Genomic DNA, 99,749 nt, shown 5'->3' on the forward strand with positions numbered 1-99,749 from the left:
TGGCATATGGCTGATTCAGTGGTTCGGGGATTTTTCCAAAGATATTAAAGTGCTGCAAATTAGGACTTTGAATTAAAACATTCGATTCCTGGTGGCACCACTTGAAAGTCAAGCAGTTACTAATTAAGGTAGCTGCTTTTTTTATTTCTTTTTGCATCTTTTTCGGTGATTTCTATCTGAAGCAAAAAAAGACAAATGAACAACAATAAAAAGTGAAACAAATGATACGTATAAAACGCTTAATACGAACTCCATAGGCGCAATTACAATACAAAAATGGAAGGTTCTTGTTAAGTTCTCATTGTTAATCACTAACTTTGCAAATATCATCAATCAATTATCGCACATTTGCAATATAAGCCAAATATGGGAACAGAAAAGACAAACAAGTATTGATAAACAAGGTAAAACTAGAAAATGGCTTGCCGGACAGTTAGGAAAGAACGAGGCAACTATTTCACGATGGTGTTCTAATACGAGCCAACCTTCATTGGAAATGTTAATGAAGATAGCTGCCATATTGAATGTGGATGCGAGAAGATTGATTAATAACGGGATAGAAGAATAAGATCATGGCCAAGAAACAACTGAAAGAGAAGAGCATAGAAGAAACCCTTTGGGATTCGGCAAACAAATTACGCGGGTCTGTTGAACCTTCGGAATATAAGCATGTGGTACTGAGTTTGATATTCCTGAAATACGCCTTCGACCGCTTTGTGGAACGTCGCAATGAACTGATAGCCGACCATAAGGAAGCGTTTGTAGACCAACCTGTATTCTACAATGCCAAGAACGTCTTTTATTTGAATGAAATCAGCCGTTGGGATTACCTGATGGAGAATGCCAAGCAGAATGACATCGCCATCAAGATAGATGCAGCTTTGGCGCAAGTAGAGAAAGACAACCCGACACTAAAGGGAGCTTTACCGAGCAATTATTATTCCGGATTAGGGCTTGACCGTACCAAATTAGCTAGCTTACTGGACGTCATCGGCAAGATAGATACGCAGAAAGACAAGGAACACGATTTGATAGGGCGCGTATATGAATACTTCTTGGGCAAATTTGCCATAGCCGAAGGCAAAGGTAAAGGTGAATATTATACGCCCAAGACGATTGTCAACCTCATTGCAGAAATGATACAACCCTATCGGGGCAAGATATATGATCCTTGTTGCGGTTCCGGCGGTATGTTTGTACAAAGCATGAAATTTATCGAAGCGCATCACGGTAACAAAAAAGACATTTCCGTATATGGACAAGAATATACCAATACCACGTATAAGTTGGCGAAAATGAATCTTGCTATCCGTGGCATTGCCTGCAACTTAGGTGAAAGGGCCGCCGATACTTTCCATAACGACCAACACAAAGACTTGAAAGCAGACTTCATCATGGCAAATCCGCCTTTCAACCAAAAGGCGTGGAGGGCAGAAAATGAACTGACCAACGACCAGCGTTGGCACGGATATGAAGTTCCACCTACAAGCAACGCCAACTATGGTTGGATTCTAAATATCGTTTCTAAACTGTCTACCAATGGAATGGCGGGATTTCTGCTTGCCAACGGTGCGTTGAGTGGCGATGGTACAGAGTTGAACATACGTCGCCAACTATTGAAGAACCATTTGGTGGAAGCCATTGTAATCCTCCCTCGTAATATGTTCTACTCTACGGATATCAGCGTTACACTTTGGATATTGGCTGGAAATCGCAAAGCCCGAACGGTAGAACAGAACAGCGAGTTGGTGAACTACCGCAATCGGGAAAATGAAGTTTTGTTTATCGACCTACGGCAATGGGGTGAACCGTTCGAGAAGAAATATATCCAGTTTTCGCAAGAACAGATTGCGCAAATAGCCGAAAACTTTCATAACTGGCAGCGCGAAGGCCATGAACAAACCTATCGCAATGTACCCGAATACTGCTATTCCGCTACGCTTGAAGAAATTGAAGCGAAAGGATGGTCACTCGTTCCTAGCAAATACATTGAGTTCAAAAACCGGGATGAAGGCATAGACTTTGACACGAAGATGAAGCAACTGCAAAGTCAGATGCAAGATCTGCTTCATCAGGAGGAGGAAAGCAAAAAGGAGTTGTTGAACCTGTTTAAAGGGTTGGGGTATGAACTTGAATGACAAGATTGTAATTTACCGTTCCGCCGATGGGCAAACCATCGTAGATGTCAGGATGGATGGGGATACGGTATGGCTTTCACAGGCACAGATGGCAGAACTGTTTCAAAAGGACAGGACTGTCATCGGACGGCACATTAACAACATATATAAGGAACATGAATTGGAGCGTGAGACCACATGTGCAAATTTTGCACATGTGGGTAAAGATGCAGACCAAACCTACCAAACAGCCCTTTACAATTTAGATGTTATCATTTCCGTAGGCTATCGTGTAAAAAGCCAACGCGGCACGCAATTTCGTATTTGGGCAAACAAAGTGTTGAAAGAGTATCTGGTGAAAGGCTATGCCGTCAATAAGGCTTTGTCGGAACAACGCTATACGGAATTGAAACAGTTGGTCGCTGTCTTGGGCAGGACGATCAAGGCACAAGAGGCATTGACTTCCGACGATGCGCTCAATTTGGTGGAGGTCGTTTCCGACTATGCCTATGCCCTTGATACCTTGGATAAGTACGATTACCAACAACTGGCAGTGGAGCAGACCACCAACGAAGCAAAGTTCCATGCTACCTACGGGGGAGCCATGCAAGCCATCGAAGAGTTGAAAGCCAAGTTTGGCGGAAGCCAATGGTTTGCCCATGAGAAAGACGATTCGTTCAAGAGTTCCATCGGGCAGATTTATCAGACCTTCGGAGGGCAAGACCTCTATCCGTCGGTAGAAGAAAAAGCCGCCATGCTGCTTTACCTCGTAACAAAAAATCATTCGTTCAGTGATGGCAACAAGCGCATTGCCGCCACGCTCTTCTTATGGTTTATGGCAGGGAATGAGTAGTGGTGAACCTGATAAACAAGAACAACTATGAATAAGGGAGAAATGAAACGGCTAGGTGACTATATCTGCGAGGTGGATGTGAGGAACAGGGATTTGGAGGTAACGAAACTATTGGGTGTCAGCATCTCCAAAGAATTCATGCCATCCATAGCAAATACCATCGGAACGGATATGTCTTCTTACAAAGTGGTTGAACCACGACAATTTGCATACGGACCTGTAACCTCACGCAACGGAGACAAGGTTTCTATTGCTTTGTATAAAAACGATGAAAAAGCGATAGTCTCACAAGCCTATACGATTTTTGAGGTCAAGAATAAGCAGGAGCTTTTCCCAGAATACCTGATGATGTGGTTTCGCCGCCCGGAATTCGACCGCTATGCCCGTTTCAAATCACACGGCAGTGCACGTGAGATTTTCAGTTGGGAAGAAATGTGTGATGTGGAACTGCCCATTCCTCCAATCGAGCAGCAGCAAAAGATTGTTTCTGAATACGAAGCCGTTACGCGCCGCATCCGCCTCAACGAGCGAATCATCGCCAAGTTGGAAGAAACGGCGCAAGCTCTCTATCGCAAGATGTTTGTGGACGGGATCGATAAGGAGAATCTGCCGGAAGGGTGGAGAATGGGGACGTTAGAAATGCTTTGCGAATTAATCATAACAGGAACTATCCCGGTATATTCTGACGAAAGCAAATATCTTGTATTAGGACAAAAATGCAATTACAATGGAAGTATTGATTTGTCTAAAGCAAGGAAGCACAAACCGAAATCGAGTTGTACTTCATTAAAATTTGGTGATATTCTTATCAATTCGACAGGAAAAGGTACATTGGGACGCGTTGGGCAAATCTATTTCCAACCGAAAGATGTTACATTCGACTCTAATATGACTATGGTTAGAGCCAAAGAAGATTTTTTAATAGAATATGTTGGAAGCTATGTGTCGCAGCAGGAAAATATGTTTGTGCATATGTCGCAGGGAAGCACCGACCAAACTCGATTGTATTGTTCTATGGTGCGTCCTTTAAAAATCATTATTCCAGATAACGATACATTGAGTGCATATTCAAAGAATTGTAGGCCAATAAAATTATTAATAGAACAAAAGCGACAAGAGAATAAGAAATTACAAGAATTACAGTCTTTGCTTTTGGTGAAGATGGGGCAATAAAAGCAAACAATATGAGAAAGAATTATGTAGCACCAGATAAAGAATTACAATCATTTACTTGTCCTCATTGTAATACGGTATCATTAATGAAATACGCACATCATATCTTTCAAGATGATGCTAATTTAATGCTTGGACATCAATCGTCTACAAAAAAGAATTTAACAATCGCAAGATGTGAAAATTGTCATAACAAGATATTATGGATTGATGATGAATATATTTATCCCGATATTATAGCGGAAGACGCTAATGAAGATATGCCTGATTCTGTAAAACAATTATATGATGAAGCAAGTTTGATTTACAACAAATCACCACGGGCGGCTTGTGCTTTATTACGCCTTGCCATAGATAGATTGTGTAATGAATTGGGAGAAACAGACCGTGATATCAATAAAAACATCGGGGAATTGGTAAAAAAGGGTTTGCCTAAAACTGTTCAACAAGCACTTGATGTCGTTCGTGTTGTTGGAAACAAAGCTGTTCATCCGGGGCAAATAGCATTTGACGTTGATGACAAAAATACGGCAACCATGCTTATGCGGCTACTAAACATTATTGTAGAACGGATGATTACAGGACCTAAAGAAATAGATTCACTTTATCAAGGATTGCCTGAATCTGTAAGAAACGCAATAGAAAATAGAGATAAATAAAAATTATGCCACACTTCAACGAACACGCCCTCGAACTCTCCATCATGGATTTGTTCCAACAAGAGGGTTACACATACACCAACGGAGAGGAAACCCATAAGGAAGTGAGCGATGTCTTGCTTCGGGATGATATGCGCCTGTATCTACGCAGCCGATATAAAGCCGAAGGTATTACGCCGTTGGAGATTGAGCGCGTACTTGCCAAGCTGACTGCCAATGTGGGCTTCTCCTTGTATGAGCAGAACCGCCATACCTATCGGCTGATGACGGAGGGCTTTTCGTTGAAGCGTGAGGATGCGGCTATGCCGGATTTGTTTATCGAGCCGATAGATTTTAGCAAAGAGGGCATAAAGAATAATCTGTTCCGTATCGTCAACCAGTTGGAGATACAAGGCACGGAGCTGCGTATCCCCGACGGCATTGTTTATGTGAACGGCCTGCCCGTGGTGGTATTGGAATTCAAAAGTGCTGTGAAGGAAAACGCCACCATCATGGATGCGTACAAGCAACTCACCGTGCGCTATCGCCGCGACATTCCCGACCTGTTCAAATACAATGCTTTTGTGGTCATTAGCGATGGGGTGAACAATAAATATGGATCTCTGTTTTCTCCTTACGACTTCTTTTATGCGTGGCGGAAAGTAGAAGCAAATGACAAAGCCACAGACGGCATCAACTCTCTTTTGACAATGATGCAAGGATTGTTCCGGAAAGAAAGGCTGTTGAGCGTGATAAAAGATTTCGTATTCTTCCCTGATTCATCGAAGAACGAGAAGAAGGTGGTTTGCCGCTATCCGCAATTCTTTGCCACGCACAAACTCTTCGACCATATCCGCTTGCACTCCAAACTTCAAGAAGGTGGCGATGGAAAAGGAGGTACTTATTTCGGGGCGACGGGCTGTGGCAAGAGCATCACGATGCTATTTCTCAGCCGTATGCTGATGCGGAGCAAGGAATTTGCCAGTCCTACGATTGTGCTCATTACCGACCGCACCGACTTGGACGACCAACTTTCCAAGCTGTTCGGCACAGCCAAGAAATTCATCGGCGATGAATGCGTAGTGGAAGTGGAAAGCCGGGACAAGCTTCGCAAACATCTGGCCGGACAAACCAGCGGAGGCGTATTCCTGACCACTATCCACAAGTTTACGGAAGACACGCGGCTTTTGTCGGAACGGGCTAACATCATTTGCATCTCAGACGAGGCGCATCGTTCGCAGACCAATCTCTCCTTGCAGGTCAGGCAGACGGATAAGGGCGTAAAGCGCAACTACGGCTTTGCCAAGTATCTGCACGATTCATTGCCCAATGCCACGTATGTAGGTTTTACGGGTACACCGATTGATGCCACGATAGACGTGTTTGGCGAAGTGGTGGATGCTTACACAATGACTGAATCAGTAACCGATGGGATTACTCGGCGTATCGTCTATGAGGGACGTGCCGCCAAGGTGTTGATCGACAACAAGAAGTTGCAGGAGATAGAACAGTATTACAAGCAATGCGCCGAAGAAGGAGCGAATGAATACCAAATAGAAGAAAGCAAAAAAGCCGTCACCAAGATGGAGCGCATCTTGGGAGACTCCGACCGTCTACAAGCAGTGGCGGAAGATTTCATTGCCCACTATGAGAAACGGGTGGAAGAAGGAAGTACGGTAGAAGGCAAGGCCATGTTCGTCTGTTCCAACCGAACCATCGCTTTCAGCCTTTATAAAAAGATTATCGCCTTGCGTCCCGAATGGGCAAAAATACCCGGCGAAGAAGCGCATGAGGACCATTATATGATGGCAGCGGAGCCACGTGTCCCATATGGGAATCAGGAGCTACCTATCGAGAAGATAAAACTGATAATGACCCGAAACAAGGACGATGAACTGGAACTTTACAATCTGTTGGGAACAGATGAAGACCGTCGTGCCTTTGCCGAGGAATTCAAGAAGCCTAAGTCAAACTTCAAGATTGCCATCGTGGTGGATATGTGGACAACGGGGTTTGATGTGGATTGCTTGGATACGATGTATATAGACAAACCTCTTCAACAGCATACCTTGGTGCAGACCATTTCGCGTGTGAACCGTGTCTATCCGGGGAAGGAGAAAGGCTTGGTGGTGGACTATATAGGCATCAAGAGCAATATGAATGTGGCGTTGAAACGCTATGCGCAAGGGGATGCCAACTTGGATTCGGTGGAAAATGTCGAGCAATCCGTTACGATGGTGAAAGACGAATTGGACATTATCCGCAGGATGTTCGGCAAGTTTGATTATTCTAAATTTACGACAGGGACACCTTTGGAACAACTGGACTGTCTGAATAAGGGTGCCGAATTCATGCAACGCACCAAAGAACTGGAAAACTTGTTCATGGGACACGCCAAGAAACTGAAATCAGCTTTTAACCTATGCAGCAACCATGAAGAAATCAGCGATGCGGAACGTGAGGAAATCCATTATTTCACCGGTGTGCGTTCCATCATCTATAAATTGACCATTGGCGACACGCCGGATGCTTCGCAAATGAACCGCCGCGTCAGTGAGATGATAGAGGAAGCCATACAGTCGGAAGGCGTAGAGGAAATTATCCAAATAGGCAACGACAAGGAAAACTTGGACGTGCTGAGCGAGGAGTACATGGAACGTCTCGGTAAATTGAAATTGCCCAGTACCAAGGTGAAACTGATGGAACGCCTGCTGAAAACCGTTATCACGGAATTCAAGAAAGTAAACAAAGTAAAAGGCGTGGACTTCTCCAAACGCCTGAATGCATTGGTGGACAAATACAATGACCGCCGGGACAGTGCCATCTTTGCGGACGAAGTATTGACAGAGGTAGCCAATCAGATGGCAGACTTGTTGAAAGAGTTAAACAAGGAAAAGAAATCTTTCCTTGATTTAGGCATCAGCTACGAAGAAAAAGCCTTTTACGATATTCTTAAAGCCATAGCCAAGCAATTTGGATTTGAATATCCAGAAAACAAGCTATTGAAACTTGCAGCAGAAATCAAAAAGATAGTGGCGGATAAGTCTAAATATACCGACTGGTCTACTCGCGATGATATAAAGGCAGAACTAAAAATGGATTTGATTTTGGTTTTGGCCGAATACGGCTATCCTCCTGTGACGAATGACGAGGTGTTTAAGGAGATTCTGGAACAGGCGGAGAATTTCAAAAAGTATAATGGATAAAACGACTAATATGAAAGATACAATAAAAGGTATTATAATTGGAGTTGTCAGTAGCTTAATAGCATCCGGTATTATTTATGGGACAACAGAGAAGTTTTTGTGGAATATTCAATTACCCCTATGGGGTTGGCTCATACTAACACTTGTCATTCTTTTTGCATTTTATCTTATCAAGCGTCTTATACTATTACATAAAATACGAGATATTATTTCCGAATATACAGAAGGTGCTTTTGGAGATTCCTATGTTTATACATGGGAATTCAAACGAAATAGGAAAGGGCAATATAGTGTTTATGGATATGAAGCGACAAAAATAGCTTTGAAAAAGTCATTAGCAGAACAGAATAATGAGCATATTTTTACTTGTGGACATGAAGTACCCGAACAAATAATAAAAATGATGATACAGTTGACTTTAATGTCAATGATAAAGAAGCGATTAGGTGTTTTGTTACGACCTACATTAGAATACTTACATTGGATAGAAAATTCTCAGTGTCACAAATTACTTCATTAAAAAGCTATGAATACCGAATCTCAAAACATAGAGTTCAAAGAATCTTGGCGCGACGAATACCAGAAATGGATTTGTGGCTTTGCCAATGCACAAGGCGGTATCCTTTATGTGGGCATAAAGGACAATGGCGAAGTGTGCGGTGTACAGGATGCCAAGAAACTGATGGAAGACATTCCGAACAAGATGCGCGACATGATGGGTATCTTGTTGGATGTCAATCTGAAAGAGAAAGACGGGAAGGCTTATCTGGAGATTGTGACGGAGGCTTATCCTTATCCCGTCAGTTTCCGTGGCAAGTATTACCAACGGAGCGGTGCGACCAATCAGGAACTGAAAGGGGCGGCACTTGACCGCTTTATGCTTCGTAAACAAGGAAAGACATGGGACGGTGTGCCTGTGCCTTATCTGAAAGCGGAGGACTTGGATAACGCTACGTTTGATTTGTTCCGCAAGTATGCCAAACGGAGCGGACGCATGGAGGAAGCGGACTTAATGGACGATAATCATGGACTGTTGGAGAAGCTCCGACTTTATGAAGGCAGTTACTTGAAACGTGCTGCTGCCTTACTATTCCATCCCGACCCGGAAAAGTATGTGACCGGAGCGTTTGTAAAGGTTGGCTTCTTCCGCGAAGGTATGGATTTGGTATATCAGGACGAAGTGCACGGCAATCTGTTCCAGCAAATCATGAAACTGATGGACTTGCTGTGTACCAAGTACATGAAAGCCATCATTACCTACGAAGGCATCCAACGGATAGAAACATTGCCTATGCCCCGTGAGGCACTCCGTGAAGCATTATTGAATGCCTGCATCAACAAAGACTACGCAGAACCTTCTCCTATTCAAATCCGCGTGTATGAAAACAAGTTGGAGATAATCAACGGTGGGGTACTGCCCGAAGGATGGACGGTGGAAACCTTATTGTCCTCACATCGGAGTATGCCTTATAACCCTGATATAGCCAATACGTTTTTTCGTGCTGGTGAGATTGAGGCGTGGGAACGCGGCATCAAGCGCATTATCACTGCTTGTAAGAAAGATGGATTCTCCACACCGGAATTTCGTTATGATGCTTCGGGTATATGGACAACCTTTAAGTTTGAGTACCCGGAAAGGGCTACGATCCAAAGCGACCAGAAAACTACCCAAAAGACCATACAAAAGACCATACAAAAGCTAACGGAGCAACAACAAGCCATATTGGTCTATCTGAATGAACACCCCAATGCCACACGAAAAGAATTATGTGAGAAGATTCCAGGTGTGACAATGGGAGGTGTTATACACAATCTTTCCCGCCTTCAAGAGCTTGGCTTACTGAAACGTATAGGAGGCAGGAAGCAAGGATATTGGCAAATTATAGAATAAAAAAGGATTATGGACGATTGGGAAGAATCTGAAAACTGGCACGAGGACTTGATGGCATGGGAACACTTTCAAGATGAGCTTGAAAGGATTAATGGATCCCCCTATAAATTTCTAAAAAGTCCCTTCATCTTTCAGTTCGACCCGTAACCCATTGTCTGAAAGCCTATTGACGGGCTGAAGGATTAGGTGTGCATCTTTCAGCCTGCTGTCATGCAGAAGAGGCCAAATCATTCTGCGCCAAACGAAAAATCGTTCGGCTGAGAATGATTTTTCATTTGGCGCAGAAAAAAATAGCGTCATGCCCAAGGCAATGTCCGCCTCTCTACGAAGTAGGGCTGAAACATGGCTGAAAGATGTCCGGATGAAAGTTCAGCCTATAACCATCTTACTATAAACCTATTATATCAATCCCTGAAGGATGAAAGGCAATTTCGTAAAACTCTTGGGAGGGAAGCCGCATGAACTATCCTTAATAGTGGAAAGAGCTTCCCCCCACAAACTCACGCAGCAGGGAAGTCGGTGGAATTTCATCGTCTGCCATAGGCACGAAATAGCGCAGGAACTTACGCAAACGATAAGCCTCGGAATACTCCGGTACATTTTCAGGCACCCTTTCCAATATCGGCAGAGCCTGGTTGCGAATGACCGCCAATTCGAACAACAAAGCACTGTTGAACATGGCATCGGCCTCTTCCTGATAAGGGAAAATCCATTTGTCTTCCCCCTCTCGCACACTGGGCCAACGGCGGATGGTATCCAAGGCCGAATATCCCCGGTATTTGTAATCGCGGATGATACGCCGCAACAAACGGTTGTCCGTAGTCGGAATATAATTATGCGCATCCAACAGGATAGTCGTCATGGCCGAGACATAAATACGATATTTGTATTGTTCCTCTATCTGGGCTGTCAACTCAGGATTCAAGCCGTGGATGCCCTCCAGAATCAGTATCATGTGCTCTTCCAACCGAAGTTTCTTCCCGCTCTTCTCACGCAGGCCTGTCTGAAAATTGAAATGGGGCAGTTCCACTTCCTCGCCTGCCAACAACGCTTGCAGTTGGCTGTTGAAAAACGGAAGATCCAAAGCATAGAGCGACTCGAAATCATACTCTCCATGCTCGTCCCGCGGCGTATGCTCCCTATCCAAGAAGTAATCATCCAACGATATGGGATAAGGTTTTATCCCGTTGGCCATCAACTGAATGGACAAGCGTTTGCTGAACGTCGTCTTTCCGCTCGACGACGGACCGGCTATCAATATCAGTTTCAAAATCCGCCTCGACTGTATTTCATCGGCAATACGTACGATCTTCTTTTCCTGTAATGCCTCGGCTACGTTGATCAACTCCGTAGTCCGACCCTCTTGACAAGCTTTGTTAAAGTCACCTACAGTACCCAGTCCGACAATTTCCTGCCAACGATGATGCTCGCGAAAGATTTCGAGCATCTTCTCCTGATGTACCATCTCCTCCAGTTTTTCGGGATTCTTCCTGGACGGAATACGCAACAACAGGCCATCATAATATTTCATTACGTCAAACACCTTCAATCCTCCCGTCGATGTCAGCAGCGAACCGTAAAAATAATCCACCGTCTGATCCAACTGGTAATAATGCGTGTAGATAGCACCATAGCTCTCCAGCAACCGTACTTTGCTCGTCATTCCCTGACGGCGGAACATTTCTATCGCGTCCTCTGTAGGACTTTGTATACGATGGAAAGGTATGTCGGCATCTACAATTTCCCGCATCCGGCGCCAAATGGCCGTCACGTCATCCTCTTCTATCGGCCGCCCTATACGCAAGTCGCAATAGTACCCTCTCGATACCGGCGTCTCGATGCGCAACACACACCCGGGAAATAAATCTTTCACTGCTTTTACCAACACGAAAAAAAGCGAGCGGGTATAAGTACGCATTCCTGAAGACGAGGTAACATCAAGGAACTCCACATCTTTATCATTATAAAAACGATAATGAAGTCCTTCCACCTTATTATTGACCTTCGCACTGACCGGCCCGTAAGGCATTTGCAGATTTAACGCATGATAAGCGTCCCAAAGTGTACTTCCGATAGGGAGTTGAAGAGTTTTTTTATTATTTTTGCAACGTATTTTGATTTCTTGTACCATAAAGCTTTTCGGGGATTTGAATAAACACCTTAAAAATAGGCAATGGGACGGAGAAAACATACTATCGTTCACTTATATTTCGACTGTTTATGGTGGTTTTAGCATTTTTAAAGCTTTTAGGTTGCCTTGGCCTGCTGATGTACGGTACAAGACTCATGGGAGAGAGCCTGCAACAATTAGCCGGGGAACGGCTCAGGCATATCCTCGATTCACTGACCACCAACCGTTTCACGTCCTTGCTCACCGGCGCGTTGGTCACAGCCATGATACAGTCCTCCACCGCAGCTTCGCTGATGACCGTCAGTTTCGTACATGCCGGCATGCTCACGCTCGTCCAGGCCCTGCCCATCCTCATGGGAGCATCAGTAGGCAATACATTCATCGCCTGGATTATGGCCGCCGAATTCAATTTCAGCATCAGCAACTACATTTACCCCTTGATATTAGTGGCGTTTATAATGACCTACTACCGCAAATGGAGCGCGTTGGGCAATTCTATCTTCGGCCTATGCTTCATCCTGCTGAGCCTTGGCCTGCTCTGCCACATGGCCGACGACATGACGCTGACCGGGCCAGACGGCATAGCCCGCTACTTGGCTGTTTCCGATGAGAATTACGCCTCGTATGCCATATTGCTGCTCATTGGTGCTGCCGTCACTTTCGGCGTACAGTCCTCCGCCGTGCTCATGGCCACTTCAATGGCCCTGTGTTCCACCGGCGTATGGTCCATCTATTCCGGCGTGGCTTTTGTGTTGGGTGAAAACATCGGCCGAGCCATCGTCACTTGCCGTGCGGCATCTTCTGCCGGAACGCCTGCCCGCCGTACAGCTCTCGGACAACTCGTTTTCAATTTGAGTGGCGTAACCTGGATGTTTTTGGCCTTTCCTTATTTCGTCAATTTGCTATGCGACTTTATCCATTTCGACCCGACGCAAAAGCTCATGGCGGCCGACAAGAACCTGGCTTACGTTTTGGCAGCCTTCCATACCGGTTTCAATCTTTGCAACGCCGCCCTGTTTATCGGTTTGGTCAACCCTCTCGAACGACTGGCTACCCGCTGGGTGGCCAAGCCACGGCACAACGACGAAGAGGAAAGCCAGTTGCGTTTCATTACCAAAGGGATGCTCGACACTCCGGAACAGTCCGTCATGGAAGCCCGTAAGGAAATCATCAACTATGCCGACACCGTTACAAAAATGTTCACCCAAACCCGTTTCCTGTTCTCCGTATCCAATGAAACGGAATTTAAAAATATTTTCACCTTGGTGGAACACTATGAAGATATTTGCGATGAAATGGAAGTAGACATAGCCAACTACCTGAACAAAGTCTGTACCGAAGAACCATCGGTCGACCTTAAACGTGCCATCTGCGGCATGCTACGCGAAGTGGCCGAAATAGAAAGCATCGGAGACAGTTGCCATCACATCGCCCATACCGCCCGGAGGAACTATCGAAGCACCCAACAACTCACGGAAAAACAGTTGGAACACATCCACCAGATGTTCCAACTGGCAGAACAAGCATTGGAACAAATGCGAACCATCTTATCCATCCGGAAAGCCCCGAGAGAGGCTTCTGCAGCCTACTATATAGAAAAGGAAATCAATAAATTCCGCAACCAACTGCGTAACCTGAATTTTACAGACGTAAACAACGGAGTGTATAATTACCAGACCGGGGCAATGTATATGGATGTCATCAACGAATGCGAACAACTCTCCGACTGCATCCTCAATGTAACGGAGGCACGGTTGGAGACCAACACACCGTCCTGAACAGAAGAACTCTTCCCCCTCCGTTTATCGTTTTATGACAGGCAAATAAAAGCAACAAAATTTGTTTTTCCACATTAAACACATTACTTTTGCGAAGTAAATTTATTAACCTAATCATTTATCATCATGGATAATTATAAAACCCTTCTTAATAGTTTTGCCATCACCGAGGAAATCAGTGAAGACCAATACACCCAATTGGAAGATTTGACAACTGGCGTCAGAGCCAATACATATATTTCACCGGGAAGTTACTACATTATTGATTTCTATAAAATGGAATTTTACCATGTGTTCGAAAACCATTGCTTTTTATGCGGATACACACCACAAGAAGTCCGGCGTATGGGATTTGACTTTTACCTCAAGTGTATCCCCAAAAACGAAGCCCCCATGTTATTTGAAATCACACGCGCGGGATTTGAGCGTTTCAACCAACTGCCGGAACAAGACAAAATGGAGTATTCCCTCTATTACAACTTCCATTTGAAGAAAGAAAGCTTCAAAATCCTGGTCAACCAAAGAATCGCTCCATTAAAGCTCTGCCATGGTAAATTATGGTTGGCCCTTTGTGTAATGACCCCTGCAGCATGTAATGAAACAGGAAGAGTGTTCCTTCGCAAACACCAAGGTATCCCCTCTGCATTTTTCTATTCCCTGAAAGAAAAAGCATGGTCGGAATTTACTTTCATCACCTTGAGCGAAATAGAAAAACAAGTCATCTTCTGCGGCTTAAAAGGCATGTCCCTCCAAGAAACAGCTGAAGAAATATGCCGGGGAGTTGACGCTGTCAAGAAAGTCCGGCGTAACCTGTTAAAAAAAAGCGGAACAAAAAATTTCAGAAGTTTCTGCCAACTCTGCCTCCAACACCATTTGATATAGTGCCGACGACAACGTTCTTCCCCTTCCGGCCTGTGCCTTCCGATGAAAGCACAGGCCTTTTCATTCTTTTCCCGGTCAAAAAATTACCCTTTTGGATAAAAATAAGACTTCAGACAGTCATTTTTTCCGAAACATTCCTTCCATCCTTGTTTTTATTCCTACATTTGGACTAACCAAAACGGAGGTATCATGAAACACGTCATCATAGCCGGAGGAGCCGGATTCATAGGTTCCCATCTTTGCGAATACCTGCTACATAAAGGTGATAGGGTCATCTGTCTGGACAACTTCCGGACGGGACATCCCAAAAACGTGTCAGCCTTAACGAACCACCCATACTTCAAATTAGTGGAACACGACATCACCATGCCCTATATGATAAAAGGTATCGATGAAATCTATAATCTGGCTTGCCCGGCTTCTCCCATACACTATCAGGACTCCCCCATTGAAACCACCAAGACTTCGGTCATCGGCACGCTCAACCTGTTGGAACTGGCACGCGAAAACCATTGCCGGTTCCTCCAAGCCTCTACCAGTGAAGTCTACGGCGACCCGGAAGTCCACCCACAGCCCGAAAGTTATTGGGGGCACGTCAACCCGAACGGCATCCGTTCCTGCTATGACGTGGGCAAGCGCTGTGCCGAAAGCCTTTGCATGGACTATCACCGGAGATATGGCGTAGCGGTGAAAATCATCCGCATTTTCAACACCTACGGGCCGCGCATGGCCTGTGACGACGGACGTGTGGTTTCCAACTTCATCCTGCAAGCCTTGCAAGGCAAAGACCTCACCATCTACGGCAACGGCATGCAAACCCGGAGTTTCCAATACGTGGACGACCTGATTCGGGGCATGGAACGTATGATGTCCACCCCGGACGGCTTCACCGGACCGGTCAATCTCGGCAATCCGGAAGAACATACCATCCTGGAGTTTGCCGAACGGATTCTTGAACTGACAGGAAGCCAGTCACGGATGGTACTCCGTCCTCTCCCCGCCGACGACCCGAAACGGCGCAATCCGGACATCACATTGGCACGGCAGGCATTGGACTGGCACCCCCGGATATCCCTCCGTGAGGGATTGCAACAGACCATCGCCTACTATCGCAACCTTTTGGCTGAAAGCCCATCACAAAATATCTCCCGACCATGAACAAGCACGTCCCTTCCATATCCGTCTGCATGGTGACTTACAATGCGTCACCGTTCTTGCGTGAATGCTTGGACAGCATCCTGTCCCAGACATTCTCCGATTATGAACTGCTGATTGTGGACGATGGCTCCACAGATGATACTGTGGATATTATCCGTTCTTATCCGGACAGAAGAATCCGGCTCATTCGTCACCGGCACGACTATATTGCCTCCCTGAACCTTCTGTACAACAATGCCCTCGGCAAATACATTGCCCGTATGGATGCGGACGACATAATGGTCAGCGACCGTTTACAGGCTCAATACGAATATATGGAAGCGCACCCCGAAACCGACATCTTGGGCGGGCACATGCACTGTTTCAATGCCGGGGAGTACGATTGCATCCTGCCTGCGGGCACGGACATCACCATGCCTCAAATGCTGGAACAATGCTATGTAGCCAATCCCACGTCTTTCATCCGCAGGTCAAGTTGGGTGTCGCACCACCTGTCCTACCGTAGCGAAGGCATTTACGCCGAAGACTACAACCTGTGGTTGGATGCCCTGTTGGGCGGATTGCGTATCCGCAATCTGGACAAGATTGTGGTGCACTACCGTTTCAATCCTGAACAAATCAGTTGTAAGTATAAGGAAATCCAAGCAGCCCACGCCATGGCCTTGAAGGACAAATACGGCCGGTTATGGGCCGAAAAGGAACAAGCCGTAGCACTCGAAGAGGTGGAAATTCCCCTCAGCAATCTCCCGCTTACCGTGGTCATACCTTTTTATAATGAAAGGGAAGAGGTGGGGAACACTTTGGAGAGCATCCGGCAGACCGTCGGGGACGAAGTGGAGGTCATTCTCGTGGACGACTGTTCCGATGATGGATGGGACTATGTCGCCTGCGCCCGGCAATACGGGGCGCATTACATCCGTAACTCCATCCGCATCGGGGCGGCCGCAGCCAAGGAAAAAGGCATCCGCAGCGCACGTAGCCCTTACTTCCTCCTGTTGGATGCCCACATGCGTTTCTACATCTCCGGCTGGCACCGGATTCTGTTACGCCTTTTGCAGGAAAACGACCATCGTTTGCTTTGCTGCCAGACCCGCGTCCTGCAAAAGGAAGAGGGCCGGATAAAAGACACGACGGACATCCGCACTTTTGGGGCATACCTGTCTTTCCACGGAGGCGAGACCATCCCTTCCGTTTCATGGCTTTGCCGCGAGAAAGCCCTTCATCTTACGGACAACCGGATTCCTTGTATTCTCGGTGCAGGATATGCCGGGAGCAAAACCTATTGGGACAAGCTGAAAGGTTTCCAAGGATTGGTACATTACGGCTGCGAGGAACTCTATGTAAGCCTGAAGGCGTGGTTGGAGGGCGGAGGCTGCCGCCTTGTGCCGGAAGTGGAAATCGGCCATATCTATAAAGACCGGTTCTCCTACACCGTCTATCCATCGCAAATCCTGTACAATTATTTGTTTGTGGCCGAGGTGCTCTTCCCCACCTCATTGAAGTGCAAGACATTCGCGTTGGCCTGGTTGCGGAACGGGGATGCCTACGGAAAAGCCCTGAAATGGATGGAATGGTACAAGGCACGCAACGAAGGACTGAAATCCTTTTTCCGTACCTTCCAAGGACATGACTGGCCTTTCGTAATGGGCATCAACCGGCAGGTCAGCCGGGAGATGGAGAAAGAAATCGACCGGAAGTCCACCTCCTTGGCGCATATCGTATCAGCGTGCCTGACCCGTTGCAGGCAAGTATCCACCTATGGGCTAATGGACGGACTGACGGGATACGTCCTGCTGTTTTGGACTTACTTCCGCTATTCCGGCGAAACACGTTATGAAGACGAAGCCACGGAGTGGTTCAACCGGATATGCGAAGAAATCCCCAAGGGAGAACTGCCGTTGACTTTCCGAAACGGGATATTCGGTATCGGTTGGGCTTTCATCTACCTGTGGGAACAAGGGTATGTGACGTATGAGGAAGTAGAAGAGGAATTGGCAGAGGCTGACCGCCGCGCCTTGTCGCTGTCTCCCCTGCGCCTTACGGATTTGTCCCTCGAAACCGGTTTGGGCGGCCTGTTGCTTTATCTCACCGCCCGGATAGGCCATCAAAAGAGGATGCACGTTCCCGTCACATTTCCGGAGACCTATATCCACGAAACGGTGGAAGCCGCGAAAGCGGCCTTGGCAGTCCGTCCGGAAAAGCCGGACGCCCGTTGGGTGTCCGTGCTGATGTTGGCCGCCTTGTTAGAGCAAGACGATTGGGCTACCCTCCCGTTGCTCGTCAGTGATATTACGGATGTGCCCGATTTCCTTCCCAAGGACGAAGCATTTTGGACAGACGGCCTGTCGGGCGTAGCCGGTTATGCGTTGAATTTAATTCACTTTAAAAATATATGCCATGAAGTTGAGTAAGTATTCTTTTGTCATCAAGAGAGGTTCTGATTACGTTTTGTACAATTGTTGGACGGAAAAGATGGCCGTGTTGGAAGACCGGTTGAGAGAATGGTTGGAATCCGGTGATGTAGACCACATCCAGGACATCCATCCTGAATTTTACGACTACCTGCTTCGGGAACAGTTCATTGTGGACAATAAAGTGAACGAGGCAGAAGAAGTCATCAGGAAGTGGAAAGAGGAAGAGGAGAAAGGCGACAGCCTCAACATTATTGTCAATTCCACTTTGGATTGCAACATGCGTTGTTGGTATTGTTATGAGAAGCATAGAGAAAATACCAATTTGACTTCCGAGACGATTTCAGCCCTGCTTAATTTAATCCGGAAAAAAGTAGCAAGACCGGAATTAAAAAGAGTACACATAGCTTTCTTTGGCGGTGAGCCACTGTTAAGCTTTGAACAATCTGTTTGGCCTCTGTTATTTCAGGCAGATGAACTATGTGTACAACATTGTAAATTGTTTAGCACAAGTTTCGTTACCAACTCTTATCTACTTTCAGAGGACATCATATCCCAATTAGAAACCTTACACTTGTGCAATGCTGTCTCTTTTCAAATCACCTTGGACGGTAATGAAGAGACCCATGACAAAGTCCGCCATTTGGCTTCTGGAAAAGGTTCTTACCAAAGGATTTTATCCAATATCCGCATGGTACTCCGACATAAAATGCCAGTCACATTACGTTTAAATTGCACAGGATATAATATACGCACATTTGTAGATGTGGTATCCGATTTGAAAAATTTGCCACAAGAATACAAGAACTTTGTGACCATTGACTTTCAACGGGTATGGCAGGATGCTCCACGTACTGACGTGGATATGCCCACAGAACAAAAGAAACTTCGGGAACTTTTCCTACAAGAAGGATTCCGCGTGAATGAGCTGAAGCATATAGACATCAGCCGATGTTATGCAGACAAAGCCAATGACATTGTGGTAAACTATAATGGAGATTTATATAAATGTACGGCTCGGGATTTCATACCTGAAAACAGTGAGGGAAAACTTTTACCGGACGGTGAAATGCGATGGAACGAAAAACGCAAACTCCGTGAACAATTAAAGTATGGGAATCAAGCCTGCATGGCCTGCCGGATATATCCGCTCTGTCATGGGAGTTGTAGCCAAGTAAAGATTGAGGCACAAGGACAATCCGGATGCATCCGTAACTATTCTGATATCTATAAGACAAAGGTTATAAGAGATAGAGTGGATTTCCTTTTGGAATCCTATGTGTAACATTTTAAAAACAAATTTTATGAAACAGCGAAAGAAATCGTTGAAGTTGCTACTCAGTAGCAATTTCAGACCTCTGGAAGAAAGTAAAGAGGGAAAACTCTTAGGAGGATTCGCAGCGATTGTTGCTTCTACAGGAAATAACTGTATGTGCAACGGTAATAACTGTGACTGTAACACAAGTTGCGATCCCCCGAATAACTGTATGTGCGACGGAAATAACTGTAGTTGTTCTTCCTCTTCTTCACCCTCTTCCTCAAATAGTAATACAGGTGGAGGCACAACGACTCAGTCTCCTTCATCCAGTAGTTCTACTTTTGGACTGTTTGGGTTCTTCTAACAAATTTCAAGAAAAGAGGGAATGGGGAAGTCCCATCCCCTCACATTAAACCAAGCTTGTAATAATTATGAAACATTGGATTACTTTTCTATTTGCCTTATGCAGCTCTACGATTTCCGCACAGCAAACTCCATACCAACTATGGGGAGCTGTACGCGATGCCTTTACAAAAGAATCCATTCGTAATGTCCACTTAACCTTAATGACCCCAGATAGTGTAGAAATCGTAAAAGATGTATCTGTTGGAAGCACTCCGGGAAGTCCCAATTTCACTGTAACCGACATACCCGGAAGCGGAACGTATATTTTACGCTGTGAAAAAGAAGGCTACACCACCATAGACACCCCGGTCAAATTAAAATACAGCCGTTTACGGCAGACCCGCGTATTCTTAGACAAAGACATACTAATGACCAAAGAAATGACCCGCAAACTAAAAGAAGTGGAAGTGAAAGCCACTTTAGTGAAAATGGTCATGAAAGGCGATACCATGGTATACAATGCAGCAGCTTTCCAATTGGCACAAGGCTCCATGTTGGACGAGTTGGTACGTCAACTGCCCGGTGTGCGATTGGAAAACGGGCAAATCACCGTAAACGGACGTTTCGTGAGCAGCCTGATGCTCAACGGGGAGGACTTTTTCAAGGGTAATCCTAAAATAGCTTTGGACAACCTACCGGCTTATATGGTGGACAAAGTAAAGGTGTATGAACGGCAAAACGACCGTGACAGAGCCTTGGATATTAAAAAAATGGGTGAGGAGCCTTTGGTAATGGACGTGAACCTGAAAAAACAATACAGCATCGGTTGGATAGCCAACGCTGACGCGGGATATGGCACGGACGACCGGTATGGGGCACGTTTCTTCGGTTTGCGCTTTTCTCCCCAAACCCGTTTGTCCCTATATGGAAATTTTAATAACATCAACGACATGCGTACTTCTGATACATACGGGAATTGGAATGGAGGAAGCGTCCCTGAAGGCACTACCGACCGCCAGTCCGGTGGCATGGACTTGTTAGTAAAAGACAAAGAAGGACAGTATAAGCTGACCGGCACGCTCACCGCCTACCATCAGAAGGAAAAAAAAGACATGCAACGCCTCTCCACTACATTCTTTTCCAATGGGGATATTTATAACCGTACATCGAATTCCTTTAGGAACAGACAATGGTATATAAATCCCTATATCGACTTACAACTCACTCCTAAGAAAGGTTTGTTCTTCAGGATCAACCCTTACGCAAGATACCAAAACAACCAAGGAGACGCATTGACCCGAAGTGCGGACTTCACGGAAAACGTATACGAACATTACAAGGGAGAAGCCTTGGACAGCCTCTTTGCCCCCAATGCTTCGGAGGTTTATACCCGCATTTTGGTAAACCGCCTGATGAACAGCCAGGAATCAAAGGCATACCAATTCAGCACAGGGAGCAGCATAGAACTTTCCACCAAAGGAGTGACCGGGAATGACAGGTTCACCATAAGAGGAAATTACAATTACAATAAAAACCGGAACAGGAATCTCCAACGATATGATGCCTCTTATTGGAACCACGGTAGCCATACAGGCAACCAACGTACTGCCCAATACGGGGAAAACCATTACAAGAATGCCTATTACGACTTGTTGGGCGAATATTCACTGGAACTGGCCAACAAGAACATGGTGTGGCGGATTACACCGGGATATATGATAGACTACGCTTATCAAAATACATCACGTCCTTTTTATACCTTGGACGCAAACGGAATGTGGGAATACGATGTAGACCAACTTTCGTCCATGAAAGACGGCTTGACCCAATACATTGACCTGCAAAACAGTTTTTACTCCACCCGGAAAAATTGGGCGCACAATGCATTCGTGAACCTGCAATACTCCATTTTAGAAAACAACAATGAAAAACTATGGTTGTATGTGAGATTTCCCATGCGCATGGCTACCGAGAAGTTGGATTACCAACGGGAACGGACGGACACCCTGCTACGGAGGCATCTGAATTTCTTTGAACCGGATTTGAAGTTAAAGTACTATCCGAAAGTAGAAAACCGGGACATATTTTTCATCTTGAACTATCGGCTTACTCATTCCGCACCGGATTTGTCTTATAACATAAACTATCGGGATGATGCCACGCCCTTGGTAGTCCGCCTGACTAATCCGGGACTGAAAAACGCGCATAACCACAACCTCTACACATCTTATAATTGGGGGGACTGGAAAAAGCAAAGGTTCTTCTATACTGCCCTATACTATAATTTGAGTCTCAATGCCCTTGCGCAATCACTCACCTACGACCGGATGACAGGAATCCGGACTTACCGGCCGGAAAACGTCAACGGGAACTGGAATATCGGGGGGACGTTCAGTACCACCACGGCATTAGACAAGGAAAAGCTCTTCACCTTAGTGACTTACACCAACTGGGGCTACAACCATAGCGTGGATTTCCTGAATCTGGATGATGCGGAACACAGCATCCGTAACACGGTCAACAATACCACGTTGGGAGAAAGCCTGAATTGCGAGTTCCGCAAAAACGGATACTTTGCCGGGTTGAGAGGAAACTTCAACTGGTTGAGGGCGAAAGGAGCGAACATACGTACCATCGAAAGCTATAATTACAGCTATGGCATTACGGGAAAAGCCCCTTTGCCTTGGAATCTTGAAGTCAGTGCAGACTTGATGATGTACAGCCGGAGAGGGTATGAAAGCAACTTGTTGAATACAGATGAGTTAGTGTGTAACATGCACCTGAGCAAATCTGTCCTGCGTGGCAATCTGGTATTCATGATAGACGGCTTCGACTTGTTCAAACAACTGTCTAATGTGCGTTATAATGTCAATGCACAGGGGCAGACAGAAACCTACTACAATGTCATGCCACGCTACTTCATGTTCCACGTGATGTATAAACTGAACCGAGAACCGAAAAAGAAAAACTGACGAATATGAAACATGCCATTCTGATTATCGCTTACCATCAGGCAGATTTCATCAAACGCTGTATAGATAATTTTGATGACGATTTCCTGGTCTTTATCCATTGGGACAAGAGGGCGGAACTTACGGAGGCCGACCAAGCCATGCTGGCCGGGCATCCCTGCATGAAATTCTTGGGGAAAGACTATCCGGTGAACTGGGGAAGCTACGGATTGGTACGGGTAACGCTATTGCTCTGCCGGGAGGCGATGAAACACGGGGATGTGGAGTATTTCCACCTTATCAGTGATGCGGACATGCTGACGCGCAATGCAGCCTGCTTCAAACATTTTTTCCAAATACACAAAGGGGAAAACTTCATGGAATACGGCAAGTACAATTCCGAAAGCGGAACTTTCGACGAGGAGTGTTTCCAGAAAATGACGCTGTTCCACCGCACGGAGAAATATAACCTGAGAGACCAAGAGGAACATAAACGTTATGCTGCAGAATTGGAAGAGCAACGGAAAAGCAACAAACGCCGCCCCTTACCCGGCATTCCGCTTTACGGAGGACCGGCGTGGTGGAGCCTGACCCGTGAATGCGTGGCATATCTGTTGGAGAAAGAAGACTATATCGAACAACTTTATACCGACACGCTCCTGCCCGACGAGATGTTTACCCAGACGTTGCTGATGAATTCCCCGTTCGCTTCCACAGTGGTCAACAAACATCTGCGTTACATCTGTTGGGAGCATCGGAACGGCAACCGTCCTGCCGTGTTGGATGAAAGTGACTTTGCACGGGTTCTGCGGGGGGATTTCTTCTTTGCCCGTAAGGTGGATCCAGAAGGGGTATCAAAACCGTTTGTACGTCTGGTAGACGAAATCTGCCTGCATGCCCCGTTCATAGCCGACGGGACAAAAGAGACGTGGGAAAGCCTGTTGGATACAATCCATTCCTTCCTGTATGCCAAACGGGACATATATAAGGTACGAGGATACCGGTACGGCACCATAGGCGTATGGATATTCCTGTACTTATATGGGAAACTGAGGCATTCGCCTTTCGACCTTCCGGCTTGTCTGGAACAGACTGCCGAGGTGTGGGAGGAGGACTTGGACACGGAAACGCCTTCTGAGGAGTGGGGATTCCTGGGCATGGCCGTCTGCATGGAATACTTGTACCAATTCATGGACTGTTCCCTGTTGGACGTGGCATTGGACGAAGTGAACGACTACGCCTATAATTACCTGTGCAACATGGGGACGGAGGAAATAGACGAGGAATGGAGGGCTTCTTTCCAAGCTTATTTCCATTACCGGGAAAAGAACGGGAGGCTCACGGAAACCGACCGCAAGGTATGGAATATCTTAAACAAGGAAAAAACAGCCTGTACTGCTGCCGCATGGACTTTCTCTTGTCCGGAAGAGGTGGCAGAAAGAATGAACCGTACCAGTTCGTTGGGGCTTTCCGGCTATGCCGGATTGGGACTGGCGTTATTGGCCAAAATCACAGGAAAAGAACAGGCTGACTGGTGGCCTTTGCTTGACCTCATCCAAAAACAATGAAACGATGAAATTCACCCGGCAGTTCGACCAAATGGATTGCGGCCCGGCTTGTGTCCGCATGTTGGCTGACGCCCACGGGCGCCAGTACCCCATATCCTATCTGCGTTCCTTGGCGCATTTGAGCCGGGAAGGGGTGAGCGTGGCCGGTATACGTGATGCCTTGGAACATATCGGGATGAGGTCTGCGTCTTTTGAGATGACGTTGGAACAACTGCGGGCCGATTGCCCTTTACCGGCCATCTTGCATTGGGAACAGAACCATTTCGTGGTGTTGTACGATGTGCGGCAAAGCAAATGGAACGGCGCATGGAAGTATGCCGTGGCCAACCCTGCATATGGGAAATATACTTTCTCGGAAAAGGAATTTTCCAAATATTGGTTGAATGGAGACAAGGGAATCGCCGTGGTGGCAGAACCGACTCCGGCATTCTACGAAAAGAAGTCTGTCAAGGAAAAACACAGTTTCCTGCAGTTTATCAGGAAGTATGTATGGCCGTTCAGGAAAGAAATGGTGCAGTTGTCTTTCGGCATGCTGAGTGGCATCCTGCTTTCATTGGTAGCCCCTTTCCTTACGCAGGCCATGGTGGACAGCGGTATCGCCATGCGCGACATGGATGTCATCCGCAACCTCTTGTTTGCCCAGATAGCCCTGTTTATCGGTTCTTTCTCCATGGGGATGATCAGCAGCTGGGTGACCCTGTACATGGGGACGCGCATCAACATCAACGTGCTCCACGACTATCTATGCAAGTTGCTGCAACTTCCCATGACTTTCTTTGAAACCAAGAGCGTGGGAGATTACCAACAGCGGATAGGCGACCACGGAAGAATACAGGGATTTACCACGCAAGCCACCATGCAAACCCTTTTTTCACTGGTGTCATGTGCCGTATTGTTGGTCATTATCGGCTACTACAATATCATCATTCTTGCGGCCTACCTTCTCATTACGGGATTGAGCACGGCTTGGATGAGCTATTTTTTCAGGCTCCGCAAATCGCTTGATTATGAGCAGTTCCGCGTGGGAGTGAGGAACCAGAACAAGCTTTTTGAAATGATGAACGGCATTGTGGACATCAAAGTCAACACTTACGAGCAATACAAGATAGGGGAATGGAACGGGATGCAGGAGGAACTATACCGTATGAGCCGTAAAAGTCTGCGGTTGGGACAAATACAAAACACGGGGTATACGGTCATTGGCCAAATACGGAATATTTTCATCACGTTCTGGATTGCGGCCGAAGTGGTGCAGGGCAACCTTACGCTCGGTATGATGATGAGCATTTCCAGTATCATAGGACAGGTAAACGGCCCGCTGTCGCAGCTTATCGGGTTCCTGCAACAATACCAAGATGCCAAAATCAGTTTGGAACGTTCCGAAGAGGTCTATTTGTGCCAGAATGAAGACCGGGAGGACATGAAGGAACTCACGCCGGACCGGCCTCCGTTGGACATCCGTCTGGAAAACGTCACGTTCCGGTATACCGGCAGCATCGGAAAGGCCGCTTTGGAAAATATCAGTTTTACCATCCCTTCCGGAAAGATGACGGCCATCGTGGGAGAAAGTGGGAGCGGAAAGACCACGCTCATGAAACTGCTTTTGAAATTTTATACACCTACGGAAGGGCATATACGGCTCGGAACAGATGATTTGGCGGATTACAAGGCTGAATCTGTCAGAAAGGCTTCGGGCATCGTCATGCAGGAGAACTTCATCTTTTCAGATACGATACAGAACAATATCACGATGGGGGAAGCATTCGACAGGAAACGGATGGACGAGGCTATTCGTGCGGCTTGCTTGGACGAATACATCGGAGGACTTCCTTTGGGCTTGCAGACTCATATAGGAGCCGAAGGCATAGGAGTAAGCGGGGGAGAGAAACAACGTATCATGATAGCGAGGGCTATTTACAAGAATCCGCTTTACCTGATGATGGATGAAGCTACCAGTTCGCTGGATGCGGAGAATGAACACCGCATTACGGAAAACATAGGCCGTATATGCCGGGGGCGTACATTGTTGGTCATCGCACACCGCCTGTCGACCGTGAAGAATGCCGACCATATCATCGTGCTGCGCCATGGTTGCGTGGTGGAATCCGGCACACACAAGGAACTCGTGAGTAAGAAAGGGTATTATTGGGAATTAGTCAAAAACCAACTGGAACTGGCCGAATCATGAAAGAGAGGAACACCATACATGCTTTTTTACTGCACTACGGCATTTCTACCGTATTGTTGTGTATGTTAGTGGCCATTGTCGTGATGTTGAACACGGTGGACATCAACCAGAAAGTAACAGCCGACCTCCTGAAGGAAAAAGGGGAATATAAGGCTTACGTGGTCAAAAACACTTATCTTTCCTTGGACAAGGGAGGCTCCCTGACCATAGATGCCATGGAGGGGGAGAAGCTGACGTTTACCATACAGTCTGTCATGGAAGAACCGGATTATTATGTGGTCTGCATGACACCTGATGTCCGGACTGCCGTGGAAAAGGCTTTTAGAGGTAATTCCAAACTGTCCGGCTATGTCTATACCCATAAGGTGAAACTGTGGCATCTGGTATTTTCCAAAATCTCTTTAAACAAAAATACGTTATGGTGAATGGTTTTTCGGTTATCATGCCTACTTACAACCAGGCTTATTTTATCCGCAGGGCGGTCATGAGCCTGATAAGGCAATCCTACCCGCAGTGGGAACTGATTATCGTGAATGATGGTTCAACAGACGCTACGGACAGAATCATCAGCGGCCTGCCACAGGATGAAAGAATCAAATACCTGCATTATCCGGATAATCGGGGGATGGGATATGCCCTGAACAAAGGGTTGGACATAGCACGGTACGGACATATTGCTTATCTTCCGTCGGATGATTTCTTTTATGCCGACCACCTGAAAGACTTGAAAGAGGCTTTCGAGTCCGACGAACGGGTTGTCCTGGCTTATTCAGGGGTGAATTTCGATGACACGGATGCCTATGCCCCAAGGGACAATACAGATTCGCTGACCATGATGCCTGGCCATTCTTTGCAGTTAGTGCAGGCCGCCCACCGTAAGACTGCCGACCGGTGGACGGAACGGCAAGAACTGGTGACTGCGGATCTTTTTATCATGTTCTGGCATAAACTGGCCGGACAGGGTATCTTCATGCCAACCCTGAGAATCACCGCGAAATGGACGAAGCATCCTTGGCAAAGGCATAAGATTTGCGAGGAAGATTTCGGAGGCAACCTGTATAAGTACAAGGACTATTACCAAGTGAAAGAACCGGTAAGAATCCGTATGAGCCGTTACCGGCTATTGGACGAAAAGGAAACGTATAAACCGGTGGCACGTTCCATTCCCGGCAAACCGTTGATGAAGATACTCATCATCGGGGCGTTGAATTACAACCCGGAACGTTTTTGTGCTTGGGAAGAAGCCGGATGCCAACTGTATGGCTATTGGTATCCTGTGCCTTCAATGGCTCATGAAAGCATAGGCCCGTTCCCTTTCGGGCATATTGAAACCATACCCCATGGAGCAGATTGGACGGAAAGGGTCAGAGACATTTGCCCGGACTTGATTTACCTGTGTTTCTGCTGTTCTTCCTTGGAGTTTGTGTATGACAGCATGATGGAGTTGCGGAAAGCAGGCGTACACGTGCCTTTCGTATGGCATCTGAAAGAAGGACCGCAGCTTTGCATGCGTTTCGGGACTTGGCCGAAACTGATGGAACTGTATGAACTTTCAGCCGGAAACATTATCACAAACCGGCGGACAAAAGAGTGGTATGATTTGTTTCTGCCGACAGGCAAACCTTATCTGATTTTGGATCAGGAAATGCCCAAAAAAGAATATTTTGAGAGACCGTTTTCGCCTAAAATCTCGGCTTCAGACGGGGAAATCCATACGGTGGTTATCGGACGGATGATCGGGATTTCCGTGGAAGACATGCGGAGATTGGCCGCACACCGCATCCATGTGCATTTGTACTCGGCCAGTTATTACAGGCAGAAGAACACGGGCAATAACTTGTATGGCAGGGTTGCACAAGGATATTTCCATGTGCATGCCTATTGCCCCAATGAAAAATGGGTGGAAGAATTTTCCCGTTATGATGCGGGTTGGCTACATGCCGGCCACAGCCGGAACAGGGGAGATTTGTTCCGTGCCATGTGGGATGATCTGAATATCCCCGCAAGGGTGGGCACATTGGCCGCAGCCGGTCTTCCCATGATTTTGCGGCGGAATACAGAACATATCGTAGCTTCAAAAGAACTGTCGGAACAATATGGAATAGGCATTTTGTATGATTCCATCACCGAACTGGCAACACAACTGCACGACAAGGATTTCATGGATATTCTAAAAAGAAACATGCAGGAGCATCGGATGGAATTTACAATGGATGCACATACGCCCGAACTTATCCGCTTCTTTCAATCCCTCATATAATATGATAATGGAAATACGTGAAAAGATGTTATGGCAGATAGCCAACACCGTAATGGTGAACCACCAGTTTATAGACACACCGGAATTTTGTGCCGAACAGGCAGAGGCTTCCCTTTTACTGTTCAAAGTTTCCCAACGATTAGATATAGACATTTACCGTGATTTTGCATTACGGTGTTTTGAGAGATGTGTATCCCAACTTCCTAAAATATCTCAAAAAGTGACCGCTGCAGGATGGGCCATCTGCCGGATTTTAAATGAAGGATGGACATCAGGGGACATGGATGCGATACTTCATGACGTGGACAAGAGAATAGTTCCTGTACTCAACCGGGATTTTGATTTCGGTGACGAAACGAAAGGAAACTTCATCCTCCCCCACTTTTACCTTCTGGAACGTCATAAGAAAGACAAGAATTATTGGACGACCCAAAGCGACATGATCCAAAACCTCAAGGCTTCCATCAACCGCCACACGGAAAAGGGTGGTGTTTTCTCCATCCTCTGCCAAGAATCCATCGACCGTTTCCTTCTCCATGCAGGTGTAAAAACAGTTTTTGCCGATAGTTATCCTGATACCTTGTATGCCCTTTCACCGGAAGAACTCACGGCGCAAGCATGGAGGTCTTTGCTTTACGGACAACGCATCGCTTGGACATTCAGCGAAAAAGAACTGGCCGACTATATCGACCGGAGGATTGCCGATTTCGATGCCACGGAAGACTTGAACTTGCAAGGTATATTAAGTATAGGACTAATCATATAATTTCCATGGAAAAAGAATATGACCTTATCATAGTGGGCAGCGGCTTATATGGCTGCGTCACGGCTTATCTGGCACATCAGGCCGGATGGCGTTGCTTAGTCATCGAAAAACGGGCTTTCACTGGCGGGAACATCCGCGATGAAGTGCGGGAGGGCATCAATGTACATTCATACGGGCCTCACGTCTTTCATACACGCCATCAGGAAGTGTGGGACTTTGCCAACCGATTTACCCCGTTCAACCATTTCCGTTATTGCCCTCTGGCACGATACGGCGGCAATATGTACAACTTGCCGTTCAACATGCACACTTTCTACCAACTGTACGGAACCCAGACTCCGGAAGAAGCCGCATTGCGGTTACGGCAAGAGCAAGGGCTTTACCCCCATCCCCGGAACTTGGAGGAAAAAGCCGTCTCCATGGTAGGCCGCACGATGTATGAAACCCTGATTAAAGGATATACCGAGAAACAATGGGGACGGAAAGCCACGGAACTCCCTCCATTCATCATCGAACGCCTGCCCCTGCGTTTCACTTTCGACAACAATTATTTCAACGACCCTTATCAAGGAGTTCCCATGGCAGGCTACTCACCTTGGGTGGACAAAATGCTGGAGGGTACGGAAGTACGGTTGAATACCGATTTTCTCGCCGACAAGGACTATTGGATGAAGAAAGCCGGACATGTCTTATATACCGGAGCGATTGATGCGTTTTTCGACTACCGCTTGGGGGCACTGGAATACAGAAGCCTGACTTTCGAGCATGTTTTATTCGAACAACCCAACGTACAAGGCATCGCAGTCATCAACGAAACGGACAGCCGGATACCCTATACCCGAAGCATCGAACACAAGCATTTCGCCTTCGGCACACAACCGGTCTCCATCGTCACCCACGAGTTTCCACAAACATGGGACAAAGACCGGGAACCTTTCTACCCCGTCAATGATGAAAAGAACAACACGCTGTACCGGCAATACCACGCATTGGCGCAACGGGAATGCCCCCACATTACATTCGGAGGACGGTTGGGACTGTACCGTTACTTCAATATGGACGAAACCATCAAAAACGCTTTGGAACAATGGGAGGTCTTAAAAACGAAATTGCTTCCGGCTTGAATCCAAACCGGAAGCAATTTCGTTTTTTGTCCTTTTTTAAATCTTATTCTTCGTAAGGCTCGAAATCATCCTTGCCCACACCGCAAACCGGACAAACCCAGTCTTCGGGAATATTCTCAAAAGCCGTTCCCGGCTCAATACCTGATTCTGGGTCTCCTACCTCGGGATCGTAAACCCACTGGCAAACTGTACAAATATACTTTTTCATCGTTCAAATTGGTTTAAATTCATTTTTATATCAATAACTTGTGCAAGTATACTACTTTTTAGGTAGAAAACAGCAGAAAAGCCCTCTTGATTTTGTTTTTTTAACACATATACTTAAGCTGTAACTTTGCACTTTTCCCTATTCTTTCCTGTGCGTGAACGTTCCGCTTTCACCCATGGCACCGCCCCAAGGAGGAGTGACCTTATTCTTCCAATGACAAAGATGGTAAGCGTCTTGGTCTATTACCCCTTCTTCCGTATAGATCTCAGCCGAACAATGCCACCCGAAAACGGAAGACTGCTTGGCATGCATTTGGACGGACTTCAAAATCCCGTCTTCGCCAAAGGAAGAGCGGCAATACATGCGATATGAATAAAGTTCCATCCCCAACAAGTTCCTCAACGTGCAGGACTTCTCGAATACTTTTTCTCTTTCCGATTCCGCGCTGTCCCTGTCGCATTGCTCCATACTTTCCATGTCTGCAATAAGGCAACCTATATTCTCAAACACAATACGGCCCTCTTTTTCCGCTACAGCCCACGAACGGTAGGTGTTACCCTCCTTGCACCATTCCAACTCAATGACTTCCATTCCCGTATGCATCTCCTTTTCACAATCGTTGCGAATGGCATCAATCATAACGGTCTGCCCCACCACACCTGACAAGCACCTCATCAGCCCCACGCTCACCACATCGTAGGCATAACGGGTGTTGTCATAATAGCACACCGTGTTGGCCACGTCCGAAAACAGGCGCGACTTCACCTCCTCCAATTCTCTTTCCAAATCAATCTTCCCCCGGTAAGTGTACCCTTTCAGATAAAGGCCGACTCCGTTTCCATCACGGCTTTTCACAGCCTCTTCCCCCATGATGTTTCAGGGCATACTCCAACTGTTCTTTCCACGTTCCCGGTCGTCCGCTTGTGGACACTTGTGCTGCCATCGGCATATTCCACATCAAGAATACCACCCAACTTACCCCACATAAAATACTCTTCATTTATTTAGAATTTATATCCAACAATACATCAAACAACTGCCTTCTGCAACCAGTCCTCGCCCACCGCAAGTTGGTTCTAAACATCGGCACACCGACAGAAAAGCAAACGACTGCCCAACAGTTCCTTCCAACCAAAAAATAAAGTCCTAAAGCCAACGCACTTATCCCCCATATCCAAGAAAAGGCTTCTACTATATCGTTCTTATGTTTATGTTTCATATTCGAATAACGTAAAACTATACCCTTAATTTGTTTAAACTATTTTTATGTATATACGTATGAAGGTGTAAAACTACTTATTGAGAAATTACAACATTAGAACTCTTTAACAAAAAGCCATGAAAAGGCATTCCTCCCTCCCCCTGAGTTTTTCCTAAAACATGTTTCATCTTTCAGGATGAAACATAAAGCACTGAAACAAAGAAAATTAATATACTGAAAGATGATTCGGCCATCTTTCAGCCTACTGTCATGCAGAAAGATGAAAATCAATCTGCGCCAAACGAAAAATCATTCGGCTGAGATTGATTTTTCGTTTGGCGCAGAAAAAAAGTGCCTCGTATGCCGAACGATTTCCGGTTCTATACAAGGCACGACTGAAACAGGGCTGAAAGATGGTGGAATCATCCTTCAGTTCATAATTTGCTATATACAAGAAACTTACAGAACAACCTGAAAGATGAAACATGTTTTCCCAAAATTCCTGGAGGAGGGAAAGACGCGCTTCCTCCTTTTGCCCTTTCATAATTTTTCCAAACAAACCATAAGCTCTTCCACCCCTTCGGAAGCTCCTTTCATCAAATGATGCACACGTCCCCCGCCATGGATACCTGCCACAGGCTTGGGATCTATCACATAAATGGGAGCATGGGACGGGACGTAATTCAGCAGCCCTGCCGCCGGGTAAACATTCAGAGAAGTGCCGATAACAACAAAAACATCCGCCGTAGAAGTGATGTCGATGGCAGCCTCTATCATCGGGACAGGCTCGCCGAACCAAACGATGAAAGGCCGCAACTGGCTGCCGTCTGCCGCACGGTCGCCTATTTTCACTTCCCACTCTTCAAGGCGAAGCTCACGGATGTACTTAGGATTGTCCGGTTCCCGGCTCGACGTGACTTTCGTCAGCTCGCCATGCAAATGAACCACTTTCGTGCTGCCGGCACGCTCGTGCAGGTTGTCCACATTCTGCGTGATGACCGTCACATCGTAATCTTGCTCCATGGCTGCCAACAACACATGTCCCCGGCATGGTTCCACCTCTTGCAACTGACGGCGGCGTTCATTGTAAAAATGGGTGACCAACTCCGGATTGCGGGCATATCCTTCGGGAGTGGCCACATCCTCCACCGGATAGCGGTCCCACAGCCCGCCTGAATCCCGGAACGTACTCAAACCGCTTTCGGCCGACATGCCTGCCCCCGTCAAAACAACAACTTTTTTCATCTATTTTAGTTTTTTACCTACAAAAATAGGAAAAAATACAAGCAAATCATCCTAAAGGTCAAATAATTCAATTAACTTTGCGCCCTTAGTAAGGACATTATTATTAAAAACACCACAAAATGAACAAAGTAAGCTACGCATTAGGCTTGGGTATCGGACAGCAACTCAAAAGCATGGGAGCACAAGACCTTTGCATCGACGATTTCGCACAAGCCATCAAGGACGTACTCGAAAACAAAGAACTGGCAGTATCTCACCACGAGGCACAAAGCATCGTGACCCAATATTTTCAGGAAAAAGAAGCAGCCATGAACAAGGAAAAGGAAGCCAAAGGCAAACAGGCGAAAGCGGACGGCGAGAAATTCCTTAAAGAAAACGCGCAGAAAGAGGGCGTGGTCACGACTACCTCCGGACTGCAATACATGGTGTTGCAAGAAGGCGACGGCAAAAGCCCGAAAGCGACAGACAAGGTGCGTTGCCATTATGAAGGGATGCTCATCGACGGGACGCTCTTCGACAGCAGCCTGCAACGCGGCGAACCGGCCGACTTCCCGCTCAACGGGGTAATCGCCGGATGGACCGAAGGACTCCAACTGATGAAAGAAGGTGCAAAATACCGTTTCTTTATCCCTTACTTGTTGGGCTACGGTGCAGGCGGCGCAGGAAATTCCATCCCGCCTTACAGCACATTGATTTTCGATGTGGAACTCATTAAAGTACTTTAAAAATTTATTTAATTCATAGTAACAACAATGAAAAAAACAGGTATTATCGCGGCTGCCGGCTTGGCAGCACTCATTTCTTCTTGTTCTTCTTCGGCTCCGAAGGCAGACATGAAAACGGATGTGGACTCTTTGAGTTATTCCATCGGTATGGCGCAGACCCAAGGACTGAAGCCTTATTTGGTAAACCGTCTCGGAGTGGACACCACTTATTTGGCTGAATTCGTAAAAGGCCTGAACGAAGGTGCCAACGCTGGCGACGACAAGAAAAAAACAGCTTACTATGCCGGTATCCAAATCGGCCAACAAGTGAGCCAGCAAATGATCAAGGGCATCAACTACGAAGTGTTCGGCAACGACTCTACCCAAACCATCAGCTTGCAGAATTTCTTGGCAGGCTTCATTGCCGGCGTGATGGAAAAAGGCGGCCAAATGACCCTCGAACAAGCACAGGAACTGGCTCAGACCAAAATGAAGGAAGTGAAAGCCAAGAGCCTTGAAAAGACTTACGGCGACAATAAAAAGGCCGGAGAAGAGTTCATGGCGAACATCGCCAAGAAAGCCGGTATCAAGAAACTGGCCAACGGTGTATATTACGAAGTCATCAAAGAAGGTAACGGTGAAATTCCGGCAGACACCAGCCGCGTGGAAGTAAACTACGAAGGCAAGCTTATCAATGACACGGTGTTCGACAGCTCATACGAACGCAAGAGCCCGGCCACATTCCGTTGCAACCAAGTGATTCCGGGGTGGACTGAAGCCTTGACCCACATGCCCGTCGGTTCGACATGGATGGTATATATCCCGCAGGATCAGGCATACGCTGAAAGAGAAGCCGGCCAAATCAAGCCGTTCTCTGCCTTGAAATTCAAAATCGAATTGCTGAGCATCAAAAAATAAAACCGGAAAATGAACGGATTGAAATATGCGGTCCTTTCCTTGGCTGTCCTCGCCTGCTTCGACGGCAGCGCAAAGAGAAAAAACAAGAAAGCCAAGAAAGCGGAAACAGTCCGGGTGGACACATGTTCCGTAGACACGTTCAGTTATGCCATGGGCATGGCTAACACGCAGGGGCTGAAAAACTACGTCACCAGCCGTATGAACGTGGACACCGCCTATATGGCAAACTTCATCGAAGGTTTCAACGCTTCGCTCTCGGAAGCCGAACGCAAAAAGTTGCAGGCATACAGTGCCGGATTGCAGATTCGCCAACAGGTAGAGGAACAAGTCATCCCGGGCATAGACAGACAGATAGCAGGGAACGACTCCGTGAAGACCCTCAACCGGGACCTCTTTTTGGACGGGTTCGGCAAGATGCTAGCAGGTCTGCCAACGGACATGAGTTTGCAAAAAGCAGAGGAAGTGGCCCAGAAGCAAATGAAGTATTACCATGACGCGAACATGGAACGCAAGTATGGCGACAACCGCCGTGCCGGTGAAGCTTTCCTGAAAGCCAACGCCAAAAAGGACAGCGTACGGACTTTGCCTTCGGGAGTGCAATATAAGGTATTGACCCAAGGCAACGGTGAGGTTCCTACCGCCACCTCCAAAGTAAAAGTGAACTACGAAGGACGTTTGGTAGACGGTACGGTTTTTGACAGTTCATACGAACGTAAACAACCGGCCACTTTTGGTTGCAACCAAGTCATCAAAGGTTGGACGGAAGCACTTACCCAAATGCCGGTAGGTTCCAAATGGGAAATCTACATTCCACAGGAACTGGGTTACGGCTCACGCGAAGCCGGCAAAATTCCACCCTTCTCCGCATTGATTTTTACGGTTGAGCTGTTGGAAATTGAAAAATAAGTGAACTATTCTCTATAAAAAGACGCCAAAAACATGTTTTGGCGTCTTTTTTTGTTAAAGCTGCATGCAGTTTGCAGAAAAACGGCTATATTTGCTTACAAAATGTCCAATCAATATAAAAAACAACCTATGGAGAAGATAGACAATTTAGATAAGAAAATTCTGGAAATCATTACGGGAAATGCACGTATTCCATTTAAAGATGTGGCTGCGGAATGCGGCGTATCACGTGCGGCCATCCACCAAAGGGTACAGCGCCTCATCGACCTCGGTGTCATAGTTGGTTCGGGCTACCACGTAGACCCCAAGACATTGGGTTACAGCACCTGTACCTACGTGGGTGTCATTCTCGAACGCGGTTCGATGTACAAACGCGTAGTAGAGGAACTGAACCACATTCCGGAAGTCGTGGAATGCCATTTCACCACCGGACCTTACACTATGCTCATCAAGCTGTATGCTTGCGACAATGCCCATCTGATGGAACTGTTGAACAACAAGCTGCAAGAAATTCCGGGAGTAATCTCCACCGAAACCTTAATTTCACTGGAACAGAGCATCAATAAAGAAATTCCTATCGTTTTAAATAAAAAATAACCCTCATGAGTTCCGGTTACTTCGACTGGGAAACCGCTTACGGCCAATACCACAACCGCTTCCCGGGATATAAAAAACAACCTGTAATCGGCATTACGGGCAATTTCGGAGAAAAGGGGTGCGAACTGGCCGAAGGTTATTTTGAATCCGTACTGAAAGCGGGAGCCACTCCGGTCATCATCCCTCCTTTTGAGGACCGGGATGCGTTGGCCAATGTGCTGGAGCATGTAGACGGCCTTTTGCTTTCGGGCGGAGGCGACCTGAACCCGCTGTTTACCGGTGAAGAACCGATTCCGCAACTGCACAGTGTCAACTACAAACGTGATTTGGCCGAACTGCTGCTTATCCGTCTGGCTTACGACCGGCAGATTCCGATGTTGGGTATCTGTCGGGGTATACAAATGCTCACCGTGGCATTGGGCGGTTCTGTCTATCAGGACATCTACAGCCAACAGCCGGACCGGCAACTGCTCGGACACGACCAACAACTGGACCGAAGGTATGCGTCACATACCATACAGCCTACCGCCGACAGCTTGGTTTTACGCCGCTTATTTGGCGAGGCACCGGTCGCAGTCAATTCTTTCCACCATCAGGCCGTCAAGGAGACGGGTCCTCTCCTGCGGGTTTGCGCCACGTCGCCGGACGGTGTTATCGAAGCAGTAGAGTCGGCGGAATATAAATCGGTATTGGGCGTGCAATGGCATCCCGAATGCTTCATCCTGCGGCAAGACGAGAGCATGATGCCCTTGTTCCGGTGGCTATGTGAAGAAGCCGGTTCTTTCCGCGAAGCCAAAACCCTTCACCGGAAGATGCTGACGTTGGACAGCCATTGCGATACCCCCATGTTTTTCCACAAAGCCATCCATTTCGACCAACGGGACCCGAACATCCTCGTCGACCTCCACAAAATGACGGAAGGCCGGTTGGATGCCACGATCATGGTGGCCTATCTGGCACAAGGCGAACGGACGGACGAGGCTTTGCAGGCCGCCACTGCGAAAGCCGACCGCATACTGACACAAATAGAAGAAATGGCGGCAGCCCATTGTACGGCTGTGGACATCGCTTACACCCCATCCGATTTGCTACGTTTGAAAAATGCCGGCAAGAAAGCCATCATGTTGGGCATCGAAAACGGATACGCCATCGGGAAAGCCCTCTCCCGCCTGCGCCACTTCCGTGACCGGGGTATCGTGTACATGACTTTATGCCATAACGGTGACAACGATATTTGCGACTCGGCGCGAGGGAAAGGAGAGCACGGCGGACTCAGTGCATTCGGCCGTGAGGTCGTGCAAGAAATGAACCGCTTGGGATTGATGGTGGACCTCTCCCACGGAGCGGAAAGCAGCTTTTACGATGCGCTGGAACTTAGTACCACTCCCATCGTCTGCTCCCATTCGTCTTGCCGTGCCTTGTGCAACGTACCGCGCAACTTGACCGACGAACAGATGAAGGCACTCTCCCGAAAAGGCGGAGTGGCCCAAGTCACTCTCTATAAAGGTTTCTTGCGCGAAGACGGTGAGGCTTCCATCCTCGATGCCATAGAACACCTGAACCACATGGTAAACATCATGGGCGTAGAGCATGTAGGCATCGGGACGGACTTCGACGGTGACGGAGGAATACCGGGATGCGCATCGGCAGCGGAAGCCATCAACTTCACCCGCCGCCTGTTAGCCGAGCGGTACAATGACACGGACATAGCCGGCATCTGGGGAGGAAATTTCCTAAGGGTCATGCAACTCGTACAAGACAGCAGGACTTGCTGACCGGAAAACAGAATAAGCAAAACAGATTCATGAAAAGAACGATTTTAAACTTGCAATGGAGCACAGTCCTCGGTGTTTTTCTATCCGTCTGTACGGCTTGCGGGCATAAAACCGGAAACGGGACAGGCACAACCGACAGCATTCCTATGGCTGCCGCACCGGAATTCAATGCAGACAGTGCTTTCGCCTATACGGCTGCACAATGCGCGTTCGGGCCTCGCGTACCGAACACGGAAGCCCACCGTCTTTGCGGCACGTACATTGCCGGGAAATTCAAAAGTTTCGGCGCGACCGTCACCGACCAATATGCAGACGTGAAAGCATACGACGGTACGGTCCTGAAAGCCCGTAACATCATCGCATCTTATAACCCCGATGCAAAGGCACGCATACTGGTTTGCGGGCATTGGGACAGCCGTCCGTGGGCCGACAACGACCCGGACTCTGCCAACTGGCACAAACCGGTGTTGGCTGCCAACGATGCAGCCAGTGATGTGGCCGTCATGTTGGAAATGGCACGGCTCATCCAACTCCATCCCGTTGAAATAGGAATCGACTTTATCTGTTTCGATGCGGAAGATTACGGCGTGCCGCAATGGTCCGACCAAGCCGGAGACGCTTCGTCATGGTGCCTCGGCTCGCAATATTGGGCGGCCAACCCGCATGTATACGGTTATCAGGCACGCTTCGGCATCTTGATGGACATGGTCGGCGGGCGAGGCAGTACTTTCTCCAAAGAAGGATATTCCCAAAGATATGCCTCACAAGTCGTCGATTTGGTCTGGAACACGGCCGCCCAATTAGGATACGGGCAATTCTTCCCTATGCGTGACGGGGGGTATATCACCGACGACCACGTACCGGTCAACGAGATAGCCGGTATCCCGTGCATCGATATTATCCCTTACTTTACCGATGCCCCGTCCGGGTTCGGCCCTACGTGGCACACGGTAAACGACAATATGGAGCACATAGACCGACAGGTACTGAAAGCTGTGGGACAGACGGTAATCCAAGTGATTTATAACGAAAACCAATAAAATGGAAACGATTAACGAAGTACAAGACGAAATCATCGAAGAGTTCAGCGGCTTCGACGACTGGATGGACAAATACCAGTTGCTCATCGACATGGGCAGCGGGCAGGAACCGCTCCCCGAAGAGTACAAGACAGAACAGAACCTGATAGACGGTTGCCAAAGCCGGGTATGGCTGCAAGCCGACTACCGGGAGGGACGGGTCGTGTTCCGAGCCGAAAGCGACGCGCTGATTGTAAAAGGTATTGTGGACTTGTTGGTGCGGGTGTTGAGCGGACATACCCCGCAAGAGATTCTCGATGCCGACCTTTACTTCATCGACCGCATCGGACTGAAAGAGCATCTTTCGCCTACCCGGAGCAACGGTCTGGTGGCCATGCTCAAACAAATGAAAATGTACGCTTTGGCTTTCAAGGCCAAAGAAGAAAAGGTATAAACACGCCCTCTTAGACGAGTAACTTAAACTCAGGTGCAGGAAAAATCCCGCACCTGAGTAAGCCGCAATAGGCCACAACACCTTCTTCCATCATCATGCCAAACCCATGGCACAAAGCCTCTACCGGGTCGACTAACAAAGGAATAACAAAAGTATTTTAGGGGGTACGTAAATGGTGAAAAACAGGCATATTGCAAAAATAATATACTTCAGCATACTTCCATTTGAGAAAAATCACTACCTTTACAGCATGTTTGGGAATCAATTCTTTCACATTTACTGATGAAACTTATGAAAAAGACAATTGTAGCTTTCGTATCATTGGTGGGGCTTTTTATCGTTACCTTCGGAAGCCATGCACAAACTACCGTAAAACTGCCCGCCAAGGCGTATCCCGTGAAAGTACCTCACAAGACCGATGCCGGAGTGGACCGCTATTGGCACGTCACGCAAATCCTCTGTCTCGGTCCGTCATCAGGCGGCTACAAATTCCGCATCTACGGCAAGGCGGCCCAGTCATCTTCTTCCCATACCATCAATATGATGTACCTGCTTCCCAACAACCGGGTACAGATAGCCGGGGCTTACATCTTCCCGGCCATCACGGAAGGCAAATCGTTCAAGTTCGACATCGTGTCGGCTTTCAAAGGCTATGCACCATCCTCGTTCAACGGTTTCTTTATCCATGACGAGGCATTGGCACGGATTTTGGAAAACGAAAGGCGCGAAGCCGCCCAAAAAGCCGAAACGGTATCTCCTCCACCCGCATTACCAGAAATCCAGAACATCGTGGAGGACGCCATTGCGGATACGGAAATCCCCAGTACGGAACAGCAGCCCTCGGAGACAGAGAAAGACGAGAACATCTATAACATAGTGGAACAAATGCCGGAGTTTCCGGGAGGGTTGTCTGCTTGCATGTCCTACCTCGCCCGTAATGTGAAGTATCCCACAATAGCTATGGAAAACGGAATACAAGGCCGGGTTCTCGTGCAATTCTGCGTGGAGAAAGACGGGAGCATCAGCAACACCGTAGTGACCAAAAGCGTGGATTCCTCTCTCGACAAAGAAGCCCTCAGGGTAGTATCCTCCATGCCCAAGTGGACACCCGGCAAGCAGAAAGGCAAACCAGTTAGGGTGAAATACACCCTCCCCGTCCATTTCCGATTGAAATAACTTTCCTTTTTATACCTTATTTATTAATACCTTATCCGTATGTACAACAACGAAATTTGGACCAAACATACCCGCCTCATCCTGACGGGAGTTATCATCGTAGCCATAGCCGGTTGGGTGGCCGGCATCCTACAAACGGCTTCCATTGCCATAGACACTGCCAACGATTTGCTGAAAACGGCTAGCGAGGAAGAATTGCCTTTAAAACCGTTCACTCTCAGCGCACAAACCCTGACTATCATAGGCTACATCTTGTACCTCGTCGGACTGAATGGCTTTAAGGCGATACAAAAGAATTACGAGGCATCTGCCATGGTGGGACGCATCTCCACTGCTTGCGGTTTTGAAATCACAGCCACCCTATTGCTCTTCCCGGCCTCTTTCCTACCTGTCATTTTCGGTTGGTTATTTCGGTTCGGCGCTTTCGTATGCACGATAATCTCGCTAATCCTTCTCAAATCGGCTTTTGAAGAACTCCGTGAAGAAGCGACGTGGAGCAAACCGGCTCTCAAAGGTGCCGAGCAGCTACGCAAATCCGCCGTATACAACATCAACTTGATTTGGATGCCGTTCGTAGCTGCCGCCGTCATAGTGGTCAGCATTCTTCTCTTTACGAAAGGTATAGATTTCAACAACCTTATGTACACGGGCTTCGATGAAATCTCCCGTCAAATCAAGGGTACCGTTTTTGCCATAGGGCTTGAGGTACTGGTCTTCGGCCTCATTATGCTTTATTGGTCTGTCATGCAGTTCGTGCTGCGTATCCTCGGATGGGTCAACATCCATGCGGGGCGCCTCGTAGAGGAAACCAATGCACAAGATGAGAACTCAACTGTAACCGCTCCCATTACCCTCGAAGCCCAAACAGACACCTCCCTGTACACACCCCATACGAACACTCCGGATACCGAAAACAGCGTTCCCCAATCCCGCCCTTCGCAAAGGAACAAGATCCTCCTTTACGATGGTATCGCTTTGGCCATCCTCGTTACAGCAATTTGCATGGCTTTCTGTGGTTCTTCCGCTAAGGAAAAATTCTCGGGTACATGGCGATTCGACAACGAATCCGAAGCCGCCGAACTCATCCTCGACCTCAAAGGCGATTCCACAAAAGGCACATTCTATTTCGGTAGCAAAGAAGAGATGGGGTTCTTCTCTATCAGTTTCGACGTGGCTTCTGTCCAGGTGGAGGGCAATACGGCCAGGCTCGAACTGACATGGTGGGACGAATTGGAAAACAAAGATATCATCGTGCCGACCACGCTTTTCCTCCGGACGGACAGCGCAAAAATAGACATCACCGTAGGTAACGAAGATACGCCTGAATTGGAATGTGGAGGATACGGTTATATCTTCCCCGTGACATTCACACTCGACCGTATCTCGAACCGGACAACACCTGAAAACGGAGATGAATCCGGTAATAAACCCGAAACCGCTAACGAGCCCACAGCCGAAATGGTCGAAGCTGACGCTCCTACTGAAAAGACGACGGATGTCACAGAAGAAGACTACTCGCAACCTTTCCGCGGCACTTGGAGTTGGACCGATGAAATGATCCACAACGACTACTATGATGATGACATACCAGCCGCCGTCGTCACTCTCAAGCTTGATTTCTACAACGCCAACTCCGTGAAAGGAGATGGCGGAACAGCCGACGGATGGATGAACCTTTCCACCACTTCACCACAGCGAGTATCCGAAAACAAGATAACTCTCAACGAAGTCATCGGCAACAAGGCATTCATCACTGTGTTAGACGGCTATAGCGAAATGGCTGAGTACCAAGCTACGATCACTTTCAATCCTGAAAACAAGACTTTGGAGTTCGAATTGGGCGACCTCATCGGTGAACTGGACGAAAACCAAGCGTTTATAGCGGGACAAAGCCCCACAAGAAACTACAGCCGCGTGATACTGAAACGGAAATCCGAATAACCGTAACGCCCTGTTCTTCCTTTTAGTGGCATTGGAAATACAACTCAATCGATAAATACACCATGAAAAAAGCTGTTTTATTCCTTTTCTTGTTCTACGCCGCCGTAGGCATACAGGCACAAACCGACCGCGATGCCTGCTGGCTTAACGCCGCGACCGGCGCGTGGGAATGGGGCTTCTTCAAAGATTTTGCCGTACACGACGCACGGCAATGGCAATATGCCTCCGTCAAGGAAGGCAGAAAGAAAACCGCCGTCACCTTACGAAGCGGCAAAGAAACCTTGCAACTGGAAATCCGCTACCGAAACGACTCCGTTTGCACCATCGCCGTCAACGACGGAAAGGCACAGACCTACCGGCTGTGGGACAGCGCGAAAGGCATCCTTTCCTACCTGCCAGCTGACGACACGCCGCCGCAACCATGCAGTTACCGGGAAGACAGCGTCACATTGTGCGGTTATCTGCCCAGTATGGAGCATGCCACTTTTACCTGTTCCATGCCCCAACTCACCGAATATCCCAAATTCCAGACACAAACCGACTCACTCGGACGTTTCCGGTTGCGCTTTCCAACCTTTGGACCGGCACAAGCCCTTTGCCGCATCGCGGGGCACACGTTCACGCTACTGCTCAATCCGGAACAAGACTATTACCTGTACATGGACGGCCGTTCCCCTATACTGATGGGGGAAGATGCACGGACGAGCAACGAACTGTTGGCTGTCGGAATGAATTTAGACGTATTCTCTCCGACCGAAAGGGACATCCACTCGGTAGTCAACCGTACCTGCCTTGACGAGGTACGGCACGAACTGGCACGCCGTGAACGGCAATTAGACAGCCTCATCGGCAAACACCCCAACCTGTCCCGGCGTTACCGCACACTGAAAGAAGAAGAAATCCGTTACAGCGCCCTCCACCGTCTCGCCTACCAACGCTACAACCTTTCGGATTTCGGCGAAAAGCGTCTCTCCCCGGAAATCGTACGAGCCATTGATTCCTTATGCCATGCCATACCACCCGTACCCTACACCATCTTCCCCGACTACCACGGCTTCCTGCAACAATCCGTTTACTATCAGTACCAACAGTTTCTCGTCCGTTTTGCCGTCATGATAGACTTGGAGAAGTTACAGCAAGTGTTGCCCTGGCAAGAAGACTTGCACCTCCCCGACACGCTTTTGCAACTCATAGACCGGACGGTGGACATGGGACGAAAGTTCTCCCGCGACAATCCGGCTGACAGCACGGCCATGCAGGCATATAATGAAAACCATTTCAAGATTGCGAGAGAAATACACCAGTTTCCGGTATTTCGGGAACGGGAGCCCCGAATCATCGGAAACGCGGAATTGTTAAGATACCAGGAACTCCTTGCGTCTTCCACATGGACCCGCTTCCAGAAAGACCTTGCCGGAACCTTGATGGCATGGGAGGCATTGGAACGTGACCATACCCCCTTTCCGGAACCGTTGATGCGCGAAACCATGGCGCATATCCAAACTCCCGTGTTGCGCGAGGCCGTCGCCCGGCGGCAAGACTTCTACACCCGCCAACTGCAAACGCCCTTCGACTACCAAGGTTCGCTGAAAAGCAACGACATTGTGGCCGGACTGACCGACGGGAACGAAATCCTGCAACGCATCCTCGCCCCCTATCGCGGCAAGGTGGTTTATGCCGACATCTGGGGCGGATGGTGCGGCCCGTGCAAGGGGCACATGCGTGACTTCGTCCCGGCCATCAAAGAAGCCATGAAAGGGCGCGACGTCGTATTCCTTTATTTGGCCAACCGTACACCGGACGACGCATGGCGGCAAATCATCAAGGAATACGGCTCAGTAGGGGCGCAAACCGTACACTACAACCTGCCCGGCACACAACAGGAAGCCGTAGAAAACATACTCTTGAACGGCGGTTATCCCTCTTACGCCATCTTCGACAAGGCGGGGCGGCTCGTCACCAAGAATGCTCCTCGTCCCAACGAAAAAGACAAACTGATACAAGCATTAAAAGAGCAACTCTCCCAAAAAGAATAAACCCAATACAATTAACCACTAAAAATAAGAAAAATGAAAAAGAGGAATTTTCAAACAGTTTTCATGTTGCTGCTCATCCTATTATGTGGAACAAACATAGCATGTGGCAATCAAAAGACATCGCAGGACACTCCTGAAGAGAAAACAGACGAATATGGACAACTACTCATCCAAATAATGGAATACAGTGGAAGTATGGATAAGTTTAATGATTACCAATTGGCTTTCATTCCAATGGCTCAAGAGAAAATACAAGAATCGGACAAATCAGAGTTCAAAAAAATGAGCGAGGAAGAAAAAGAGCAAGCAGCCCGGGAAATGACGCAGAAGTACTTTAAAGGCGCATTCAAAAAAGACCTCGCTGATTTACTCTCACCCTATTTCCGAAAAGAAGTGTCATTGGAACAGTTGAAAGATTATGCCGCAAGGCTGAAAGACGAAAAGGTACGCATAGCCATGCAACATGTATTGACAGCTTCATCTTCATCCGTTATAGAAGAAAGTATAAGCCAAGGGATGGAAGTCATCTTAACCGGAGAAAAACCGGAAACCGTATCCCCCAAAGCATGTACTGATACTTACAGGAAATGGTTTGAAGAATATTATACGATTTCGGACGCACAAGCCACCATAGACAATGTCCTCTCCCAACTGAACAACATGATTCCGCAGAACGGGGACAGTCCGGAAATACCGAATGCCGACCTCATAGAAAAGATGATCGACTACGTCAAAGAGAATATGAAGACCTGCATGTTGAACGCTTATACAGACCACGTAAGCGAGGACGACCTGCGTACACTGTGCGAAATGCAGAAACAGCCCTCTGCCCAAGCAGCCTTAAAAGCCAGTCAAAATATGGCCCACAACATCATGTCGGTAGGGATGGAAATCATAGCCAAATACAATACATGGTTAGATTCACAGCTATAGACCGGCATCACATGGACTAACCCGCCTCACCGCCTCGCGGGCACGCTCCAGAATGGCGAAAAGCTCGTCCACCGTTTCGGCACGCAACATGGCGATACGCGTCTCACGGAAATTGGGGATTCCCTTGAACACGGGCGAAGCGGCCAGATGGCGGCGGCTGTGCAGGATGCCCCGGTATTCGTCGATGCGGCGTACGCTAGTGAGCACCTGCTCCTTGAGCACGTCTATTTTCCAATCCGCACTCATCACCGGATAGCCGCTCTTCACGGCTTCGTGCGCGGCCGACGCGCTTCCCGGGTTCAAGACATCCGTGATTTCCTTGAAAATCCACGGGCGGCCGAAAGTGGCACGCCCCACCATGACGGCATCCACCCCGTAACGGTCGAAACACTCACGGGCGCGTTCAGGCGAGGTTATGTCGCCGTTCCCGATGATGGGAATCGTCATGCGCGGGTTGTTTTTCACCTCCCCGATGAGCGTCCAGTCCGCCTCGCCGGTGTACATCTGCGCCCGGGTACGGCCGTGTATGGTCAAAGCCCGGATGCCGCAATCTTGAAGGCGTTCGGCCAAATCCACAATCACCTTACTGCTTTCGTCCCATCCCAGACGGGTTTTCACCGTGACGGGAATGTCCACGGCATCCACCACGGCCTGCGTGATTTCCAACATCTTGGGAATGTTCTGCAACATGCCGGCCCCGGCTCCCTTACCCGCCACGCGCTTCACGGGGCAACCGAAATTCAAGTCGAGCACGTCGGGACGGGCACGTTCCACCACGATACGGGCCGCATCGGCCACCGGGCCCGGTTCCTTGCCGTAAATCTGGATGGCCACGGGACGCTCGTCGTCGCACACCGCCAGTTTCTCCAAACTACGGTTCACCATGCGCACCAAGGCATCTGCCGCCACAAACTCGGAATATACCATCGCCGCGCCAAAACGCTTGCATAAGAGACGGAAACCGATGTCCGTCACATCTTCCATCGGGGCCAGAAACACGGGATAAGGCCCGAACTCCACATTTCCTATTTTCATGGGTGCAAAGGTAGTGAAAGGCGAGAGCAGAGGCAAATGAAAACGGAGTTTTCTTATTTGGCTTTGCCGAACCGAATCCGACCTTCGCGGGAAGCAAAGGTCGGCAACCTTTTTAAGGAAACGGCAAAGAAAGCCCAAAGAGAGCGTAAAAAAGCAAAAAACACTACCGCGTCTCCGGTATATCGGGAAAAGGGCGTATCTTTGCAAACAAAACCCCACACCATGACGAGAAAAGATTTTGAAATCATGGCACCGGTAGGCTCGCGCGAATCATTGGCCGCAGCCATCAAAGCCGGAGCCGACTCCATATACTTCGGCATCGAAAACCTGAACATGCGGGCGCATTCGGCCAGTACGTTCACCATCGACGACCTGAAGGAAATGGCACAAACTTGTGCCGCACACGGCATCAAGAGCTATCTGACGGTAAACACCATCATCTATGGCGAGGACCTTCCGCTGATGCGTACCATCATAGATGCGGCCAAGGAAGCCGGCATCTCCGCTGTCATTGCTTCGGACGTAGCCGCCATGATGTACTGCCGGCAGATAGGGCAGGAGGTACACCTGTCCACCCAGTTGAACATCAGCAACATCGAAGCCTTAAAATTCTATGCCCAATTTGCCGATGTCGTGGTGTTGGCCCGCGAACTGAATATGACGCAGGTGGCCGACATACACCGGCAAATAGAGGAACAACGCATTTGCGGTCCGGGCGGAGAGCTGATACGCATCGAGATGTTCTGTCACGGCGCACTCTGCATGGCCATCAGCGGGAAATGTTACCTCAGTCTGGACAACACGGGCCGGTCAGCCAACCGCGGAGCCTGCATGCAAATCTGCCGCCGGGGCTACATCGTGAAAGACCGCGAAACGGGTACGGAACTGGAAATCGACAACAAATACATCATGAGCCCGAAGGACTTGAAGACCGTACGTTTCATCGACCGGATGATGGAAGCAGGCGTACGCGTGTTCAAAATAGAGGGACGTGCCCGGGGGCCGGAATACGTGGCCACCGTCGTGGGCTGCTACCAGGAAGCCATACAAAGCGTGTTGGACGGGACGTTCACCGAAGAGAAAAAAGACGGATGGGACGAGCGGTTGGCCCGCGTGTTCAACCGTGGTTTCTGGGACGGGTATTACCAAGGGCAGACTTTAGGTGAATGGACGACGAACTACGGCTCGGCCGCCACGGAAAAAAAAGTCTACGTGGGCAAAGCCATCAAATACTTCTCCAAACTTGGCGTGGGAGAGTTCCAAATCGAAGCGGCGGACATGAGCGTGGGCGACCGCCTGCTCGTCACCGGCCCCACGACAGGAGCGTTGTTTATGGATTTGGAAGAAGTGCGTTACGACCTGAAACCGGTGGAAACCGTAGGGAAAGGCATGCGCGTGTCGTTCAAAGTGCCGGAGAAAATAAGGCCGAACGACAAGCTATACAAACTGGTGAAAAGCGTGAAAGAAGCATGACGCGCCGCAATATAGGGGCAAAGCATACGCCCATGACAAATAATCAGGCTTTTTTTTGGGAAGGAAGCCTGATTTTTTTATCTTTGCACGGAGAATATCACACATTTTAAAATTTAATGAGTCTGTTGAATTTCACTCACCTTTTGGCGCAAACCGTCACGGAATTATCCGAAGACTCGTCCCTGAAAGGTTTGTTTCATGAACATCAAGACGGAGACCCCCTCCCTTCGGGAAAAGTCCTGCACGAAATTATCGAATTGTGCCGTGCCATCCTTTTCCCGGGATTTTACGGGAAATCCACGGTCAACCATCATACCATCACTTATCATATCGGAGTCAACATCGAGCGGATGTACAACCTGCTGACCGAACAGATACATGCCGGACTGTGCTTCGATGCCAAGGAAACAGGCGACTGTGCATGCGACACCAAACGCGAAAAGGCCATCGACCTGGCCGGACAGTTCATCAGCCGCCTGCCGGCCTTGCGCGAAGTGTTGGCTACCGATGTGGAAGCGGCCTACAACGGCGACCCGGCAGCCGAATCTTACGGCGAAATTATCAGTTGCTACCCTATCATCAAGGCGTTGAGCAATTACCGCATCGCCCATGAACTGCTTTTGTTGGGCGTGCCCTTGATTCCGCGTATCATCACGGAAATGGCACATTCCGAGACAGGTATCGACATCCATCCCGCCGCCCGAATCGGCCACCATTTCACAATCGACCACGGCACGGGCGTCGTGATAGGGGCGACTTGCATCATCGGCAACCACGTGAAGCTCTATCAGGGAGTCACGCTCGGAGCCAAAAGCTTCCCGCTCGATGACGACGGACACCCCATCAAAGGTATTCCGCGCCACCCGATTTTAGAAGATGACGTGATTGTCTACTCCAACGCCACCATTCTGGGGCGCATCACGGTGGGCCGGGGCGCGACAGTAGGCGGTAATATCTGGGTGACGGAGGACGTGCCCGCCGGCGCCCGACTCGTACAAAAGAAATATAAATAAACCAATAGCAAACAAGCATCCATCGAAAATCGCGAGTAAGCGAGCGCAGACCGAGCTTGCTCGAGTCTGCCGAGCATGAGCGATTTATCCAACAAAACTTACACAATGGAAACTGAATTTGAACTCATCGCCAAAACCTTCCAGGGATTAGAGAATGTTTTGGCCAAAGAGCTGACCGGCTTAGGAGCAAACAACATCCAGACCGGACGCCGGATGGTGTCTTTCACCGGTGACAAGGAACTCATGTACCGCGCCAACTTCGCCCTGCGCACGGCCATCCGCATCCTTAAACCTATCAAACATTTCAAGGCGGAATCCGCCGACCAGGTTTATGATGCCGTCAAGGCCATCGACTGGAACCAGTATCTGAACAATGAAACCAGTTTTGCCGTAGACTCCGTGGTCTTCTCACAAGAGTTCCGCCACAGCAAGTTCGTAGCCTATAAGGTAAAGGATGCTATCGTGGACTACTTCCGTGAAAAAACCGGTTCGCGCCCCAACATCAGCGTGACAAACCCGGACTTGCGCCTGAACATACACATCGCAGAAAACGACTGCACGCTGTCATTGGACAGTTCCGGTGAATCATTGCACCGGCGCGGCTACAGGCAGGAAGCCGTGGAAGCCCCGTTGAACGAGGTATTGGCCGCCGGCATGATCCTGATGACGGGTTGGGACGGCGAATGCGACCTGATAGACCCGATGTGCGGTTCGGGAACAATAACCATCGAAGCGGCACTCATCGCCCGCGGCATCGCACCGGGCGTGTTCCGCAAAGAGTATGCTTTCGAGAAATGGCCGGACTTCGACAAAGAGATGTTCGACCGGATTTACAACGACGAGTCGCAAGAACGTGAATTCACACATAAGATTTACGGTTACGACATCAACCGCAACGCCGTAGACATCGCCACACGGAATGTCAAAGCTGCCGGACTGAGCAAAGAGATCGAAATAGCCCAACAAGATTTCCACAAGTTTACGCAACCGGCCGAGAAAAGTATCATCATCACCAACCCGCCGTATGGCGAACGCATCTCCACACCCGACTTACTGGGATTGTACCGGACCATAGGCGAACGGCTGAAACACCAGTTCCTGGACAACGATGCCTGGGTCCTGAGCTACCGCGAAGAATGCTTTGACGAAATAGGGCTGAAACCGTCCATCAAAATACCTTTGTACAACGGTTCGTTGGAATGCGAGTTCCGCAAATACCAAATATTCAGTGGAAAATACAAGGAATTACGCGCCGAAGGCAAGGAAATCAAGACCGATGAAGAGCGTCGGCAAATGGCAGAAAAACGACGTTTCAAAATGCACCGCGAGTTTAAAAGGGCCATTGATGACGACGAAGAAGACTTCACCCCCAGAAGAAGGGATTATGACGACCGCGACAGTCGGTCACGCGGAAACCGTCCTTTCGACCGCCGTCCGCGAGAAGAACGCGAGGACAGAGGAGCGTCATACGAAAAACGTCCGTTTAAACGCGAAGGAAAAACTTTCGAACGCAAAGAACGCTCGTTCGACCGCAAGAACAAGTCGTTCGACCGCGACCGGAAACCATTCGGGAAAAACCGTAAATTCGACCGCTATGATGAAGAAGATTAATCTTTTCATAGTGATTTCATTACTGTCAATCCTCGCCATGGCACAAGGAAAAAAGAGTTTCACGTTGGATGATTTGCTTCCGGGAGGAAGTACATACCATCAATTACAGCCCCAAAACCTGTACACGGCTTGGTGGGGCGACCGGTTGGTGGATACGGACTTGGACGGCTGCCATGAGATAAACCCCAAGGACGGAAGCAAGAAGGTGCTGTTCACCTTATCGCAACTGAACCAATGGCTAGGAGCCGGGCAAGACTCATCGGTCGTGCATAGCTGCTACAATGTGGAGTTCCCCGATGGCGGACAACCATGGGTAGCCACCGTCGTTTCCGGAAAAGGAAAAAACGGGGGTAAACCGACCTCCATATACACTGTAGTAGACTTCAAATCGGGAAAGAAGGTATGGGAACAGGAATATCCGGCGGATGCCACGGCATTGGACCGCTCCCCGTCTTCCAATAGCCTGGCTTTCGTACGGCAACACAACCTATATGTCACGACGAAAGAGGGACAAACGATGGCCGTGTCTTCCGACGGCAGCAACGACTTGGTGTATGGTGAAGCCGTACATCGTAACGAGTTCGGCATCACCAAAGGAACATTCTGGAGCCCGGACGGGAAACAGCTCGCTTTCTATCGGATGGACCAAAGCATGGTGCCCGACTATCCGCAAGTGGATATCACGACACGCATAGCCACCACTTATCCCTGCAAATATCCGATGGCAGGAGAAAAGATGCACAAAGTGACGGTGGGCATCTTTACGCCGGCCACAGGCCAGACAGTATGGCTGCAAGCCGGAGACCCCACCGACCGTTATTTCACGAACATTTCTTGGAGTCCGGACAACCGGAAAATATACATGATCGAACTGAACCGCGACCAAAACCACGCGGAATTGGTTTGTTACGATGCAGCTACGGGTAAAAAGGAAGGCGTGATATACGAAGAGGAGCATCCCAAATACGTGGAACCGATGCACGGCCTACAGTTCCTGCCGTGGGACAGTTCCAAGTTTATTTATCAAAGTCAACGGGACGGTTACAACCATCTCTATTTGTTCGACCTGTCCAAGCCACAGGCTTCACAACGACATAAGACATTCCAAGGCGGCTCATGCGAAGAACATGTCAAGGTCACCCCGTTGACCTCCGGCGAATGGGTGGTGAAAGAAGTCTTGGGTTTTGACCAGAAAGAAAAGAGCCTGCTTTTTTGCAGCAACGAAATCCATCCGTTGCAGTCCAATATATATAAGGTACGCGTAAAGGATGGCAAACGTACCCTTCTGGACAACGGTGAGGGTGTACACTACGGTAGCGTGAATGCAAACGGCACTTACGTAGAAGACCGTTACTCTTCCCCTACCGTGGCGCGCGGCATCAGCCTGACAGACACCCGGAACGGGAAAGAGCGTAACTTGCTGACTGCCGAAAACCCATGGAAAGACTATAACGTGCCGGAAATTACATGCGGGAGCATCAAGGCCGCCGACGACACCACCGACCTCTACTATCGGATGGTGAAACCCGTGGATTTCGACCCGGATAAGAAATATCCTACCGTAATCTACGTGTACGGCGGGCCGCACGCCCACAACGTGGAGGCGAGCCGGAATTATATGGCACGCGGTTGGGAAATCTACATGGCACAGAAAGGCTACCTGCTCTTCATCCTCGACAACCGAGGCTCGGAACATCGGGGGTTGGCCTTCGAGAACGCTACCTTCCGGCATCTGGGCGTAGAAGAAATGAAAGACCAGATGGAAGGCGTAAAGTTCCTGAAATCACTGCCTTACGTCGACGCCGACCGGATGGGTGTGCACGGTTGGTCGTTCGGTGGTTTCATGACCACCAACCTCATGCTCACTTATCCCGACGTATTCAAAGTAGGTGTGGCCGGAGGACCTGTCATCGATTGGCAATACTACGAAGTGATGTACGGCGAGCGTTATATGGACCGTCCGCAGGACAATCCCGAAGGCTACAAAGGCAGTAACCTGAAACTCAAGGCCGGTAACCTAAAAGGCAAACTCCAAGTCATCATCGGTTACAACGACCCGGTATGCGTCCCGCAACACTCCCTGTCGTTCCTGCGTGCCTGTATCGACGCAGGCACCCAACCGGATTTCTTCACTTATCCGGGCGACGAACATAACATGATGGGAAAGGACCGCATACACCTGCACGAACGCATCACGCAATATTTTGAAGACTATTTGAAATAAAAACAATCGGATATGAAGATATTACTGTTAGGCAGCGGAGGGCGCGAACACGCTCTGGCCTGGAAAATCGCCCAAAGCAAGAAAGTGGACCAACTGTACGTCGCACCCGGAAATGCGGGTACGGGCAGTGTGGGGGAAAACGTACCGCTCAAAGCCGATGATTTTGAAGGCATCAGGCAATTTGTCCTCAGCAAAGGCGTGGACATGGTAGTAGTCGGTCCGGAAGACCCCTTGGTCAAAGGTGTATATGATTTCTTCAAGAACGACGGCCAACTGAAAGACATCCCGGTCATCGGGCCGTCCAAACAAGGTGCCGTACTGGAGGGCAGCAAAGATTTTGCCAAGGCATTCATGCAACGCCACGGCATACCGACAGCCGCCTACCGCACGTTCACGGGGGAGACGTTGGAAGAAGGCCTGAAATTCTTGGAAACCCTGAAAGCCCCTTACGTACTGAAAGCCGACGGACTTTGTGCAGGGAAAGGCGTACTCATCCTGCCCACACTGGAAGAAGCCCGCAAAGAACTGAAAGAAATGTTGGGCGGCATGTTCGGCACAGCCTCTTCATCGGTTGTCATAGAGGAATTCCTTAGCGGAATCGAATGTTCCGTATTCGTACTGACTGACGGGCGGAACTACAAAATCCTGCCGGAAGCCAAGGATTACAAACGAATCGGAGAACATGACACCGGCCTGAACACCGGAGGCATGGGAAGCGTATCTCCCGTCCCGTTCGCTACCCCGGAATGGATGCAGAAAGTCGAAGACCGCATCATCCGCCCCACGGTAGAGGGATTGGCCGAAGAAGGAATCGACTACAAAGGATTTATCTTCTTCGGACTGATTAACGTGGAAGGCGAACCGATGGTCATCGAATACAACGTACGCATGGGCGACCCGGAAACAGAAAGTGTCATGCTCCGTGTGAAGAGCGACTTGGTGGACCTTCTGGAAGGCGTGGCACAAGGCGACCTCGACCGACGGACACTGGAAATCGACGAACGCAGTGCCGTGTGTGTCATGTTGGTATCCGGCGGGTATCCCGAAGCCTACGAAAAAGGATTCCCCATCACGGGTATCGAAGACGTACAGGACAGCATCGTCTTCCATGCCGGTACGGCCCTGAAAGGCGGACAGGTGGTTACAGCCGGTGGGCGGGTCATCGCCGTCAGCTCTTACGGACAGGATAAGGAAGAAGCCTTGAAGCAATCTTTCAGCCAGGCACAGAAAATCCGGTTCGAGAAGAAGTATTTCCGCTCCGACATCGGTCAAGACCTATAACGAAATGAGGAGTAACAGGTTCCAGAACAAGGTGGCTACGAGCAATTTCACACTGCCCGTAGCCGCTTTTCTCACCACACTGCTGTGGTGTGCGGAAGGAATCTATACGCTCGACCGCCTGTTGGGATGGGGCGTTTGCGGCCTGACAGCCTACTTCTGGGTGGAAACCAACAACGCCCATTCACTCATCCGTATCCGCAGCCGGCTGACACCGTCCATTTACCTGTGGATGACGGGGTGTATATTCTGCCTGCATCCCCTGCAAGACGGCTTAATCGTTTCTTGCCTCGTGTTGGCATCCTATTACCTGCTGTTCAAATCCTATCAGCAAACGGAAGCCGTAAGCCCGATTTTCCATTCATTTCTCTGTCTCGGCATAGGCAGCTTGTTTTTCCCGCAACTGCTTTTCTTCGCCCCGTTCTATCTTTGGTACACCGCCGTCTACCTCCGTTCGCTGACGTGGCGTACGTTTTGGGCGGCCATGACGGGTTTGATTCTCCCTTACTGGTTCATGGCCGGATACTTCCTTTATACGGAAGACTTCGGCCGGTTCACCGGACATTTCCGGGAACTTATCCTTTTCCAACCGATATATTATGAGAACTATCGGAATTTCGACTTTTTACAAATCAGCACCATAGGACTGGTCATAGCTTTCACCATCATTGCCGCCCTGCATGGCATACGCACTAGCTTTAACGACAAGATACGCACGAGAATGTTTCTATATCTCATCCTCACACAAGAACTTCTTATCGTACTGCTCATGGCCTTGCAACCGGTACATTTCCAAGTTCTTTTGGGGCTATTAGTCATGAACTCCGCTCCCATCCTGTCCCACTACTTTGCCTTGACAAGCAAAAGGTTTACCGATGCGGTATTCATCTTGTTCCTATTCATGTTTGCAGCTTTATCTTTCCTGAATATATGGACGCAATGGTTGACTTTCTGATACAATACGGCTATTGGGGCATGTTTCTGGCGGCATTTCTGGCAGCCAGCGTATTCCCGTTCAGTTCCGAAGCTGTCATGGTCGGCCTGCAACTGGCCGGACTTGATCCGCTCTTACTGCTTGTATGGGGCACCATAGGAAACGTAGGCGGCAGCATGTTCAATTACAGCATCGGACGTCTCGGCCGTATGGAATGGGTAGAAAAATACCTTCGTGTGAAACGGGAAAGCGTGGAGAAAGCACAGCATTGGATGGAACGGAAAGGCGCATGGGTGGGCGGCATCTTGTGTGTGGTTCCCGTCATCGGCGATGCCATTTCCGTGGCATTGGGTTTCATGCGTGCCAACTGGCTGATATGCCTGATTTCCATTACGATTGGAAAACTGGTACGTTACGCTATTTTAGTTTATACCGTCACTTTATTTTAATGCAAATGAGATTACTTCCCTTCCTGTTTTACCTCGTGGCATGTCTTTGCTTTTTCACCGGATGCAAACCGTCCGGCCGTACAGACAACAAAGGCACACAGCGACCGGTTATTACCGTATCTATCGAACCGTTGCGTTACATTACAGAACGCATTGCAGGCGACGGATTCCACGTGGAAACATTTGTACCGAAAGGCAGCAGCCCCGAGACTTACGAGCCGACTCCCGAACAGATGATGAAACTCAGGCAAAGTCTGGTCTATTTCACAATCGGCGATTTAGGCTTTGAACGTACTTGGACAGACCGGTTCCGGCAAACGTCACCCGAAGTCCCGTTCGTCCGGACTTCGGAAGGCATCAAGCTCATAGAGGGGCATCATCACGGCACGCCCGACAAACCGGAAAACGAAACCGACCCGCACGTATGGACTTCGCCGGCTCGCATGAAGGCCATTGCACAAAACATCTGTGCCGCGCTCTGCAAACTTGATACCGCACACGCCCGGCAATTCCGCCGGAACCTGCAACAGACACTGGTCGACCTGCAAGCCACGGAAGACAGCATACACACGCTCGTAGACAGCCTGCACCCCAAAGCATTCCTTATATACCACCCCACGCTCACCTATTTTGCACAGGACTACGGACTCACGCAAATCGCCATAGAAACCGACGGTAAGGAACCGTCCCCGGCACAACTCGTCCGGCTCATCCGGCTTTGCAAAGAAAAACAAGTCCGCACCATTTTCGTCCAACAGGAATTCGACCGGAGAAACGCGGAACTCATAGCCAAAGAAACCGGCACGCACCTCGTAGACATCAACCCGCTCTCTTACGAGTGGAAAGAAGAAATGCTGAAAATAGCCCGTACACTGCACGCACAATGAAAATAACCCCACTTATACAATTAAACCGGATTCAGGTAGGATATGACGGCAAACAAGTCTTACGGGACATCGACCTGACGGTATACACCCATGACTTTTTGGGTGTCATCGGCCCGAACGGCGGTGGAAAGACCACTTTAATCAAAACGATTCTCGGATTGAAAAAACCGATGTCCGGAACAGTCACCTTCTTCCGTGAAGGCCGCCCCGTCCCCTCCATCCGCATGGGTTATCTGCCCCAATACAACAAAATAGACAAGAACTTCCCCATCTCGGTCTACGAGGTCGTGCTGTCGGGACTGCGGAAAAGCTTCTGGAAGCGTTATTCCAAGGCACAGCACCAAGCCACGCGGGACATGCTCTGCCGCATGGGGTTGGACACATTGGCCGACCGCCCAATAGGCCGTCTCAGCGGCGGCCAGTTGCAACGCGCCCTGCTCGGCCGGGCCATCATATCACAACCGGATGTGGTCATATTGGATGAACCCAATACTTATATTGACAAGCGGTTCGAAACACAACTCTACCAACAACTGGAAGAAATCAACCGCGAAAGTGCCATTATACTTGTCAGTCACGACTTAGGCTCCGTATTGCAAAATGTGAAGAGTATCGCCTGCGTAAACGAAACCCTCGACTACCATCCAGATACGGAATTGCCGGAAGGTTGGCTCGAAGACAAATTCAACTGCCCCATAGATTTGGTAGGACACGGCAACTATCCCCACCGTGTACTAAAATGTCACAAACATAGTTAAAACGGCCGACAAACCTTTTAAAATTCAGGAAAGAGCCGTACAAAAAGGAAAAAGTTACTAATTTTGCAACTTGACCGATAAAAACAAAATCAAATAACAGCAAAACAATGAAACAGTTCAAACTTGTAAACACTCTTTTGGGATGGATTACATTTGCTATTGCCGCGTGGGTTTACTGTTCCACCATTGAACCGACCGCAAGTTTCTGGGACTGTCCGGAGTTTATCACTACCGGCTACAAACTGGAAGTGGGACACCCGCCCGGTGCGCCTTTCTTCATGCTTACGGCCAACTTGTTCTCGCAATTTACCAACGACCCTTCGCAAGTAGCCCTGATGGTCAACACGATGTCGGCGTTGATGAGTGCCGGTTGTATCCTGTTCCTTTTCTGGAGCATCACGCACCTGACACGCAAGTTGGTATGCAGTGACTACAGCCAGATGACAACAGCCAAATTGATTACCATCGAAGGTAGCGGTTTGGTAGGCGCGTTGGTCTATACTTTTAGCGACACATTCTGGTTCAGTGCCGTAGAAGGTGAGGTTTACGCTTATTCATCCTTGTTTACGGCATTGGTGTTCTGGCTCATCCTGAAATGGGAAGAACATGCCGACGAGCCTCACAGCGACCGTTGGCTCGTACTGATTGCCTACCTGACAGGGCTTTCCATCGGTGTGCATTTGCTGAACTTGCTTTGTTTGCCGGCCATCGTGCTCATTTGGTATTACAAGAAAAATCCCGATGCCAACCTGAAAGGTTCACTTTGGGCTTTGGTGGCTTCCTTTATCCTGGTAGCCGCCGTATTGTACGGCATCGTACCGGGCATCGTGAAAGTAGGCGGATGGTTCGAGCTGTTCTTCGTCAACACTTTGGGACTTCCGTTCAACACCGGTCTTATTTTCTATATTTTCTGCCTGATAGCCACCGTACTTTGGGCTATCCGTGAAACGCTTGTCCAGAAAAGCCGTCGCCGCATGAATATCGCCTATCTGGTAGCCGTAGGCATGTTGGGTATTCCTTTCTACGGATACGGATGGAGCAGCTTCGTCATCGGAGTCATCGTTTTGGGCATTCTGGCTTTCATCCTCAGCCGCAAGGTACAGGGAAAACCGCTCATCAGCCCCCGCGTCATGAACACCTCATTGCTTTGCATGCTGATGATCATGATCGGGTATTCCACATACGCCGTCATCGTCATCCGTTCCACGGCAAATCCACCGATGGACCAAAATTCACCTGAGGACATCTTCACGTTGGGACAATACCTGAACCGTGAACAATACGGCAGCCGCCCCTTGTTCTACGGGCAGGCCTACACTTCAAAGGTGCAGTTAGAGACCAAAGACGGCTACTGCATGCCGGAATATAAAGAAGGGGCACCGATTTACCAACGTGTGGAGAAACATTCCGCCGATGAGAAAGATGCTTACCGTATCGTGTACTACGACAGGGAACCAATCTATGCCCAGAACATGGTGTTCCCGCGCATGTATTCCGACCGCCCCGAGCACGTCAGGGCTTACGAAGACTGGATGGGCGGCGTGGAAGGCAAGCAAGTGCCTTACGACCAATGCGGACAAATGGTAATGGTAAAGGTACCGACGCAAGGCGAAAACCTGCGTTTCTTCTTCAGTTACCAGATTAACTTCATGTACTGGCGTTATTTCATGTGGAACTTTGCCGGACGGCAGAACGACATACAGGGTAATGGCGAACTGGAACACGGTAACTGGCTGACCGGAATTCCGTTCATCGACAATGCCCGTCTGGGCGACCAAAGCAAACTGCCCACCGAACTGAAAGAGAACAAGGGACATAATGTATTCTACTGCCTGCCCCTGTTGTTGGGACTCATCGGACTCTTCTGGCAGGCTTACAAGAACCAGGAAGGCGTACGCCAGTTCTGGGTGGTCTTCTTCCTGTTCTTCATGACCGGTCTGGCCATTGTGGTCTACCTCAACCAGACACCGTTGCAGCCGCGTGAACGTGATTATGCTTACGCCGGTTCGTTCTATGCCTTCGCCATTTGGGTAGGTATGGGTGTAGCCGCTATCGTAGACGGGCTGAAACGTCTCAAGGTGCCGGAAACCGCTGCCTCTTTGGTCAGCCTGCTCGCCCTGTTCGTCCCCATACAAATGGCCGGACAGACGTGGGACGACCACGACCGCAGCGGACGCTACACCTGCCGCGACTTCGGACAGAACTACCTGAACTCCATGGACGCCAAGGGCAATCCGGTGATCTTCACCAACGGCGACAACGACACCTTCCCGTTGTGGTACAACCAGGAAACGGAAGGCGTGCGTACCGATGCCCGTGTCTGCAACTTGAGTTACCTGCAGACAGACTGGTATATCGACCAGATGCGCCGCCCAGCCTACGACTCGCCGTCGTTGCCCATCAGTTGGACCCGTCTGCAATACGTCACCGGCACGCGCGAAGGCATCCCCGTGCAACCCGATGCCCTACAGCAAGTCATCGACTATTACAAAGACAGTCCGGAAGACCTGAAACAGATGTTGGGCGACAACCCGTATGAGTTGAAGAACATCATCCGGCACTGGATATTGAACGACAACCCGGACTTGCAGATTTTCCCGACCGACAGTATCGTGGTGACGGTGGACAAGGAAGCCGTGAAACGCTCGGGCATGATGATTGCCGCCGATTCTATTCCCGACGTGATGCACATCTCGCTCAAAGGCAAACGCGCCGTCTACAAGAGTGAGATGATGATGTTGGAAATGATTTCACAGGCCAACTGGGAACGCCCGCTCTACATGTCCACGACGGTAGGTCCCGACAATTACGGACATCTGGGCGACAACTTCGTACAGGAAGGCCTTGCCTGCCGCATCACGCCGTTCGACACCAAACAGAGCGGCCGTACCATCGACAGCGAGAGGATGTACGACAACATGATGAACAAGTTCAAATACGGTGGATTGAAAGAGAATCCGGACATCTACCTCGACGAGACCGTAATACGCATGTGCTACACACACCGCCGCCTCTTCAACCAACTGGCCCAACAGCTGCTGAAAGAAGGAAAGAAAGAGAAGGCATTGAAAGTGCTGCAACGGGCTGAGGAAGAAATTCCGGGCAGCATCGTCCCGCACGAAGCCATCTACGGACATTCCATCGAACTGGGCAGGGCGTGGTTGTCACTGGGCCATAAGGCAGAAGGAGGCAAATTGCTCGAAGCTGCACGACAAAACGCGAAAGAATATTTGGAATGGTACCTGAGCCTGAGCACGCCGCGACTGTTGCAATCGTCACGGGAATGCCTCACACAGCTCTACATCCTGAACAGCATCGCGAAAACTTGGGAGGCCGCAGACAAGAAGAAAGCCGAAGAGTGCATCATGGAAGTGAACAACTATGCTTCACGTTGCCATCAAAGAGGAATAAGCTTGTAATCCCAGTCTGAAACCCAGGAATCCATGTTCATAGAACAACCCGCAGTATTCCTCCGGTGGCTATATCCGACCGCGATATGGCGGATGAGCCGCAAGAAGAAAGTAGTCTATCTGACATTCGATGACGGACCGATACCTGAAGCCACCCCGTTTGTGTTAGACACATTGGACAGGTTTGGTATCAAGGCCACTTTCTTCATGGTGGGAGACAACGTGCGCAAGCATCCCGACATCTACCGCATGGTCGTCGAACGCGGGCACCGCGTCGGCAACCATACGTTCAACCACATCGGCGGCTTCCGGCATTCATGCAAAGAATATCTGGAAAATGCAGACAAAGCCAACCGCCTGCTGCATACCAACCTCTTCCGCCCTCCACACGGGTGGATGCGGTTGCTGCAATTCAAACTGCTACGCAAGCACTACCGCATCATCATGTGGGACTTGGTGACGCGTGACTACAGCAAAAGGGTGACGGCGGAGGACGTGGTGAACAACGTGAAACGCTACGCACGCAACGGTTCCATCATCACGTTCCACGACTCGCTGAAAAGTATCGACAAGCTGCAAACGGCTTTGCCCGAATCCCTGCAATGGCTGAAAGACCAAGGATATGTTTTCAAAGTGATAGAATGACAAAAAACATACTCTCTGCCACTCAAATAAAAGCCGAGGCCGCTAGCCTCGGCTTTTCTGCTTGCGGACTGGCCCCGGCGGAAGCCGTGGCAGAAAGACAAGCGTCCTTCTTCAAACGTTGGCTCGGCGAAGGACGGCAGGCCGGTATGGCTTACATGGAAGGGCATGAAGCCAAACGGCTTGACCCCCGCCTCCTCGTGGAAGGATGCCGGACGGTGGTCAGCGTAGCCCTGAACTACCTCCCGTCCACGTCCATCCCGGACCACAAACTGCAAATCGCCTGGTATGCTTACGGGAAGGACTACCACGACATCATGCGGCAGAAACTGAACGGCCTGCTCGAAGCCCTGCGGCACAGTACGCCGGAAGGCACCTTGCAAGGGCGTGCCTTCTGCGACACGGCACCGGTACTGGAACGCTATTGGGCCTGGCGGTGCGGCTTGGGGTGGATAGGCCGCCACACCCAGCTCGTCATCCCCCGGGCGGGCAGTGCATTCTTCCTCGGCGAACTGATGCTCAACCTACCGGCGGATGCCTACGATACGCCTTTCCCCACCGACCGTTGCGGCACCTGCCGCTGTTGCATCGAAGCCTGCCCCACGCATGCCTTGGAAGAAGGGTGCGGACTGGATGCCCGCCGCTGCCTGAGCTACCTGACCATCGAGAACCGGGGCGGAATTCCCGAAGAGGTTGCTGCCCGGATGTATCCTTATTTCTACGGTTGCGACCGTTGCCTGCGTGCCTGTCCTCATTTGCGTTCCGCCATCTCCACCACGGAACCGGCCTTCACTCCCCGTCCCGAACTGCTGCAAATGGAGGAGGAGGACTGGATGCGGTTGGACGTGGAACACTACCGGACGCTCTTCAAAGGCTCTGCCGTGAAACGGGCGAAATACGAGGGCCTCATCCGCAACCTGAAAGCACTGCGCGGCCACGGGGACAAGTAGTGCATTCCGTTCTCCTGTCCGTCCTTACATTCTGTCTATTTGCCAATCCAACACCCTTAGGATTTCATTTTCTTGCATGATGGCGCACACGGACGAAAAAACACGATTCTCGCGTGCCTTGCAAAATCCTTCGTGTCACTCATTCCCTCCCTTACGCTTACTTCCTGCATACAAAGCCATCATCCCGTGCGCAAGCCATTACACACCACGTAAGCCCATAGCCTTCCCGGCCCATCATCTTGCCACACGGATTTGGACAGGAACGGGCTTCCATTTAAAAGAAAAACAGGCCATCGGGACACACCTACGTACCGCCCGAAGCCGATTTTTCCAACGACATGCGGACAAACACAAAAAGTCCTGCGCAGATAAAAAGTGTTTTCTCAGCCGAACGGAAAATCATTCGGCTGAGACTGATTCCTAAAAATGCTTTAGATACATGAAAAACGAGGCCGAAATGTGAATATATGTATTCAAATGAGCCTGAAAATTACACGGAATGTACTTTTCAGGCTACTTTTATCTCTCCCAAAATCGGCATATAGCTTACATTTTGTCAACATAAAGAGGGAATCCTATATCAAATATCCAAAGACAGAATACACATACAAATGACGAAGAGAAATATGAAGTACCTCAATCCACCACGACTTTGCATAATCTGCTCACGCTCGGCAAACTTCGAGCAAGCTCGGTCTGCGCTCACTTAATCGCAAATTTGCATAATTTGCTCACGCTCGGCAGGCTTCGAGCAAGCTCGGCCTGCGCTCACTTAATCGCAAATTTCTTCGTACCCACGATATAAATCCCGCGCGGAAGTCCGTTCACGGCTTCATGCGGCATGACCGCGCTGCGCACTTTCACGCCGCTCACGGTGTACACATCCACCGGAACCGCAGCCGACCCCGTCACTTCACGTATGGCAGTCGGTTTGCCGACATACAGCAACTTGAAGTTGTCGAAACAGTTCCAGTCGTGGTACCTGTACTCAGTCTTGTCCAGACCGACCCGCAAATCCCCTTTCGCCAATAGCTCGTATTCCACTTCATTGGCACGGTATTCCCCGTCGCGGTTGAAGGCATTGTCAGCCGACCGCACATCGTCGGGATAGGTATAGGGATTGTAAGTGTAGGGAGCGGAACCGTCGAACAAAGACATGAACGTCTGGCGGCTGTTATTGAGATACAGCCCGGCCAAAAACTGTTCCGAACCGTCCTGATGCGCGTTATAGGCTTCCGCCTTGTCGCCATAGCGATAAAAGCCTTGGGCGCGAAGACGGTATGTACCGGCCGGCATACGTTCCAACACCTGATAAGTGTCGTAAACCTTGTCATAAAACTCAGCCACGCCGGAAGAAGCCGCCGTAAAAGGCGTGCCTTCCCATCCCTTGCTGCCTTCCGAAAAATCGGGATTGACTAAAAGCCAGGTAAGGTCTACTTCCTCTCCGGGCGTCCAACCGGCGCACAAATCCTCCGTATAGGTTTCCATCGCCGCTTTCAGGGCTTCATAAGCCGCAGGCAAAGCCACTGCTAGCTCCGGCACGGAAGTCAGGTCCAACGCTTTTTCGGCTTGCCGGATGGCGGCATCGAACACTTGGCTGCCGCTCTCCTCCTTCACGTCCTGCACACGTGGCAGGTACAAACGCACGTCGCTCCATGCCTGCAACAGGCGGTATTCTTCTTCCGTCACCGTCATGACGGAACCGTGCTGAAACGCTCCGGTCCCTTCCACGTTGGAGGAATGCGTCACGTTCAATCCTAAATGGTCGGTCTCGCAATACTTGTAGGCATTGCCTCCGGAGTAACGCATATAATACAGGTTGTACATGTCTTCATTGATGCGGCGCACCGTACTGGAACCTTCCACCTGTTCCGAACCTTCGTTCGTCACGTGCATCACTTCCGTCCAAGTACCACCCACCAACTTCTTGCTTGTAGCTTCATAAATACCCCGTTCCGTACCCGAAGCCCCTTCACGCTTGTAATACATGTGGTAGAGGCTGTCGTAGGGATTATACACGATGTCCGCGTCGATTACCGAGATTCCGGGGTCGAAAAAGACACGGGGTTGGGTCAGCGTCTTGAACTCCCGGTCGGCATAGGAATAGAAAATACGGTCATGGTTGTCGCCTTCGTTCGTGGAAAGTATGGAATAATACACTAAATAGGCACCTTCTCCCCCGTTATAGTCCTTGTCCCAGATGAACTGCGGTGCCCATACACGGTTGATACGGGCATATTCCTCATCGGTGTCATATACGCCCGTCGTGACATCGGGGTCGGAGAAGATGGATTTCCCCCGGTTGAAGTCGAACGTCGTACCCTCCCAATGTATCAAATCCCGGGAACGTACCAAGTTGATGCCGTGGTTGTTCCACACGCCGGAAGCGTGCTGTTTCATGTCGGTGGTCGTGATGAAATAGCCGTCCGACGCTTCAGCGCGCCCTATATAGGCGTCACGCGTGCCATGTTCTATTCCTGCCACCTGTTCCGTGTCGAAAATTTCTTCCCCGTCCAACAATACGTGGAACACACGGCCTTTATCTTCCTTCGCACCGAGTGCGAAATTGGTGATTTCCTTTCCTGCGTTCATGAAGCAGTACAAGTAACCATAGCGGTTGTCATCGGGTGCCAACATCACCGGACACTCCACTACCACCGTGTCGGCCTCGCAACTTAACTTGGCAGACAACACCCCGGCACGGACAGCCTCATCCCCTTGCGGCAGGGCGCGTACCACCAGTTTCCCATCCTCTAAAGCAACGGCATCCTCATAGCCTTGGCCTACGGACAAGAGCCATTCCACGCCTACTTTGTCGGAAATCATGTTGGGTAATTCCGTCGTGGCATGCAAACAGTTGAACTTCTTCATAAACCGTGCCAGTCCTTCGCGCCCAACACTCATGGCCACTTCCCGCGACTCCGCCGCACGGTCTTTCACCCGGGCATAGAGTTCCCTCGCCTGCCCTTCGTCCAAAGCCACGTCATAAATCTGGAAATCATCGAAGAAGACCTCGGCCATCAAGGCATCTGCGGCAAAGGGCGAACGCCCGATATAGGCTTCCGTCAGACGTTCCGCCACGTTGTCCGGACGTTGCGTTACTTGCTGCTCACTGGCCAGACGACCATCCACGTAAAGCCGCCCCATGCCGCCCGACTGCACGTATGCGATATTATGCCACACGCCATAAGCCAACCCTCCGTGCGAAGGGGCATCCGTGCTCGCCCCGTCCTTGATAGTGTAATACCAACCCGTGTTGCCCGGGCTGTTCACCAACCCTATGTATTGCTCCGTCCCATGGGCAAAAGCGTATGCCCAACAATAATCCTCCAACGTTCCTACGCCGGGCAAGGCGATGTCGACCGACATGGTATAATCGGCATCTAACCCGGCCAAGGTACGGCGTGCCATGTCCACGCCTAAATCAAAAAAACCTTGCTCACCAACAGCACCAGTATAAAGGGCATGGTTGCCGTCATCCATCGTCACGATGGAAGCACCTCCACACAACTTCCCAACGAACTTCCCAGCATCGTCAGCTGCTTGCCCACCGTCGAAGGAATACCGCACCAACGGCTCCGGCAATTCCGGTTTTTCTTCTGGAACAAGTTCCACGTCCTTCACGTCCAAACGAAGGATACTCAACGAATAGGCCGGAACAGTATAAGTAAAACTACTGCCCGAAACCTCCAACGCCTGCTCACGGGGCACCACTTTGTCCGGGTGCTCCAGACTGTTCTCGTCCGTACCGTTCCCACTTGTCAGCACCACCACCGAACCGCCGGTCGTGGAAGCATGTGCCAGATTAACCGTAGCCTCTTGCGGTGTGGAAGACGGATTGACCAACTTCACGTACAACACGCCTGCCTCGTCGTCGATATTGGAAGAGACGTATATCTTGCGGCTCACCGGCAAAGTGAAATCATGCAGGAGCGCACCGTCCAGATAGCACTTCACGTGCGTGCCGTTCACTTCGACTTTAATACGATAGGCATGTCCTGTTTCCAAAGACCCACTCACGGAAGCCACCGTAGTCTTCGACCCGTTGGTGCAAACTTCCACCCCGTGTTGGGTGTTGCCCCATCCGCCGAGGTTCCACCAACAATAATTGTCTCCGTCCCCGCAATTAAAGGCGATGAGGAAACCCTCCGCCCCACCGGTCTTCGTGGCTTCCACCTCATACGTATAGTCCTGTCCCGGCTGCACATCGCAGACATAAAGTTTGCCTTGCATGCCCTTATCCGTCTGTTTCAGCACGCCGCCCGAAGTGGTCCACGTGCCTCCGTCGGCCTTCCATTCTGGTTTTACGGACGAGAAATCGTCGTGGAAGACCACCGTCCCGTCGCCTGCCGTGACTTTCACGTTGTCGAAAGTGGCACTCGTGCTCCACGTGCTCAGGCCGATGCCCCCGGAGCGCAACAGTTGGTTGTTTTCCTCCGTCCACTTCACATTCTGTTTTCCTACATTGTTCGGGAAAAGCTGCTGCACGTAGTACGAAGGTGTACCGTAACTGGTATAACTGTTGAAACGGATCATGTCCGGACGCCAGTTGTAATTGTTTTCGTTGACGAATATCGGGGCATAGCTGTTCATGATGCAAACATCGGAGTTGTTTTCCATCCCCTGCATGAAGACCGCCTCTCCCAACGCCGCATTCAAATGACCATTGACGCCATAGTCCTGTGTCACAGCATACTCTCCCACATAGATCTTGTGGCTTGCCCGGCTATAAGAATCATACTTGTTATATTGGTTGACAAACCATGAGGGATTCCTATAATAGTGCTCGTCAACCGCATCCACCGGATATGGGTTACGCCAACTGGGATTGTCCGTGCCCCATGATTCCACGTTACCAATCAGCGTCACTTCGGGATACTTGGCCTTAATGGCCTTGCGGAACTGTTCGTAACGTTCAGCATAGTGGTCGCTCTGGTCGTTATTGTTTTCCGAACTGTAATTATAGTTCTCGTTCCCGATTTCCAATAAACGGAGATTGAAAGGCTCGGGATGGCCGTTCTTGGCCCGTAACGCGCCCCATTTCGTAGTTTTGGCATCGCCGTTGCAATACTCTATCGCATCGAGAGCCTCTTGGATGTATTCGTCTATCCGGGTATAGTCCTCCACCCACGCATGCCCCATGCCCATATTGACCACGAACAGAGGTTCCGCCCCCAAGTCCTCGGTGAGCTGCAACATCTCATGGAATCCGAAACCGTCCGACACCCTATATCCCCAATTCTGGTTCATGTGCCCGGGACGTTCCTCGATAGGGCCGATGGTGTTTTTCCACTCAAAACGGTTGGTTTTTCCGTTGGCATAATGCCCTTCCACGTAACAACCGCCGGGAAAACGTACGAACGACGGCTTCATGGCTTCCAGTTTTTCCGCCAAGTCGATGCGGCAACCGTTGTCACGGCCTTTGTAAGTAGGCGGGAAAAGACTTACCACGTCCAATACGACCGTGCCGGGCACGGAACCCTTCAGGGCGAACCAACCGTCGCGAGCCTCTCCCGTGGCCGTGATTTCCGCCGTCAGCTTCGTCCATCCCGAACCGACATCCACCGTCATCTCTCGGCTACCCAGACTCCGACCGCCCTGAGTCTGCAACTCGGCTGTAATGACACCCTTATAATCAGGACTTCCTTTTATCCAAAAAGACAGCCGATAAGTCTGCCCGCTCACCACATGAATGCCCCAGAAACCCTCGTTACGCACACCGTCGCCCGCGCCTTTGAATTCCAATTCGAGCGCGTGCCCCTGTGCCTCATTCAGCATCCCGTCGGTAACCACGGCCATACGGGCATTCCCCACAGGCCACCATTTGTCAGGGTTCGACGCATTGTCCTCGAAAGAACGGTTGTGAATCAGCTCGGCGTAAAGCCCACCGTCGCCGGCATGGTTGATTTCCTCGAAAAAGATGCCGTAATGGCGACCACCGATGGAAGCTCCCCGCTGTCCGGCATCGATATTCAATGTAACTTGTGCCATGGAAGAGGCCACACACATTGCGTAAAATGCAACGGGAATAAGCCTCTTGAAAAAAGATTTGCCCTTCATTTCATGAAAAATATAGAGGTTAATGTTTTTAATTTACAAGACGTTGCCATCTTTGTCCAAAAGTAATTAAATCCACGTTTCAAACCTAATAAAAATCTAAATAAATGTGGAAGACACACCATTTTCTCCTTTTTTCTCCTTAACTTTGCAGCCGTAAATACAAATGTGGATAGATTTGGGCGGCTTGCAACCACGGTAAAAAATGCTAAATACAGTTTTGAAACTGCACGCATACCTTCCCAATGAAACCCCATTCTTATTATTATTTTTTTAATTTAACTACGTAGAAATGGGTTATTTATTTACTTCCGAATCGGTGTCCGAAGGACATCCGGACAAAGTGGCGGACCAGATTTCCGACGCTGTATTGGACGAATTATTGGCTTTCGACCCTAATTCGAAAGTCGCATGTGAAACATTGGTGACAACGGGTCAGGTTGTCGTGGCCGGAGAGGTAAAATCAGAAGCTTACGTCGACCTGCAAGAAATAGCCCGCCGTACTATCCGCCGTATCGGTTATACCAAAGCGGAATACAAGTTCGAAGCGGAAAGTTGCGGCGTATTCTCTGCCATCCATGAACAAAGCGCCGACATCAACCGCGGCGTGGAACGCCAAGACCCAATGGAACAAGGGGCAGGCGACCAAGGCATGATGTTCGGTTATGCCACCAATGAAACGGAAAACTACATGCCGCTATCCCTCGACCTCAGCCACAAAATCCTGCGTGTATTGGCCGAAATACGACGCGAAGGCAAAGAAATGACGTACTTGCGTCCCGATGCCAAAAGCCAAGTGACGATTGAATATGACGATAACGGGAAACCGGTTCGCGTAGACACGGTTGTGGTTTCCACACAACATGACGAGTTTATCCAACCGACCGACGGCAACCAAGAAGAAGCCGACCGGAAGATGTTGGACAAGATACGACAGGATGTCATTACAATCCTGATGCCGCGTGTCATTGCCGAGATTCACGACCCGGCCATACTCCGACTGTTTGACGAACATATCACTTACCACGTGAACCCCACCGGTAAATTCGTGATAGGCGGTCCTCACGGCGATACCGGACTGACCGGCCGTAAGATCATAGTAGACACCTACGGGGGCAAAGGTGCCCACGGCGGAGGCGCCTTCTCCGGGAAGGATCCCTCCAAAGTAGACCGTTCGGCCGCATACGCCGCACGCCACATCGCCAAGAACATGGTGGCAGCCGGAGTGGCCGACGAAATGCTAGTGCAAATCAGCTATGCCATCGGTGTGGCACGCCCTGTGAACATCTACGTCAATACTTACGGACGCAGCCATGTCAGCCTGAGCGACGGAGAGATTGCGCAAAAGATAGACGCGTTGTTCGACCTGCGGCCGAAAGCCATCGAAGACCGCCTGAAACTCCGCAATCCCATTTATGAAGAGACTGCCGCTTACGGCCACATGGGACGCCAACCGCAGACCGTGACCAAGGAGTTCCACAGCCGCTATATGCCTACCAAGACCCTCGAAGTGGAACTCTTCACGTGGGAGAAATTGGATTATGTTGCTCAAATCAAAGAAACATTCGGACTATAAGATGAACGCGATTCAGTCAGTGTGTGTATACTCGGCCTCCAGTACGAAAATAGCCGATTGCTATTTCCAGGCTGCACGGGAATTGGGTGAACTCTTGGGACACCATGGCATCCGTCTGGTGAACGGTGCCGGAAACCTCGGGCTTATGAGAGCCTGCGCCGATGCCTGCCTGGAAGCCGGAGGGCAAGTGACCGGCGTGATTCCCCGTTTCATGGTGGAACAAGGTTGGCAACACCCCGGGCTTACGGAACTGATTGAAACGGAAGACATGCACACCCGCAAGCAAACAATGGCCCGCCTTTCAGACGGTGTCATTGCCTTGCCGGGCGGATGTGGCACGTTGGAAGAATTGCTCGAAATCATTACGTGGAAACAACTCGGACTATATCTGAACCCCATTGTAGTACTGAATACAAACGGATTCTATGATCCTTTGTTGAAAATGCTCAACCGAGCCGCCGAAGAGCATTTCATGCGTCCGGCCCATTTGGACATCTGGAAAGTGGCTTCCACTCCTACAGAAGCCATCGACTTATTGTACTCCACTCCTGTCTGGGACAAGGAAATCCGCAAGTTTGCCGCCATTTGAACATGAAAGACTCACTTCAAACGGCTCTTCCGGCACACGAGAACGCTTCGTATCCCCTCCGGCAGAAATTCAACCCGAAACAAATCATTGAAAGCCTGCCCGCTGATGCCACACCGGCCCAACAGGATTCTGCCATCCAGGCGATGCTGCCTCCACGTCCGACCGTGCGTTCGACACGTCCCGACACCCTGAACCTTCCGGGATGGCAGATACCGTCGGCCAAAAGTACACTCTCCGTACAAGGCATCCGATACGATGAAAACTTTTTCAGCACCTCGCCCTATTACCATGCTGAAACAAACATCCGCCCAACCGGCATGGATGCCGACCCGTTACCCTACCTGTTACGCCACGATGACTGGGTCACGGGCATCCTGCTCTGCTGTTTCCTGGTAGTCATGACCATCTTCGCCAACAGCAAAAAGTTTATCAAACAACGCTTACAGGACTTTTTCCTCAACCGCATGGACAAGGAGAAACTTTTCTCGATAGAAACGGGCCGCGAAATGCGCCACGCCGTTTTCCTTTATATGCAAAGCGGATTGCTCGTCAGCCTTTTTTTCTTCGATTACACACAAACTACCCGGGACCTCTTCATGTCCCCCGTTTCCTCCCATACCCTATTGGGAATCTATGTTTTGATTTGTTGGACTTACTTAGGATTCAAGCAACTGTTTTACACGTTTGTCAATTGGATCTTTTTTGACAAAGAACGCAGAAGTACCTGGCTCAAATCATATTCATTCCTCATTTCGGCCGAAGGAGTACTGCTCTTTCCGCTTGCTCTAATCACAGTCTTTTTCAATCTTCCGACCCACGATGTGATATTATGTTTATGCCTGTTGTTGGGTTTCATCAGACTTCTACTCTTTTATAAAACTTTTTGTATATTTTTCCCAAAAATTCATGGTTTTTTCCATTTAATTATGTACTTTTGTGCCCTTGAAATGCTGCCTTTGTGCGGCTTATGGCAAGCACTTACATATACGAACGACATACTATTATAAAATATTTGGACACTTATGATAAAGAAGATTCTGGTTTCACAACCCAAACCAACCTCCGAGAAATCTCCTTATTTCGAGATTGCCTCCAAGTATGGTGTGGAAGTAGTTTTCAGACCATTTATCAAGATTGAAGGTTTGTCTGCTAAGGAATTCCGCCAACAGAAAGTCTCTATATTGGATTATACCGCAGTGGTATTCACCTCACGCAATGCCATAGACCATTTCTTCCTTCTGTGCAAAGAATTACGTGTGACGATACCCGAAGACATGAAGTATTTCTGCATCACGGAAACCATTGCACTGTACATCCAGAAATATGTGCAGTACCGCAAACGCAAAGTATTCTTCGGTTCCACGGGCAAAGTGGACGACTTGATACCGGCCATGGTGAAACACAAGACAGAGAAATATCTGGTTCCATTGTCGGATGTACATAATGACGAAATTACCAATTTGTTGGATGCCAAGAAACTCATCCATAAGGAAGTTGTGATGTACCGCACAGTGAGCAACGATTTCAAGAGCGACGAGAAGTTCGATTACGACATGTTGATTTTCTTCAGCCCGTCGGGCATACAGGCTTTGCTGAAAAACTTCCCCAAATTCGAGCAGAAAGACATCGCCATCGGTACGTTCGGACCGGCCACAGCCCAAGCCGTCAAAGACGCAGGACTGCGGTTGGACATGGAAGCTCCCACTTCGCAATACCCGTCTATCACGGCTGCATTGGACGATTTCGTGAAGAAGCACAACTGTTGATGCTCATCAAATAAGAAAGGGTGCCGGAAAAGCACCCTTTTTCCTTTACCTGACAACACCGTACCTTATGGAACAGAAACCGGACTCTTCATTTCATAAATCGGAGCGCTTATGCAGCAAACGCGTCATAGACGCCCTGTTCGCCGGAGGCAGCAAGTCCATGTCGGCCTTTCCGCTTCGCGTAGTCTTCATGCCGGTTCCCGTAGAGGCCCCGGCTCCTCCTGTATCCGTACTGGTATCCGTCTCGAAACGGCGTTTCAAAAGGGCAGTAAAACGCAACCGGGTGAAACGGCAAATCCGCGAAGCTTACCGCAAACAAAAACACATACTGACATCCGCCTTACCCACGCCCTCCGGGCAAGGCTTGGCCGTGGCATTCCTCTGGCTTTCCGACCGATTGTATGCTTCGGCCGAAGTGGACGATTGCGTAAAACGCTTGTTGGTGCGTATTTCCGAACAACTTCCGGCATCCCCGGCCGAACACCCCGGCAATGCATCTGCCTTATGACCGTTTCCGACATTGGTTATCCGCCGCGTTGATTGCTCCCATCCAGTTCTACCGCCGCGTGATTTCCCCCATGACTCCCCCGTCGTGCAGGTTCACGCCGACTTGTTCGCAATACGCCATCGAAGCCATCCGCAAGCATGGCCCCTTCAAAGGCATGTACTTGGCCGTGCGCCGAATCCTGCGCTGCCATCCCTGGGGAGGAAGCGGTTATGACCCCGTCCCGTAAGCCTATGGAAACATATCTGAACCTCCATGCCCACCGGCCGGCCGCTTCTCCGTCGGAGACTGTTGTCCGCAACTATATCCTCCCCTTGCCTCCTTCCGGACACGAAGAGCCCGAATACGGGCAAACCTTTTCCGCCGGTATCCATCCTTGGTATATCCCCACACATCCGGAAGAAACCCTGAAAGAACTGGAGCGCCTGGCAGCCTCTCCTTCTTGTAAATCCATAGGAGAAGCCGGACTGGACAAATATGCATCTACCCCACTTCCCCTACAACGTGAACTTTTCATACGGCAGGCGGAACTGGCCGTCTCTCGTCAACTTCCCGTCATCATCCACTGCGTCAAGGCATGGGACGAATTACTGGCCATAAAAAAAGACTTCCCAGAAACATTACCTTGCATCATCCATGGTTTCCGAGGAAAGCCCCAACTGGCCGAAAGCTTGTTAAGCAAAGGCTTTTACCTCAGTTTCGGTTTCCGTTTCCATCCGCAAAGCCTGACGCTCTGCCCGTCCGACCGTCTCTTCTTTGAAAGCGACGAAGACCTGCGTCCCATAGACACACTATACCATATAGCTGCCGAACTGCGCTCTTGTACACCGGAAGGACTGCGCGCACAATGTTGGGAAAACCTCGTCCGTACCGGCCCATCGTCTAAAAAATAAGAATATAGTTGCAAGTCTCATTGAAAGGTCGTACTTTTGTACGACTCAATTTTTATTAAACAAAATACATTCATACGATGAACTTTGTAGAAGAACTGAAATGGAGAGGCATGATCCACACCATGATGCCGGGCACCGAGGATTTACTTGAAAAAGAACAGGTCACCGCCTATCTGGGCATCGACCCCACGGCGGACTCCCTGCACATAGGCCATCTTTGTGGTGTGATGATGCTCAAGCATTTCCAACGTTGCGGGCACAAACCGTTGGCCCTTATCGGAGGTGCCACCGGAATGATAGGCGACCCTTCGGGTAAAAGCCAGGAACGCAACTTGCTCGACGAAGAAACGTTGCGCCACAACGTGGCCTGCATCAAACAGCAACTAGCCCGGTTCCTGGATTTCGACAGCGACGCTCCCAACCACGCCGAGTTAGTGAACAATTACGACTGGATGAAGGACTTCAAGTTCCTCGACTTCGCCCGCGAAGTCGGCAAGCACATCACCGTGAACTACATGATGGCCAAAGACAGCGTGCAAAAGCGTCTGAACGGCGAGGCACGCGACGGACTGTCGTTCACCGAGTTCACTTACCAACTTCTTCAAGGTTACGACTTCTTATATTTGTACGAACATAAAGGCTGCCGCCTCCAGTTGGGCGGAAGCGACCAATGGGGCAACATCACGACCGGTGCCGAACTGATACGCCGCACCAACGGTGGTGAAGTGTTCGCTTTGGTATGCCCGTTAGTGACGAAAGCCGACGGAACCAAGTTCGGCAAGACCGAAAAAGGCAACATCTGGCTTAACCGCGACTACACTAGCCCGTATGCCTTCTATCAGTTCTGGCTCAACGTGGCCGACGACGATGCCAAACGTTACATCCGCATCTTCACCACACTGGACAAGGAAGAAATAGACGGCCTCATCGCCCAACACGATGAAGACCCGGGACTGCGCATCCTGCAAAAACGCCTGGCCAAGGAAATCACCATCATGGTACACAGCGAAGAAGACTACAACATGGCTGTGGAGGCCAGCAACATCCTGTTCGGAAAGGCGACCAAGGAAAGCCTGACGAAGTTGGACGAACAAACGCTGCTCGACGTGTTCGCGGGCGTGCCGCAATTCGAAGTCAGCCGCGAAGCCCTGTCGGCCGGAGTCAAAGCCGTAGACCTGACAGCCGAGATGACGCAATGCTTCCCCAGCAAGGGCGAGATGCGCAAGATGGTACAAGGCGGCGGCGTTTCGCTGAACAAGGAAAAACTGACAGCTTTCGACCGCATGGTAACAACCGACGACCTGCTCAACGGCAAATACCTGCTCGTGCAACGTGGTAAGAAAAACTATTTCCTGCTTATCGCCAAATAAAAAAACAGAGAAAAATTTGTAGGATAGCGAAAATCTCGCTATCTTTGCACCGCTTTCGAGAGAAAGACATAAGGATTGGGATATGGTGTAATGGTAGCACAAGACATTTTGGTCGTCTTAGTCTTGGTTCGAACCCAGGTATCCCAACCAAAAGGAAGACCTCCGGAATTTTAAAATTCCGGAGGTCTTCCTTTTGTATCTTCCATATCTCATGTAATACAATATAGTAGAATGGCTATTTCCATCCACGTCCCCTCTTCCGACATCCCCTCACAAACAGCCTACCACGCAGTACAAACCTATTCTTTTACAGATGAAACAGACACGCCATTTTCACGTTCCTTCATCATCATCTGATAGCCAAACGATTAGAAAGCTCCTCTGTTTAACTTTTCATTCTGCGCCAAATGATTTTTCAATCTCCTGAGATTGATTTTCCGTTCTGCGCCAAATGATTTACGGTTTGGCGCAGAACATTTCGTGAAATGAAAAGGAATGACAAAACAAGGTCGTGGAAGGCGTACCATATGCCGCGCCTACGGCATCATGGATGTGCAACGCAAGGCGACGCACCACCAGAACCGCCATACGTCCCCCGACTGAGAAACAAATTTGCACGAACAACAGTTTTCTTATAATTTTGCCCCCGACAAAACCACTCCAACACGAAAAAAGCCATGGACAAAATCATTTTGGAAACAGAACGGATGTACCTTCGCGAAATGTCGCCCGAAGATTTCAAAGCCATTTGCCTCATCATGCAAGACGAGCAGACGATGCAAGCCTATAACGGAGCGTTCGCAGACTGCGACATCCGCACGTGGATTGAAAGGCAACTCCAACGGTACGACACCTACGGATACGGATTGTGGGCCGCCATCCGGAAAGATTCGGGCGAACTGATAGGGCAATGCGGACTGACACGGCAATATTGGTTGGAACGACAAGTGATAGAGGTGGGATACCTGTTCCGCCGCGACCATTGGCACAAGGGCTACGCCACGGAAGCCGCCAAGGCTTGCAAAACGTATGCTTTCGGGCAGTTGGAGGCCAACCGGCTGTGCGCCATCATACGCGACACCAATACCGCCTCCCAACGCGTGGCACAACGTATCGGTATGACCCGCCGACCGGGAATCATGGTGAAACACTATCGTGGTACCGACATGCCCCATTACCTCTTCGCCGTAGAGAAATATTAATTGCAACCAAGTTGCATGCCAAACTGTTGTGTGCTTGGCATTTTTCCCCTATCTTTGCTCCCACGAAAACAAGAATCACCGAAACGATGAAAAAACAACTCCATGCCATCATCTTGTTATGGCTCTGCATGTTGGTGCAGGCCGTTTCGGTCTTTCCCCACCACCATCATGCCGAAGCCCTCTGTCTGGGGCACGACATGGAAACCGCCCGTCCGGCAAAAGGAACACATGCGTGCGGTTCGGAGTGCATCACGCATTTCCACCTGACGATGCCATCGTCCGGCTCCCACGTCTCTTATAAGAAAAACGTATCCCGTCCTTCATGTCTGCTGCGGACGTCATACGACTTTCCGGTCATTCATGGCCCACAAACATCAAAAGGAACTTACCAGACAGACCGGACCGACTTATACCTTTCCCTGCCCGTCGGGGGGAAAGGATTAAGGGCACCTCCCTTGGCTTAGCCAGAGACAAAGACATTTTTCATCTTATTCATCCCAAATTTTAATATTCCTATGAAGAAAATATATTTCTTGATGGGCGCTTTGGCTATAAGCATGCTGAGCGCCTGCCACAACCATGACCACGAGAACGAGCATGTACACGACAGCGAGAAGACCGCTGAAAAAGAGAACCATAACGAACATGCGGATGAAATCATCCTGACAGCCGAGAAAGCCAAAGCGGCAGGCATCGCCACCGAAACCGTGAAACGGGACACGTTCCGGCAAGTCATCCCGACCAGCGGCCAGATACTCGCTGCCCAAGGAGAAGAAACCACGGTAGTGGCCGGAACGTCCGGCGTGGTGCGGTTCGCACGGACGCTGACCGCCGGTGCCCAGATCGGAAGCGGCACTGTATTGTTTCATTTGTCCTCGGAAAAGATACAAGGCGGAGATCCTTTGGAACGTGCATACGTCGCTTACCAAAACGCCAAGGCAGAATACGAACGCGCCAAACCGCTGGCTGAGAAACAGATTGTGACGCGCAAAGACCTTGAAAACCTGAAAGCGGCCTACGAAGACGCACGTATCAGTTACGAGGCCCTGGATCCCCAACATACACGGAAAGGCATAGCCGTCACGGCTCCGACGGGCGGATATGTGAAGAACGTGGCGGTGAAAGAAGGTGACTATGTGACCACCGGACAAGCATTGATGACCCTGACCCAAAACCGACGCCTGCAACTGCGTGCCGATGTATCGGAACGTTATTACGGCGCACTGAAGCAAATCACTTCGGCCCACTTCAAGACCCCGTATGATGACAAGGTTTATGCTTTGGAAAACCTGCACGGACGGATCCTGTCCTACGGAAAGGCTTCGGACGAGAATGCTTTCTACATCCCTGTCCTGTTTGAATTCGACAACACGGGCGATATCGTGCCAGGAAGTTATGTGGAAACCTACCTCCGTGGGGCAGAACGCACCGGAGTAATTTCCCTGCCCGTCTCAGCACTGACTGAAGAACAAGGGTTGTACTTCGTTTACTTGCAGGAAGGCAAGGAAGTGTACCGTAAACAGGAAGTAAAAACAGGAGCCGAAGACGGGCTGCGCGTAGAAATCCTCTCGGGCCTGAAACCCGGCGACCGCGTGGTCACACAAGGTGCTTACCACGTGAAACTGGCTTCGGCCTCGAATGCCATCCCGGCCCACAACCATTCCCACTAAACTTGTCTTGGAGGATATATTATGCTGAACAAAATCATACGGTTCTCCCTGCAGAACCGCTTATTCATATTGATGGCCTCCGTCCTGTTGATGATAGGAGGCCTCTATCAGGCTTACCATACGGAAGTGGATGTTTTCCCCGACCTGAACGCCCCCACCGTTGTGGTCATGACAGAAGCCGGAGGCATGGCAGCCGAAGAGGTGGAACAGTTGGTCACTTTCCCGATAGAGACCGCCGTCAACGGTGCCACCAGTGTACGTCGTGTACGTTCCTCATCTACCACAGGCTTCTCTGTCGTATGGGTGGAATTCGACTGGGATACGGATATCTATCTGGCCCGGCAAATCGTATCAGAAAAACTGGCCACAGTGGCAGAAAGCCTGCCCGACAACGTGGGTAACCCGACGTTAGGACCACAGTCTTCCATCTTGGGAGAATTGCTTATCGTAGGCTTGACTGCCGACAGCACCTCCATGCTCGACTTACGTACATTGGCCGACTGGGTCATCCGCCCACGCCTGATGTCCACCGGAGGCGTAGCCCAAGTGGCCGTATTGGGCGGTGACATCAAGGAATACCAAATCCTGCTGCACCCCGAACGGATGAAACACTACGGAGTGACGCTAGGCGAGGTGATGGAAGTCACGCGGAACATGAATACCAACACCAACGGCGGAGTGATTTACCAATACGGCAACGAATACATCGTACGCGGAGTCGTCTCGACCGACGACGTGCGGAAAATGGGCCGGGCGGTCATCAAGACCGCAGGAGGCTCGCCGGTCACGTTGGAAGACATTGCCGATGTCAAAACAGGCAGCCAACAGCCCAAGCTGGGTTTGGCCTCCGAAAAAGGCAAGCCCGCCGTATTGCTCACCGTGACCAAGCAACCGAACACGGGTACGATAGAGCTGACCGGGAAGTTGGAAGAAGCCTTGCAAGACCTGCAAAAGAGCCTTCCGGCCGACGTGCATGTGTCCACCGACGTGTTCCGCCAATCCCGCTTCATCGAAAGCTCCATCGGTAACGTCCAGGATTCGCTGCTCGAAGGCGCCATCTTCGTGGTCATCGTCTTGTTCCTCTTCTTGGGCAACGTGCGCACAACGGTCATCTCTTTGGTCACCCTCCCTCTTTCGCTGTTGGTCACCATTTTGGTGCTTCACTACATGGGGCTGACCATCAACACGATGAGCTTGGGCGGTATGGCCATCGCCATCGGTTCGTTGGTGGACGATGCCATCGTGGACGTGGAAAACGTATGGAAACATCTGCGCGAAAACCGCATGTTGCCGGAAAGCGAACGGTTACGTGTACGCGATGTCGTATTCAACGCCTCCCGGGAGGTGCGTATGCCCATCCTGAACTCCACACTCATCATCATCGTCAGCTTCGTCCCGCTGTTTTTCCTGAGCGGTATGGAAGGACGCATGCTCGTGCCGTTGGGCGTGGCTTTCATCGTATCGCTGTTCGCCTCCACCATCGTAGCCCTGACGCTGACGCCCGTACTTTGCAGCTACCTGTTGGGACACAAAGCCAAGACGGGCGGACTGCCTAAAGAAGCGTTCCTGGCCGTATATCTAAAGAAGCATTACCAGAACGGACTGTCTTGGGCTTTGTCGCACAAGAAAATCGTACTGGGCACCACGCTTACGCTTTTCGTCGCAGCCTTGGGAAGCTTCCTCACGTTGGGACGCAGCTTCTTGCCGCCGTTCAACGAAGGTTCGTTTACCATAAATATCAGTTCCCTTCCGGGTATCTCCTTGGAGGAATCGGATAAAATCGGACGGCAAGCCGAAGAACTGTTGCTCTCCATCCCCGAAATCAAGACCGTGGCACGCAAGACGGGACGGGCAGAACTGGACGAGCATGCCCTCGGCGTGAACGTATCGGAAATAGAGGCTCCGTTTGAACTGGAAGACCGCAGCCACACCGAGGTTTTAGAGGACGTGCGACATAAACTGTCCGTCATATCGGGAGCGAACATCGAGATAGGACAACCCATCAGCCATCGTATAGATGCCATGTTGAGCGGCACGCAGGCCGGCATCGCCATCAAACTGTTCGGTGACGACCTGAACAAAATGTACCAAATCGGCAACCAAATCAAATCGGCTGTCAGCGACGTGGAGGGTGTGGCCGACCTGAATGTGGAACAGCAAATCGAACGTCCGGAACTGAAAATCGAACCGAAACGGGAAATGCTAGCCCGATACGGCATCTCATTACCGCAATTCAATGAGTTTGTCACGGTGAACATGGGAGGAGAAGTCGTATCGCAAGTGTACGAGAAAGGGCGTTCGTTCAACCTCATCGTCCGTTCGGCAGAAGAAAACCGCAGCACGATGGAGCGTATCCGTAACCTGATGATCGACGATGCGCAAGGCAACAAAGTCCCCTTGTCGTATGTGGCCGACATCCGGTCGTCCATGGGGCCGAACACCATCAACCGCGAAAACGTGAAACGCAAAATCGTCATCTCGGCCAATGCCAGCGGGCGAGACATGCGCAGCGTGGTGAACGACATCCGCAGCCGGATAGACGAAAAAGTGAAACTGCCCGAAGGTTACCATATCGAATACGGCGGCCAGTTCGAAAGCGAAGAGTCGGCTAGCCGGGTGTTGTTACTCACATCGTTCATCAGCATCGTGGTCATCTTCCTGTTGCTTTACTTCCAATTCCGTAATGCAGCGCAGAGCGGGGTCATCCTGCTCAATCTGCCCCTGGCCCTGATTGGCGGTGTGTTCGCCCTGTTGCTGACCACCGGGGAAATCAGCATTCCGGCCATCATCGGATTCATTTCCCTTTTCGGCATTGCGACCCGCAACGGCATGTTGCTTATCAGCCACTACAACACGTTGCGCGAAGAAGGATTGTCGTTGCGGGAAAGCATCCTGCACGGGTCGCTAGACCGGTTAAACCCCATCCTGATGACCGCACTTTCGTCGGCTCTTGCCCTTATTCCGTTGGCCCTTCGGGGGGACCTTCCGGGCAACGAAATCCAGAGTCCGATGGCCAAGGTGATATTGGGCGGCCTGCTGACCTCCACTTTCCTGAATGCCTTTATTATTCCTATTATATATGAATGGATGAACCGCAAAAGTGTCCGTTCCTGAACAAAAACGACAGTCATGAAAAGAATCATTCTTATCACAACCGTTTGCGCCTGTGGCTTGCTCCCTTTGCAGGCCCAGAGCGTGGACGAAGTGCTGCAGAGCGTGGCACAACATAACAAATCCATCCAGGCACAACAAAAAAACGGAGAAGCCGAGAAGATAGGCATCGAAGCTGAAAACGGCCTGGAAGACCCTACGGTGGAATACAGCTCTTTCTTTAGCAAAGGAGTCAACGGGCAGTCAGGTTCCGAACTGGTCGTATCACAAGGATTCGACTTTCCCACGGTATATAACAGCCGTAACCGTGCCGGACACGACAAGAAAGAAGCCGTGGACTACCGTGCCGAAGCCTTGCGCCGCAACGTGCTGCTCGAAGCCAAGACCCTTTGCCTGGACATGATACGGCTGAACCGGCAAAGAGACTTGCTAAACAAACGCATGCAAAATGCCGACGAGTTGTTGGCCCTGTACGAAGAGCGGTTGAGAGCCGGTGATGCCACAGTCATCGAGGTGAACAAAATCAAGATGGAGCGCATGAGCATACAGACAGAAGTCCTGCAAAACCATACCGACCACCGCACGGCCTTGCAGTCGTTGCTGGCTCTGAACGGCAACATGCCGCTCACGTTTGAAGGACGGGAATATCCCATCGTCCCGTCTCCCCTCGACTTCGACGCTTTGTGCGATGAAGCACTCGGCAACGATGCAGAACTCAAAGCCGCCGAAGCCGATACACGGGCTGCCGAACGCACCCTCACGGTCAACCGTCAAAAATGGCTGCCCAAACTGGAAATCGGGTACCGCCGGAACACGGGCGAAGGCAGCAAAGAGCACGGTTTCCTTGTAGGAGGCTCCATCCCGTTGTTCTCCAACCGCAGACAAGTAAAAATGGCGCAGGCACAATCCATCGGTGCACGCTTACAAGCGGACGAAACGCGCCTGAAAGCGGAAGCTGCCTTGCATTCCGGCTTCAACGAACTTCAGCAACTGGGACGAGCCATGTCGGTGTACGACCAACCCCTGATGACGCAGACGCTCGAACTGCTGAAAGAAAGCGTAAAAGGCGGCGAACTGTCCGTGACGGACTACTTTGTGGAAGCCGACCAGATTTATCGCAACCTGCAAGCTTTCATGGAACTGGAGTGCCAATATCAGAAAGTGGCTGCCACGCTGTTTAAGAACAGGTTATAGAGACCAACATCCTACCGGAAAAAGAAAAAGGAAAAAGATTCTCGTCAAATTGTGTGCGTATGTCAGTTACTTTTTCTAACTTTGCCGGAAAGGAAAACGCATTATTAAATCAACAAGAACATGGAAAAGAATTTTTTGCAGAATTTCTCTTTGGAAGGCAAGGTTGCTTTGGTTACCGGAGCATCTTACGGAATCGGGTTCGGCATTGCGACGGCTTTCGCACAGTGCGGTGCCACCATCGTTTTCAACGACATCAAGCAGGAATTGGTGGACAAAGGACTGGCCGCATATAAGGAAAAAGGTATCGAAGCCCACGGCTACGTGTGCGACGTGACAGATGAAGCAGCCGTCAATGCCTTGGTTGCCCGTATCGAAAAGGAAGTCGGCGTGATAGACATCCTCGTCAACAATGCAGGCATCATCAAGCGCATCCCGATGACAGAAATGTCGGCCGCAGAGTTCCGCCAAGTCATCGATGTGGATCTGAACGCCCCGTTCATCGTATCGAAGGCTGTCATTCCCGGCATGATCAAGAAAGGGCACGGCAAAATCATCAACATCTGTTCCATGATGTCCGAACTGGGCCGTGAAACCGTATCAGCCTACGCAGCAGCCAAAGGCGGCTTGAAGATGCTGACGCGCAACATTTGCTCGGAATACGGAGAATACAACATCCAATGCAACGGAATCGGTCCGGGCTACATCGCTACTCCTCAAACCGCTCCGTTACGTGAACGTCAGCCGGACGGCAGCCGTCATCCTTTTGACAGTTTCATCGTGGCCAAGACCCCCGCAGCCCGTTGGGGTACTCCTGAAGACTTGCAAGGTCCGGCCGTATTTTTGGCTTCTGATGCTTCCAACTTCGTCAACGGCTTGGTACTGTATGTGGACGGAGGCATCTTGGCCTATATCGGCAAACAACCGAAATAAAAAAACATTTCCCACTCTATTAAAATCCGGTGTCTTGCATCCACGACACCGGATTTTTTATTATGACCTCCCCTTTTTTCTATCTCATTTGCGGCAAAACCTATAAGAAATCCTATTTTTATGCCAAAATGATAATTATTGAATCAAAAAGCCCATCTTGATTGCCTGTAACAGGCTATCTTTATCCCGACTAATTCTAATGTTATATACAAAATGTTATCATGAGAAACTTTACATTGAAGCCTTTGCTATTCTGCACCGCGCTGGCAGGAATGGCATTTCAAGGCACGATTAAAGCGCAAGAGATCACGTTCCGTGCGGCAGAAAACGAAGAAGCAGATGCCATCGGGGTAAAGACGAGCGACGGGGTGCCCGTCGTGGCAGACTTCGACAACAACGGGTTCATGGACCTATGGGCACCGGGACAAACCTATGAATGGCGCCCCACTTCGGAAGTGGACGAGAAAGGAGAAGTGATTTGGACATGGCAATGGTACGATGACCTCCCCCTTTCGTTCAACAACGGTGACGGCACATGGAACGTCAGAAACCGTGACAGCGGCACAGGTCTTCCATTCGCCTACGGTGGCATTAGCAACAAGGCTTTCGACTTCAACCAGGACGGCTTGGTGGATTTCATCTATCCGAGCGTCAACGTGGGTTGGACATTCGAAGCCAAAAGAGCTTTGCTTTTGGCCATCAACAACGGTGACGGCACTTTCACCATGAAAGAAGATGCCGCACTGGCAGAAATTGTCCCGGCACTCCAGAACAACAAATGGAACCAGCAGATACAGAACAGCTGCATCTCCATTGCCGACTACAACAAAGACGGTTACCCTGACCTGTTGATACAGTTTGAAAACGAAAACCCGTGGGAACGCGCCGTATGGCTGTTCAAGAATGTGGAAGGTGACCACTTTGAAAGAGTTACCGACCCATTCATCCCCGAAGCGGGCAAACCGTTTATCCCGCAATGCGCCGGAAGCATATCCTTCGGCGATTTCAACAACGATGGATGGCCGGACATTGTATCCACCGGATGGGGAGACGGTAATGAGGAATTAGGAATCAATGGGGGAGGACAAGTACATTTTTACCGTAATATGAAAGATGGTACATTCCAACTCGCCGACACCGATTTCGGTGAAATCAACGCCATTTCCGAGAAACTAAACTTCCCTTATGGTGAGGAACATTTCATCACTGTCGTAGACTATGACCAAGACGGCAAACAGGACATCCTTGTTTTCGGACAGACAGGTTTCCAAGGAGAAGCCATATACGCTCAAAATGGCAAAGTAGCCTTGATGCTGCGTAATGTCTCAACTGATGAAAAGTTTGCTTTCGAGGAAGTTGAAACCCAACTTTATCCTTTGTCGGGCGCAAATGTCCGTCTGGCTTCATTGGCCGATTTCAACGGAGACGGTTGGATAGATTTCGTAGCCAGAGGATGGAACGGAGATTGGCATACGGCCATCTCAAGCAGTACCGGCTCATACGACGGTTACTACATCACGGAAGATGTTCCCGACGCGGAAGACAACACCGATCCTATCCGTATTAAAGAAGCCTACATGGCCCACGGCGACCTGAACAACGACGGCCTGCTGGATTTGTTTACACAAGATAATTGCGACCGCTTGTCGTGGACTATCAATACCACCGAACCTGATTACGGCATACAAGTCCCCGGAGCACCCGAAGACGTGAAAGCCGAATACAACGCGGAAACGAAACAGCTCACCGTGACCTGGGCTGAATGCTACACTCCCGACACGGAGAGCAAAGCTTTCTACAACCTGTATTTAAAGAACAAGGCCACGGGTAAGACCTTCATGATTGCCCCGGCCAACCCAGAAAACGGCAAGCAACTCACATACACCGCATTCTCCGGTTACGTGAATCCTACTACCTATACATTCGAGGGAGTGGAAGAGGGCAACTACACCGTCGGCGTACAGGCCGTGACTTATTCTTGGCAAGCTTCAGAATTCTCGACCACAGACGTCAACCTGAACGAAAACCCGGCTCCTGCTTTCACCGTAGTGTCTACCGACCCTTCGGGACGGAAAGAAATAGAGTCCCTCTCCCACATCACGCTGAACTTCAACGAAGAAGCATATCCCAATGCCATGGAAGGCGCACCGGCCATCACCTTGACCAACAGCGCATCCGAAGCATTGGACATCACCCTGAAGAAAGTAAGCGGACAGGCCAAACAGATACAAATCATCCTGCCGCCCACGATTGAAGCCGGCACATACACGCTCACCGTACCCGAGAAAGCCGTCTGCCGCACTAACGGAGATTGGAACACGGCCTTTACAAAGACATTCACCACCACCGGAATAACGGCATACATGCCTACCGGCATCGAGGGAGACGAAGGCAACTACGGCTCTTTGAAAGACTTCACCCTCACTTTCCCGGAACAGACAAACGCGCAGGTCAATCCCGAAGCTACCGCATTGGCTTACATGGTGAACAACGATAACGATTACCAAGTTCCGGCCACGCTCTCGCAAGGCAACAAGCCCAACCAGATCAAACTCACGCTGGACGAAGAACAGAAAACCGAAGGTTCCTACACTCTCGTCATTCCGGAAGGCCTGATCCAACGCGTTGCCTACACGGAAACAACGGGAGAAGAAAACGCAGAAAACGCCACAGTGTTGCTCAGTTCGCCCGAAATCAAGTACGACTATACCATCGGGCTCGACTTCGCCCCCACTGGCATCACGCCTGCCGCAGGAAAAGTATTCTCCCTGAAAGACTTCACCATAGAGTTTGCCGAGGGGACAGTACCGCAGCTCAACGAAGAATCCGCAAGCCAGGCCTACTTGCTCAACGGCAAAGACGGCAGCCAAGTAGCCGCCACGCTAGCCATCGGTACGAACACGACCGAAGTCATTGCGACATTGGCCGAAGAGGTCAGCGCAGAAGGTAACTATACCTTGGTCATCCCGGCCCGCATGATACAGCAGACGAGCATGGATGAAGGCGACGGCACAACCGAGCCTACGGTAAAAACAGAGTATGCCCCGAACTTAAAGTACGACTACACGATTGGACACGACTACGAACCCGTATCCATCACGCCTGCTGAAGGCACGGTGAATTCCCTGCATGAATTCGTCCTCCAATTCGTGGCAGACACCACCTACGCTGCAATCAATACTGAGAATGAAGACAAGGCCTACCTTGCCGACAACAGCGGGGAAAGCATAGAGGAAGCCACGTTGGCCGCCGGTGACAATCCCAACGAAATAAAAGTCACTCTGGCCAATGAAGTAAACACGAAAGGCACTTACACGTTGGTTATCCCGGCCAAGATGATCCAGCAATCGGCCGGAGAAGAGAATCCAACTGTTGTAGACTATGCTCCGCAACTGGAATTCATCTTCACCGTCATGGATGGACAAAGCATAGAAAGCATCCTGAATGAAGCAAACACGGCAGAGGTATATACCATCAGTGGCATATTAGTAAAGAGAAATGCCACCCGTGAGGATCTGAAAGGCTTGAAGAAAGGCATTTATATCATCAACGGAAAGAACGTGCTCGTGAAATAAAAGCCACCATTTAAAGAACTGGCAGAAACCACAAAGGGCTGCCCCGTCATCGCTACGGGACAGCCCTTTTTCCATCCTTCCGGCAAACGGATGTCATGAATATTCAGCCTTGAAAACACCTTGCGGCAAACGGTATTTCATTTGCCGCAGAACGGAAAATCAATCTCAGGAGATTGAAAAATCGTTTGGCTGAGAAAAAAATGTTAATTTCAGGAGATTCGTAAAGTTCTGAACAACAAGGAAATAATAAGCCTTATTCCATTCGGGAAAATAGTATCCATGACAAATATTTTCTTACCCGAAAATGAAGCCTTACCGGTCTGCCAACGCAGCCAGAAGCTCCCGGAAAGTCCGTTTCAACACCGGATGAACAACTTTTGGTGCCACCTCGGCCAAAGGTTCCATGACGAAACTGCGTTCGTGCATCAACGGATGGGGCAAGGACAAGTGTACTTTCCTCCCCTCTTCCCCAGGCACATCGAAATCCGCCTCCATCACCACGTCGCCATAGAGCAACAAGTCGATGTCAATCGGGCGGTCGGCATACACCCGGCCCGTACTCTTGCTGCATCGCCCCAGTTCCCGCTCCACAGCCTGCGTGATATGAAGAACCTCTTCCGGTGTTTTCCCCGTACGCAATACAGCCACGGCGTTCAGGAAAGGATGTTCGGAGCAAAACCCCCAAGGCTCCGTTTCATAAAAAGCGGACAGGCTTTTCAATCTGCCTATCCGCTCCACCAATATCTCTACGGCCCGGTGCAACAACCGTTCACGATCGCCCAAGTTGCTGCCCAGGCCCAAATACAAGTCCGTCATCAATCGTTCAGTATAAGCATGGCATCACCGTATGTCCCGAAACGGTAACCTTCCTTCAAGGCTTCCTTGTAGCCTTGCATCACCAAGTCGTAACCGCCATAAGCTGCCGTGAGCATGAGCATCGTGCTATAAGGCATATAGAAATTGGCCACCATACAGTCGGCTACGCCGAATTCATAAGGCGGGAAAATGAACTTGTTGGTCCATCCGGTGAACTCCTTCAGGTTGCAGTCCGTCCCCACGGCCGTTTCCAACACGCGCTGCACCGTAGTTCCGACGGCACACACGCGATGCCCGCCCTCTTTTGCCGTGTTGACGATGCGGCAGGCATCCGCGCCTACGAACATTTCTTCACTGTCCATCTTATGCTTGGTCAAGTCCTCCACGTCTATGTCACGAAAACAGCCCAAGCCGCAGTGCATCGTAACAAAGGCGAAATTAACGCCCTTGATTTCAAGACGTTTCATCAGTTCCCTTGAGAAATGGAGTCCTGCCGAGGGAGCCGTGACAGCCCCTTCGTTACGGGCAAAGATACATTGGAAACGCTCCATGTCCTCTGGTTCGGCCGGACGCTTCACTATATGTTTGGGCAGCGGAGCCTCGCCAAGCGCATACAGGGCGGCCTTGAACTCGTCGTGCGGCCCGTCGTACAAGAAACGGAGCGTACGCCCGCGCGACGTCGTATTGTCGATGACTTCTGCCACCATGGAATCATCTTCACCGAAGTACAACTTGTTACCTATACGGATCTTACGGGCCGGGTCGACCAACACATCCCACAGGCGCAAGTCCTCATTCAGCTCCCTCAACAAGAACACTTCGATACGTGCACCCGTCTTTTCCTTGTTGCCATAAAGGCGGGCTGGGAACACCTTGGTATCATTGAAGATAAACACATCCTTGTCGTCGAAATAGTCAAGGATGTCTTTAAAGTACTCGCGATGCTCGATATCCCCGCTTTTCTTGTGCAACACCATCAAACGGGATTCGTCACGATGGCGCGCAGGATATTGGGCAATCTGTTCTTCAGGCAATTTGAATTTGAATTGTGACAGCTTCATATAGAATAGTTCTTCTTATATTGATTAATTATCTTCTGTTATCTCTATCGTCTGGCGATCCAACCACTCGGCAAAACCGTCCAGTTTCAGGCAGTCTTCCACTTTGACATCCCCGATTCGCGTACGGCGCAAGGCCGTCAGGTGGGCACCGCTGTGCAGGGCCTCGCCGATGTCACGGGCCAACGCCCGGATGTAAGTACCTTTGCTGCATACCACCCGGATGACGATTTCCGGCAGTTCGCAACGCAACAGTTCCAGTTCGTCGATGACCAAGGTCTTGGCTTTCAGTTCCACCTCTTCCCCTTTGCGGGCCAAATCGTACGCACGGCTCCCGTTCACCTTGCAAGCCGAGAAGACAGGGGGCACCTGTTCTATCGTGCCTACGAAACGAACCAGCGTTTCCTCCACCATCTCACGCGTGATATGTTCCGTGGGATACTCCGCATCCACGGGCTTCTCCAGGTCGAACGAAGGCGTGGTAGCCCCCAGACGGAGCGTGGCCACATACTCTTTCGTATGAGCCTGAAGTTCCTCTATCCGCTTCGTTGCCTTGCCGGTGCAGACGAGCAGGACACCGGTGGCCAAAGGATCGAGCGTACCGGCATGTCCCACTTTCAGTTTCTTCACTCCCAATCTCTTGCACAACAGGTAACGTACCTTGGCCACCAACCCGAACGACGTCCACTCGTATGGCTTGTCAAAAGCCAATATTTCTCCTTTCTTGAAATCCACTTAAGCGAATTTTAACGGTTAGAGGCAATGATGCACGATGAGCGCGACACCCACCACGGCACAATAAACGGCAAAATATACCAACTTGCCTTTCTTGACAATATTGATCATCCACTTGCAAGCCAGGCATCCCGACACGAAAGCCGCCACGAATCCCACGGCAAGCGGCCACATCCCGATACCCGCAGAAGCAGCTTCTACCCCGTGGGTCACTCCCTTTGCAATATCGAGTATGGCTTCTCCCAAAATGGGAGGCATCACCATCAGGAAAGAGAACTGGGCCAACTTGGCCTTGTTGTTACCCAACAGCAAGCCCGTGGCGATGGTCGTACCGGAACGGGACAAGCCGGGCAACACGGCGCAAGCCTGGGAAAGCCCGATGACAAAGGCATCACGAAGGGATATGTTCTCTTTCTGGCGGGGGCGAGCATAGTATGAAAACGTCAGCAGCAAAGCTGTCAGCAACAGACAAATGCCCACAACCAACAGGCCGCTGCCGAATATCATCTCCACATAGTCCTTAAAGAAAACCCCCACAATGCCCACAGGTATCATGGAAACCAAAATATTCAGGGCATAACGTTGGGATTCGTTCATCCCCGGCCCTTTGAAGTCAAACAACCCCTTGAATATCCACACGATATCTTTCCAAAGAATCACCAAGGTGCTGAACACCGTAGCCACATGGACTGCCACCGTAAATGTCAGATTGGCTTCTCCTTCTATCCCGAAGAAATGGGAAGCGATGGCCAGATGCCCGCTACTGCTCACCGGCAAATATTCCGTCAGGCCCTGCAAAAGGCCCATCAACAACGCATCTATTACATCCATGCTTAATCCTTATTGATTGTGGTGTCCGTACCGGACATTTCGTCTTTCTTTTCCCCGGCACCCTCATTTTCTTCTTCCAACGGCGTATATGCAGGCTTCCGCAAAATGGCATAAATGATGAACAAAAAGCCAAACAGGCAAACCATTGGAGCCACTTTGATGCGGCGCACACTGAATATGTCCGGATTGAATACCGTCTCCGAACTCCCGGAACCGGACATAAGGATGAACCCGATGATTACAATCGCCATCCCGACGGCCAACAACATAAAATTCACCTTGTCGAAAGCAAAATTTCTTTTATCCATAAACCTCTATTTATTATATGTTTCCTATTTAATACAAATCACCGGCTTTCATCCGCAGAAACTTGTTGACGGAGAGGTACGTACAGCCCAACGTAAGCAAAAGGCCGAACAACAGCACCGCCGCCCCTACGGCGAGCAACATATCGACATGGATATATTGGGAAAGCGAAGGGTCGTATCGCAAAAGGGTATGTACGCCTCCCAACAGCACAGCATCGGCCAACAAACCGGACAAGAACCCGAGGTTGAAACTCCGTGCCATAAATGGCCGACGGATAAATCCCCAACTCGCTCCTACCAATTTCATCGTACGGATAACGAAACGGCCGGAATAAATGCTCAACCGGACCGTATTGTTGATAAGCGCAAAAGAGACCAAGGCCAAAAGCACGGCCAAGCCCAAAAGCACGTAACTTATACGCCGCAAATTGTCATTCACCGTGTCGACCAACTCTTTTTGGTACATCACATCCTCCACCAAAGGGTTCTTTTTCAACTTCGCAGTAATCCATGCCAAACTGTCGGAGTTGGCATAAAGGGCATTCATACGTAATTCAAACGAGGCCGTGAAGGGATTGGCCCCGAGAAACTCGGACGGATCGCTGCCCATGGCCTTGACTTGCTCTTTCAACGCCTGCTCTTTGGACACGTAATCCAAAGCATACACATAACGTTCGTCCGTCAATGCCCTCCGGAATCCATGGATGTCCGAACGGCTTGCTTCACCGTCAAGCAAGACCGTTACCGTCAGGTTTTCCTTCACGGAATCAGACAAACGTTGGGCAAACAATATAAAAAAGGAGACGATTCCCAACAGTATCAACACCAACGTGGTACTGACACCGGTCGTGAACCACTGCATCCCCAAAGAACCTTTTGCTTTTTTCTTTCCCATGACTTCTATCCGGCCGTATTTACGTATTTTACAAAAATACAACGAAACACGGGGATTGGTTCTCTCTTTAACAGCATTTAACTTGATTGTCAGTCTTCTACCACCTCTCCTTTCAGCGTAGCCGAAGAACTTCCGCTAATTCTCACCTTTACAAAATCACCGACATGATGCTTTCCCCTGTCGAACACGACCACCTTATTCTGCTCCGTACGTCCGAACAACTGCTCTTTGGAACGTTTGCTCACACCCTCTACCAACACTTCATAAACCCGGCCTTCGCAATGGCGGTTGCTCTCTGCCGAGAGTTCATTCTGCAAAGCGATCAATTCGTTCAAACGCCGCACCTTCACGTCCTCCGGCACGTCGTCGGGCAAATGCTTGGAGGCATACGTCCCCGGCCGCTCCGAATACTTGAACATAAAAGCACTGTCGTAGGCGCATTCACGCATCAACGACAAAGACATTTGATGGTCTTCTTCGGTCTCGGAACAGTAACCCGAAAAAATATCTGTGGACAAACCGCAATCCGGCACAATCCGACGAATGGCCGCCACACGGTCAAGGTACCATTCACGGGTGTACTTGCGGTTCATCAATTTCAGGATACGGTCGCTCCCGCTCTGCACCGGCAAATGGATATGCCGGCACACATTGGGTTCTTCCGCAATGACACGCAACGTGTCATCGCTCATATCCTTCGGATGGGAAGTGGTGAAACGCACGCGCATCCCGTCGGCCTCGTGTGCCACCAACCGCAAAAGTTGCGGAAAAGAAACTGTCTTTCCGTCGCCCCCCACATGGAGGTAAGAATTCACATTCTGCCCTAAAAGCGTGACTTCCTTATACCCGCGCTTTTTCAAATCCCTCACCTCATTCAGGATGCTTTCCACATCCCGGCTGCGTTCCCGTCCACGCGTGTAAGGCACAATGCAGTAATGGCAAAAATTGTTGCAGCCACGCATGATACTGACAAAACCGGAAATATGCGAGCCGCACACACGTTGCGGAATCACGTCCTTGTAAGTTTCCGTCACGGACAGTTCCACGTTGATGGCCTTATGCCCCAGCTCCACTTGGGCTATCAGGTCGGGCAGGGACAAATAAGCGTCGGGGCCTGCCACCAAATCCACATGGTGGTTCTCTATCAATTCTTCCTTCACCCGTTCGGCCATACAGCCCAACACGCCGATAACCAAATGCCGGCCCTTCCGTCTCAAAGCATGCAAAGCCTCCAGACGGTTGATGATTTTCTGTTCGGCATTATCCCGTACGGAACAAGTATTCAGGAAAACGGCATCCGCCTCATCCAGGGTTTCGCACGTCTCGTATCCTGCCATACGCATCACCGAAGCCACCACTTCACTGTCGGCCACATTCATCTGGCAACCATAAGTTTCTATAAAAAGCTTTTTCATGCTGTTCTTTCAAGTTCAGGCTGCAAAGATAACGAAAGGCGAGCGCAGAGACAAGCAAAAAGGCAGTTTTCTGGCTTGGCTATGCTGAGCCGCATCTTATCCTCGTGAAACAAAGACAGTCAAAATCATACATATAAGTACCATTTACTTCTGCAAAGAAATTGAAGAAGAAACACATCTTCTTAAAAAAGACTAAAGACGAAGTTAAAATAGAGTACAAATTATTATTATCAAAGAAATAATTGCGATATTTGTTCCCGAATGAAAACATTAGATTTTTTCATAGTTAAGGTTTAGTTGAGTAAGCGGGATTTGTGAAAACCCCGCTTATTTTTTTAAGTAATGCAGATTGGTCTATACGGCAATAAAATGAGCGATGATACCACTTACATACAACTCATGCAGTACACGGCGGGGACAAGTTTCATGTTCCTGCTATGGTTGTGTGCATACTTTTTCCGGAACGGAAGCGGTAACCGACTCCGCCAAATCACAGGTTGGGTCCTGCTCGTATGGGTCATACAGTCGGTCAAGGATATTGCATTGATATGGTATCCTACCGTCCGGTTCGAGTTCCTTCACCATGTTTTCGTACTCATCGACATGACAGCCGTCCCCACCTGCGCCTTCCTGCTGTTCGAACTCACACGCCCCGGTTCCATGACACTCCTGCGGGCTGCACTGCATGAAATACCGTTCATCCTCTTCATACTCATCTACGCGTTCCATCCCAAGGATATATTATACGAAAGTGCCATCGCTTGCGCCGTGGCATACGGTACGGCCGTGATGCTTTACGTCTTGTTCGAAATACCGGCTTATCACAAGCGGCTGAAGCAAAGTTATTCTTACCACGAACGCATCGACCTGCGGTGGCTGTACATCATCCTTCTCTCTTTCGTGGTGTTCCTTGCGGTATGGAGCCTGACTTCCACCTACTACTCCGAGTTCAACGACACGCTGTACTACCTGCTCACATGTATCATCTGGTCGCTCATCAGCTACTTCATCAACCGGCAGGAGCAAGTGCTCGGCTCATTGACGACCCGTTCGCACCAGGACGTTGAGATGCCCCAAGAAAACGGAGAGGAGCCACATCAATTCACCATCCACTTGCATCGGATTTTCGAGGAAGAGCATCTCTACCTCAACCCCAAGCTGACTATCATGGACTTGGCCCAAGCCATCGGCACAAACCGCACCTATATTTCCAATTACCTGAACAATGTGTTGGGCACAACATTCTTCGATTATGTCAACCAATACCGCCTGTCCCATGCAGAACGACTTCTTCGGCAAACCAAAATGCCTATCGAAGAAATAGCTGACCGTTCCGGCTTTAATTCACGGAGTACCTTCCGGCGCGCCTTCCTCAAAAGGTTTGGTTGCGCCCCGAGCCAGTACCGCCTTCATCACTTACCAAAAGAAATAGAAAAGGAAATAAGCCTGACACGATAACACCTTTCAAAAAAAATAGCTAACTTTGCGCCATATTAAATAAGGTATAACTATTAAGCAATCAACTCTATGGGATTCAACAAAATCACAGCAGCCGAAGCTGCTGCCCTCATCCAAAACGGAGATACCATCGGACTGAGCGGCTTCACACCCGCCGGTGTGCCTAAAAGCGTACCGGCAGAGATAGCCCGAAAAGCAGAGAAAGAACATGCTGAAGGCAAAGAGTTTAAAATCAACATCCTTACCGGCGCATCTACTGGACAAAGTTGCGACGGCATGTTGGCCAATGCCCAGGCCATCAAATTCCGTGCCCCTTACACCACGAACAAAGACTTCCGCACGCATGTCAACAATAATGAGATTTCGTATTCCGACCTCAACCTTTCCAACATGGCCACTCAAATCCGCCAAGGTTATCTCGGACAAGTAGACTGGGCCATCATCGAAGCTTGCGAAATCGAACAAACAGGCAGTAAGGCTCGTATTTACCTGACGGCCGCAGGAGGTATCAGTCCCACCGTCTGCCGTCTGGCACGCAAAGGCATCATCATCGAAGTCAATGCCTTCCACAGCAAAAAGTGCATGGGTATCCACGATGTGTACGAAATAGAAGACCATCCCTACCGCACGCCCATCATGATCATGAAGGCGAGCGACCGCATCGGCAAACCCTACGTGGAAGTGGATGCTGACCGCATCAAAGGCATCATTGAATGCAACATCCCCGACGAAGCTCGCTCTTTCAAGGCCCCCGACCCCATCACGACACAAATCGGAAACAATGTGGCCGACTTCCTGTTAGCCAACCTGAAAAGCGGGAAAATACCACCTACTTTCCTTAATTTGCAAAGTGGGGTAGGCAGCGGGGCCAACGCCGTTTTGGGCGCATTAGGCCAATGCCCGGACGTCCCGAATTTCAGCATTTACACCGAAGTGCTTCAGGATGCCCCCGTACAACTGATGCGCGAAGGCCGCGTACTCTCGGCATCAGCCTGTTCGCTCACCGTGACGAACGAATGCCTGCAAGGCATTTACAACGACATGGACTTCTTCAAAGACAAGCTCGTGCTCCGTCCTTCCGAAATTTCAAACAGCCCCGAAGTCATCGCCCGCATCGGCGTATGCTCTCTGAATACGGCCATCGAGGTGGACATCTACGGACATGTAAACTCTACCAAGATCTGCGGCACGAAGATGATGAACGGTATCGGCGGTTCGGCAGACTTCACCAACAATGCTTATTTGAGTATTTTCACTTGCGGTTCCACCACCAAAGGCGGAGCCATCAGCAGCATCGTGCCTTTCTGTTCCCACATCGACCATACGAGCCATTTCGTAGATGCCGTCATCACGGAATACGGCGTGGCCGACCTGCGTGGAAAATGCGCCATGGAGAAAGCAGCAGAACTTGTCAAGGTAGCCCATCCCGACTATCGTCCGCTTTTGCTCGACTACATGAAGTACGCAGCCCAAAACGGAGGACACACCCACCACTGCCTGTCGGCAGCATTCGCCATGCATGACACTTACCTGCGCAAGGGAGACATGCGACTGACCGACTGGGCCGAATACGTAAAATAACACCAGGACTTTATGAAAAAAACATCATTATTATTATATCTGGCCTTTCCGTTCTGCGGCAGCATTTCTTTCGCCCAACAGGCACTCACCCCCGAAGTCCTGCAGACCTTGAAAGAGAGCTACTCGCACGACGATGCCCACAAAGCCATCCGGAATGCCGTAAATGCCAACTCCATCAAAAAGCTTACGGCCAACAGCGAACAGGCGGCTACGCCCGACACGTGGTTCAGCCACAAGGTGAAAAGCTCCGGCATCAGCGACCAGAAAAGCAGCGGACGTTGCTGGCTGTTTACGGGTACCAACGTGATTCGTGCACAAGTCATGGCCCGTACGGGCATGAAAAATTTCTTTTTCTCGCAGGCCTACAACTTCTTCTACGACCAACTGGAAAAGAGCAACCTTTTTCTTCAAGGCATCATCGACACGCGCAAAAAGCCCATCGACGACAAAATGGTGGAATGGCTGTTCCGTAACCCACTGAGCGACGGAGGGCAATTCACAGGTGTTTCGGATCTGATTGAAAAATATGGGCTTGTCCCCAAAGAGGTCATGGCCGAAACTTACAGCAGCGACAACACCAATGAATTTTCAGCCCTCTTGAAAAGAAAATTGCGCGAAGACGGCATGTTACTGCGCGAAGCATCCGAGAAGGGCGCCTCCGAAAAGGAATTGGAACAACAGAAGGTAGACATGATGAAAACGGTTTACCGCATGTTGGTCTATGCCTACGGAGAGCCTCCAACTTCTTTTACTTGGGCACCGAAAATCGACGGGAAATATACAGAAAAGCCCAAGACTTACACGCCCCAAAGTTTCTACAAGGAAGTATGCGGCGGAGAAGACTTGAACGCCAATTACGTCATGCTGATGAACGACCCTTCGCGTCCGTTCAACCAAGTATATGAAATCGATTATGACCGTCACACTTACGACGGACACAACTGGCTGTACATCAACCTGCCCATCGAGGACATCAAAGAAATGGCTATTGCCAGCCTGAAAGACAGCACCATGATGTACTTCAGTTGCGACGTGGGCAAGTTCCTGGATTCAAAGAAAGGTACGCTCGACTTGAACAACTACGACTACGGCAGCCTCTTCGGCACGACGTTCGGCATGAACAAGAAACAACGCATCCAGAGCTTCGACAGCGGCAGCACCCACGCCATGACGCTGATGGCCGTCGACCTCGACGATAGCGGCAAGCCCAAGAAATGGATGGTGGAAAACAGTTGGGGCAAAGATGCCGGCTATCAGGGCCATCTCATCATGACGGACGAGTGGTTCGACGAATACATGTTCCGCGTGGTCGTCAACAAGAAGTACTGCCCGCAAAACGTTCTGGACATGCTGAAACAAAAGCCCGTCCGTTTGCCGGCATGGGATCCCATGTTCCAAAATGAACAATAACATACACACGAACTCAATAACAAGACAACGGAAATGAAAAAAATCAGAGCAGCCGTAGTAGGTTACGGCAACATAGGACACTATGCCTTGCAGGCACTCGAAGCCGCGCCCGACTTCGAAGTGGCAGGTGTCGTACGCCGGAACGGGGCTGAAAACAAGCCCGAAGAACTGGCCAAGTATAACGTGGTGAAGGACATCCGCGAATTGCAGGACGTAGACGTAGCCATCCTGGCCACGCCAACCCGTAGCGTGGAGAAATACGCTAAAGAAATCCTCGCGCTCGGCATCAACACAGTGGACAGTTTCGACATCCACACCCAAATCACTTCACTTCGCCGCTCGCTCGACGAAAGCGCAAAAGCCGGCAAGGCTGTGTCCGTCATCTCCGCAGGATGGGATCCGGGTAGCGACTCCATCGTACGCGCCATGTTACAAGCTATCGCCCCGAAAGGCATCACCTACACGAATTTCGGGCCAGGCATGAGCATGGGACATACCGTAGCCGTGAAAGCCGTGGAAGGAGTGAAAGCTGCCCTCTCCATGACCATCCCCACCGGCACGGGCATTCACCGCCGCATGGTATACATAGAGGTAAAGGAAGGATACGAGTTCCAGAAAGTAGCCGCTGCCATCAAAGCCGACCCCTACTTCGTCAACGATGAAACCCACGTCATAGAAGTACCTTGTGTAGACGAGTTGTTGGACATGGGACACGGTGTCAACCTGACACGCAAAGGCGTATCTGGAAAGACCCAGAACCAGTTGTTCGAATTCAACATGCATATCAACAACCCGGCGCTGACGGGACAAGTATTGGTTTGCGTGGCTCGCGCCTCGATGAAACAACAACCTGGCTGCTACACGATGATAGAAATACCCGTCATCGACCTGCTGCCGGGCGAGCGTGAAGATTTGATAGCCCATTTGGTTTAACCGCTCCCTGCGTATCCGGTCGTTTAAGACTTAAAACAAAGTAAAAAGAGGCCGAAAAAGCCTCTTTTTACTTTTAATAACATAAAAACAGAATGAACTTCCACTTTTATATGTACCTTTGGGATAGGTTATAAATAACATATTTATTAATTTTCAATTAAACAATTATGAAAAAGTCTCTACTGTTATTAGCGGGTGTATTAGGTATAAGTAGCCTGAACGCCCAAACGACTGAGGAACAAACTACAAAGTTCCGTGACAATTGGTCTATTGGTTTGAATGGTGGTATTGTGACTCCGCTCAGCCATAGTGCATTCTTCAAGAATGCCCGTGCCACCGTGGGTATTGATCTCAACAAGCAACTCTCTCCGATTTATGGCTTGACATTTGAAAACATGTGGAGCATCAACACGTTCGAGAGCAGTGCAGCTTTTGATGCAAGCAATCTGATGTTGTTGCACCGCATCAATTTAAATAATGTGTTCTGCCGTTACAAAGGCAAACCTAGCCTGTTTGAAGTTGAAGCATTGGCCGGTTTCGGTTGGTTGCACGTAAACGACGCATATTACGGAGAAGACGGGGACAAGGACGGCAACTGGCTTTCTTCAAAAGTAGGCTTGAACCTCAACTTCAATTTAGGTGAAAAGAAAGCATGGACCATAGCAGTAAAACCGGCTATATTGTGGAATGTAACCCAGTTTGGAAAAGACAACATCAACTTCCATTCCGACCAAGCTGCTTGGGAAATCACAGCAGGCGTAGTGTACCACTTCAAGAACAGCAACGGCAAGCACTACTATTCCAATGGTTGCAGCCATGCAGACCAGATTGCAGCCCTGAACGCCACCATCAGTTCGATGGAAGCTGAAGCTGCAGGCAAGGACCGTGCATTGCAGAACGCACAAAAAACCATCAACGACTTACAGAAGGATTTGAATGACTGCAAGAACAAGAAGGTGCCAACCACGGCTACGCAGACTGTAGAAAAGAACGAATACGTAGTCATCTTCCGTCAGAGCAGCAGCAAAGTAGACGCGCTCCAGATGCCGAATATCGACCGTTTGGCAAGCTATTTGAAGAAGAACAGCAACGCCAAAGTCACCATCTCAGGATACGCTTCACCGGAAGGCAACGCCAAGTTCAACCAGAAGCTGTCTGAAAAACGCGCGGAAGCCGTGAAGAACATTTTGGTGAAAGAATACGGCATCAGCGCCAACAGAATCGAAACCCAAGGTAAGGGAGTGGGCAGCATATTCGGTAAACCGGCTTATAACCGTGCAAGCATCTGCGTGACCGAATAATCATACAACAATCTTTAATTAAATCACAAAAAGAGGGCGACCTTTGGGCCGCCCTCTCTTTATTTACTAAAAAAGGTTACTTCCTAAAAAATATT

General features: G+C 49.8%; 79 protein-coding genes and 1 tRNA gene. 65 read left to right on the forward strand and 15 right to left on the reverse strand.

Features of this window, described 5'->3' with window-relative positions:
- Positions 1–355 precede the first annotated feature (355 nt).
- The 8 genes from AC5RDV_RS09135 to AC5RDV_RS09170 all read left to right on the forward strand — a co-directional run bounded on the left by AC5RDV_RS09135 (position 356) and on the right by AC5RDV_RS09170 (position 9,878).
- Positions 356–568 carry a helix-turn-helix transcriptional regulator gene (locus AC5RDV_RS09135; RefSeq protein WP_282746935.1) on the forward strand — a complete coding sequence of 71 codons (213 nt, stop codon included), beginning with the start codon at positions 356–358 and terminating at the stop codon, positions 566–568.
- Positions 569–572: 4 nt separating this feature from the next.
- On the forward strand, positions 573–2,138 hold the full coding sequence (locus AC5RDV_RS09140) for a type I restriction-modification system subunit M (RefSeq protein WP_282746859.1): 1,566 nt from the start codon (positions 573–575) through the stop codon (positions 2,136–2,138).
- Positions 2,125–2,970, forward strand: coding sequence for a virulence RhuM family protein/type II toxin-antitoxin system death-on-curing family toxin (locus tag AC5RDV_RS09145; protein WP_282746860.1), 846 nt, complete (start codon positions 2,125–2,127; stop codon positions 2,968–2,970). Before AC5RDV_RS09140 ends, AC5RDV_RS09145 begins: the two co-directional genes overlap by 14 nt.
- A 27-nt stretch (positions 2,971–2,997) precedes the next feature.
- Positions 2,998–4,143 carry a restriction endonuclease subunit S gene (locus tag AC5RDV_RS09150; protein WP_282746861.1) on the forward strand — a complete coding sequence of 382 codons (1,146 nt, stop codon included), beginning with the start codon at positions 2,998–3,000 and terminating at the stop codon, positions 4,141–4,143.
- A gap of 128 nt (positions 4,144–4,271) precedes the next feature.
- A complete protein-coding gene (locus AC5RDV_RS09155; protein ID WP_428387553.1) occupies positions 4,272–4,802 on the forward strand; it encodes a DUF4145 domain-containing protein in 531 nt (176 codons plus the stop codon).
- 5 nt (positions 4,803–4,807) lie between these two features.
- Positions 4,808–7,987 (forward strand): type I restriction endonuclease subunit R, encoded by a 3,180-nt coding sequence (locus AC5RDV_RS09160; protein ID WP_282746865.1) that lies wholly within the window; start codon positions 4,808–4,810, stop codon positions 7,985–7,987.
- Positions 7,988–7,997: 10 nt separating this feature from the next.
- A complete protein-coding gene (locus AC5RDV_RS09165; protein ID WP_282746866.1) occupies positions 7,998–8,507 on the forward strand; it encodes a hypothetical protein in 510 nt (169 codons plus the stop codon).
- A gap of 6 nt (positions 8,508–8,513) precedes the next feature.
- Positions 8,514–9,878 carry an RNA-binding domain-containing protein gene (locus AC5RDV_RS09170; RefSeq protein WP_282746867.1) on the forward strand — a complete coding sequence of 455 codons (1,365 nt, stop codon included), beginning with the start codon at positions 8,514–8,516 and terminating at the stop codon, positions 9,876–9,878.
- 469 nt (positions 9,879–10,347) lie between these two features.
- Here AC5RDV_RS09170 and AC5RDV_RS09175 read toward each other — a convergent pair whose 3' ends face one another.
- Positions 10,348–12,009, reverse strand: a complete 1,662-nt coding sequence (locus tag AC5RDV_RS09175) for a nucleoside kinase (RefSeq protein ID WP_282746869.1) — start codon at positions 12,007–12,009, stop codon at positions 10,348–10,350.
- Between the two features lie 89 nt (positions 12,010–12,098).
- On the opposite strand from AC5RDV_RS09175, the gene AC5RDV_RS09180 reads away from it, so the two are divergent.
- The 12 genes from AC5RDV_RS09180 (at position 12,099) to glf (ending at position 30,698) form a co-directional block, all read left to right on the forward strand.
- Positions 12,099–13,787 carry a Na/Pi cotransporter family protein gene (locus AC5RDV_RS09180; RefSeq protein ID WP_282746870.1) on the forward strand — a complete coding sequence of 563 codons (1,689 nt, stop codon included), beginning with the start codon at positions 12,099–12,101 and terminating at the stop codon, positions 13,785–13,787.
- 126 nt (positions 13,788–13,913) lie between these two features.
- Positions 13,914–14,669, forward strand: coding sequence for a helix-turn-helix domain-containing protein (locus AC5RDV_RS09185; protein WP_008627792.1), 756 nt, complete (start codon positions 13,914–13,916; stop codon positions 14,667–14,669).
- Positions 14,670–14,858: 189 nt separating this feature from the next.
- The gene (locus tag AC5RDV_RS09190) at positions 14,859–15,827 is read left to right on the forward strand and encodes a UDP-glucuronic acid decarboxylase family protein (protein WP_282746871.1); all 969 of its coding nucleotides are present in this window, start codon (positions 14,859–14,861) and stop codon (positions 15,825–15,827) included.
- Positions 15,824–18,238 (forward strand): glycosyltransferase family 2 protein, encoded by a 2,415-nt coding sequence (locus tag AC5RDV_RS09195; protein ID WP_276787744.1) that lies wholly within the window; start codon positions 15,824–15,826, stop codon positions 18,236–18,238. Before AC5RDV_RS09190 ends, AC5RDV_RS09195 begins: the two co-directional genes overlap by 4 nt.
- The gene (locus AC5RDV_RS09200) at positions 18,225–19,523 is read left to right on the forward strand and encodes a radical SAM/SPASM domain-containing protein (RefSeq protein ID WP_130893723.1); all 1,299 of its coding nucleotides are present in this window, start codon (positions 18,225–18,227) and stop codon (positions 19,521–19,523) included. The genes AC5RDV_RS09195 and AC5RDV_RS09200 overlap by 14 nt, the downstream gene beginning before the upstream one ends.
- A gap of 404 nt (positions 19,524–19,927) precedes the next feature.
- The gene (locus AC5RDV_RS09205; RefSeq protein WP_282746873.1) at positions 19,928–22,813 is read left to right on the forward strand and encodes a porin family protein; all 2,886 of its coding nucleotides are present in this window, start codon (positions 19,928–19,930) and stop codon (positions 22,811–22,813) included.
- Positions 22,814–22,818: 5 nt separating this feature from the next.
- The gene (locus AC5RDV_RS09210) at positions 22,819–24,360 is read left to right on the forward strand and encodes a beta-1,6-N-acetylglucosaminyltransferase (RefSeq protein ID WP_282746874.1); all 1,542 of its coding nucleotides are present in this window, start codon (positions 22,819–22,821) and stop codon (positions 24,358–24,360) included.
- Positions 24,361–24,364: 4 nt separating this feature from the next.
- Positions 24,365–26,548, forward strand: coding sequence for a peptidase domain-containing ABC transporter (locus AC5RDV_RS09215; protein ID WP_282746876.1), 2,184 nt, complete (start codon positions 24,365–24,367; stop codon positions 26,546–26,548).
- A complete protein-coding gene (locus AC5RDV_RS09220; RefSeq protein ID WP_130893728.1) occupies positions 26,545–26,973 on the forward strand; it encodes a hypothetical protein in 429 nt (142 codons plus the stop codon). The genes AC5RDV_RS09215 and AC5RDV_RS09220 overlap by 4 nt, the downstream gene beginning before the upstream one ends.
- Positions 26,967–28,808: a glycosyltransferase family 2 protein gene (locus AC5RDV_RS09225; protein ID WP_282746877.1), complete on the forward strand. Its 1,842-nt coding sequence runs from the start codon at positions 26,967–26,969 to the stop codon at positions 28,806–28,808. Before AC5RDV_RS09220 ends, AC5RDV_RS09225 begins: the two co-directional genes overlap by 7 nt.
- Before the next feature lies 1 nt (position 28,809).
- Positions 28,810–29,574: a hypothetical protein gene (locus tag AC5RDV_RS09230; protein WP_282746879.1), complete on the forward strand. Its 765-nt coding sequence runs from the start codon at positions 28,810–28,812 to the stop codon at positions 29,572–29,574.
- A 5-nt stretch (positions 29,575–29,579) separates the two neighbouring features.
- Positions 29,580–30,698 (forward strand): UDP-galactopyranose mutase, encoded by a 1,119-nt coding sequence (glf, locus tag AC5RDV_RS09235; protein ID WP_276787732.1) that lies wholly within the window; start codon positions 29,580–29,582, stop codon positions 30,696–30,698.
- 43 nt (positions 30,699–30,741) lie between these two features.
- Here glf and rd read toward each other — a convergent pair whose 3' ends face one another.
- The 5 genes from rd to AC5RDV_RS09260 all read right to left on the reverse strand — a co-directional run bounded on the left by rd (position 30,742) and on the right by AC5RDV_RS09260 (position 33,352).
- A complete protein-coding gene (gene rd / locus AC5RDV_RS09240; protein ID WP_008627816.1) occupies positions 30,742–30,906 on the reverse strand; it encodes a rubredoxin in 165 nt (54 codons plus the stop codon).
- Between the two features lie 138 nt (positions 30,907–31,044).
- Complete coding sequence (locus tag AC5RDV_RS09245; protein WP_008627817.1) at positions 31,045–31,776, reverse strand: hypothetical protein; 732 nt, start codon at positions 31,774–31,776, stop codon at positions 31,045–31,047.
- The gene (locus AC5RDV_RS09250) at positions 31,748–31,906 is read right to left on the reverse strand and encodes a hypothetical protein (protein WP_008627818.1); all 159 of its coding nucleotides are present in this window, start codon (positions 31,904–31,906) and stop codon (positions 31,748–31,750) included. Before AC5RDV_RS09250 ends, AC5RDV_RS09245 begins: the two co-directional genes overlap by 29 nt.
- A gap of 469 nt (positions 31,907–32,375) precedes the next feature.
- Positions 32,376–32,651: a hypothetical protein gene (locus AC5RDV_RS09255; protein WP_282746881.1), complete on the reverse strand. Its 276-nt coding sequence runs from the start codon at positions 32,649–32,651 to the stop codon at positions 32,376–32,378.
- On the reverse strand, positions 32,648–33,352 hold the full coding sequence (locus AC5RDV_RS09260) for an SIR2 family NAD-dependent protein deacylase (RefSeq protein ID WP_282746882.1): 705 nt from the start codon (positions 33,350–33,352) through the stop codon (positions 32,648–32,650). Before AC5RDV_RS09260 ends, AC5RDV_RS09255 begins: the two co-directional genes overlap by 4 nt.
- Before the next feature lie 119 nt (positions 33,353–33,471).
- Here AC5RDV_RS09260 and bamJ (AC5RDV_RS09265) point away from each other — a divergent pair, with 119 nt between their 5' ends.
- The 11 genes from bamJ (AC5RDV_RS09265) (at position 33,472) to AC5RDV_RS09315 (ending at position 45,811) form a co-directional block, all read left to right on the forward strand.
- A complete protein-coding gene (gene bamJ / locus AC5RDV_RS09265; protein WP_008627823.1) occupies positions 33,472–34,077 on the forward strand; it encodes a BamJ family beta-barrel-assembly machinery protein in 606 nt (201 codons plus the stop codon).
- A 27-nt stretch (positions 34,078–34,104) separates the two neighbouring features.
- Positions 34,105–34,974, forward strand: coding sequence for a BamJ family beta-barrel-assembly machinery protein (gene bamJ / locus AC5RDV_RS09270; protein ID WP_040602888.1), 870 nt, complete (start codon positions 34,105–34,107; stop codon positions 34,972–34,974).
- Positions 34,975–34,983: 9 nt separating this feature from the next.
- Positions 34,984–35,880, forward strand: a complete 897-nt coding sequence (gene bamJ, locus AC5RDV_RS09275; RefSeq protein ID WP_008627828.1) for a BamJ family beta-barrel-assembly machinery protein — start codon at positions 34,984–34,986, stop codon at positions 35,878–35,880.
- A gap of 129 nt (positions 35,881–36,009) precedes the next feature.
- On the forward strand, positions 36,010–36,477 hold the full coding sequence (locus AC5RDV_RS09280; protein WP_021979496.1) for an Lrp/AsnC family transcriptional regulator: 468 nt from the start codon (positions 36,010–36,012) through the stop codon (positions 36,475–36,477).
- Between the two features lie 5 nt (positions 36,478–36,482).
- Complete coding sequence (locus tag AC5RDV_RS09285; protein ID WP_282746885.1) at positions 36,483–38,252, forward strand: membrane dipeptidase; 1,770 nt, start codon at positions 36,483–36,485, stop codon at positions 38,250–38,252.
- 29 nt (positions 38,253–38,281) lie between these two features.
- Complete coding sequence (locus AC5RDV_RS09290; protein ID WP_428387519.1) at positions 38,282–39,292, forward strand: M28 family peptidase; 1,011 nt, start codon at positions 38,282–38,284, stop codon at positions 39,290–39,292.
- A gap of 1 nt (position 39,293) precedes the next feature.
- Positions 39,294–39,725 carry a SufE family protein gene (locus AC5RDV_RS09295; RefSeq protein WP_008627839.1) on the forward strand — a complete coding sequence of 144 codons (432 nt, stop codon included), beginning with the start codon at positions 39,294–39,296 and terminating at the stop codon, positions 39,723–39,725.
- A 291-nt stretch (positions 39,726–40,016) separates the two neighbouring features.
- Entirely contained in the window at positions 40,017–40,901 is an 885-nt protein-coding gene (locus AC5RDV_RS09300) for an energy transducer TonB (RefSeq protein WP_282746889.1), read from the forward strand.
- A gap of 39 nt (positions 40,902–40,940) precedes the next feature.
- Complete coding sequence (locus tag AC5RDV_RS09305) at positions 40,941–42,842, forward strand: hypothetical protein (RefSeq protein WP_282746892.1); 1,902 nt, start codon at positions 40,941–40,943, stop codon at positions 42,840–42,842.
- Between the two features lie 62 nt (positions 42,843–42,904).
- Positions 42,905–44,878, forward strand: a complete 1,974-nt coding sequence (locus AC5RDV_RS09310; protein ID WP_282746893.1) for a TlpA family protein disulfide reductase — start codon at positions 42,905–42,907, stop codon at positions 44,876–44,878.
- Positions 44,879–44,911: 33 nt separating this feature from the next.
- On the forward strand, positions 44,912–45,811 hold the full coding sequence (locus AC5RDV_RS09315; protein WP_008627845.1) for a hypothetical protein: 900 nt from the start codon (positions 44,912–44,914) through the stop codon (positions 45,809–45,811).
- On the opposite strand, the gene dusB is transcribed toward AC5RDV_RS09315, so the two are convergent.
- Positions 45,806–46,846, reverse strand: a complete 1,041-nt coding sequence (gene dusB / locus AC5RDV_RS09320) for a tRNA dihydrouridine synthase DusB (protein WP_130893744.1) — start codon at positions 46,844–46,846, stop codon at positions 45,806–45,808. The two genes, AC5RDV_RS09315 and dusB, sit on opposite strands and share 6 nt — an antisense overlap.
- A gap of 222 nt (positions 46,847–47,068) precedes the next feature.
- Between dusB and AC5RDV_RS09325 the strand changes: the two genes are divergently transcribed.
- The 12 genes from AC5RDV_RS09325 (at position 47,069) to queG (ending at position 62,475) form a co-directional block, all read left to right on the forward strand.
- Entirely contained in the window at positions 47,069–48,319 is a 1,251-nt protein-coding gene (locus AC5RDV_RS09325; RefSeq protein ID WP_282746896.1) for a peptidase U32 family protein, read from the forward strand.
- A 116-nt stretch (positions 48,320–48,435) separates the two neighbouring features.
- Positions 48,436–49,332 carry a serine O-acetyltransferase gene (locus tag AC5RDV_RS09330; RefSeq protein WP_008627850.1) on the forward strand — a complete coding sequence of 299 codons (897 nt, stop codon included), beginning with the start codon at positions 48,436–48,438 and terminating at the stop codon, positions 49,330–49,332.
- A 105-nt stretch (positions 49,333–49,437) separates the two neighbouring features.
- On the forward strand, positions 49,438–50,943 hold the full coding sequence (locus AC5RDV_RS09335; RefSeq protein WP_040602891.1) for a THUMP domain-containing class I SAM-dependent RNA methyltransferase: 1,506 nt from the start codon (positions 49,438–49,440) through the stop codon (positions 50,941–50,943).
- Positions 50,927–53,167 carry a S9 family peptidase gene (locus AC5RDV_RS09340; protein WP_282746898.1) on the forward strand — a complete coding sequence of 747 codons (2,241 nt, stop codon included), beginning with the start codon at positions 50,927–50,929 and terminating at the stop codon, positions 53,165–53,167. The genes AC5RDV_RS09335 and AC5RDV_RS09340 overlap by 17 nt, the downstream gene beginning before the upstream one ends.
- 12 nt (positions 53,168–53,179) lie before the next feature.
- On the forward strand, positions 53,180–54,448 hold the full coding sequence (gene purD, locus AC5RDV_RS09345; protein WP_282746899.1) for a phosphoribosylamine--glycine ligase: 1,269 nt from the start codon (positions 53,180–53,182) through the stop codon (positions 54,446–54,448).
- A gap of 4 nt (positions 54,449–54,452) precedes the next feature.
- Positions 54,453–55,400: a hypothetical protein gene (locus tag AC5RDV_RS09350; RefSeq protein ID WP_008627859.1), complete on the forward strand. Its 948-nt coding sequence runs from the start codon at positions 54,453–54,455 to the stop codon at positions 55,398–55,400.
- Entirely contained in the window at positions 55,376–55,828 is a 453-nt protein-coding gene (locus AC5RDV_RS09355) for a YqaA family protein (RefSeq protein WP_008627860.1), read from the forward strand. The genes AC5RDV_RS09350 and AC5RDV_RS09355 overlap by 25 nt, the downstream gene beginning before the upstream one ends.
- 5 nt (positions 55,829–55,833) lie before the next feature.
- A complete protein-coding gene (locus AC5RDV_RS09360; protein WP_282746901.1) occupies positions 55,834–56,715 on the forward strand; it encodes a metal ABC transporter solute-binding protein, Zn/Mn family in 882 nt (293 codons plus the stop codon).
- Positions 56,712–57,473, forward strand: a complete 762-nt coding sequence (locus AC5RDV_RS09365) for a metal ABC transporter ATP-binding protein (RefSeq protein ID WP_282746903.1) — start codon at positions 56,712–56,714, stop codon at positions 57,471–57,473. Before AC5RDV_RS09360 ends, AC5RDV_RS09365 begins: the two co-directional genes overlap by 4 nt.
- Before the next feature lie 107 nt (positions 57,474–57,580).
- Positions 57,581–60,892 carry a DUF2723 domain-containing protein gene (locus AC5RDV_RS09370; RefSeq protein ID WP_282746904.1) on the forward strand — a complete coding sequence of 1,104 codons (3,312 nt, stop codon included), beginning with the start codon at positions 57,581–57,583 and terminating at the stop codon, positions 60,890–60,892.
- 24 nt (positions 60,893–60,916) lie between these two features.
- Entirely contained in the window at positions 60,917–61,528 is a 612-nt protein-coding gene (locus AC5RDV_RS09375) for a polysaccharide deacetylase family protein (protein WP_130893753.1), read from the forward strand.
- Complete coding sequence (queG, locus tag AC5RDV_RS09380) at positions 61,525–62,475, forward strand: tRNA epoxyqueuosine(34) reductase QueG (RefSeq protein ID WP_282746905.1); 951 nt, start codon at positions 61,525–61,527, stop codon at positions 62,473–62,475. Before AC5RDV_RS09375 ends, queG begins: the two co-directional genes overlap by 4 nt.
- Positions 62,476–63,243: 768 nt before the next feature.
- On the opposite strand, the gene AC5RDV_RS09385 is transcribed toward queG, so the two are convergent.
- On the reverse strand, positions 63,244–68,466 hold the full coding sequence (locus AC5RDV_RS09385) for an alpha-L-arabinofuranosidase family protein (RefSeq protein WP_282746906.1): 5,223 nt from the start codon (positions 68,464–68,466) through the stop codon (positions 63,244–63,246).
- 358 nt (positions 68,467–68,824) lie between these two features.
- On the opposite strand from AC5RDV_RS09385, the gene metK reads away from it, so the two are divergent.
- The 17 genes from metK to AC5RDV_RS09470 all read left to right on the forward strand — a co-directional run bounded on the left by metK (position 68,825) and on the right by AC5RDV_RS09470 (position 86,913).
- Positions 68,825–70,108, forward strand: a complete 1,284-nt coding sequence (metK, locus tag AC5RDV_RS09390; RefSeq protein WP_008627873.1) for a methionine adenosyltransferase — start codon at positions 68,825–68,827, stop codon at positions 70,106–70,108.
- A 1-nt stretch (position 70,109) separates the two neighbouring features.
- Positions 70,110–70,697: an LOG family protein gene (locus AC5RDV_RS09395; protein WP_282746907.1), complete on the forward strand. Its 588-nt coding sequence runs from the start codon at positions 70,110–70,112 to the stop codon at positions 70,695–70,697.
- A gap of 2 nt (positions 70,698–70,699) precedes the next feature.
- Positions 70,700–71,704 (forward strand): DUF4271 domain-containing protein, encoded by a 1,005-nt coding sequence (locus tag AC5RDV_RS09400; RefSeq protein ID WP_008627882.1) that lies wholly within the window; start codon positions 70,700–70,702, stop codon positions 71,702–71,704.
- A gap of 15 nt (positions 71,705–71,719) precedes the next feature.
- Entirely contained in the window at positions 71,720–72,463 is a 744-nt protein-coding gene (locus tag AC5RDV_RS09405; RefSeq protein WP_008627883.1) for a uroporphyrinogen-III synthase, read from the forward strand.
- A gap of 67 nt (positions 72,464–72,530) precedes the next feature.
- The gene (rnpA, locus tag AC5RDV_RS09410) at positions 72,531–72,971 is read left to right on the forward strand and encodes a ribonuclease P protein component (protein WP_008627885.1); all 441 of its coding nucleotides are present in this window, start codon (positions 72,531–72,533) and stop codon (positions 72,969–72,971) included.
- Entirely contained in the window at positions 72,955–73,197 is a 243-nt protein-coding gene (yidD, locus tag AC5RDV_RS09415) for a membrane protein insertion efficiency factor YidD (protein ID WP_008627887.1), read from the forward strand. The genes rnpA and yidD overlap by 17 nt, the downstream gene beginning before the upstream one ends.
- Before the next feature lie 4 nt (positions 73,198–73,201).
- Positions 73,202–73,861 carry a TatD family hydrolase gene (locus AC5RDV_RS09420; protein ID WP_282746910.1) on the forward strand — a complete coding sequence of 220 codons (660 nt, stop codon included), beginning with the start codon at positions 73,202–73,204 and terminating at the stop codon, positions 73,859–73,861.
- Between the two features lie 77 nt (positions 73,862–73,938).
- Entirely contained in the window at positions 73,939–75,231 is a 1,293-nt protein-coding gene (gene tyrS, locus AC5RDV_RS09425) for a tyrosine--tRNA ligase (RefSeq protein WP_282746913.1), read from the forward strand.
- Positions 75,232–75,307: 76 nt separating this feature from the next.
- A tRNA-Gln gene (locus AC5RDV_RS09430) sits at positions 75,308–75,381 on the forward strand.
- A gap of 81 nt (positions 75,382–75,462) precedes the next feature.
- Entirely contained in the window at positions 75,463–75,588 is a 126-nt protein-coding gene (locus AC5RDV_RS09435) for a hypothetical protein (protein ID WP_282746915.1), read from the forward strand.
- 320 nt (positions 75,589–75,908) lie between these two features.
- Positions 75,909–76,433, forward strand: coding sequence for a GNAT family N-acetyltransferase (locus AC5RDV_RS09440; protein WP_008627896.1), 525 nt, complete (start codon positions 75,909–75,911; stop codon positions 76,431–76,433).
- Positions 76,434–76,519: 86 nt separating this feature from the next.
- The gene (locus AC5RDV_RS09445; protein WP_253271078.1) at positions 76,520–76,897 is read left to right on the forward strand and encodes a DUF6769 family protein; all 378 of its coding nucleotides are present in this window, start codon (positions 76,520–76,522) and stop codon (positions 76,895–76,897) included.
- 51 nt (positions 76,898–76,948) lie between these two features.
- Entirely contained in the window at positions 76,949–78,103 is a 1,155-nt protein-coding gene (locus tag AC5RDV_RS09450; RefSeq protein WP_282746920.1) for an efflux RND transporter periplasmic adaptor subunit, read from the forward strand.
- 21 nt (positions 78,104–78,124) lie between these two features.
- Complete coding sequence (locus AC5RDV_RS09455) at positions 78,125–81,217, forward strand: efflux RND transporter permease subunit (protein WP_282746921.1); 3,093 nt, start codon at positions 78,125–78,127, stop codon at positions 81,215–81,217.
- A gap of 15 nt (positions 81,218–81,232) precedes the next feature.
- Complete coding sequence (locus AC5RDV_RS09460) at positions 81,233–82,408, forward strand: TolC family protein (RefSeq protein ID WP_130893760.1); 1,176 nt, start codon at positions 81,233–81,235, stop codon at positions 82,406–82,408.
- A 135-nt stretch (positions 82,409–82,543) separates the two neighbouring features.
- Positions 82,544–83,338: a gluconate 5-dehydrogenase gene (locus AC5RDV_RS09465; protein ID WP_039864973.1), complete on the forward strand. Its 795-nt coding sequence runs from the start codon at positions 82,544–82,546 to the stop codon at positions 83,336–83,338.
- Positions 83,339–83,559: 221 nt separating this feature from the next.
- Positions 83,560–86,913 carry an FG-GAP-like repeat-containing protein gene (locus tag AC5RDV_RS09470; RefSeq protein WP_282746923.1) on the forward strand — a complete coding sequence of 1,118 codons (3,354 nt, stop codon included), beginning with the start codon at positions 83,560–83,562 and terminating at the stop codon, positions 86,911–86,913.
- Positions 86,914–87,225: 312 nt separating this feature from the next.
- On the opposite strand, the gene folK is transcribed toward AC5RDV_RS09470, so the two are convergent.
- From folK to miaB, 7 genes are all read right to left on the reverse strand, one after another.
- Complete coding sequence (gene folK, locus AC5RDV_RS09475; protein WP_282746924.1) at positions 87,226–87,729, reverse strand: 2-amino-4-hydroxy-6-hydroxymethyldihydropteridine diphosphokinase; 504 nt, start codon at positions 87,727–87,729, stop codon at positions 87,226–87,228.
- Complete coding sequence (gene queA, locus AC5RDV_RS09480; RefSeq protein WP_008627910.1) at positions 87,729–88,790, reverse strand: tRNA preQ1(34) S-adenosylmethionine ribosyltransferase-isomerase QueA; 1,062 nt, start codon at positions 88,788–88,790, stop codon at positions 87,729–87,731. The genes folK and queA overlap by 1 nt, the downstream gene beginning before the upstream one ends.
- A gap of 24 nt (positions 88,791–88,814) precedes the next feature.
- A complete protein-coding gene (gene truB / locus AC5RDV_RS09485; RefSeq protein ID WP_008627911.1) occupies positions 88,815–89,522 on the reverse strand; it encodes a tRNA pseudouridine(55) synthase TruB in 708 nt (235 codons plus the stop codon).
- Between the two features lie 18 nt (positions 89,523–89,540).
- Positions 89,541–90,353 (reverse strand): undecaprenyl-diphosphate phosphatase, encoded by an 813-nt coding sequence (locus AC5RDV_RS09490; protein WP_008627913.1) that lies wholly within the window; start codon positions 90,351–90,353, stop codon positions 89,541–89,543.
- 2 nt (positions 90,354–90,355) lie between these two features.
- Positions 90,356–90,661, reverse strand: coding sequence for a DUF3098 domain-containing protein (locus AC5RDV_RS09495; RefSeq protein ID WP_282746927.1), 306 nt, complete (start codon positions 90,659–90,661; stop codon positions 90,356–90,358).
- A 28-nt stretch (positions 90,662–90,689) separates the two neighbouring features.
- Positions 90,690–91,556, reverse strand: coding sequence for a cell division protein FtsX (locus AC5RDV_RS09500; protein ID WP_282746928.1), 867 nt, complete (start codon positions 91,554–91,556; stop codon positions 90,690–90,692).
- A gap of 89 nt (positions 91,557–91,645) precedes the next feature.
- Entirely contained in the window at positions 91,646–92,971 is a 1,326-nt protein-coding gene (miaB, locus tag AC5RDV_RS09505) for a tRNA (N6-isopentenyl adenosine(37)-C2)-methylthiotransferase MiaB (protein WP_282746929.1), read from the reverse strand.
- A 342-nt stretch (positions 92,972–93,313) separates the two neighbouring features.
- Here miaB and AC5RDV_RS09510 point away from each other — a divergent pair, with 342 nt between their 5' ends.
- The 5 genes from AC5RDV_RS09510 (at position 93,314) to AC5RDV_RS09530 (ending at position 99,654) form a co-directional block, all read left to right on the forward strand.
- Positions 93,314–94,429 (forward strand): helix-turn-helix domain-containing protein, encoded by a 1,116-nt coding sequence (locus AC5RDV_RS09510; RefSeq protein ID WP_282746931.1) that lies wholly within the window; start codon positions 93,314–93,316, stop codon positions 94,427–94,429.
- A gap of 69 nt (positions 94,430–94,498) precedes the next feature.
- A complete protein-coding gene (locus tag AC5RDV_RS09515; RefSeq protein ID WP_008627922.1) occupies positions 94,499–96,010 on the forward strand; it encodes a butyryl-CoA:acetate CoA transferase in 1,512 nt (503 codons plus the stop codon).
- Between the two features lie 12 nt (positions 96,011–96,022).
- Complete coding sequence (locus AC5RDV_RS09520; RefSeq protein WP_008627933.1) at positions 96,023–97,420, forward strand: C1 family peptidase; 1,398 nt, start codon at positions 96,023–96,025, stop codon at positions 97,418–97,420.
- Positions 97,421–97,453: 33 nt separating this feature from the next.
- Positions 97,454–98,353 (forward strand): diaminopimelate dehydrogenase, encoded by a 900-nt coding sequence (locus tag AC5RDV_RS09525; RefSeq protein ID WP_130893764.1) that lies wholly within the window; start codon positions 97,454–97,456, stop codon positions 98,351–98,353.
- Between the two features lie 167 nt (positions 98,354–98,520).
- Positions 98,521–99,654 (forward strand): OmpA family protein, encoded by a 1,134-nt coding sequence (locus AC5RDV_RS09530; RefSeq protein ID WP_008627944.1) that lies wholly within the window; start codon positions 98,521–98,523, stop codon positions 99,652–99,654.
- The last annotated feature ends 95 nt before the right edge of the window (positions 99,655–99,749 follow it).

It is taken from the genome of Paraprevotella sp., from assembly GCF_986071375.1.

Bases quoted from the DNA above. Each gene is read 5' to 3' on its own strand.
- AC5RDV_RS09140 (WP_282746859.1), top strand. From the start codon at position 573: ATGGCCAAGAAACAACTGAAAGAGAAGAGCATAGAAGAAACCCTTTGG.
- AC5RDV_RS09145 (WP_282746860.1), top strand. From the start codon at position 2,125: ATGAACTTGAATGACAAGATTGTAATTTACCGTTCCGCCGATGGGCAA.
- AC5RDV_RS09150 (WP_282746861.1), top strand. From the start codon at position 2,998: ATGAATAAGGGAGAAATGAAACGGCTAGGTGACTATATCTGCGAGGTG.
- AC5RDV_RS09155 (WP_428387553.1), top strand. From the start codon at position 4,272: ATGCTTGGACATCAATCGTCTACAAAAAAGAATTTAACAATCGCAAGA.
- AC5RDV_RS09160 (WP_282746865.1), top strand. From the start codon at position 4,808: ATGCCACACTTCAACGAACACGCCCTCGAACTCTCCATCATGGATTTG.
- AC5RDV_RS09165 (WP_282746866.1), top strand. From the start codon at position 7,998: ATGAAAGATACAATAAAAGGTATTATAATTGGAGTTGTCAGTAGCTTA.
- AC5RDV_RS09170 (WP_282746867.1), top strand. From the start codon at position 8,514: ATGAATACCGAATCTCAAAACATAGAGTTCAAAGAATCTTGGCGCGAC.
- AC5RDV_RS09175 (WP_282746869.1), bottom strand. From the start codon at position 12,009: ATGGTACAAGAAATCAAAATACGTTGCAAAAATAATAAAAAAACTCTT.
- AC5RDV_RS09180 (WP_282746870.1), top strand. From the start codon at position 12,099: ATGGTGGTTTTAGCATTTTTAAAGCTTTTAGGTTGCCTTGGCCTGCTG.
- AC5RDV_RS09185 (WP_008627792.1), top strand. From the start codon at position 13,914: ATGGATAATTATAAAACCCTTCTTAATAGTTTTGCCATCACCGAGGAA.
- AC5RDV_RS09190 (WP_282746871.1), top strand. From the start codon at position 14,859: ATGAAACACGTCATCATAGCCGGAGGAGCCGGATTCATAGGTTCCCAT.
- AC5RDV_RS09195 (WP_276787744.1), top strand. From the start codon at position 15,824: ATGAACAAGCACGTCCCTTCCATATCCGTCTGCATGGTGACTTACAAT.
- AC5RDV_RS09200 (WP_130893723.1), top strand. From the start codon at position 18,225: ATGAAGTTGAGTAAGTATTCTTTTGTCATCAAGAGAGGTTCTGATTAC.
- AC5RDV_RS09205 (WP_282746873.1), top strand. From the start codon at position 19,928: ATGAAACATTGGATTACTTTTCTATTTGCCTTATGCAGCTCTACGATT.
- AC5RDV_RS09210 (WP_282746874.1), top strand. From the start codon at position 22,819: ATGAAACATGCCATTCTGATTATCGCTTACCATCAGGCAGATTTCATC.
- AC5RDV_RS09215 (WP_282746876.1), top strand. From the start codon at position 24,365: ATGAAATTCACCCGGCAGTTCGACCAAATGGATTGCGGCCCGGCTTGT.
- AC5RDV_RS09220 (WP_130893728.1), top strand. From the start codon at position 26,545: ATGAAAGAGAGGAACACCATACATGCTTTTTTACTGCACTACGGCATT.
- AC5RDV_RS09225 (WP_282746877.1), top strand. From the start codon at position 26,967: ATGGTGAATGGTTTTTCGGTTATCATGCCTACTTACAACCAGGCTTAT.
- AC5RDV_RS09230 (WP_282746879.1), top strand. From the start codon at position 28,810: ATGATAATGGAAATACGTGAAAAGATGTTATGGCAGATAGCCAACACC.
- glf (WP_276787732.1), top strand. From the start codon at position 29,580: ATGGAAAAAGAATATGACCTTATCATAGTGGGCAGCGGCTTATATGGC.
- rd (WP_008627816.1), bottom strand. From the start codon at position 30,906: ATGAAAAAGTATATTTGTACAGTTTGCCAGTGGGTTTACGATCCCGAG.
- AC5RDV_RS09245 (WP_008627817.1), bottom strand. From the start codon at position 31,776: ATGGGGGAAGAGGCTGTGAAAAGCCGTGATGGAAACGGAGTCGGCCTT.
- AC5RDV_RS09250 (WP_008627818.1), bottom strand. From the start codon at position 31,906: ATGAAGAGTATTTTATGTGGGGTAAGTTGGGTGGTATTCTTGATGTGG.
- AC5RDV_RS09255 (WP_282746881.1), bottom strand. From the start codon at position 32,651: ATGAAAGGGCAAAAGGAGGAAGCGCGTCTTTCCCTCCTCCAGGAATTT.
- AC5RDV_RS09260 (WP_282746882.1), bottom strand. From the start codon at position 33,352: ATGAAAAAAGTTGTTGTTTTGACGGGGGCAGGCATGTCGGCCGAAAGC.
- bamJ (WP_008627823.1), top strand. From the start codon at position 33,472: ATGAACAAAGTAAGCTACGCATTAGGCTTGGGTATCGGACAGCAACTC.
- bamJ (WP_040602888.1), top strand. From the start codon at position 34,105: ATGAAAAAAACAGGTATTATCGCGGCTGCCGGCTTGGCAGCACTCATT.
- bamJ (WP_008627828.1), top strand. From the start codon at position 34,984: ATGAACGGATTGAAATATGCGGTCCTTTCCTTGGCTGTCCTCGCCTGC.
- AC5RDV_RS09280 (WP_021979496.1), top strand. From the start codon at position 36,010: ATGGAGAAGATAGACAATTTAGATAAGAAAATTCTGGAAATCATTACG.
- AC5RDV_RS09285 (WP_282746885.1), top strand. From the start codon at position 36,483: ATGAGTTCCGGTTACTTCGACTGGGAAACCGCTTACGGCCAATACCAC.
- AC5RDV_RS09290 (WP_428387519.1), top strand. From the start codon at position 38,282: ATGAAAAGAACGATTTTAAACTTGCAATGGAGCACAGTCCTCGGTGTT.
- AC5RDV_RS09295 (WP_008627839.1), top strand. From the start codon at position 39,294: ATGGAAACGATTAACGAAGTACAAGACGAAATCATCGAAGAGTTCAGC.
- AC5RDV_RS09300 (WP_282746889.1), top strand. From the start codon at position 40,017: ATGAAAAAGACAATTGTAGCTTTCGTATCATTGGTGGGGCTTTTTATC.
- AC5RDV_RS09305 (WP_282746892.1), top strand. From the start codon at position 40,941: ATGTACAACAACGAAATTTGGACCAAACATACCCGCCTCATCCTGACG.
- AC5RDV_RS09310 (WP_282746893.1), top strand. From the start codon at position 42,905: ATGAAAAAAGCTGTTTTATTCCTTTTCTTGTTCTACGCCGCCGTAGGC.
- AC5RDV_RS09315 (WP_008627845.1), top strand. From the start codon at position 44,912: ATGAAAAAGAGGAATTTTCAAACAGTTTTCATGTTGCTGCTCATCCTA.
- dusB (WP_130893744.1), bottom strand. From the start codon at position 46,846: ATGAAAATAGGAAATGTGGAGTTCGGGCCTTATCCCGTGTTTCTGGCC.
- AC5RDV_RS09325 (WP_282746896.1), top strand. From the start codon at position 47,069: ATGACGAGAAAAGATTTTGAAATCATGGCACCGGTAGGCTCGCGCGAA.
- AC5RDV_RS09330 (WP_008627850.1), top strand. From the start codon at position 48,436: ATGAGTCTGTTGAATTTCACTCACCTTTTGGCGCAAACCGTCACGGAA.
- AC5RDV_RS09335 (WP_040602891.1), top strand. From the start codon at position 49,438: ATGGAAACTGAATTTGAACTCATCGCCAAAACCTTCCAGGGATTAGAG.
- AC5RDV_RS09340 (WP_282746898.1), top strand. From the start codon at position 50,927: ATGATGAAGAAGATTAATCTTTTCATAGTGATTTCATTACTGTCAATC.
- purD (WP_282746899.1), top strand. From the start codon at position 53,180: ATGAAGATATTACTGTTAGGCAGCGGAGGGCGCGAACACGCTCTGGCC.
- AC5RDV_RS09350 (WP_008627859.1), top strand. From the start codon at position 54,453: ATGAGGAGTAACAGGTTCCAGAACAAGGTGGCTACGAGCAATTTCACA.
- AC5RDV_RS09355 (WP_008627860.1), top strand. From the start codon at position 55,376: ATGGACGCAATGGTTGACTTTCTGATACAATACGGCTATTGGGGCATG.
- AC5RDV_RS09360 (WP_282746901.1), top strand. From the start codon at position 55,834: ATGAGATTACTTCCCTTCCTGTTTTACCTCGTGGCATGTCTTTGCTTT.
- AC5RDV_RS09365 (WP_282746903.1), top strand. From the start codon at position 56,712: ATGAAAATAACCCCACTTATACAATTAAACCGGATTCAGGTAGGATAT.
- AC5RDV_RS09370 (WP_282746904.1), top strand. From the start codon at position 57,581: ATGAAACAGTTCAAACTTGTAAACACTCTTTTGGGATGGATTACATTT.
- AC5RDV_RS09375 (WP_130893753.1), top strand. From the start codon at position 60,917: ATGTTCATAGAACAACCCGCAGTATTCCTCCGGTGGCTATATCCGACC.
- queG (WP_282746905.1), top strand. From the start codon at position 61,525: ATGACAAAAAACATACTCTCTGCCACTCAAATAAAAGCCGAGGCCGCT.
- AC5RDV_RS09385 (WP_282746906.1), bottom strand. From the start codon at position 68,466: ATGGCACAAGTTACATTGAATATCGATGCCGGACAGCGGGGAGCTTCC.
- metK (WP_008627873.1), top strand. From the start codon at position 68,825: ATGGGTTATTTATTTACTTCCGAATCGGTGTCCGAAGGACATCCGGAC.
- AC5RDV_RS09395 (WP_282746907.1), top strand. From the start codon at position 70,110: ATGAACGCGATTCAGTCAGTGTGTGTATACTCGGCCTCCAGTACGAAA.
- AC5RDV_RS09400 (WP_008627882.1), top strand. From the start codon at position 70,700: ATGAAAGACTCACTTCAAACGGCTCTTCCGGCACACGAGAACGCTTCG.
- AC5RDV_RS09405 (WP_008627883.1), top strand. From the start codon at position 71,720: ATGATAAAGAAGATTCTGGTTTCACAACCCAAACCAACCTCCGAGAAA.
- rnpA (WP_008627885.1), top strand. From the start codon at position 72,531: ATGGAACAGAAACCGGACTCTTCATTTCATAAATCGGAGCGCTTATGC.
- yidD (WP_008627887.1), top strand. From the start codon at position 72,955: ATGCATCTGCCTTATGACCGTTTCCGACATTGGTTATCCGCCGCGTTG.
- AC5RDV_RS09420 (WP_282746910.1), top strand. From the start codon at position 73,202: ATGGAAACATATCTGAACCTCCATGCCCACCGGCCGGCCGCTTCTCCG.
- tyrS (WP_282746913.1), top strand. From the start codon at position 73,939: ATGAACTTTGTAGAAGAACTGAAATGGAGAGGCATGATCCACACCATG.
- AC5RDV_RS09435 (WP_282746915.1), top strand. From the start codon at position 75,463: ATGGCTATTTCCATCCACGTCCCCTCTTCCGACATCCCCTCACAAACA.
- AC5RDV_RS09440 (WP_008627896.1), top strand. From the start codon at position 75,909: ATGGACAAAATCATTTTGGAAACAGAACGGATGTACCTTCGCGAAATG.
- AC5RDV_RS09445 (WP_253271078.1), top strand. From the start codon at position 76,520: ATGAAAAAACAACTCCATGCCATCATCTTGTTATGGCTCTGCATGTTG.
- AC5RDV_RS09450 (WP_282746920.1), top strand. From the start codon at position 76,949: ATGAAGAAAATATATTTCTTGATGGGCGCTTTGGCTATAAGCATGCTG.
- AC5RDV_RS09455 (WP_282746921.1), top strand. From the start codon at position 78,125: ATGCTGAACAAAATCATACGGTTCTCCCTGCAGAACCGCTTATTCATA.
- AC5RDV_RS09460 (WP_130893760.1), top strand. From the start codon at position 81,233: ATGAAAAGAATCATTCTTATCACAACCGTTTGCGCCTGTGGCTTGCTC.
- AC5RDV_RS09470 (WP_282746923.1), top strand. From the start codon at position 83,560: ATGAGAAACTTTACATTGAAGCCTTTGCTATTCTGCACCGCGCTGGCA.
- folK (WP_282746924.1), bottom strand. From the start codon at position 87,729: ATGACGGACTTGTATTTGGGCCTGGGCAGCAACTTGGGCGATCGTGAA.
- queA (WP_008627910.1), bottom strand. From the start codon at position 88,790: ATGAAGCTGTCACAATTCAAATTCAAATTGCCTGAAGAACAGATTGCC.
- AC5RDV_RS09490 (WP_008627913.1), bottom strand. From the start codon at position 90,353: ATGGATGTAATAGATGCGTTGTTGATGGGCCTTTTGCAGGGCCTGACG.
- AC5RDV_RS09495 (WP_282746927.1), bottom strand. From the start codon at position 90,661: ATGGATAAAAGAAATTTTGCTTTCGACAAGGTGAATTTTATGTTGTTG.
- AC5RDV_RS09500 (WP_282746928.1), bottom strand. From the start codon at position 91,556: ATGGGAAAGAAAAAAGCAAAAGGTTCTTTGGGGATGCAGTGGTTCACG.
- miaB (WP_282746929.1), bottom strand. From the start codon at position 92,971: ATGAAAAAGCTTTTTATAGAAACTTATGGTTGCCAGATGAATGTGGCC.
- AC5RDV_RS09510 (WP_282746931.1), top strand. From the start codon at position 93,314: ATGCAGATTGGTCTATACGGCAATAAAATGAGCGATGATACCACTTAC.
- AC5RDV_RS09515 (WP_008627922.1), top strand. From the start codon at position 94,499: ATGGGATTCAACAAAATCACAGCAGCCGAAGCTGCTGCCCTCATCCAA.
- AC5RDV_RS09520 (WP_008627933.1), top strand. From the start codon at position 96,023: ATGAAAAAAACATCATTATTATTATATCTGGCCTTTCCGTTCTGCGGC.
- AC5RDV_RS09525 (WP_130893764.1), top strand. From the start codon at position 97,454: ATGAAAAAAATCAGAGCAGCCGTAGTAGGTTACGGCAACATAGGACAC.
- AC5RDV_RS09530 (WP_008627944.1), top strand. From the start codon at position 98,521: ATGAAAAAGTCTCTACTGTTATTAGCGGGTGTATTAGGTATAAGTAGC.